Source organism: Mesorhizobium sp. M0601 (assembly GCF_040320845.1).
GTDB lineage: Bacteria > Pseudomonadota > Alphaproteobacteria > Rhizobiales > Rhizobiaceae > Mesorhizobium.
Map to the genome: position 1 here is coordinate 228,006 of NZ_JAMYQK010000002.1, position 115,343 is coordinate 343,348.

The 115,343-nt window shown below is 63.1% G+C and carries 95 protein-coding genes and 1 tRNA gene (2 of these 96 cut by a window edge); 37 read left to right on the plus strand and 59 right to left on the minus strand.

The window, feature by feature from the left end; translation table 11 throughout:
• The 5 genes from NKI41_RS03540 to NKI41_RS03560 all read right to left on the minus strand — a co-directional run.
• On the minus strand, window positions 1-214 hold the start of the coding sequence (locus NKI41_RS03540) for a UDP-glucose dehydrogenase family protein (protein ID WP_352469923.1). 1,118 nt of this gene lie to the left of the window's left edge; only the first 214 of its 1,332 coding nucleotides appear in the window; it begins with the start codon at window positions 212-214; the stop codon falls past the left edge of the window.
• 85 nt (window positions 215-299) lie between these two features.
• Window positions 300-1,166, minus strand: coding sequence for an endo-1,3-1,4-beta-glycanase ExoK (exoK, locus tag NKI41_RS03545; RefSeq protein ID WP_352681439.1), 867 nt, complete (start codon window positions 1,164-1,166; stop codon window positions 300-302).
• A gap of 128 nt (window positions 1,167-1,294) precedes the next feature.
• Window positions 1,295-1,696 (minus strand): hypothetical protein, encoded by a 402-nt coding sequence (locus NKI41_RS03550; protein ID WP_352614427.1) that lies wholly within the window; start codon window positions 1,694-1,696, stop codon window positions 1,295-1,297.
• A gap of 269 nt (window positions 1,697-1,965) precedes the next feature.
• Entirely contained in the window at window positions 1,966-2,988 is a 1,023-nt protein-coding gene (locus NKI41_RS03555; protein ID WP_352681441.1) for a glycosyltransferase family 2 protein, read from the minus strand.
• A gap of 455 nt (window positions 2,989-3,443) precedes the next feature.
• Window positions 3,444-3,764 carry an exopolysaccharide production repressor protein gene (locus NKI41_RS03560; RefSeq protein ID WP_352681443.1) on the minus strand — a complete coding sequence of 107 codons (321 nt, stop codon included), beginning with the start codon at window positions 3,762-3,764 and terminating at the stop codon, window positions 3,444-3,446.
• 558 nt (window positions 3,765-4,322) lie between these two features.
• On the opposite strand from NKI41_RS03560, the gene NKI41_RS03565 reads away from it, so the two are divergent.
• Together NKI41_RS03565 and NKI41_RS03570 are read left to right on the plus strand one after the other, a co-directional pair.
• Window positions 4,323-5,000 (plus strand): sugar transferase, encoded by a 678-nt coding sequence (locus tag NKI41_RS03565; RefSeq protein WP_023676307.1) that lies wholly within the window; start codon window positions 4,323-4,325, stop codon window positions 4,998-5,000.
• A gap of 207 nt (window positions 5,001-5,207) precedes the next feature.
• Window positions 5,208-6,419, plus strand: coding sequence for a polysaccharide biosynthesis/export family protein (locus tag NKI41_RS03570; protein WP_352681445.1), 1,212 nt, complete (start codon window positions 5,208-5,210; stop codon window positions 6,417-6,419).
• 125 nt (window positions 6,420-6,544) lie between these two features.
• Here the strand turns inward: NKI41_RS03570 and NKI41_RS03575 are convergent, their stop codons facing one another.
• Window positions 6,545-7,816: an O-antigen ligase family protein gene (locus tag NKI41_RS03575; protein WP_352681447.1), complete on the minus strand. Its 1,272-nt coding sequence runs from the start codon at window positions 7,814-7,816 to the stop codon at window positions 6,545-6,547.
• Between the two features lie 341 nt (window positions 7,817-8,157).
• On the opposite strand from NKI41_RS03575, the gene NKI41_RS03580 reads away from it, so the two are divergent.
• Entirely contained in the window at window positions 8,158-8,910 is a 753-nt protein-coding gene (locus NKI41_RS03580) for an SDR family NAD(P)-dependent oxidoreductase (RefSeq protein WP_352448445.1), read from the plus strand.
• Between the two features lie 40 nt (window positions 8,911-8,950).
• Here NKI41_RS03580 and NKI41_RS03585 read toward each other — a convergent pair whose 3' ends face one another.
• Window positions 8,951-9,532 (minus strand): DUF1349 domain-containing protein, encoded by a 582-nt coding sequence (locus NKI41_RS03585; protein WP_352540401.1) that lies wholly within the window; start codon window positions 9,530-9,532, stop codon window positions 8,951-8,953.
• Window positions 9,533-9,569: 37 nt separating this feature from the next.
• Window positions 9,570-11,006: an aldehyde dehydrogenase family protein gene (locus tag NKI41_RS03590; protein ID WP_352681565.1), complete on the minus strand. Its 1,437-nt coding sequence runs from the start codon at window positions 11,004-11,006 to the stop codon at window positions 9,570-9,572.
• 175 nt (window positions 11,007-11,181) lie between these two features.
• Here NKI41_RS03590 and NKI41_RS03595 point away from each other — a divergent pair, with 175 nt between their 5' ends.
• A complete protein-coding gene (locus NKI41_RS03595; RefSeq protein ID WP_352681449.1) occupies window positions 11,182-12,213 on the plus strand; it encodes a hydroxyacid dehydrogenase in 1,032 nt (343 codons plus the stop codon).
• Window positions 12,214-12,240: 27 nt separating this feature from the next.
• Here NKI41_RS03595 and NKI41_RS03600 read toward each other — a convergent pair whose 3' ends face one another.
• The 16 genes from NKI41_RS03600 to NKI41_RS03675 all read right to left on the minus strand — a co-directional run bounded on the left by NKI41_RS03600 (window position 12,241) and on the right by NKI41_RS03675 (window position 40,504).
• A complete protein-coding gene (locus NKI41_RS03600; RefSeq protein WP_352681451.1) occupies window positions 12,241-12,726 on the minus strand; it encodes a hypothetical protein in 486 nt (161 codons plus the stop codon).
• 104 nt (window positions 12,727-12,830) lie between these two features.
• Window positions 12,831-15,662 (minus strand): nitrate reductase, encoded by a 2,832-nt coding sequence (locus tag NKI41_RS03605; protein WP_352681454.1) that lies wholly within the window; start codon window positions 15,660-15,662, stop codon window positions 12,831-12,833.
• A gap of 3 nt (window positions 15,663-15,665) precedes the next feature.
• Complete coding sequence (gene nirD / locus NKI41_RS03610) at window positions 15,666-15,995, minus strand: nitrite reductase small subunit NirD (protein ID WP_023676297.1); 330 nt, start codon at window positions 15,993-15,995, stop codon at window positions 15,666-15,668.
• Between the two features lie 66 nt (window positions 15,996-16,061).
• On the minus strand, window positions 16,062-18,512 hold the full coding sequence (gene nirB / locus NKI41_RS03615) for a nitrite reductase large subunit NirB (protein WP_023676296.1): 2,451 nt from the start codon (window positions 18,510-18,512) through the stop codon (window positions 16,062-16,064).
• 19 nt (window positions 18,513-18,531) lie between these two features.
• Window positions 18,532-19,833 (minus strand): MFS transporter, encoded by a 1,302-nt coding sequence (locus tag NKI41_RS03620; RefSeq protein ID WP_352448438.1) that lies wholly within the window; start codon window positions 19,831-19,833, stop codon window positions 18,532-18,534.
• 58 nt (window positions 19,834-19,891) lie between these two features.
• A complete protein-coding gene (locus tag NKI41_RS03625; RefSeq protein ID WP_352469909.1) occupies window positions 19,892-20,089 on the minus strand; it encodes a twin-arginine translocation signal domain-containing protein in 198 nt (65 codons plus the stop codon).
• Between the two features lie 391 nt (window positions 20,090-20,480).
• Window positions 20,481-21,278 carry an ABC transporter ATP-binding protein gene (locus tag NKI41_RS03630; protein ID WP_352681456.1) on the minus strand — a complete coding sequence of 266 codons (798 nt, stop codon included), beginning with the start codon at window positions 21,276-21,278 and terminating at the stop codon, window positions 20,481-20,483.
• A gap of 11 nt (window positions 21,279-21,289) precedes the next feature.
• Window positions 21,290-22,186 carry a nitrate ABC transporter permease gene (gene ntrB / locus NKI41_RS03635; RefSeq protein WP_352681457.1) on the minus strand — a complete coding sequence of 299 codons (897 nt, stop codon included), beginning with the start codon at window positions 22,184-22,186 and terminating at the stop codon, window positions 21,290-21,292.
• A gap of 74 nt (window positions 22,187-22,260) precedes the next feature.
• On the minus strand, window positions 22,261-23,577 hold the full coding sequence (locus NKI41_RS03640) for a CmpA/NrtA family ABC transporter substrate-binding protein (protein ID WP_352681459.1): 1,317 nt from the start codon (window positions 23,575-23,577) through the stop codon (window positions 22,261-22,263).
• Between the two features lie 359 nt (window positions 23,578-23,936).
• Entirely contained in the window at window positions 23,937-25,175 is a 1,239-nt protein-coding gene (locus tag NKI41_RS03645) for a CmpA/NrtA family ABC transporter substrate-binding protein (protein ID WP_352681461.1), read from the minus strand.
• A 2-nt stretch (window positions 25,176-25,177) separates the two neighbouring features.
• On the minus strand, window positions 25,178-25,777 hold the full coding sequence (locus tag NKI41_RS03650) for an ANTAR domain-containing response regulator (RefSeq protein ID WP_023676288.1): 600 nt from the start codon (window positions 25,775-25,777) through the stop codon (window positions 25,178-25,180).
• Between the two features lie 443 nt (window positions 25,778-26,220).
• The gene (locus NKI41_RS03655) at window positions 26,221-29,424 is read right to left on the minus strand and encodes an efflux RND transporter permease subunit (protein WP_352469902.1); all 3,204 of its coding nucleotides are present in this window, start codon (window positions 29,422-29,424) and stop codon (window positions 26,221-26,223) included.
• The gene (locus tag NKI41_RS03660) at window positions 29,421-30,527 is read right to left on the minus strand and encodes an efflux RND transporter periplasmic adaptor subunit (RefSeq protein ID WP_352681567.1); all 1,107 of its coding nucleotides are present in this window, start codon (window positions 30,525-30,527) and stop codon (window positions 29,421-29,423) included. Before NKI41_RS03660 ends, NKI41_RS03655 begins: the two co-directional genes overlap by 4 nt.
• Before the next feature lie 496 nt (window positions 30,528-31,023).
• On the minus strand, window positions 31,024-32,523 hold the full coding sequence (locus tag NKI41_RS03665) for a helicase HerA domain-containing protein (protein ID WP_352681463.1): 1,500 nt from the start codon (window positions 32,521-32,523) through the stop codon (window positions 31,024-31,026).
• 150 nt (window positions 32,524-32,673) lie between these two features.
• Window positions 32,674-34,740 carry a PAS domain-containing hybrid sensor histidine kinase/response regulator gene (locus NKI41_RS03670; protein WP_352681465.1) on the minus strand — a complete coding sequence of 689 codons (2,067 nt, stop codon included), beginning with the start codon at window positions 34,738-34,740 and terminating at the stop codon, window positions 32,674-32,676.
• Window positions 34,741-34,792: 52 nt separating this feature from the next.
• On the minus strand, window positions 34,793-40,504 hold the full coding sequence (locus NKI41_RS03675) for a HAMP domain-containing protein (protein WP_352501159.1): 5,712 nt from the start codon (window positions 40,502-40,504) through the stop codon (window positions 34,793-34,795).
• A 44-nt stretch (window positions 40,505-40,548) separates the two neighbouring features.
• Between NKI41_RS03675 and NKI41_RS03680 the strand changes: the two genes are divergently transcribed.
• A complete protein-coding gene (locus NKI41_RS03680; protein ID WP_352469899.1) occupies window positions 40,549-41,097 on the plus strand; it encodes a hypothetical protein in 549 nt (182 codons plus the stop codon).
• A gap of 229 nt (window positions 41,098-41,326) precedes the next feature.
• Here the strand turns inward: NKI41_RS03680 and NKI41_RS03685 are convergent.
• Window positions 41,327-41,402, minus strand: a tRNA-Ala gene (locus NKI41_RS03685).
• 163 nt (window positions 41,403-41,565) lie between these two features.
• The gene (locus tag NKI41_RS03690; protein ID WP_023676282.1) at window positions 41,566-41,955 is read right to left on the minus strand and encodes a TIGR02300 family protein; all 390 of its coding nucleotides are present in this window, start codon (window positions 41,953-41,955) and stop codon (window positions 41,566-41,568) included.
• 194 nt (window positions 41,956-42,149) lie between these two features.
• Between NKI41_RS03690 and aroA the strand changes: the two genes are divergently transcribed.
• From aroA to rpsA, 3 genes are all read left to right on the plus strand, one after another.
• Complete coding sequence (gene aroA / locus NKI41_RS03695) at window positions 42,150-43,508, plus strand: 3-phosphoshikimate 1-carboxyvinyltransferase (RefSeq protein ID WP_352681467.1); 1,359 nt, start codon at window positions 42,150-42,152, stop codon at window positions 43,506-43,508.
• Window positions 43,509-43,781: 273 nt separating this feature from the next.
• Window positions 43,782-44,432 (plus strand): (d)CMP kinase, encoded by a 651-nt coding sequence (cmk, locus tag NKI41_RS03700; protein ID WP_352681469.1) that lies wholly within the window; start codon window positions 43,782-43,784, stop codon window positions 44,430-44,432.
• A gap of 204 nt (window positions 44,433-44,636) precedes the next feature.
• Entirely contained in the window at window positions 44,637-46,334 is a 1,698-nt protein-coding gene (gene rpsA / locus NKI41_RS03705; RefSeq protein WP_023676278.1) for a 30S ribosomal protein S1, read from the plus strand.
• Window positions 46,335-46,438: 104 nt separating this feature from the next.
• On the opposite strand, the gene NKI41_RS03710 is transcribed toward rpsA, so the two are convergent.
• Genes NKI41_RS03710 through NKI41_RS03720 form a run of 3 tightly spaced genes read right to left on the minus strand, consistent with a single transcriptional unit; the run spans window position 46,439 to window position 49,629 of the window.
• On the minus strand, window positions 46,439-47,146 hold the full coding sequence (locus NKI41_RS03710) for an SDR family NAD(P)-dependent oxidoreductase (RefSeq protein ID WP_352625129.1): 708 nt from the start codon (window positions 47,144-47,146) through the stop codon (window positions 46,439-46,441).
• Window positions 47,147-47,203: 57 nt separating this feature from the next.
• Window positions 47,204-48,784 carry a 5-guanidino-2-oxopentanoate decarboxylase gene (locus NKI41_RS03715; RefSeq protein WP_352681471.1) on the minus strand — a complete coding sequence of 527 codons (1,581 nt, stop codon included), beginning with the start codon at window positions 48,782-48,784 and terminating at the stop codon, window positions 47,204-47,206.
• Entirely contained in the window at window positions 48,781-49,629 is an 849-nt protein-coding gene (locus NKI41_RS03720; RefSeq protein WP_352681569.1) for a dimethylarginine dimethylaminohydrolase family protein, read from the minus strand. The genes NKI41_RS03715 and NKI41_RS03720 overlap by 4 nt, the downstream gene beginning before the upstream one ends.
• A gap of 218 nt (window positions 49,630-49,847) precedes the next feature.
• On the opposite strand from NKI41_RS03720, the gene NKI41_RS03725 reads away from it, so the two are divergent.
• From NKI41_RS03725 to NKI41_RS03745, 5 genes are all read left to right on the plus strand, one after another.
• On the plus strand, window positions 49,848-50,657 hold the full coding sequence (locus NKI41_RS03725) for an ABC transporter ATP-binding protein (protein WP_023676274.1): 810 nt from the start codon (window positions 49,848-49,850) through the stop codon (window positions 50,655-50,657).
• Between the two features lie 51 nt (window positions 50,658-50,708).
• Window positions 50,709-51,503: a transporter substrate-binding domain-containing protein gene (locus NKI41_RS03730; RefSeq protein WP_352469896.1), complete on the plus strand. Its 795-nt coding sequence runs from the start codon at window positions 50,709-50,711 to the stop codon at window positions 51,501-51,503.
• 212 nt (window positions 51,504-51,715) lie between these two features.
• Window positions 51,716-52,381, plus strand: a complete 666-nt coding sequence (locus tag NKI41_RS03735; protein ID WP_352470177.1) for an ABC transporter permease — start codon at window positions 51,716-51,718, stop codon at window positions 52,379-52,381.
• Window positions 52,382-52,395: 14 nt separating this feature from the next.
• Window positions 52,396-53,202, plus strand: a complete 807-nt coding sequence (locus tag NKI41_RS03740) for an ABC transporter permease (protein WP_352470176.1) — start codon at window positions 52,396-52,398, stop codon at window positions 53,200-53,202.
• Between the two features lie 92 nt (window positions 53,203-53,294).
• Window positions 53,295-54,296 carry an Ldh family oxidoreductase gene (locus NKI41_RS03745; RefSeq protein WP_352681473.1) on the plus strand — a complete coding sequence of 334 codons (1,002 nt, stop codon included), beginning with the start codon at window positions 53,295-53,297 and terminating at the stop codon, window positions 54,294-54,296.
• Between the two features lie 57 nt (window positions 54,297-54,353).
• Here NKI41_RS03745 and NKI41_RS03750 read toward each other — a convergent pair whose 3' ends face one another.
• Window positions 54,354-54,626 (minus strand): hypothetical protein, encoded by a 273-nt coding sequence (locus tag NKI41_RS03750; protein ID WP_352454720.1) that lies wholly within the window; start codon window positions 54,624-54,626, stop codon window positions 54,354-54,356.
• A 245-nt stretch (window positions 54,627-54,871) separates the two neighbouring features.
• On the opposite strand from NKI41_RS03750, the gene NKI41_RS03755 reads away from it, so the two are divergent.
• Window positions 54,872-55,846 (plus strand): complex I NDUFA9 subunit family protein, encoded by a 975-nt coding sequence (locus NKI41_RS03755; protein ID WP_352681475.1) that lies wholly within the window; start codon window positions 54,872-54,874, stop codon window positions 55,844-55,846.
• Window positions 55,847-55,866: 20 nt separating this feature from the next.
• Here the strand turns inward: NKI41_RS03755 and NKI41_RS03760 are convergent, their stop codons facing one another.
• Window positions 55,867-57,240 (minus strand): cytochrome P450, encoded by a 1,374-nt coding sequence (locus tag NKI41_RS03760; protein WP_352681477.1) that lies wholly within the window; start codon window positions 57,238-57,240, stop codon window positions 55,867-55,869.
• Between the two features lie 183 nt (window positions 57,241-57,423).
• Here NKI41_RS03760 and NKI41_RS03765 point away from each other — a divergent pair, with 183 nt between their 5' ends.
• From NKI41_RS03765 to NKI41_RS03780, 4 genes are all read left to right on the plus strand, one after another.
• Window positions 57,424-57,993, plus strand: coding sequence for an NADPH-dependent FMN reductase (locus NKI41_RS03765; RefSeq protein ID WP_352681479.1), 570 nt, complete (start codon window positions 57,424-57,426; stop codon window positions 57,991-57,993).
• A gap of 58 nt (window positions 57,994-58,051) precedes the next feature.
• Window positions 58,052-60,718: a caspase family protein gene (locus NKI41_RS03770; protein ID WP_352681481.1), complete on the plus strand. Its 2,667-nt coding sequence runs from the start codon at window positions 58,052-58,054 to the stop codon at window positions 60,716-60,718.
• A gap of 146 nt (window positions 60,719-60,864) precedes the next feature.
• Entirely contained in the window at window positions 60,865-63,336 is a 2,472-nt protein-coding gene (gene gyrB, locus NKI41_RS03775) for a DNA topoisomerase (ATP-hydrolyzing) subunit B (RefSeq protein ID WP_352453677.1), read from the plus strand.
• Between the two features lie 245 nt (window positions 63,337-63,581).
• Window positions 63,582-64,499 carry a hypothetical protein gene (locus NKI41_RS03780; protein WP_352681483.1) on the plus strand — a complete coding sequence of 306 codons (918 nt, stop codon included), beginning with the start codon at window positions 63,582-63,584 and terminating at the stop codon, window positions 64,497-64,499.
• Window positions 64,500-64,587: 88 nt separating this feature from the next.
• On the opposite strand, the gene NKI41_RS03785 is transcribed toward NKI41_RS03780, so the two are convergent.
• The 11 genes from NKI41_RS03785 to NKI41_RS03835 form a co-directional block, all read right to left on the minus strand.
• The gene (locus NKI41_RS03785) at window positions 64,588-66,108 is read right to left on the minus strand and encodes a hypothetical protein (protein WP_352681484.1); all 1,521 of its coding nucleotides are present in this window, start codon (window positions 66,106-66,108) and stop codon (window positions 64,588-64,590) included.
• Between the two features lie 92 nt (window positions 66,109-66,200).
• A complete protein-coding gene (locus NKI41_RS03790; RefSeq protein WP_352681486.1) occupies window positions 66,201-67,598 on the minus strand; it encodes an NAD(P)(+) transhydrogenase (Re/Si-specific) subunit beta in 1,398 nt (465 codons plus the stop codon).
• A 6-nt stretch (window positions 67,599-67,604) separates the two neighbouring features.
• Entirely contained in the window at window positions 67,605-68,027 is a 423-nt protein-coding gene (locus NKI41_RS03795) for an NAD(P) transhydrogenase subunit alpha part 2 (protein ID WP_502893749.1), read from the minus strand.
• A complete protein-coding gene (locus NKI41_RS03800; protein ID WP_352681490.1) occupies window positions 68,027-69,301 on the minus strand; it encodes a Re/Si-specific NAD(P)(+) transhydrogenase subunit alpha in 1,275 nt (424 codons plus the stop codon). The genes NKI41_RS03795 and NKI41_RS03800 overlap by 1 nt, the downstream gene beginning before the upstream one ends.
• 81 nt (window positions 69,302-69,382) lie before the next feature.
• On the minus strand, window positions 69,383-69,607 hold the full coding sequence (locus NKI41_RS03805) for an aa3-type cytochrome c oxidase subunit IV (RefSeq protein ID WP_254816044.1): 225 nt from the start codon (window positions 69,605-69,607) through the stop codon (window positions 69,383-69,385).
• A 173-nt stretch (window positions 69,608-69,780) separates the two neighbouring features.
• Entirely contained in the window at window positions 69,781-69,930 is a 150-nt protein-coding gene (locus NKI41_RS03810; RefSeq protein ID WP_352469885.1) for a DUF3096 domain-containing protein, read from the minus strand.
• A gap of 119 nt (window positions 69,931-70,049) precedes the next feature.
• Window positions 70,050-70,832, minus strand: coding sequence for an N-acyl amino acid synthase FeeM domain-containing protein (locus tag NKI41_RS03815; protein WP_352469883.1), 783 nt, complete (start codon window positions 70,830-70,832; stop codon window positions 70,050-70,052).
• 150 nt (window positions 70,833-70,982) lie between these two features.
• The gene (locus NKI41_RS03820) at window positions 70,983-73,304 is read right to left on the minus strand and encodes a putative bifunctional diguanylate cyclase/phosphodiesterase (protein WP_352681492.1); all 2,322 of its coding nucleotides are present in this window, start codon (window positions 73,302-73,304) and stop codon (window positions 70,983-70,985) included.
• A gap of 152 nt (window positions 73,305-73,456) precedes the next feature.
• Window positions 73,457-76,936 carry an indolepyruvate ferredoxin oxidoreductase family protein gene (locus tag NKI41_RS03825; protein ID WP_352681494.1) on the minus strand — a complete coding sequence of 1,160 codons (3,480 nt, stop codon included), beginning with the start codon at window positions 76,934-76,936 and terminating at the stop codon, window positions 73,457-73,459.
• A gap of 225 nt (window positions 76,937-77,161) precedes the next feature.
• Entirely contained in the window at window positions 77,162-77,692 is a 531-nt protein-coding gene (locus NKI41_RS03830; RefSeq protein ID WP_352452209.1) for a hypothetical protein, read from the minus strand.
• Window positions 77,685-78,293 (minus strand): CGNR zinc finger domain-containing protein, encoded by a 609-nt coding sequence (locus tag NKI41_RS03835; RefSeq protein ID WP_352681496.1) that lies wholly within the window; start codon window positions 78,291-78,293, stop codon window positions 77,685-77,687. Before NKI41_RS03835 ends, NKI41_RS03830 begins: the two co-directional genes overlap by 8 nt.
• A 141-nt stretch (window positions 78,294-78,434) precedes the next feature.
• On the opposite strand from NKI41_RS03835, the gene NKI41_RS03840 reads away from it, so the two are divergent.
• From NKI41_RS03840 to NKI41_RS03855, 4 genes are all read left to right on the plus strand, one after another.
• Window positions 78,435-79,340, plus strand: a complete 906-nt coding sequence (locus NKI41_RS03840; RefSeq protein ID WP_352681497.1) for a branched-chain amino acid ABC transporter permease — start codon at window positions 78,435-78,437, stop codon at window positions 79,338-79,340.
• Window positions 79,341-79,544: 204 nt separating this feature from the next.
• Entirely contained in the window at window positions 79,545-80,129 is a 585-nt protein-coding gene (locus tag NKI41_RS03845) for a TRAP transporter small permease subunit (RefSeq protein ID WP_352452211.1), read from the plus strand.
• Window positions 80,129-81,907 carry a TRAP transporter large permease gene (locus NKI41_RS03850; protein WP_352470175.1) on the plus strand — a complete coding sequence of 593 codons (1,779 nt, stop codon included), beginning with the start codon at window positions 80,129-80,131 and terminating at the stop codon, window positions 81,905-81,907. Before NKI41_RS03845 ends, NKI41_RS03850 begins: the two co-directional genes overlap by 1 nt.
• Window positions 81,908-81,923: 16 nt before the next feature.
• Complete coding sequence (locus NKI41_RS03855) at window positions 81,924-82,946, plus strand: zinc-dependent alcohol dehydrogenase family protein (RefSeq protein WP_352681499.1); 1,023 nt, start codon at window positions 81,924-81,926, stop codon at window positions 82,944-82,946.
• 65 nt (window positions 82,947-83,011) lie between these two features.
• Here NKI41_RS03855 and NKI41_RS03860 read toward each other — a convergent pair whose 3' ends face one another.
• Window positions 83,012-84,121: a TRAP transporter substrate-binding protein gene (locus NKI41_RS03860; RefSeq protein ID WP_352540376.1), complete on the minus strand. Its 1,110-nt coding sequence runs from the start codon at window positions 84,119-84,121 to the stop codon at window positions 83,012-83,014.
• 283 nt (window positions 84,122-84,404) lie between these two features.
• Between NKI41_RS03860 and NKI41_RS03865 the strand changes: the two genes are divergently transcribed.
• Window positions 84,405-85,178: a gamma-glutamyl-gamma-aminobutyrate hydrolase family protein gene (locus NKI41_RS03865; RefSeq protein WP_352681500.1), complete on the plus strand. Its 774-nt coding sequence runs from the start codon at window positions 84,405-84,407 to the stop codon at window positions 85,176-85,178.
• 14 nt (window positions 85,179-85,192) lie between these two features.
• Here NKI41_RS03865 and NKI41_RS03870 read toward each other — a convergent pair whose 3' ends face one another.
• The 5 genes from NKI41_RS03870 to NKI41_RS03890 all read right to left on the minus strand — a co-directional run bounded on the left by NKI41_RS03870 (window position 85,193) and on the right by NKI41_RS03890 (window position 89,300).
• Window positions 85,193-85,588 carry a hypothetical protein gene (locus NKI41_RS03870; RefSeq protein ID WP_352681502.1) on the minus strand — a complete coding sequence of 132 codons (396 nt, stop codon included), beginning with the start codon at window positions 85,586-85,588 and terminating at the stop codon, window positions 85,193-85,195.
• A gap of 154 nt (window positions 85,589-85,742) precedes the next feature.
• Window positions 85,743-86,723, minus strand: coding sequence for a 2-hydroxyacid dehydrogenase (locus tag NKI41_RS03875; protein ID WP_352681504.1), 981 nt, complete (start codon window positions 86,721-86,723; stop codon window positions 85,743-85,745).
• Complete coding sequence (locus tag NKI41_RS03880) at window positions 86,720-87,742, minus strand: LacI family DNA-binding transcriptional regulator (RefSeq protein ID WP_023676245.1); 1,023 nt, start codon at window positions 87,740-87,742, stop codon at window positions 86,720-86,722. The genes NKI41_RS03875 and NKI41_RS03880 overlap by 4 nt, the downstream gene beginning before the upstream one ends.
• Window positions 87,743-87,810: 68 nt before the next feature.
• Window positions 87,811-88,695, minus strand: a complete 885-nt coding sequence (locus NKI41_RS03885; RefSeq protein WP_352681506.1) for a DMT family transporter — start codon at window positions 88,693-88,695, stop codon at window positions 87,811-87,813.
• Between the two features lie 197 nt (window positions 88,696-88,892).
• On the minus strand, window positions 88,893-89,300 hold the full coding sequence (locus NKI41_RS03890; protein WP_254816031.1) for a DUF2000 family protein: 408 nt from the start codon (window positions 89,298-89,300) through the stop codon (window positions 88,893-88,895).
• Between the two features lie 51 nt (window positions 89,301-89,351).
• Between NKI41_RS03890 and NKI41_RS03895 the strand changes: the two genes are divergently transcribed.
• Window positions 89,352-90,224, plus strand: a complete 873-nt coding sequence (locus tag NKI41_RS03895) for an AraC family transcriptional regulator (protein WP_352681571.1) — start codon at window positions 89,352-89,354, stop codon at window positions 90,222-90,224.
• A 2-nt stretch (window positions 90,225-90,226) separates the two neighbouring features.
• Here the strand turns inward: NKI41_RS03895 and NKI41_RS03900 are convergent, their stop codons facing one another.
• Window positions 90,227-90,709 (minus strand): MarR family winged helix-turn-helix transcriptional regulator, encoded by a 483-nt coding sequence (locus NKI41_RS03900; protein ID WP_352454736.1) that lies wholly within the window; start codon window positions 90,707-90,709, stop codon window positions 90,227-90,229.
• Window positions 90,710-90,912: 203 nt separating this feature from the next.
• On the minus strand, window positions 90,913-91,635 hold the full coding sequence (locus NKI41_RS03905; protein ID WP_352452219.1) for an intradiol ring-cleavage dioxygenase: 723 nt from the start codon (window positions 91,633-91,635) through the stop codon (window positions 90,913-90,915).
• 197 nt (window positions 91,636-91,832) lie between these two features.
• Between NKI41_RS03905 and NKI41_RS03910 the strand changes: the two genes are divergently transcribed.
• Window positions 91,833-92,900, plus strand: a complete 1,068-nt coding sequence (locus tag NKI41_RS03910; RefSeq protein ID WP_352452220.1) for a CobW family GTP-binding protein — start codon at window positions 91,833-91,835, stop codon at window positions 92,898-92,900.
• A 250-nt stretch (window positions 92,901-93,150) separates the two neighbouring features.
• A complete protein-coding gene (locus tag NKI41_RS03915; RefSeq protein WP_352681509.1) occupies window positions 93,151-94,125 on the plus strand; it encodes a WD40 repeat domain-containing protein in 975 nt (324 codons plus the stop codon).
• A gap of 8 nt (window positions 94,126-94,133) precedes the next feature.
• Here the strand turns inward: NKI41_RS03915 and NKI41_RS03920 are convergent, their stop codons facing one another.
• Window positions 94,134-94,589 carry a hypothetical protein gene (locus NKI41_RS03920; RefSeq protein ID WP_352681511.1) on the minus strand — a complete coding sequence of 152 codons (456 nt, stop codon included), beginning with the start codon at window positions 94,587-94,589 and terminating at the stop codon, window positions 94,134-94,136.
• A 157-nt stretch (window positions 94,590-94,746) separates the two neighbouring features.
• Here NKI41_RS03920 and NKI41_RS03925 point away from each other — a divergent pair, with 157 nt between their 5' ends.
• From NKI41_RS03925 to NKI41_RS03935, 3 genes are all read left to right on the plus strand, one after another.
• On the plus strand, window positions 94,747-96,129 hold the full coding sequence (locus NKI41_RS03925; RefSeq protein WP_352681513.1) for an aspartate aminotransferase family protein: 1,383 nt from the start codon (window positions 94,747-94,749) through the stop codon (window positions 96,127-96,129).
• A gap of 14 nt (window positions 96,130-96,143) precedes the next feature.
• Window positions 96,144-97,565, plus strand: coding sequence for a glutamine synthetase family protein (locus NKI41_RS03930; RefSeq protein WP_352681515.1), 1,422 nt, complete (start codon window positions 96,144-96,146; stop codon window positions 97,563-97,565).
• A gap of 86 nt (window positions 97,566-97,651) precedes the next feature.
• Window positions 97,652-98,374: a UdgX family uracil-DNA binding protein gene (locus NKI41_RS03935; protein ID WP_352470171.1), complete on the plus strand. Its 723-nt coding sequence runs from the start codon at window positions 97,652-97,654 to the stop codon at window positions 98,372-98,374.
• A 1-nt stretch (window position 98,375) separates the two neighbouring features.
• Here the strand turns inward: NKI41_RS03935 and NKI41_RS03940 are convergent, their stop codons facing one another.
• The 4 genes from NKI41_RS03940 to NKI41_RS03955 all read right to left on the minus strand — a co-directional run bounded on the left by NKI41_RS03940 (window position 98,376) and on the right by NKI41_RS03955 (window position 102,930).
• Complete coding sequence (locus tag NKI41_RS03940; RefSeq protein WP_352681517.1) at window positions 98,376-99,641, minus strand: glycerate kinase type-2 family protein; 1,266 nt, start codon at window positions 99,639-99,641, stop codon at window positions 98,376-98,378.
• 175 nt (window positions 99,642-99,816) lie between these two features.
• The gene (locus NKI41_RS03945) at window positions 99,817-100,323 is read right to left on the minus strand and encodes a heme-degrading domain-containing protein (RefSeq protein ID WP_352681518.1); all 507 of its coding nucleotides are present in this window, start codon (window positions 100,321-100,323) and stop codon (window positions 99,817-99,819) included.
• 74 nt (window positions 100,324-100,397) lie between these two features.
• On the minus strand, window positions 100,398-101,711 hold the full coding sequence (gene guaD, locus NKI41_RS03950) for a guanine deaminase (protein ID WP_352469863.1): 1,314 nt from the start codon (window positions 101,709-101,711) through the stop codon (window positions 100,398-100,400).
• Window position 101,712: 1 nt separating this feature from the next.
• A complete protein-coding gene (locus tag NKI41_RS03955; RefSeq protein WP_352469862.1) occupies window positions 101,713-102,930 on the minus strand; it encodes a urate hydroxylase PuuD in 1,218 nt (405 codons plus the stop codon).
• Window positions 102,931-103,070: 140 nt separating this feature from the next.
• Between NKI41_RS03955 and NKI41_RS03960 the strand changes: the two genes are divergently transcribed.
• The 4 genes from NKI41_RS03960 (at window position 103,071) to dps (ending at window position 106,961) form a co-directional block, all read left to right on the plus strand.
• Window positions 103,071-103,991 (plus strand): LysR family transcriptional regulator, encoded by a 921-nt coding sequence (locus tag NKI41_RS03960; RefSeq protein WP_352452229.1) that lies wholly within the window; start codon window positions 103,071-103,073, stop codon window positions 103,989-103,991.
• Window positions 103,992-104,066: 75 nt separating this feature from the next.
• Complete coding sequence (locus NKI41_RS03965; RefSeq protein WP_352469861.1) at window positions 104,067-105,074, plus strand: LLM class flavin-dependent oxidoreductase; 1,008 nt, start codon at window positions 104,067-104,069, stop codon at window positions 105,072-105,074.
• Complete coding sequence (locus NKI41_RS03970) at window positions 105,071-106,324, plus strand: LLM class flavin-dependent oxidoreductase (RefSeq protein WP_352469860.1); 1,254 nt, start codon at window positions 105,071-105,073, stop codon at window positions 106,322-106,324. Before NKI41_RS03965 ends, NKI41_RS03970 begins: the two co-directional genes overlap by 4 nt.
• A gap of 148 nt (window positions 106,325-106,472) precedes the next feature.
• Window positions 106,473-106,961 carry a DNA starvation/stationary phase protection protein Dps gene (dps, locus tag NKI41_RS03975; protein ID WP_352681520.1) on the plus strand — a complete coding sequence of 163 codons (489 nt, stop codon included), beginning with the start codon at window positions 106,473-106,475 and terminating at the stop codon, window positions 106,959-106,961.
• A gap of 8 nt (window positions 106,962-106,969) precedes the next feature.
• Here the strand turns inward: dps and xdhC are convergent, their stop codons facing one another.
• The 4 genes from xdhC to uraH all read right to left on the minus strand — a co-directional run bounded on the left by xdhC (window position 106,970) and on the right by uraH (window position 112,230).
• Window positions 106,970-107,959 (minus strand): xanthine dehydrogenase accessory protein XdhC, encoded by a 990-nt coding sequence (gene xdhC, locus NKI41_RS03980; protein ID WP_352470170.1) that lies wholly within the window; start codon window positions 107,957-107,959, stop codon window positions 106,970-106,972.
• Between the two features lie 62 nt (window positions 107,960-108,021).
• Window positions 108,022-110,373, minus strand: a complete 2,352-nt coding sequence (gene xdhB, locus NKI41_RS03985) for a xanthine dehydrogenase molybdopterin binding subunit (RefSeq protein ID WP_352681573.1) — start codon at window positions 110,371-110,373, stop codon at window positions 108,022-108,024.
• Window positions 110,373-111,854, minus strand: coding sequence for a xanthine dehydrogenase small subunit (xdhA, locus tag NKI41_RS03990; protein ID WP_352681522.1), 1,482 nt, complete (start codon window positions 111,852-111,854; stop codon window positions 110,373-110,375). The genes xdhB and xdhA overlap by 1 nt, the downstream gene beginning before the upstream one ends.
• 1 nt (window position 111,855) lies before the next feature.
• The gene (gene uraH / locus NKI41_RS03995; protein WP_352681524.1) at window positions 111,856-112,230 is read right to left on the minus strand and encodes a hydroxyisourate hydrolase; all 375 of its coding nucleotides are present in this window, start codon (window positions 112,228-112,230) and stop codon (window positions 111,856-111,858) included.
• 173 nt (window positions 112,231-112,403) lie between these two features.
• Between uraH and puuE the strand changes: the two genes are divergently transcribed.
• The 4 genes from puuE to NKI41_RS04015 all read left to right on the plus strand — a co-directional run.
• A complete protein-coding gene (puuE, locus tag NKI41_RS04000; RefSeq protein WP_352681526.1) occupies window positions 112,404-113,837 on the plus strand; it encodes an allantoinase PuuE in 1,434 nt (477 codons plus the stop codon).
• 63 nt (window positions 113,838-113,900) lie between these two features.
• Entirely contained in the window at window positions 113,901-114,749 is an 849-nt protein-coding gene (locus tag NKI41_RS04005; protein ID WP_502896444.1) for a bifunctional allantoicase/(S)-ureidoglycine aminohydrolase, read from the plus strand.
• Window positions 114,746-115,249: an ureidoglycolate lyase gene (locus NKI41_RS04010; RefSeq protein WP_352681530.1), complete on the plus strand. Its 504-nt coding sequence runs from the start codon at window positions 114,746-114,748 to the stop codon at window positions 115,247-115,249. Before NKI41_RS04005 ends, NKI41_RS04010 begins: the two co-directional genes overlap by 4 nt.
• On the plus strand, window positions 115,249-115,343 hold the 5' end (the start) of the coding sequence (locus tag NKI41_RS04015) for a nucleoside deaminase (protein ID WP_352540356.1). 499 nt of this gene lie beyond the right edge of the window; 95 of the gene's 594 nt are visible here — the first part of the coding sequence; the start codon lies at window positions 115,249-115,251; its stop codon lies off the right edge, out of view. The genes NKI41_RS04010 and NKI41_RS04015 overlap by 1 nt, the downstream gene beginning before the upstream one ends.

A 115,343-nucleotide genomic window follows, 5' to 3' on the forward strand; every position in this document is an offset into this window, starting at 1 on the left:
CGGCGGCGTCGGTGGTGAACTTGATGCGGCCGGCGGCATGGTTCTCCTTGACGATGTTTTCGAGCCCAGGCTCGAAGATCGGGACATGACCCTGGTTGAGCCGCTCGACCTTTTTTGCATCGATGTCGACGCAGACCACCTGATGGCCGACTTCGGCAAGCACCGCCGCCTGTACAAGACCGACATAGCCGATTCCAAAGACAGTCAAATTCATTCGGTTTCATCCCTGTTCAAGGCTTCGGGCCTGTTCGAGCTTCGGTTTTCCGACCACCTTCGGCCCGGCCGGTTCAGATGCGCTTCTAGTTTGTGTTGCATGCCAGCGATTCGGGGAATTGGCAGGGCTGGCCAAGTGCGGTGAATGCAACACGATCCACCTGCATGGTGAGCTTGCGGCCCGGATCCGAGAACGGCCCCATCCAGCCCTTCATCGTATCGCTGCCCCACAGGCTGAAATAGATCCTTTGCGAATGGGTGGGCAGCTTCGCCGGATCGGTGATCTCGTGGACAAGCTTGCCGTTGACGTACCAGCGCAGCCGGTCCTTTTCCCAGACGAAGGCGTAGTCGTTGAAGGCCTTGTCGGTGCCGCCAGCGACGTCGACCAGTTTCTCGTTCTTGCCTTTGCCGGCTATGTAGGCGTTGACCTGAACCTTGGACGTGTCCTTGGTCAGCACCTCGAAGTCGATTTCATCATGCGGCTGCTTGTCGGCATCGCCGACGAAGCTGAAGAATGCCGCGTTGACGCCGGAGCCCGTGTCGGTCTTCATCCGCGCCTCATAAGTGCCGTAGCCGAAGCGCTGCTTGGTCTGGATCTCGGCGCAGGCGAATTCGCGATCCTTCAGCTTGCGCTTCTCGAAACCAAGCGTCAGCATGCCGTCGGAAAGCCCGATCAGGTTTTTGGACCAGGTGCAGTTCTGATGCTTGCCGTTCGTCCAGCCGTCGGAAATGTACCAGCGCGCGCGACTGAGGCTGGTGAAATCATCGACAAAGGACGGCGCGGTTGGGAGATCCTGCGCGCCGGCGGGCACCAGGCCCGCAACCAGACTGCCGAGAACGACCAGCAGAAACGCGCCGTCTGAACGGAGCCGCCGCAGCTTGCCTGGGATCGGGCGCGTGAACGGGGTGCCTCCGGTTGCCGGGGCGGGCGTGCTTTTAAGATCTGCGTTCATATCAAACTCACCTTGTGCTGTGCGCCCCCAAAGCGATCGTTCGAACCGTGACGAAACAACCTGATCTTGACCTCTGTCGCTCCCAAGCTCCGTGTTGTGCCTAAAACCATTGCGCCGACCCGGGTCGCTCAGCCTGTGCCGGAATCGGCGGGCTTCACAAAATCGGTCCTTATGTCGGGACCGTTCTGCCGCTTCTCCTCGAAGATTTCATCCAGCGAATGACGGAGATCCTTCATCACCTGCATCTGGCGCGACAGCGCTGCGATGCGCCGCTCGCAATTCAGGATCGACCTGGTCAGTTCGCCGACTTCGGAAGACCTGCGAGAGGAGACCGCTCCGTTCTCCATGGCCTCGACCAGAAAGGCGGCATTGGTAGCCGTCGTCCTGTAGCGGTTCTCAAGGCCGCTCTTCTCCGCCTCGACTTCGGCCGAGATCTGGTCCAGCAGCTTTGCCAACCGATCGAGGCGCGAGGTGTCGGTCTGCGTGTCGCGCGCCGGATCTCTCGATCGGAAGCCAAAGATCGAGGCCATGCAGTCAGCGCCCCATCATCGTCGAGCTGGTGAACGGCCTTAGTGCCCGTCCACATTCAAAAGACATTTCTTGCATCGTCCAGCTCCTCCGACAGGGTATGTCTCGGGCCAGTTCGGTTGGCCGTCCAAAATTGCTGCACCGCAACATAGATTGCCATTCCCTGCGCGCATAGGCAACCACCTAGATCGTAAACTCATGAATCTCGTTGAAATGGTGCGAGCCGACCGAAGGGTAAGGGAGTGGCTACCGCCATCGCACGTTGACGGGCCTAGCTTTCGTTGGCCGTGCTGGTTCCGGCCATGAGGAAGCGCAGCGGCGGCACATGCTGACGCTTCGCGGCGAGGCCAGCGCGGCGAAACAGCGCATCCAGCTTGTCGGAGGCAACGCCGCGGACGACGGCTGTGAGGTTGGACGAGCCGGCCAAGGCGTAGGCCGCGGCCGGTGCCAACCCGCGCTCAGCCTTCACGTCTAAAAACTTCCGCAACCGATATTTGTCGCGGATGTGCCGCTCGTGCCTTCTCAGCGCAGCCTTCGATGCCTCCGGCAAACTGTCGATCGCAAGCAGTGCCAGGTCGGCATCGGCCAGATGCTTCAGGTCCTGGGTCTTGTGCCGTCCGCTCAGCGAATCGGCGCGCACGATCGCGCCGTAGCCACAGGATTTGATGACCTTGAAGCGCGCGCCAAGGGCAACCGCACGCGCATAGAGTTCATAGTCTTCACCCAGGCGCAGCTTCTCGTCGTAGCGCAGCCCATGCCGATCGAGGAAGGCGCGGCTGATCACGGGTTTGAGGAACCCCAGTTCCCCTCGTTGCACACGGCGCCTGGAGATGTTGGCGTCGATGAAACCCTCGAAATCGAGGAATTCCGGCTCGGGCGAGAACGGTGGAGCCACGATTTTCGAAACGTCGGTTGCCGCATCATCCCTGACAAGCATGATGTTGTCTGCGGCGAAATCCCAATCGGTGCTGGCGAACAGTCTGTGAAACCTGCCTTCGAAAAAGAAATCATCAGCGTCCAGAATGCTGATGAACGGCGACCTGGAACCGGCAATCGCGGCGTTGCGTGCAAAGGATGGGCCGCGATTGGCGTCGAAGCGGATGACGGAAAGACGGCCCGTGCCGTCGCCGGCCGCGTTGGCGACTTTCGCGGTGTCGTCGGTGGACGCGTCGTCGACGACGACAACTTCCGCAACCTCAGGCTCGCGTAATGCCGATGCAATGGCAGCCGGGATTGTCCGCGCCGCATTGCGGGCGGCGATGATCACGCAGACCTGGAATGATGTCATGGACATGCCTCTCGGTTGCAGAAGCCGTTGCGGATTTCCTCGCCCCGTCCGCTCAATGCCCCACCGCCCATTCTGAAATGCATCGGCCCAAACGCCTATGCTGCAATTGCGAAGCAAGCATCGCCAAAATCATCGGCGCCGTCCAGTTTTTCATTTTGCTGGGTGTCATGGCCCGGTTGGGCAGGCGGCGAGCCTCAATCGGGACGGCTCCAGAAATGCGCCGCTTGGCAGAGCCGTTCCTACACGCTCCATCAGAGCGCTCAACTGGCAGAAACCAGTTGCTGATCCTCGCCGACCGGACGGCGGCGGGGCGGAGCGAGCGCGTCGAGGCCCGCAGTGTCAAGGAATTGAAAGAACAGGAATGCCGACTGCCGGTGTCGTTGAGGCGAGCAATTCGTCAGGGGACCGGCGAGCTTAACCACAGGTCACATGGACATCGCAGACCGCGGCCAGGCCCGAAATCAGTGAAGGCCTCTCCTGGCGCTGAGTTTCTCGGCTTCGGCCGCTTCGTTCGAACTCAGCTTTCGTTCAGCGTCGCGGATTTTGTCGGCCGGGGTCGGGGCATTTCTGGCAACCATGGCAAAGACCAGCAGAAAATAACCCAGTTGGATGACTATAGCGCAGCCGATGACACGAAACAGCGTCGCACCGAGCGACGCGCCGCCTAAATAGGACCAGACGATCACGATCGCCAGCGCAAAACACATTCCGATAATGAACTTTGGCAGTGACATACCCGATAGCCCATCAACCGGCTCGGGAAAAAATGTCGACAAGCCCACCCCGAGCACCTCCCTTAAACTCTGCGAGCTTATTTAGGTTGCCCGCTTCTGGCCGGTTGCTTCCGGCCTAGCCCAATCTGTCCATAGTCCGACAGAAACAATTTGCAACTCTATTGAGCCGCGCAATAGGCGGCAAGGGCAGCTGCGCAATAAATTTTAAACGAATCCTCGGGATCGACTCTGCCATGGTGCAACGCACACGTCGGCATCACCACTGATTGCCGGATATCGACTCGCTCCAGTAAGATTTATAATATTGAATAGTATTTTAGCATAACATCAGTCATTATCTTGAAATTCTAAATGACGGCAAAGCTCCACAGGAGGGTATAAAGAGCGATTCGCCTAAAATCAGCCCCAAAATTGGACTAGTTTTTCCAAAATTGCCCATAATCTGTCTCTTTTGCGACATAAAGGCGAAATTTTGTGCAGGACGAGTTTATTATTTAGTCAGTTCATGACGCGACTATTACAGCCGTCTGGGAAATTGTGTGTTGCGCTGCAACATTTTTTTGGTATCGTGCGGTAAACCATCCGTTCAACGTATGGAGTTTACGCATGAGGGACGTAGCCAAGCCGGCCGATGCGGATTTTTCGCAGGCCGGCGTCGATTTTCCGCCACCGATTGGCGGCCTGCTCAAACGCAGCTTCGATATTGTCGGTTCGCTGATCGGCCTGGTCGCTCTCAGCCCGCTGTTCGTGATGATAGCGCTGCTTGTCAGGTTTTCCGATGGCGGGCCGATTTTCTATGGTCACAGCCGGATCGGCCGCGGAGGACGGATTTTTCCGTGCCTCAAGTTCCGCACCATGGTTCCAGACGGCGAGCGGGTGCTTGCTGCCTATCTCGCCGCGAATCCGGAGGCCAACGCCGAATGGATAGCGACCCGCAAGTTGAAGAACGACCCGCGGATCACGCGCGTCGGAGCGGTGCTGAGGAAGCTCAGCCTCGATGAGTTGCCGCAGATCATCAACATCCTGCAGGGGGATATGAGCCTGGTCGGGCCTCGTCCCGTGGTGCGCGATGAGCTGGAGATTTATGGCAATTCGGCCGTCTATTATCTTAAATCGCGCCCCGGCCTGACAGGGCTGTGGCAGGTCAGCGGACGCAACGATGTTTCGTATGACAGCCGCGTCGCATTCGACAGGCACTATGTCGAGAACTGGTCGATGTTCGAAGACATCCGCATCATCATCAAGACCGTACCCGCGGTCTGGATGTCGCGAGGCTGCTACTGACGGCCGCTTGCTGGCCGTGCATCGAGGAGCGACTGTCCAGAATTCGGGCCTGGAACTCAGGCCCCTAACTCAGGCATCGGCAGCTCATCGGGCGGGGCAAACCAGATCGGAAACGCTCAGTTGAAAGCAGATATAATCGATATTTTTTGCACCGGTATTCTCTCCAGACGCATGCGGCGAGTACGGCTTTTGACGACTTGCCTTACAATGGCGACCGGCCTGACGCTGTCGCTCGCCTTGCCACAGTTTGCCTTCGCCGACGACTATCGCCTAGGAGCACAGGACAAGCTGACCATTCGCGTGGCGGAATGGCAGACCGTCGAAGGCACGTTCCGTGACTGGTCGGCCATCAATGGAGAATACACGGTCGGGCCCGCTGGAACCTTGTCGGTTCCCTTCGTCGGCGAGATGCCCGCATCCGGCAAGACGACTTCGGAGATCGCCGCATCGCTCGGCGAGGCGCTGCAGCGCAAGCTCGCTCTGGCCGACAAGCCGGAGGCTTCCGTCGAAATGGCACAGTACCGGCCATTCTACATCTCCGGCGAGGTGCAATCGCCCGGCCAGTATCCTTGTGTGCCTGGGTTGTCCGTGCTGAAAGCGATGAGCATTGCCGGCGGAGCCCGGCGGAACCCGGAGAGCGGGCAGCGCTACGACCGCGACCTGATCAATGCGAAGGGCAATTTCGACGTATTACAAGACCAATTGGTCAGGCTGACCGTCAAGCGCGCCCGCATCGAAGCGGAACTGGCGGACAAGCCGGCATTCGCGGTGCCGAAAGAGGTGGCCGACGATCCGAAGCTGCCCAGCATCGTTGCCGATGAGACGGCGATCCTGGCGGCCGACCAGAAGAAACTCAAGCTGCGCTTGCAGGCGCTCGACGATTTGAAGGCGCTGCTGCAGAGCGAGATCGATTCGCTGCAGAAGAAGATCGTCAACCAGCAGAAGCAGGTTGATCTGGCGAAGGAGCAGCTCAACGGCATCGGCTCGCTGGCGCAAAAGGGCCTGGTCGTCAACACGCGGGTTTTGAACTCGCAGCAAACCATCGCCGACCTCGAGGGCCAGATCCTGGATTACGAAACGGCGATTCTCACGGCCAAGCAGTCGATCAGCAAGGCCACCCAGGACGCCATCGATCTCGAGAACACCCAAAACTCCAGCCTCGCGACCGACCGGCAACAGACGGAAGCCGATCTCAACGAGGCGACGCTGAAGCTGAATATGGAAAAGGCCTTGATGTCCGAAGCCTTGTCGGGCAGCCCCATGCCGCAATTCTACGGCAACAACGAACCAGCGGCCTTATCATTTTCCCTGGTGCGGGTGGTCGACGGCAAGACCAGCGAAATCACCGCCGATGAAGACACGCCGGTGCTGCCAGGGGACGTGATCAAGGTCAAACCGGCGCCCCTGGCCATCCAGTAGCTTCTTTCCACCGGAGCAAAGCACCAACCCCGCAGGCAGCGGTCTGCGGGGTTTTTGCGTTTGGGATCTTATGGGTCAGAAAACAAGGCGGCCTTCGGGCAACGAACCGCCTGGATCCGCCCGCTCTAGCCTCGCACGGCGTCCGGTTCCTCAAGATGGTTCACGGCGCTCCACCGGGAAGGAGCGACGGCCGGCACCCTCACCAGCTTGAAGTAGCTGTAGTACAGCAGGAACGATCCCATGATGTAGGGATTGAGGGTCTCGACCTCGACGAAGGATCGGATGAACAGAAGCACCATGACGCCGGCAAGAATCACGGAGTCGGCTTGCCATGTCCTGAATATCAGCTTCGAGACGTGACCCCAGAGCGTGCGCAGGATGATCAGCGAAAGCAGTGTCGCGCCGACGAAGCCGAGTTCCACCAAGGTCTCGATGTAGGTGTTGTGGAAGTGGAAGCCGCTTCGCGCGGCGATATAGAATTCGTTCCACAGCCGCTCGGCCTCGGAGAAGCCCTGCACCCAATAAGCCGCGTAGCCGACGCCGAGGATGGGCGATTGCTGCGCGGCATTCCAGCCCTGTTGCCAGAGGTAGGTTCGTCCGGTGAGCGTCGAATCCTTGCCGAAAAGGCCCAGGACAAAGTCCATCAGCCCGAGATTCAGCGCAATCACGGTGCAGGCGACCAGCCCGCCCGCACCGATCATGAAAATCACCCGGCGATGGCGGAGCGAAAGCAGCTTGCCGATGGAAAGCAGGGCGACCAGAGCGAGAACCGCGGGGGTCGATGCCATCGAAGTGGCGGAATGCGACACCACCAGCAGATAGCCCGATAGAAGGACAATCGGTACGATCAACAAACAGCTTATCCGGCCGCGCCTGAGAAAGGCGAGATAGACAACGCAGAAATAGATGCCAAGCGATGCGACAAAGCCGATCTGGTTCTTGGAGCTGAACGCGCCGACGAAATTATACGTCCCATCGAGAACGTCGTAGGAATAGCTCGCGACCTTGAGCGAGTAGAGCAGGACGACGAAAATCCCGATCAGGGCACCTATGGTCAAGGTCCGGACGCTGACGGTGCGCGCGGCAATGTAGGCGCAGGCGATATGGGAGCAATATTGGACGGCCGTCCTTGCCGTGGTGCCGGGAGCTGCCGACCAGAACACCGAGAAGCAGACATAGGTTGCGAAGGCCAGCGGAAGCCAGGCGCTGGAAGCGTGCCTTAATATCTTGCGGTAGTCGACCAGGATGAGCGGTAGCCAGACCGCATAGTAGGCCAGGATCATGGCCTGGCCGAAAATGGTCGAGTAGGAAAAGGCCCAGATCGAGACGGCAACGGCAAAGCTGCCGTAGACCGTGTTCTTGTCCGGATCGATCAACAGAGATTTTGGAATCTTCATCTCGATAGCGGTTTTCCGTCCTTGCAGCTCAATGCCGATTTCATGGGCCGCTCGTGCGCCGATTCGTCGGATCGATGGGAGCCTCGCCTGCAGGCGCTCGCATTGTGCAGTGCAATATAACCCATCCGGCGCCGCCTGTCACCCGGATGCCAACCGGGTGCGTCGTTCCAGCCGTTCTCTCCGTATCGGGCTCTCCATACGGGCGAGACGATTTGGCCAGAAGGCAGTGCCGTACAATTGACCGGTGCTGGCCCATCATAAGCTGTTCTGAGGTTGCAAGTCCGCGCTTGAACTTGTCCGCCGTTGACTTCACATTCGCCGCCAATTGGGAGGAAGACCACATGCCGATGAGTTTCGCGGGACGATTTGCCGGACGATCTGCTGTTATCACCGGCGGCGCCTCAGGCATCGGCCTGGCCGTCGCGCAAAGGATCACTGGCGAAGGCGGGCGTGTTTCGGTCTGGGATCGCGATGCCGCCCAGATCGAGCAGGCCAAGGCCATTGTTCCAGGCCTGCACAGCGTCACCTTAGACGTCGCCGACCCCATAGCGGTCGAAGCCGCCGCCGGAGAGACGATCGAAGCGCTTGGCGCGGTCGATGTCCTTGTCACCAGTGCTGCCATCACCGGGCCGAACATGACGACCTGGGAGTATTCGGTGGAGGATTGGCGCCGGGTCACCGACATCAACATCAACGGCGTCTTCTTCTGCAACAAGGCGCTGGTCCCGCATATGCTCGAACGCAATTACGGCAGGATCATCAACATCGCCTCGATTGCCGGCAAGGAAGGTAACCCGAACGCCTCGGCCTACAGCACCTCCAAGGCGGCGGTGATCGGCATGACCAAATCGCTCGGCAAGGAACTGGCCAAGACCAAAGTAACGGTGAACTGCGTCACGCCGGCGGCCGTGCGCACCGCGATCTTCCAGCAGATGAGCCAGCAGCACATCGACTTTATGCTGTCCAAAATACCAATGGCGCGGTTCGGCGAGGTCGAGGAGGTGGCGGCGCTGATTTGCTGGATCGCGTCCGAGGAATGCTCGTTCACAACGGCGGCCGTCTTCGACGTCTCCGGCGGCCGGGCGACCTACTGAGGCAGGCCGGACGCAAACCGCGCGACCGGATCGCGGCGCCTTAGTCGTGAAGTTCTCGCGAGATCGGCGGGCCGATCGAAAAATCGCTGAATGTCACCTCGAAGCCCTCGCGCTGCGGCGAACAGCACATCATGCCGACATCGACCGTTTTCGACGGGGGGAAATAGGCAAGCCGCACCGGTTTCCAGTGCTTGTCGAATGCGTCGCGATACTGGACGCGGACCGTCTCGGCATGGCGGGTCAGGCGGATCCTGACCCCGTCCGGATCGGCCGGTATGCTGGCCAGCGACCAGTCGGAGGCATCGTTGGTGACGACGACGGAAAAATACATCAGCCCGTCAGTGTATTCGATGCCGGCCTTGATCCAGTGCGTCTCGCTCAGGCGGACCATAAGCCCGGCCTGATCGTAAAGCACCTCATAGTGCCCCTTGACCGTGACTTCGGCGCTGAAATCGCCCTCGACCTCACGATAGAGGAAATGGCCATTGTCGCGCCAGAAGCCGTAGAACGTCTCGCGCCAGAAGTCGGTCTCCTCGCCGGTCCGTACATGCACCGTATTGTTGCCGAAGGCGTGGTGCGGCGGCGGATTGAGCCAGGTCAGGTCCGTATTCTCAGATGCCATCGACTTGCTCGCTGCCTGGCTGGTCTGCCGCCTTTTCCTAGCCGGCAAACGTGTAAGCGGTCTTCACCGTGGTGTAGAACTCTGCGGCATAGCGGCCCTGCTCGCGCGGGCCGTAGCTCGATCCCTTGCGCCCGCCGAAAGGCACGTGGAAGTCGACGCCCGCCGTCGGCAGATTGACCATGACCATGCCGGCTTCCGAATTGCGCTTGAAGTGCGTGGCATGCTTGAGGCTCGAGGTGCAGATGCCGGAGGTCAGGCCGAACGGCGTGTCGTTGGCCACCGCCAGCGCCTCGTCATAATCCTTGACGCGGATGACGTTGGCGACCGGTCCGAAAATCTCCTCGCGCGAGATGCGCATGGCGTTGGTGGTTTCGGTGAACAGCGCCGGCTGCAAATAGAAGCCGCGGGTTTCACGATCGAGCCGCTCGCCGCCGAAGGCGAGATCGGCACCTTCCTGACGTCCGATGGCGATGTAGTCCTCGTCCTGTTTCAACTGGCTCTGGTCGACAACCGGCCCGATCTGGGTCTTGGCATCGAGAGCGTCGCCGACGACCAACTTGGCCATGCGGTCCTTGAGCGCCTCGACGAAGCGGTCGTGAATGCCGTCCGTCACCACCAGCCGGGACGACGCCGTGCAGCGCTGGCCGGTCGAGAAGTAGGCACCGTTGATGGCGCAGTCGACAGCGACGGCAAGGTCGGCATCGTCGAGCACGACAAGCGGGTTCTTGCCGCCCATTTCGAGCTGAAACTTGCGCATGTGCTCGACGCTGGCGGCGGCGACGCGCTTGCCGGTGCCGACCGATCCGGTGAAGGTGATCGCGTTGAGGTCAGGACTGTCGAGCATGGCCTGGCCGACCACCGAACCTTTGCCCATCACCAGGTTAAGCACACCCTTGGGCAGCCCGGCGCGGTGCAGGATGTCGACAATAGTCCAGGCGCTCTCCGGAACGAGTTCCGCCGGCTTGAAGACGATGGTGTTGCCGTAGGCCAGCGCCGGAGCGATTTTCCAAGCCGGAATGGCGATCGGAAAATTCCACGGCGTGATGATGCCGACGACGCCGACCGCTTCACGGGTGATCTCGACGCCGACGCCGGGCCGCACGCTCGGCACCAGCTCGCCCGACAGGCGCAGCGTCTCGCCGGCGAAGAAGTCGAATATCTGGGCGGCGCGAACAGTCTCGCCGATGCCCTCGACCAGCGTCTTGCCTTCCTCGCGCGCCAACGCCCGGCCGATTTCATCTTTCCGCGCGGTGATCTCGTCCGACGCCTTCCTCAGCACCGCATGGCGGGCCAGCACGCCCGATCGGGACCACGCCGGAAATGCCGCCTTCGCCGCCGCGATGGCCTGCCGGGCGTGCTCGGCGCCTCCCGATGCATATTCGCCGACCACGTCGTCGAGATTGGACGGGTTGATGTTACGGGAGGCGGCATCGCCTACCCACTCTCCATCGATGAGGTTCTTTCGAAACGGGATCATGTCGCTGTCTTCCTTGTCGTCCTTCGATCGCCGTCTATCTGGACCACCGACCGCCGCACCGCAAGGCCGAAGCCAGGCAAACTTCTCCTGCTCGACAGGCATGTGATAGGTGTCGGGGCGGGGAAGACGATTCTAGTGTGGTGCGACGCGGATCGCACGGGAGGAAATCATCATGTCCGACAGCGCTTTGCCGCTGGTGATCAGCGCACCCGAACCGCGCACGCTCGACCTGATCTTCACGCCGGCTGCGCTGGCGAAATTTCGATCGAAATACCGCATCATCGAAATATCGCCCGAAGCGGTGGCGGCGCTGCCGGCCGATATCCTTGCCGAGGCGCGCTACATCGTCGGCCAGCCACCTATCGCGCCGGAGACGCTGGAAAGAATGAAGGCGCTGCGCTGCATCTTCAATGTCGAGAGCAACCTCATCAACAACATGCCCTACGAGACGCTGTTTTCGCGCGGCATCCATGTCGTCACCACCGGGCTGGTGTTTGCCGAACCGGTGGCCGAGCTCGGCCTTGCCATGGCGCTCAACCTCGCCCGCGGCATCGTCGACGCCGATCTCGCATTTCGTCAGGGCAAGGAGCTGTGGGGCGGCGACGGCAACCGGACGGCACGGCTTCTTTCCGGCGCGGATGTCGGCATTATCGGCTTCGGCGATCTTGGCCGTGCGCTCAACCGGCTGCTGTCAGGCTTTCGCACGCGGACAAAAGTCTTCGACCCGTGGCTGCCGCCGTCGATCCTGATCGAAAACGGCGTCGAGCCCGCCTCTCTCGACGACGTTCTGTCGAACAGCGATTTCGTCTTCGTCGTCGCTTCCGTGACTAGCGAAAACCAGGGCTTCCTCGGCGCCGAGGCGTTTGCCAGGATGCGCAAGGGAGCCGCTTTCATCCTGCTCAGCCGAGCCGGCGTGGTCGATTTCCCGGCACTGATGGACGTCGTCCGCAGCGGCCATATCGTCGCCGCCAGCGATGTTTTTCCTGAGGAGCCGCTTGCCCAGGATCACCCGGTCCGCACATTGCCGGGGTTCCTGCGCTCCGCCCACCGGGCCGGTGCGCTCGACGTCGCTTTCAAGCGGATGGGCGACATGGTGCTGGAAGACATGGACCTGGTCGACCGCGGCCTGCCGCCGATGCGTTCGAAGCGGGCCGAGCGTGAGACCGTTTCGCGAATGCGTTCGAAGCCGGTCGACAAGAATTAGGCCGTCTGCCCGACGGGTCGCACATGCTCAGACGGTGAAGGACCAAAACAGGCAGGCCAGTGTCGCTGCGGCGAAGACGACGAAGAACAGGCTTCGCAATAGGATGTTCCGGCGCAGCTCGTTGATGAAGAGATGGCCTCCGACGACGGCTGCGACAAACAGGAACCGCCAGTTCAGCAGTGCCGGGAGCACATCGCGCTGACCGAAAGCAAATCTCGCGGCGAGACATCCAACGATGACCGCAAACAACAAGATGACCGTCCAGAAGATCGCATCGGCGGCATGTGTCAGGACGATGCCAGCAAGCCTGATCGGCAGAACCATCATCAGCAGTGCGCTGAAAAAATAGATCGCCGCGAGCGGAATGAACGTCCCCGCATCGGCGATGTCGCTCAAGCGCTTGGCACCGATCGCGCCATAGGGATAGCCATGCCTGGCCACCATCAGGCAGAGCGCCATCAGCAAGGCCGCCAGCGCGGCGGCAAGCGCGAATGAGGTCAGGGCTTTGCTCATGAGGCTCCCGTTCCGAGCGAATCGAAGTCAGAACGTTGGTAGCCCATGGTTTGTAAATTGCTAGTAAGCATCATGCGGCGGCACGGCAGAGTTTCTCGGCGCATTCACTCCGCAGCTTGCAGACGCCGCCCGTCGATAATGGTCTTGATCTCGGCGCGGCAAGAGCCGCAATTGGTGCCGGCGTGAAGGACGGCGCCGATTGCCGCGACGCTGGTACAGCCGCCGCGTACCGCTTCCGCGATTTGGTTGGCACCAACCCCGAAACAGGCGCAGACGATGGCACCGCGGTCGACGCTGTTGCCGCCCGGCCGCCCGGCGACAATCGCCAGCCGCGCCTGCCGATTGGCATGGTCAGCGCCAAGTTGTTCGACCGCCCAGCCGCGCGACACCGCCACCGGGGTAGGCGCAAGATAGAGCGCGCCGACCAGCCTATTGCCTGCGAAACGGGCGAAGCGATGGTGCCCGCCAGCGATGTCGTGATAGGCGAGCGTCTCGCCTTCCATGCCTAATAGCGCGGCGGCAAACCCGGTCCAGTCGCGGCTGTCCTGCAGCGCAATTTCAAGCCGCCAGCCGGCGGGGCCGCGGGCGAGGCTCCAGTAATCGGCGTCGATCGATGCGGGCCGTTCGGCAAGCACGGCGAAGCCGAAGGCTGTGGCGGCGAACCGCTCGATGCGGACGGCAACATTCTTCGAGGCCGGTTGGCCTGAAATCGCATCGGTCGTCGGCGCGACCAGTGCATCGACGCGCGCGCGGCCGGAGAACTGATCGGTCCAGTGCATCGGAACGAATACAGAGCCTTGGCGTTGGCGCACCGTCACCAGGGCGCGGACCAGCACCTCGCCATGGGCAGTCGAGACGCGGACGATCTCGGCATCGCCGATGCCGAAGTGCTGCGCATCCGACGGGTGGATTTCGACGAACGGTTCGGCCATGTGCTGCGACAAGCGCGGGCTCTTGCCGGTCCGCGTCATGGTGTGCCAATGGTCGCGCACGCGCCCGGTGTTGAGCACCAGCGGGAAGTCCGGGCTGGTGCGGGTTTGTGCGGCTGGGCGGATGGCAATGAAGCGTGCCTTGCCGTCGGGTGTGTAGAAATTGCCGTTGGCGAAGAAGCGGGTGCTTTTGTCCTCCGGCTGGCGCCGCGCGCGCCCCTCTGGCCTGCCGGCCATCTCCCCTTCAAGGGGGGAGATTGGCAGTTTTGCCGGCACCACCTTTTCAGCAATGGCAACGATTGGCGAAACCGGTGGCGACATCCAATCTCCCCCCTTGAGAGGGAGATGGCCGGCAGGCCAGAGGGGGGTGCCCTGGCTCGGCGCTGGCCATTGGAATGGCGCCAACTCCTCATACGTCCCTGCATCGATCCCGGCGTAGGCGCCGATGTCGAAATCGCGTGCCCCGTCATTCTCGAATGTCGACAGCGCGGCATGCTCGGCGAAGATGTTGGCCGGCGACACATGCGAAAAAGCCTCGCCGAAGCCCATCCGCTTGGCGACTTCAGCGATGATCCACCAGTCGGCTCTTGCCTCACCGGGCGTGGCCAAAAAGGCTCGCTGGCGCGAGATGCGGCGCTCCGAATTGGTGACGGTGCCATCCTTTTCGCCCCATGCGGTGGCCGGCAGCCGGACATGGGCGTGGCGGACCGTGTCGGTCTTGGCCAGCACGTCCGACACCACGACAAACGGGCAGGCCTTGATCGCCGCCTCGACGGCATCGGCGTCCGGCATCGAATCGACGGGGTTGGTGGCCATGATCCACAGCGCCTTGATGCGTCCGTCGGCCACCGCTTGGAACATCTCGACCGCTTTCAGGCCGGGTTTTTCGGCGACGGTTGGGGCATTCCAGAAGCGCTGCACGCGTTCGCGGTGCTCGGGGTTTTCGATCTCCATGTGGGCGGCCAGCATGTTGGCCATGCCGCCGACCTCACGGCCGCCCATGGCGTTGGGCTGGCCGGTCACCGAGAACGGCCCGGCGCCGGGCTGGCCTATGCGGCCGGTGGCCAGATGGCAGTTGATGATGGCGTTGACCTTGTCGGTGCCCGAAGACGACTGGTTCACGCCTTGGCTGTAGACGGTCACCGTCTTCGCCGTCGCGGCGAACAGGCTGTAGAAGCGGGCCAGTTCGTCCTCACTGAGACCCGTGGCAGCCGCGATGCCGGCAAGATCGAGCGCCGAGGCGGCGAAAAGCGCTTGCCCGAAGCCGGTCGTGTGCGACGTGATATAGGTGCGGTCCAGCGCGTTGTGCTGGCCGAGATAGGCGAGCAGCCCGGTGAACAAAGCGACGTCGCCATCGGGCGCGATCGCCAGATGCATGTCGGCGATATCTGAGGTCATGGTGCGGCGAGGGTCGATCAGCACCACCTTCATCTCGGGCCGCTTTTCCCGGGCGGCGGCTATGCGCTGGTAGAGTACCGGATGGCACCAGGCGAGATTGGAGCCGACCAGCACGATCAGGTCGGCAAGTTCCAGATCCTCGTAATTTCCCGGAACGGTGTCCGAGCCAAAGGCGCGGCGGTGGCCGGCGACCGACGAGGCCATGCACAGGCGCGAATTGGTGTCGATATTGGCCGAGCCGATAAAGCCTTTCATCAGCTTGTTGGCGACGTAATAGTCTTCGGTCAGCAACTGGCCGGAAACATAAAAGGCGACCGAACCAGGGCCGTGTTCGGCAATGGTTTGCGAGAAGGTCGAAGCGACAAGGTCGAGCGCTTCGTCCCAGTCGGTGCGGCGACCGTGGATCTCCGGGTATAGCAACCTGCCGTCGAGGTCGATGGTCTCAGCCAGCGCCGAGCCTTTGGAGCAGAGCCGGCCGAAATTCGCCGGGTGGTCCGGGTCGCCGCGAACGGTTTTTTCACCGTCCGCGGCGACCTTCGCCAGCACGCCGCAACCCACCCCGCAATAGGGGCAGGTGGTCCTCACCTCGCGCGCTTCATCAATCTGCATGGTTCACGCCGCGCGGCTGGCCAGCGCTTCCAGCGCAATGAACAGCCGCTCGCCGTCGATCCGCACCGCAATGGTGCGCACCGCGCCCTCGTCCGCGCCGAGCGCCTTGCCTGTCTCCAGCGAGATCACCCAATTGTGCAAGGGACAGGTCACCGCCGTGCCATGGACGATGCCCTGGCTGAGCGGCCCACCTTTGTGCGGGCAATGGTCGTCGATGGCAAAGACCTGATCGTCGGCCGTGCGAAAGACGGCGATCTTTCCTTCCGGCGTGGCGACGCAGCGCGCGCCGCGACGCGGAATGTCCGAGAGCGTGCCGATCGATACCCAATTCATGTGGCCATTCCTCTTTTGCGCGTGTTCTTGTCCGAAAACCGCATTCCACTTTTCGGGAACACGCGCCTACTCCGCCGCCTGGGCAAAGCCGACCGAAGCCATCGGCCGGAATTCATGCTTGTCCTTGCCGGAAGCACGTTCCGACCATGGGTCGACCTGGGCGAATTTCTGCGAAAAGACGAAGCGGTCGAAATAGGCTTTGCGCTTCTCGCCATCGTCCATGATCTGACGCTTGATCTCAGCTATGCCGACGCGCTTGGCCCATTTGTAGATACGCTCGAGATAGCGGCCCTGCTCGCGATACATCTGCGTTAACGCCACGATATGCTCCAGCGCCTCGTCCTCGGTCTTGACCAGGCCGAGCACTTCGGTGCCCTTGATGTCGAGACCGGCGGCGCCGGCGAAATGGATCTCGTAGCCGCTATCGACGCAGATCACGCCGACATCCTTGCAGGTCGCCTCGGCACAGTTTCGCGGACAGCCCGACACCGCCATCTTGACCTTGGCCGGGGTCCACGAGCCCCACATGAATTTTTCGATACGGATGCCCAAGCCGGTCGAATCCTGCGTGCCGAAGCGGCACCAGTCCGAACCGACACAGGTCTTCACCGTGCGCAGTCCTTTGGCATAGGCGTGGCCGGAGACGAAGCCAGCCTGGCCGAGATCGGCCCATACCGCCGGCAGGTCTTCCTTGCGGATGCCGAGCATGTCGATGCGCTGGCCGCCGGTGACCTTGACCATCGGGATCTCGAACTTGTCGACGACGTCGGCGATGGCGCGCAATTCGGCCGCGTTGGTGACGCCGCCCCACATGCGCGGCACTACCGAATAGGTGCCGTCCTTTTGGATGTTGGCGTGGACGCGCTCGTTGATGAAGCGCGACTGGTAATCGTCGGCGTATTCGTCGGGCCAGTCGCAGACGAGATAATAGTTGAGCGCCGGCCGGCATTTGGCGCAGCCGCAGGAGGTCTTCCACTCCAGTTCCTGCATGACGGCGGGAATGGTCTTCAGGCCCTTGGCCTTGATCAGCCGGCGGACCTCGTCATGGCCAAGCGCGGTGCAGCTGCACATCGGCTGGACCGCCGCTGGGTTGTATTTGTCGCCGATGGTCAGCACCATCAGCTTTTCGACCAGCCCGGTGCAGGAGCCGCAGGAGGCCGACGCCTTGGTGTGGGCGCGCACATCGTCGAGCGAGGTCAAGCCCCTGGCCGTGATCGCGCCGGTGATCTTTCCCTTGCATACGCCGTTGCAACCGCAGATTTCCGCATCATCCGGCAAGGCTGCAACGGCCGCCATAGGGTCCAGGGGGGCGCCTCCCTGGTAGGACTGGCCGAAGATGAGCGTATCGCGCATCTCGGATATGTCGGTCTGCTTCTTCTTGAGGTCGTTGAACCAGGCGCCGTCCGCCGTCTCGCCATAGAGCACGGTGCCGATGATGCGGTCGTCCTTGAGTACCAGGCGCTTGTAGACGCCGGCCGCGGCATCGCGCAGCACGATCTCCTGGCGGTCATCGCCCTCGGCGAAGTCGCCGAGAGAGAACAGCTCGATGCCGGTGACCTTGAGCTTAGTCGGCGTGTCCATGTGGACGAAAGCCGCCGCCTCATTGCCGGCCAGATGGCTGGCGGCGACGCGCGCCATCTCGTAGAGCGGCGCGACCAGCCCGTAGACCTGGCCGTTGACCTCGGCGCATTCGCCGATTGCGTAGATATCGGGATCGTTGCTGCGCATGCCGGCGTCGACGACGATGCCGCGATTGACCGCAATGCCGGCTTCCTTCGCCAGCGCCGCATTCGGCCTGATGCCCACCGCCATGACGACGAGCGTTGCGGGAATGACTGTGCCGTCGGCAAGCTCCACCCGCTCGACCTTGCCGTTGCCGGTGATCGCCTGGGTGTTGGCCTTGGTGATGACCTTGATGCCGCGCTGCTCGACGGCGCGCTGCAGGAGATATCCGGCGGCCGGATCGAGCTGACGCTCCATCAGCGTCGGCATGACGTGCAGCACGGTGACGTCCATGCCCTGCGCGTTCAGACCCGCAGCCGCTTCCAGGCCGAGCAGGCCGCCGCCGATGACGACAGCCTTGGCCCGCGACTGGGCGGCAAGCATCATCGCCCGGACGTCGTCGAGATCGCGATAGGTGAGCACGCCCGGCAGGTCATGGCCTGGCACCGGAATGATAAACGGCACCGAGCCGGTGGCGATGACGAGCTTGTCGTAGGGCTCGGTCACGCCATGATCGGAGGTGACGGTCTTTGCCTGCCGGTCGATGGCGACGATCTTGTGGCCCTTGTAGAGGGTGATGCCGTGCTTGATGTACCAACCGTCGCCATGGATGATGATCTCCTCATAGGCCTTTTCTCCCGACAGAACCGGCGACAGCATGATGCGGTCGTAGTTCACGCGCGGCTCGGCGTTGAAGATGGTGACCTGGTAGCGCCCAGGCGCCTTTTCCAGGAGATGCTCCAGCATGCGCCCGGGGGCCATGCCGTTGCCGATGATGACGAGTTTCTCGGTCATGTCCTGATCCACTCCGCTCTCACTCAGCCGCGTAGGAAAGGCCTGAAGCTTCGTCAGACGCCGTGCGCTCCATCCGCCGGATGGAAAAATGCATCCAGGCAAAACAGGTGGCGACAATGACGAAGAGCAGCATGAAGCAGCTCGACCAGACGCCGGTGAGGTCGTTGAGCACGCCGAAGGCGATTGGCAGGATAAAGCCGCCGAGCCCGCCAATCATGCCGACAACGCCGCCGACCGCGCCGACACTCTGCGGATAGTAAGCCGGGATGTGCTTGTAGACGGCGGCCTTGCCAAGGCTCATGAAGAAGCCGAGCACACAGGCAACGGCTATGAAGGCAAGCGGGCCGATCTCGAAATGGAAGGCGATCGGCCCGCTGATACCGCGCACGACGTAGTCTGCCGAGGGGAGAGACAGAACGAGAGTCGCGACGGCACTGACAGCGAAGGTGCAGTAGAGCACGGTGCGGGCGCCGATCCGGTCGGAAAGCACGCCGCCATAGGCGCGGAAAATACTTGCCGGAATTGAATAGGCCGCGCCAATCATGCCGGCGGTCGCAAGCCCGAAGCCGTAGACGCCGATCAGGTAGCGGGGCAGCCACAGCGAGAGCGCCACGAATGCACCGAAGGCGAAGAAATAATAGAAGGCGAAGCGCCAGACCTGCAGGTTCTTGAGCGGCGCGAATTCCTGCAAGAAGCTTCTCTTGGGCGCTGCCTTGCCGGCGCGGCGCTCGCGGATGACCGGATCGTCGCCAGTCGTGAACCAGAAGACGGCGGCCATGACGACTAGTGCTGCCGCCCAGATCAGCGCGACCGACTGCCAGCCCCAGGAAAGAAGCACGAACGGTGCCAGGAACTTGGTGACCGCGGCGCCGACATTGCCGACACCGAAAATGCCAAGCGCCGTACCCTGCTTGCCGGCCGGGAAGAAGCGCGAGACATAGGCGACACCGACGGCGAAGGAACCGCCGGCGAGCCCAACGCCTAATGCGGCGACCAGCATCTGCCCGTAGGTGTGCGCAAAAGCGAGCAGAAAGGTCGCGACCGCCGCCGCAAGCATGGTCGCGGTGTATACCAGCCGTCCGCCAAAACGGTCGGTCCAGACACCGAGCACCATACGCACGAGCGAGCCGGTGAGGATCGGCGTGCCGACGAGCAGGCCGAACTCCGTCTCGTTCAGCCCCAACTCCTGCTTTATGCGCACGCCGATGATTGAAAAGATCGTCCACACCGCGAAGCAGACGGTGAAGGCGATGGTGGACATGGCAAGCGCCTGCCGGGGAGCGCTGTCCTGGCTGGGCGCGGCTGGGAGATTTGCGGTCATTTTCTGGCTCCGGTTTGCGGCGTGGGAGGCACCGCCCTTGTCTGTTCGTTCGCGACTGTCAGCGGCGCAGCATCGGCGAACTGGTTGAAACCGACCTTTGCGCGGTCACTTCAAGACCCTTGCCGTCAGTCTTGGCGCCGGCGGGAAAGAGGAGGAGCGCGGCGGTGAACAGCGCCGCCGTCAGCGCGCTGGCGGCCAGAAAATCGCGGCGCGTGAAGTCCGCGAGGGACGCGCCAGTTCCGATCCGTTTCGTCATCGTCGTCTCCGGTTGGCGCCGCTTGGGACCAGCGTGTCGATTGCGTCAAAACAAAAAAGCCGCCGGCCAGGTCTTCGCGTCCGGGATTTCGGGAGCGCGTGTGGACCTGAGCGGCAGCTTTGCCTGTGGCGCCCGCCATTGGACGCCGTGTCACTTGGCCCTTGCGGACCCTACATTTTGGAAAGCAGGAAGCGTGCCAATTCGACAGCGCTCTTAATTATAGAATGAAATCAATATGAACCGCAGCCGCGCGACTTTTGACCAAGCTCGGCAGCGGATCAAAGATTAGTCAAAATGCCTTGCACAGCAGCATAATATTTGTGCAATGCGGTAGATTGCCCATTGCCGATGCAGATTTGCCAATGATGATGACGAGTTTCCAATTATGGCCTTACTCCGCCGCTTCGACGAAGCGGTGGCGTTCGTAGAGGAATTTCAGCACCGCCTCGCGGCAGCGCAGGAAGGTGCGGTCGGAGGAAAGCTCAATGCGCCGACGCGGCCGGGCCAGCGGCACGGGAAGAACCTCGCCGATGGTGGCCGCCGGCCCGTTGGTCATCATCACGATGCGGTCGGACAGCAGCACCGCCTCGTCGACATCGTGAGTTATCATGATCGTCGTCGAGCCGAGCCTCGAATGGATATCCATCACCGCGTCCTGAAGATGCGCGCGGGTCAGCGCGTCGAGCGCGCCGAAGGGCTCGTCGAGCAGCAGGATCTTCGGCTCCATGGCCAGCGCCCGGGCGATGCCGACGCGCTGCTTCATGCCGCCCGAAATCTCGGCCGGACGTTTGTCCTTGGCATGCGCCATCTGCACGAGATCGAGATTGCGCATGATCCATTCATGCCGTTCGGCCCGGCTCTTTTTGCCGCCGAAGACCTTGGATACCGCAAGGTTGATGTTTTCGTAGACGGTGAGCCATGGCAGCAGGCTGTGGTTCTGGAACACCACGGCGCGTTCCGGGCCGGGGCTGTCGACCTCCTTGTCTTCGAGCAGGACGGCGCCGGCCGAGACCTTGGTCAGGCCGGCGATCAGGTTGAGCAAGGTCGACTTGCCGCAGCCGGAATGGCCGATGATCGAGACGAATTCGCCCTTGTCGATAGTCAGCCGGATGTCCTTCAGCACGTCGCTGACCTGGCTGCCGCGGGCGAAGGATTTGTTGATGTGGTCGAGTTTCAGATAGGCCGTCATCGTCCCTCTCCTCACTTTGCCGTTGTGCCGCGGGTGACGAAGACGCCGACCGCCGCGACCAGGCGGTCGAGGCAAAAGCCGGTGATGCCGATATAGGCGAGCGCGACAATGATGTCGGGCAGGCGCGACGAGTTCCACGCGTCCCAGATGAAGAAGCCGATGCCGACGCCGCCGGTCAGCATTTCGGCGGCGACGATGGCGAGCCAGGACAGGCCGATGCCGATCCGCAAGCCGGTGAAGATGTAGGGCGCGGCCGCCGGCACCATGATCTTCACAAAGAACTCGAACTGGTTGAGCCGGAGGATACGGGCGACGTTGCGGTAGTCCTCGGGGATGTTGCGGACACCGACCGCGGTGTTGATGATGATGGGCCAGATCGAGGTGATGAAGATGACGAAGATCGCCGACGGGCTGGAATCGCGGAACGCCGCCAGCGACAGCGGCAGCCACGCGAGCGGCGGCACCGTGCGCAGGATCTGGAAGACCGGATCGAGACCGCGCATCGCCCAGATCGACTGGCCGACCAGCGCGCCGAGCGCGACGCCGACGATTGCTGCCAGGCCGAAGCCCATGGCGACGCGCTGCAGCGACATCAGCACCCGCCAGGCGAGTCCGATGTCCTGCGGGCCATTGTCGAAGAACGGGTGGGCGATCAGGTCATAGGCCTCGTTCCACACTTGGCTCGGCGGTGGCAGGCTGGCCGTGGGCGACGAACAGGCGACCTGCCAGACGACGAGCATAATGGTGATGACGATGACCGGCGGCACCAGCGTGCTGGCCAGCTTGGCGGCGACCGCGGCCGGGTCGAAGCGGCGCCGCGCCCTGGCGGTCAAGGCGATGACCTCGGCGGGCTTGGCCGGTGCGGGGAACGGCTTCACCTTGCGGTCCTCGATGGCTTGGATAGACATTCTCGAAAAACTCCTTGGCGGCAGGTGCAAGGCAGGCGGCGCTGCCACCGCCTGCCGCGCATCCCCTGTCAGGCTCAGGCCGACACCTTGATTTTCAGGCTGTCGAGATAGGCCGACGGGTTCTCCGGATCGAATATCTTGCCGTCGAAGAAGGTTTCAGTGCCTCGCGACGTAGACGCCGGAATATCGGCCGCGGCGACACCAAGATCCTTGGCCGCCTCGCGCCACAGATCCTCACGGTTTACTTGGCCGACCAGTGCTTTGATGTCGGTGGTCGGCGCGAACTTGCCCCAGCGGATATTTTCGGCGAGGAACCAGCTGTCGTGGCTCTTGAAGGGATAGGACACGCCGCCCTTCCAGAACTTCATATAGAGGTCGGTGCCGTTGGCGACGCGGCCATTGCCGTAGTTGATGTCGCCCTTGAGGCGGCCGATGATGTCGGCAGTCGGCACGTTCATCCACTGCCGCTTGCCGATGATGGCGGCCATCTCGTCCTTGTTTTCTTTTGCCTCGCACCATTGCTGGGCTTCCATGACGGCCATCAGGATCGCCTTGGTGGCGTTCGGGTACTTGTCGATAAAGGCGGCGCGCAGGCCGAGCGCCTTTTCCGGATGGCCCTTCCACAGTTCGCCGGTGGTGGCGGCGGTGAAGCCGACGCTCTGGTGGACGAGTTGCTCGTTCCACGGCTCGCCGACACAGAACACGTCCATGTTGCCGACCTTCATGTTGGCGACCATCTGCGGCGGCGGCACGACGATGGTCGAGACGTCCTTGTCGGGATCGATGCCGCCGGCAGCCAGCCAGTAGCGCAGCCAAAGATCGTGCGTGCCGCCCGGGAAGGTCATGGCGGCCTTCACCTCCTTGCCTGCGGCCTTTTTCGCAGCGAAGGCGTCCTTCAGCTTGGAGGCGTCGAGGCCGACGCCGGTGCCGGCATATTCCTGGGCGACGGAAATGCCCTGGCAGTCGTAGTTGAGCCGCGCCACGATCGCCATCGGCAGTGGCTGCTTGTTTTGCGTCACCTTGCCGGTGTGCATCAGATAAGGCATCGGCGTCAGGATATGGGCGCCGTCAATGCCGTTGGCTTCGCCGCCGAGCACCAGATTATCGCGCGTCGCCCCCCAGGAGGCCTGCTTGAGCACCTCGACATCGGGCATGCCGAATTTCTCGAACAGGCCTTTCTCCTTGGCGATCATCAACGGTGCTGCATCAGTCAATGCGATGAAGCCGAGCTTGGCGCCGGTGACTTCCGGCGCGGCGGGCGCCGCATAGGCGCCGGAGGGCAGCAGCGCACGCGCCGCGGCCAGCGTTGCCGCGGTGGCCGCGCTGATCCTCAGGAAATCCCGGCGGCTGATCGCCGTTTGGGCGGAATGGCTATTGGTGCTTTTCGTCATCGTCATCTCCGGTTGGGCGCGGCTTGGGATCGGCGCCGTCGATTGCGTGTTCGACCAAAACAAAAAAAGCCGCCGGCCAGGCCGCGCGCGTCCGTCCATCCGGGATCGCGTGTTGACCTGAGCGGCAGCTTTGCCTGTAGCGCCCGCCATTGGACGCCTATTCCGTGACCCGAGAAGAGTCTGCCTATTACAAAGCAGGAACCGTGCCAGTTTCGGAATGGGTGACAAACATCAATGAGATCAACGGCATGCCACAATCTTCGGCGCGCCGGGCCGCTGGGCGAGCAAGCCAAGGATTGTTCATTAGCGCAGTTGCACGCACATTTTTTGTGCAGCGCACAAGAATGCCGGAGAAATGATCAGGCCTCAGCGCGCGCCAATTTCTGGCCGGCAATGTAGGCGTCGATCTCGTCGGGATCGAATATCTGGCCATCGAAGAAGCCATCGGGACCGAGCACCAGGCTTGCCCCCGCCGAACCGACCGGAGTCGCGGCCTTCAGCGCGCCCTCGACCTTGGCATTGGCACCGGGAAGCGCCACGCCAAGCGGCTTCAACGCCGAGCGGTAGAGATCGGGGCGGTAGCAGTCGCGGGCAATAGCGAGGTTTTCCGGCGTGTGCGGGACATGCCCCCAGCGCACCATCTGCGTGTAGAACCACAGCGCATGGCTCTTCCACGGGAAGTTCGCCGCCTTGTTGAAGGGCAGAAAGAAGTCACCGACGGTGAGTTCGGCGCCGCCGCCGAGCGCCAGATGCCCGCTGAGAATCGGCATCTGCAGCGCCGGCGCAAGCCCGAGGAAGGCCGGCTGCGCCATCAGGGCCGCGAGTTCGTCACGGTTTGCCGGATCCTGGCACCAGCGCGCCGCGTGATGAAGCGCACGCAGCAGGGCTGAAAGCGCGTCCGGCTCTCTTTCCGCCCATGCCTTGCGCACGCCAACGACTTTCTCCGGGCTGGTCTTCCAGATGGCCGCCTTGACCGTGGCGATGCGGCCGGTGCCGGCGACGACCGCGGCACTGTTCCAAGGTTCGCCGACGCAGTAGCCGTCGATCCTGCCGGCGGCGAGCGCGTCGGCCATGAAGGGGGGCGGCACGATGACGATCTCGATTTCACGCGACGGGTCGATGCCGCAGGCGGCGAGCCAGTAGCGCAATTCGTAATTGTGCCCGGAATGCGGATGGACGACGGCGAAGCGCAGCGGATCGCCGCCGCCATTCGCCCGTTCGCGAATCAGCGCTCGCAATGCCTTGCCGGCCCGCGCCGGATCGAGATCGGGTTGGGCGCCGTGCGCGGCCATGCCGGCCCAGACCGCGTTTGAAACCGTCACGCAATTGCCGCCGAGGCCGAGCGAGAACGGCACGACCGTGTCGGAGGCGAGCGGCGTCAGCCCCAGATTGCAGGCGATCGGCATCGGCCCCAGCATGTGCGCCAGATCGAAGTGGCCGATGGCGATGCGGTCGCGGATGTTGGCCCAGGACGTTTCCCGGTTGAGGGTGAGGTCGATGCCTTCGCGCAAAGCAAAGCCGATTTCCTTCGCCGCGACAAGGATGGCGCTGTCGAAGAGCGGCATGAAGCCAGCATTGATCCGGTGCTCGGCCGCCATTCTCAACTCTCCTCGGGATCCAGAAGCCCTGCCGCCGTCACCAGGCTCTGCGCGATTTCGGCGATCTTGCGGTTCTGGTTCATGGCTGTCTTGCGCAGCAGCGTGTAGGCCGCGTCCTCCGACAGGCCGCGCGATTTCATCAGGATGCCCTTGGCGCGATCGATCACCTTGCGGCTCTCCAACTCGCTGCGGGCTTCTTCCAGTTCGCGCGCCATGCGCGAGAAGGCGTTGAAGCGGCTGATCGCCATGTCGAGGATCGGCTTGACCCGCTCCTGGCGCAGGCCGTCGACGACATAGGCCGATACCCCCGCTTCCACCGCAGCTTCGATCGAAGCCTGATCCGAGCGGTCGACGAACATGGCGATCGGCCGCTTCACCACGCGCGAAAGCTGGAACATGTTTTCGAGCATGTCGCGGTTGGGATTTTCGAGATCGATGACGATCACGTCGGGTTCGATCTCGGCGATCCGCCGCGCGATGCCGGCGACGTCGTGGATGACCGTGACCTGCTGATGCCCGGCCTCCCGCAATCCCGCTTCGATTATCGAAGCGCGGATGTGGTTTTCATCGATCACCAGAACAGTGAGGGATTTGCGGATCATGCCGCATTTTGCGCAGGCGAGACGATTGTGCAATGCGGCATGGCGAGATTCACGGAAACAAAGCCGGCGTCCAGGCGCCGCCTGAGGAATTGGACGACGGCCGGCGCCACGAAGTTGACGCCGCGGGCGCCGCACCCGCCTGATCGGCTGCCTGCAGGTCTGTCGGCGCACGGTGATCGCGTCGGGCGGAAGCAGACATCGCAAGCGAGGACTCCGGAGGTCGCGGTTGCGCCCTCAAGCCCCGCCTGGTCGACCAGATAGAAGATCGCATTGGCCTCTCCGCCCGGCATCGTCTCGCTGAACTGGATGCGGCTGTCAGGCTGGATCAGACCGAGCAGGGTCTCCGCGGCACCTCGACGCCGAGGTTGCGCAGATCGTAGCCGTTGCCGCGCCGCGCCGATTTTCTGGAGTGATAACCGCGCTCGCGCGGCGAATTCGTAACCCTACTCGGCGGCCGTCTCCGATGGCGCCTCTGCCGGCCCCGAAGGTTCGGCCTCGGCACGGGGCTTGCGCCGTGAAAACAGCGACCTGAGCGTGACGTAGAACACCGGCGTCAGGAACAGGCCGACGAAGGTGACGCCGAGCATGCCGGAGAATACCGCGGTGCCGAGCGACTGGCGCATTTCTGCGCCCGGTCCCGTTGCGATCATCAGCGGCACGACGCCGAGGATGAACGAGAAGGCGGTCATCAGGATCGGCCGCAGCCTGAGCCGGCAGGCTTCGACGGCAGCCTCGGCGGCCGACAGCCCGCGTTCCTGCGCCTGCCGCGCGAATTCGACGATCAGGATCGCGTTCTTCGCGGCAAGCCCGATCAGCACGATGAGGCCGATCTGCACGAGGATGTTGTTGTCCAGCCCTCGGAAAGACACGCCGAGCAACGCCGCGAGCACGCCGAGCGGCACCACCAGCACAATGGCGAACGGCAGCACCCAGCTTTCATATTGCGCCGCCAGCGCCAGGAACACGAACAGCACCGACAGTCCGAAAATATAGACAGCGGCATTGCCGGTGTTGCGCTCCTGATAGGCGAGCTCGGTCCATTCATAGGAGGTACCGGCGGGCAGCGTCTTTGCCGTGATCCCTTCCATCAATGCCAGCGCGTCGCCCGTGGAAACGCCGGGCGCGGCGTTGCCCTGCAGCGGCACTGAGACGTACATGTTGTAGCGCTGGACCAGCGCCGGGCCGGTGACGTCGCGGATCTCGATCAACGTGCCGAGCGGAACCAGCGCGCCGGTCGCCGAGCGCACCTTCAGTTTCAAGATGTCGGCGCGATCGAGGCGGAACGCCTGGTCGGCCTGCGCCCGCACCTGGTAGACGCGCCCGAACGCGTTGAAGTCGTTGACGTAGGCGGTGCCCAAATTGATCGACAGCGTCTCGAAGATGTTGGGGATCGGCACGTTCAGGATGCGCGCCTTGTCGCGATCGATCTCCAGGAAGAATTGCGGGCTCGACGCGGAGAAGGTGGTGAACACGCCCGTCAGCCCCGGCGTCTTGTTGGCCTTGCCGGCGATTTCGTAGGCAAGCGCCAGGATCTGCCGCATGTCGGCGCTGTTGCGCTCCTGGATCTGCAGCTTGAAGCCGCCGGCATTGCCGACGCCGCGGATCGGCGGCGGTGGCAGTGCGATAATGAAGGCTTCCTTGATGCTTTGCAGGCTGCCGAACAGATTGCCGATGACCTGGGTCGCCGACTGGCCGGCTTTCAGTCGCTCGTCAAACGGCTTGAACCTGGCGAAGATCACGCCCGCGTTGCTGGCGTTGGTGAAGGTCGCGCCGGAGAAGCCGGCGAAGGCGACAGCGTAATCGACGCCTGGCGTTTTCTGGATGATCTGCGACGCCTGCTGGATGACCGAATCGGTCCTCGACAGCGAAGCGCCGTCCGGCAACTGGACGACGACGATCGCATAGCCCTGGTCAAGCGACGGAATGAAACCGCGCGGCACCGCCTGCACCATGTAGACCGTGGCGTAGATGAGGGCCGCGAAAACGGCCAGCATGGCGGCCATCGTTATCCACGAGCCGACCAGCACGCGGATAATGCTCGAATACCAATGGGCGACCCTGTCGAAGCCGCGATTGAAGCCGTCGGCGAGCGCCCGTCCGAACCGCGCCAGGAAAAAGCGCGGCGGCGCCGCCGCGGCGTGATGCGGCTTGAACAGCAGTGCGGCCAGCGCCGGCGAAAGCGTCAGCGAATTGAATGCCGAGATCGCCGTCGACACCGCGATGGTGATAGCAAACTGCAGATAGAACTGCCCAGAAATGCCGGGGATGAAGGCTGTCGGCACGAACACGGCTATCAACACCAGCGAGATCGCGATGACGGCCGTTCCGACTTCGTCCATGGTCAGGTGCGACGCCGGACTGGGCGCCAGCCCTCTGGCGATATTGCGCTCGACGTTTTCGACCACGACGATCGCATCGTCGACGACGATGCCGATCGCCAGAACGAGGCCGAACAGCGTCAGCATGTTGAGCGAGAAGCCGGCGGCGTAAAGTACCGCCAGCGTGCCGATCAGCGACACGGGAATCGCCACGATCGGCACGATCGCCATGCGCCACGATTGCAGGAAGACGATGATAACGATGATGACCAGCAGCATCGCCTCGAGGATCGTCTTGTAGACCTCCTGGATCGACTCGGCGACGAACTCGGTCGGATTGTAGACGATGTCGTAGCTCAACCCCTTCGGGAAGTCGCGGGAAAGCTCCTTCATCTTGTCCTGGATCTCCGCGGCTGCGGCGAGCGCATTGGTGCCCGGCCGCTGGAAGATGGCGAGCGCCACCGCCGGTTTGCCGTTGAGATAGGAGTTGGTGACGTAATCCTTGGCGCCGAGCTCGATGCGCGCCACGTCCTGGAGCGAGATCAGGCGGCCGTCGTCGGTCGATTTGACGATCACGTATCGGAAGTCGCGTGCGTCGTTGAAGCGGCCTTGCGTTGTGACCGTGTACTGGAACGCCGTGCCGGTGCTGGTCGGCGGCGCGCCGATCGAGCCGCCCGACACCTGGACATTCTGGTCGCGCAGCGCCTGCACCACATCGCCCGAGGTCATCCCCAGGGCGGACAGTTTTTCCGGATCGAGCCAGATGCGCAGCGAATATTCGCGTTCGCCGAAGATGATGAGGTCGCCGACGCCGTCTAGTCTGAGCAGTATGTCGCGCACCCGCGAGCGGGCGTAGTTCGAGACGTAGAGTTGGTCGTAGGTATTGTCGGGCGACAGCATGTGCACGACCATCATCAGGTCGGGCGAGGTCTTGGTGGTGGTGATGCCGAGGCGGCGGACTTCTTCGGGCAGGCGCGGCTCGGCGACCGACACGCGGTTCTGCACCAGCACCTGCGCCTGGTCGAGATCGGTGCCCAGCTTGAAGGTGATGGTCAGCGCCATCGCCCCGTCGCCCGACGAATAGGACGACATGTAGAGCATGCCCTCGACGCCGTTGATCTCCTGCTCGATCGGCGTTGCCACCGTCGCTGCGACCGTCTCGGCGTCTGCGCCCGGATACTGGGCGCGAACGACGATGGTCGGCGGCGCGATCTCGGGATATTGCGCGACCGGCAGCTGGGTATAAGCAATCCCGCCGAGGATCAGCAGGACGATCGAAACGACCGATGCGAAGATCGGACGGTCGACGAAGAAATGTGCGAACCTCATTGCTGCAACTCGGCGGTCTCGGCCCTGGGCGGCAACGTCACCATCTCGACCTTGACCTTGGTGCCGGGCCTGGCGTGCATCAGCCCGTTGACGATGATCGTCTCATCGCCGGTCAGGCCCTGGCGGATCACCCGGTAGCCGTCGAGAAGCGGGCCGGTGCGCACGGGCTTCGCCGACACCATCCCGGCCTCATCCACCAGGAACACGATGCGGCGATCCTGATCGGCGCCGATCGCCTCGTCGGGCACCAGCACGCCGCTATGCGGCAGCGACCCCGGCACGTTGATGCGTCCGAACATGCCTGGCTGGAGAATGCCGTCGGCGTTGGGAAACCTTGCACGCACCCGCATGGTGCCGGTCGCGTTGTCGATCCGGTTCTCGGCAAAATCGAGCTTGCCTTTGAATACCGCCTCCGCGCGGTCGGCGACGCGAACCGCCACCTCAAGCCCGCCGGCGCCTTCCTGCATGCTGCCGCCGCGCTCCTTCGCGTCGCGGGCGTAGCTGAAATACAGGCGCTCATCGACGTCGAAATAGAAGTCGATCGGATCGCGCGTAACGATGGTCGTCAGCAAGGTGGAATCCGGCTGCACGAGGTTGCCGACCGACACCAGCCGGCGGTCGATGCGGCCGGACAAGGGCGCCTTGATCTCGGTGAATTCCATGTTCAGTCTGGCCGTCGTCAGCGCAGCCGTCGCGCCCTGCATCTGCGCCTGCGCCGAAAGGTATTCCCGCCGGCGGTCGTCGACCGTCGCGGTTGAGATATTGCCGGTCTTGGCGAGTTCGTCGGCGCGATCCAGCTGCATCTTGGAGAATTCGAGCAGACTCTTGGCGACGTCCACTTGCGACTTGGCGGCATCATAAGCCGCCTGGTACGGACGCTGATCGATGGTGAAGAGCAGGTCGCCCTTGTTGACCAGTGCGCCGTCCTGGAAGCTGACCTTGTCCAGATAGCCGCTGACGCGCGAACGGATGGCGACCTGGTCGAGGGCTTCGAAGCGCCCGACGAACTCGTCGTCTTCGACGATTTCACGGACCACCGGCTTGGCCGCCGTCACCACGGGTAACTGTTGGTCCTGCGCAAACGCAGTGCTGCTGAAAGCCATGCCGAGCAGGAATGCCGCCAACACGGCGGCGCGGGTAAGCCAGCCGGCCGATCGACAGGGTCGCCCGCCCGCGTCGCGATGCAATTGCCCATTCTCTTGGGTGTCCATTTGCGTCCTCGCTCGCTGGACCCGGAGGTCGGTTGATCCGCTTCTACGCTCAGGCTTTTCGTCGAAATCAGAGCACTACAGTGTGTGCATGGCAACATGATCATTTTCGATGTGGGCTGAAATGTCCACCCTGTGGCTGCCCCGCCACCCGCCACTTGCGATGCAAATCCACCGGGCGGTCCGGGGATGCCATTGAGAGGGGGGCGGCTAGACCTGGGAACAGACCTTGGTCCCGTCGGGCTGAACGTCCGCAATCCTTCTTCAAACGTTAAAGCCGCCATTTCGCTATCGGCCCCAAACGCGACGTCTGAGTACTGGTTCGGCGATGAACACTCTGGCGCTTGCTGATGTTGAGCGACGTCAGCTTTCGCCCAAACCGCGTCAGCCCTTACACCACCAACCTCCCCTGCTCCGCGTCCTCTGCATTGGGATCGCCCGGCGCGGTCGCCCAGGCGAGCTCCACCAGCGTCACCGTCCGCCTTCCAACCCCGTCGAGCTGGCAGACGATCAGCCCCTGCTCCTCGATATATATCAGCAGGCGCCGGGCGCGGCGTAGCGAGTGCGAGCCGTAGGCGCGGGCGATCGCCGCGTCGCTCGGGCAGGGCCAGCCCTCCTTGGCGGCGCGGGCGATCATCATGAACACGCCTTGCATGTCCTCGGGGAGCAGCGAGGCGCGCGCCGAGACGTCCTGCCAAGCGTCATCGCCTGCCATGTCGGAGCCGAGGCCGGCGCGGGCGCGGGTCAGCATGCGGCGGAACTCCGGCAGGTCCGGCACGACCGAGGCGAGGCCCTCGATGCGGCAGCGGACCACGAACTCCTGATAAAGCACGCCGATGACCCGGAAGCCGGCATCGGGTTGCGCCAGCACGGCGCGCAGCACCCGGTCGACGCGCTCGCGGCGCTCCGCCAAATCCTCGGCGCTGATCGGCGGCTCCACCGCTTCGGGGCGGATTTCCAGCGCCGCCGATTTCGCCGCCATCAGCTGGTCGAGCAGGTCCGGCGACGACCGGCGCTGCGGCCGGACGGTTTCGGGCGGCGAGGCCGCCAGGATGATCGCGCGCGCGTCCTCCAACGCCGATTCCGGCAGCGGCATCAGGCGCGGGGTCGCGTTGCGCGGACTTGTATCGGTCGGGCCGATCCGCAAGCCCAGCGGACGGCGCGACAGCGCCGGGCCGAGCGCCATGAATTGCCCGCGCTCGAGGTCGCGAAAAGCCTCCGCCTGGCGCCGCTCCATGCCGAGCAGGTCGGCGGCGCGCGCCATGTCGATATCGAGAAAGGTCCGGCCCATGAGGAAATTGGAAGCCTCGGCCGCGACGTTCTTGGCAAGCTTGGCCAGCCGCTGGGTGGCGATGATGCCGGCCAGCCCGCGTTTGCGGCCGCGGCACATCAAATTGGTCATGGCGCCGAGCGAGAGCTTGCGCGCCTCGTCGGAAACCTCGCCGGCGACAGCCGGCGCGAACAGCTGCGCTTCGTCAACCACCACCAGCATCGGGTACCAGTGGTCGCGGGCGACCTCGAAAAGCCCGCCGAGAAAGGCGGCGGCGCGCCGCATCTGGTTCTCGGCGTCGAGCCCCTCGAGATTGAGCACCGTGGAGACGCGGTGGATGCGCGCCCGCTCGCCGGCGCTCTGCAGGCCGCGCTCGGTATGCTCCTCGGCGTCGATCACCAGGTGGCCGAAACGGTCGCCCAGCGTCACGAAGTCGCCTTCGGGGTCGATGATGGTCTGCTGCACCCAGGGCGCGCTCTGCTCCAAGAGCCGGCGCAGCAGGTGGGACTTGCCGGAGCCCGAATTGCCCTGCACCAAAAGGCGGGTCGCCAGCAGCTCCTCGAGATCCAGCGCCGCCGGGGCGCCTGCGCTCGTCTGGCCCATCTCGATCGCAACGGTCATGTCTCGACTCTCCTTGCGGAGAGGGCTTATCAATCGCATCACAGCCCGTCGAGCGCGGCATGGCCGGCGCTCCGTGTTGCGCACAGGCTGGATGTCGCGGACGATCGAGGATACGGAACGTACCGTTTCGATTCGATGAGGCTTGTCTCCTCAGGTCGAAAACCGGTACCCGCCTTTCACCGGCTGGGCCTGCCTGGCTTTCTGCGAGCCGGCGCGCGCGGCCGCTGCAAGAATGCTCTCCACAAGATCCTTGTCGCGCAGCGGTTTGCCGAGCAGCGGCACGTCGGGGGGCCGGCCGGCGATCGCGTCGGCATCGGCATATCCGGTTATCATCACCGCCGGCCAATCGGCCCGCAGATTGCGGGCGAACCGAATGACCTCCAGGCCCGAGACGAGCGGCATGGCAAAATCGGTGACGATGACATCGAAATCGTACGGCGCGCGCTCGATCATCGCCAGCGCTTCGGCACCGCCCGCGGCACAGGTAACCGCAAAGCCGTGTTGGCGAAGCGATTGCGCCGTCAGTTCCCGCAGTACGTTGCTGTCGTCGATCAGCAGGACCGATGGATAGTCCTCGCCGGCATTCACGACGCTGTCGTCGGCATCGGATTTCTCGGGGATTTCGACCGGACGCTCGATTGAACGCGGCAGCCAGAGCTGGACGGATGTTCCACTGCCGACGGTGCTTTCCATGCGAAGCGTGCCGCCCGATTGCTTGACGAAACCATGCACCGTGCTCAGACCGAGGCCAGTGCCCTTGCCGACCGGTTTTGTGGTGAAGAACGGTTCGACGACCTTGGCGAGAATGTCAGCCGGTATGCCCGACCCGGTGTCCTTGACGGTGACCACGACATAGTCGCCCGCCGAAATATCCTCGGCTGCACGGCCTAGCGTTCGATTTTGCGCCTCCACGATTATCGTGCCGCCGGACGGCATGGCATCGCGCGCGTTGAAGACCAGGTTCATCAGCGCGAGCTCCAGCTGGCTGGCATCGACATGCGCCGGCCACACAGTGTCGTCGACAAGCCAATCGAAACGGATCAGGCCGCCCAGGACCGGGGCCACCAACCCGTTCATTGTATCGCCGAGCGCGGCGAGGCGCACGGCCTGCGGCCTCAGCGTCTGGCGGCGCGAGAACGCAAGCATGCGGTTGACGAGCTCGGCGCCTTGTTTTGCCGACCGGCGTGTCAGTTCCAGAACCTGCCTGGTCTGTCCATCGAACTCGGCGTGGCGCTCGAGCAATCCCAATCCGCTGAGAATTGCGGCAAGCAGATTGTTGAAATCATGCGCCAGCCCGCCGGTAAGCTTGCCGATCGCGTCGAGGCGCTGCGATTGCAGCAGCTGGTTCTCAAGCTCGCGCCGCTCGGTAACGTCCAGCAACGTGCCGAGGATCTCAGGCTCTTTGCCGTCGGAGCCATTCGACAGGACGCCCTGGTCGAGAAAAATCCGGTAATTGCCGTCGGCGCATTGCCAGCGGAATTCGCAGGTGTAGGAGCCGGCGGCCTTGGCTGCGAGCAGGACCTCCCTCACTCTCGGCAGATCGTCGGGATGAACCCGGCTCAGGCCGAAGCCTGGATCGGATGTCAGGCGTTCGGGAGGAAAGCCGGTCAGGCGTTCGACCCCTTCGGTGACAAAGCTGGCGCCGAACGGCGGCTCCGCCGCCCTTGCGTGGAAGCAGACCGGAAGAGAGCTCAAAATGGCATGCTGCCGCTCCTGGGCGCTGCGCAGGGCTCGCTCGGCCTCGAGCTTTTCCTTCTGCGCCTGCAGTGCCTGGGCCAGCAGCCGTTGCTCGGCAGCCGCCTTTTGCTGGATTTCCAGCGTCTTCTCATGAAGTTCGACGAACACGGCGACCTTGGAACGCAGCATGGCCGGGTCGAAAGGCTTGAACACGTAATCGACCGCGCCGGCGTCGTAGCCGCGCAGCATGTGCGCGTCTTCCTTGTTGATGGCGGTGAGAAAAATTATCGGCGTTCGCCTGGATTGCTCGCGCTGGCGGATCAATCCCGCGGTCTCGTAGCCATCCAGCCGGGGCATCAGCACATCCAGCAGGATGACTGCGAAATCCTCCTTCAGCAGTGCGCGCAACGCCTCTTCGCCCGACTGCACGCAGACGACTTCACCGATAGGGGCCAGAACCTCGCCGATCGCCAGCAGATTGCGCTCGTCGTCATCCACGGCCAGGATGCGCGCCTTTGCCGGCCCTGCTGCCGGCGCCATAACCTCCAGCTTCCTTGCTCCGTTTCTCGACAGTTTCTGCATCGAGCGGCCGTCAGTTCACTGCCATGAGCGTCTTTTCCGGACCATGAACACGGGATCGCGAACGGCCGATCCAGACACGCAGCAATGCCAGCAGCAGATCAAGGTCGACAGGCTTGGCGATGTAGTCGGAGGCGCCGGCGTCGAGGCACTTCTGCCGGTCGCCCTTCATTGCCTTGGCTGTGACCGAGATCAACGGGATATGGGCGATCGCCGGCATGCTGCGGATCTGCCGCATCGTCTCGTAGCCATCCATTTCCGGCATCATGATATCGATCAGTGCCGCATCGATGTCCGGGCTCTGCTCCAGAAGCGCGATACCTTCCCGGCCACGCTCCGCATGCAGCACCTGGATGTCATAGGTCTCGAGAACGCTGGTGAGTGAATAGATGTTGCGGATGTCGTCGTCGACGATGAGGACCTTTGCGCCGGCGAGGTCGAACTTGTCCGGCTGTTCGGCTGCCGCACTATTGTTGTCGTGGCCTCGCCCCGGGAGCGTCGCGGATATCAGGAGAGCCAGCTGCGCGAAATTCTCCGCCCGCGGAACGTCCGCCAATGCCGGATGCAAGGCGAGCGACTGTTGCAGCGCTTCCGGATGAGGCGCAAAGAACAGCAGCCGCGACACCGACTGTCCGAACAGGACGGCAATCTCATCCAGCATCTGGGCGTTGTCCTTGGCCGAGCGGCCAAAGCCGAGCACAACGGCATCATAGTTGGCGATGCCGATATCGTCCGCATTCGCGGCGACGCGGCCGATCGCGGTGACCGAGGTGACGCCGTCGCGGATCGCCTCGATCAGCGAAAGGCGGCGCTCGGGATCGGGATCGGCAATCAGGACGCGGCTCTGGACGCGGAGCTTTCTGGAATGAATATCCTGGAAGACCTTCATCAGTTCGTCCGACGATACGGGCTTGGTTGAAATGCTGGATGCACCCTTGCGGGCAAGCACCTCGATGTCTTCGGCGCCCGAGATGACATGAACGGGAATGTCCTTGGTTTTCGGGTCATGGCGAAGCAGATCGAACAGCACCCAGCCGTCGATATCCGACAGTCCGAGATCGAGCGTAATCGCGTCGGGAACCAGCTTGCGTGCCAAAGCCAGCGTGCCGGAGCCCGCGGTCGACAGGACGCCTTTCAGCCCGGCCGAACGTGCAAGGCCGAGCAGCAAACCGCCGAAGGTCGGGTCGTCCTCCACGATCAGCACGACCCGATCTTCCGACGAGATCGTGTCGCGGTCATCGAGCAATTCGGAGGACGGCGGGCTCGGCTGCGCCGTCGTCGCGGCCACCTCCATCGCCGGCAGCAACGCCGCTTGCGGGGCCAAGGCCATCCGGGGTCCGTCGAATGGAATGACCAGAGTGAACGTCGAACCCTTGCCCGGCGTGCTCTCGACCCTCAATTCGCCGCCAAGCAGCCGGGCAATCTCCCGGCTGATCGAAAGCCCAAGCCCAGTGCCGCCATATTTGCGGCTTGTGGTGCCGTCGGCCTGCTGGAAGGCTTCGAAGATCAGCTTCTGCTTGTCCTGCGGAATACCGATGCCGGTATCGCTGACGACGATCGCGAGCGCCTCCATGGGTTGCGCCGAACCGTTGTGACGGCCCGCCTTTTCGGCCCGGAAATTCAAGCGGACCTCGCCTTGCGAGGTGAACTTGAACGCGTTCGACAAAAGGTTGAGCACGATTTGCTGCAATCGCTTCTCGTCGGTGCGGACGGTCTCCGGAAGCTCGGGATCGACGTTGATGGTGAAGCCAAGTCCCTTGTCGGTCGCCAGTTGCCGGAAGGTTCGCTCCATGTGCTGGCGAAGATGCACCACCGGCATGTCGTTGATGTCGATCGAGACGGTGCCCGATTCGATCTTCGACAGGTCGAGGATGTCGTTGATCAGGCTCAAAAGGTCGGTGCCGGCCGAATTGATGGTGCGCGCGAACTCGACCTGCTTGTCGTTGAGATTGCCCTGCTGGTTGGTTGCGAGCAGGTTTGAAAGGATGAGCAGCGAGTTCAGCGGCGTGCGCAGTTCGTGGCTCATATTGGCGAGGAATTCCGACTTGTATTTCGAGGTAAGCGCCAGCTGCTCGGCCTTCTCCTCCAGCGCCCGCCGCGCCATCTCGATTTCCAGGTTCTTGTTCTCCACCTGCTTCTTTTCGTTCTCGAGCAGCTGCGCCTTTTCCTGCAGCTCCTCGTTGGTGGCGTGCAGCTCCTCCTGCTTCTTGGTCAGTTCGGTCTGACGCGCCTGCAATTCCGAGGTCAGCAGCTGCGACTGCTTGAGCAGGCCTTCGGTACGCATGGTGGCGGCGATGGTGTTGAGAACGATGCCGACGGATTCCATCAGCTGGTTGAGGAAGGACTGGTGCGTGTCGCGGAATTCGCTGAACGAGGCGAGTTCGATGACGGCCTTCACCTCGTCCTCGAACAGAGCCGGAAGAATGATCACGTTCGCCGGCGCGGCATTGCCAAGGCCGGAGGTAACGCGCAGGAAATTCGGCGGCACATTGTCCAGCATGATGGCGCGCTTGTCGGCGGCACTCTGCCCGACAAGCCCTTCACGCAGATCGAGGCGTTGCTTGATTTCCGCCTTGCTTTCGGCGCCATAGGAGGCGGCGAGCTCCAGATAGAATTCATCCTCGTCGCGGTTGGTCACATAGAACACGCCATATTGCGCATTCACCAGCGGGGCGAGTTCGGACATGATGAGGCGCGAGACCGTGGCCAGGTCACGCTCGCCCTGCAGCATGCGCGAGAAGCGGGCGAGATTGGTCTTCAGCCAGTCCTGCTCGGCATTCTTCAGCGTCTGGTCCTTCAGATTGCGGATCATCTCGTTGATGTTGTCTTTCAGCGCCGCCACCTCGCCGGAGGCCTGGACGCTGATCGAGCGGGTCAGATCGCCCTTGGTCACCGCCGTCGACACCTCGGCGATGGCGCGCACCTGGGTGGTCAGGTTGGCCGCGAGCTGATTGACGTTGTCGGTCAGGTCGCGCCAAAGGCCGGCAGCGCCGGGCACCCGGGCCTGGCCGCCGAGCTTGCCTTCGATGCCCACTTCGCGGGCGACGTTGGTCACCTGGTCGGCGAAGGTCGCCAGCGTCTCGATCATGCCGTTGATGGTGTCGGCGAGCGAGGCGATCTCGCCCTTGGCATCGACCGTCAGCTTGCGCTTGAGATTGCCTTGCGCGACCGCGGTCACGACATCGGCGATGCCGCGCACCTGGTTGGTCAGGTTCGTCGCCATCAGATTGACGTTGTCGGTCAGGTCCTTCCAGGTGCCGGCGACGCCCTCGACCCGCGCCTGGCCGCCGAGCTTGCCCTCGGTGCCGACCTCGCGGGCGACACGCGTCACTTCGCCGGCAAAGGAGTTCAGCTGGTCGACCATGGTGTTGATCGTCGATTTCAGCTCCAGGATCTCGCCCTTGACGTCGACGGTGATCTTCTTCGACAGGTCGCCGCGCGCCACAGCGGTGGTCACCTCGGCGATGTTGCGGACCTGGCCGGTCAGGTTCTCGGCCATCGAATTCACATTGTCGGTCAGATCCTTCCAGGTGCCGGCAACGCCGCGCACCTGCGCCTGGCCGCCGAGCTTGCCTTCGGTGCCGACCTCGCGCGCCACGCGCGTCACCTCCGAGGCAAAGGAATTCAGCTGGTCGACCATCGTATTGATGGTGTCCTTCAGCTCGAGGATCTCGCCGCGCACATCGACGGTGATCTTCTTCGACAGGTCGCCCAGCGCCACTGCCGTCGTCACCTCGGCGATGTTGCGCACCTGGCCGGTCAGATTGGCGGCCATCGCATTGACGTTGTCGGTCAGGTCTTTCCAGGTGCCGGCGACGCCGCGCACCTGCGCCTGGCCGCCGAGCTTGCCGTCCGAACCGACTTCGCGCGCCACGCGCGTCACCTCGGAGGCGAAGGAATTCAGCTGGTCGACCATCGTATTGATGACGTCCTTGATCTGCAGGATCTCGCCCAATGCATCGACGGTGATCTTCTGGGTCAGGTCGCCGGTCGCAATCGCGGTTGCTACCTTGGAGACGTCGCGTAATTGCACGGTCAGATTGCCGGCCATGGCATTGACGTTGTCGGTCAAATCTTTCCAGGTGCCGCCGACGCCCTCGACATGCGCCTGACCGCCGAGCTTGCCCTCCGACCCCACTTCGCGCGCCACACGCGTCACTTCCGAGGCGAAGGAATTGAGCTGATCGACCATCGTGTTGACGGTGTCCTTGAGCTCGAGGATTTCGCCCTTGACGTCGACGGTGATCTTCTTCGACAGGTCGCCGCGGGCAACGGCGGTCGTCACCTCGGCGATGTTGCGGACCTGGCCGGTCAGGTTGGCGGCCATCAGGTTGACGTTATCGGTCAGGTCCTTCCAGGTGCCGCCGACGCCCTTCACCTCGGCCTGGCCGCCGAGCTTGCCTTCGGTTCCGACCTCGCGCGCCACACGCGTCACTTCCGAGGCGAAGGAATTGAGCTGGTCGACCATCGTGTTGATGGTGTCCTTGAGCTCGAGGATTTCGCCCTGCACGGCGACGGTGATCTTCTTCGACAAGTCGCCCGAAGCGACCGCAGTCGTCACCTCGGCGATGTTGCGGACCTGGCCGGTCAGGTTCTCGGCCATCGAATTGACGTTGTCGGTCAAGTCCTTCCAGGTGCCGGCGACGCCGCGCACCTGAGCCTGGCCGCCGAGCTTGCCCTCGGTGCCGACCTCGCGGGCGACACGCGTCACTTCGCCGGCAAATGAGTTCAGCTGGTCGACCATGGTGTTGATGGTCGATTTCAGTTCGAGGATCTCGCCCTTGACGTCGACCGTGATTTTCTTCGACAGGTCGCCAAGCGCCACGGCCGTGGTCACCTCGGCGATATTGCGCACCTGGCCTGTCAGATTTTCGGCCATCAGGTTCACGTTGTCGGTCAGGTCCTTCCAGGTGCCGCCGACACCTTCGACGCGCGCCTGACCGCCGAGCTTGCCTTCTGTACCGACTTCGCGCGCGACGCGCGTCACTTCCGAGGCGAAGGAATTGAGCTGGTCGACCATCGTGTTGATGGTGTTCTTGAGTTCGAGGATTTCGCCTTTCACGTCGACGGTAATCTTCTTCGACAGGTCGCCGGAAGCGACGGCGGTCGTCACCTCGGCGATGTTGCGCACCTGCCCGGTCAGGTTCGTCGCCATGGCGTTGACGTTGTCGGTCAGGTCCTTCCAGGTTCCGGCCACACCTTTCACGCGAGCCTGGCCGCCCAGCTTGCCTTCGGTGCCGACCTCGCGCGCCACGCGCGTCACTTCCGAGGCGAAGGAGGCCAGTTGCCCGACCATGGTGTTGACGATCTTGCCGATGCGCAGAAACTCGCCGCGCAGCTGCCGGCCGTCGATTTCGACCATCATCGTCTGCGACAGGTCACCCTTGGCCACCGCGCCGATGACGCGCGCCACTTCGGCCGTCGGCTGAACCATGTCCTCGATCAGATCGTTGACGGAACGGACGCTCGATTCCCAACTGCCGGTGGCGTTGCGGACACGGCCGCGTTCGCCGATCCGGCCATCCTTGCCGACGACCTTGCTGAGGCGTTCGAACTCGCGCGTGACCTGATCGTTGAGTTCTACGATTTCGTTGAAGGTGTCGGCGATCTCGGAATCAAGGCCGGCGTAGACATTGTCGATACGAACGGAGAAATCACCGCTCCGAAAAGCCTTCAGCGCGTTCAGTATTTGACGACGGTCCAATTGCCTTGTGGATGCAAGCACGCTCACAGCGCCCCTCCCAGCTCACGGATTTCTTGAATGTCCCGGTGAAACTGTCCCCTGCGGCCGACACAACTCCCCGCAAGCGCAAGAACGCGGCATGCTCGATTTGGTTCCAGACGAAATTGCCGCTATGCGGCAGGAATTTCGCAGCCGCATTCACGAAACGACGAGCAACAAAGATCCATAATGATTGTATCGATCAATATTTCTGCCCAACGGAACATCTCGAAAAAACTCTCGTTGGTATAGATCGCGATCCAGCGATGCAACTCGATGGAGACACTAAGATGATGAAAATTCTCTCTGCATCCCTACTTGCTATCGGCCTGGCCACATCTGCCATGGCACAATCCATGGGCTCCGGGACCGGTAGCGCCGATGGCAATACCGGCGTCAACACAGGCACTTCCGGCGGCAACACCGGGACCGGCAGCGCAACTACCCCGAACACAATCGATCCGAACGCAACGAACGCTACCACGCCGCAGACAAACGGTATGGAGGATCGCTGCAAGGATACGGCGGGCAGCGATACCGACAACAACACACCCAGCGGCGCTATGACGTCGGATATGCAGAACTGCAACAAGTAACGGAGTTTTGCGCAGCGGTCATTTCAGCCCGCGGCCTGGTCCAGACCGGTGCTCGCGGTTCAAACCACAGCCAGAAATATGCACAGACCGGGCACGGGCTCATTACTTCTGAATGGATCGGCGAGCCCAAGCCGGGCGGCCGATTAACTAGTCTCAGCTAGGTTCTGCGATAGGCGGCGGCCAGCCCGGCGGGCGGGGCGGCCGTTCTGCTGATTTTCGCGGAGAGAACTGGTGGAGCCAATCGGAATCGAACCGACGACCTCTTGAATGCCATTCAAGCGCTCTCCCAACTGAGCTATGGCCCCACTCCGGCAGTTCACCGGCGCCGTTTCCGGCGAAGAGATCCGGCGCGGGTTCTAGACCGCGCCGTTAGTGAAGGCGGCTTCTAACCCCGCCTTCAGTCAATATCAAGCCTTCAAGAACCGCTTTTTCTAAGCAGCGCCGCGAAAGCCGGCGAATGCGGTTCGCTCAGACTTCGTCGTCGTCTTCGCCGACGCCGATCATGTCGGCAACGTCGTCGTCTTCTTCCTCCTCGTCGGCGAGGAACGTGTCATCCTCGTCATCGCCAAGGTCAACGTCGTCTTCGTCATCGCCGAGATCGGGAAGCTCGTCGGCCTTCGCGTCCTCGTCCGCCTCTTCGAGCGAGACGACCTCGACGCCCTCTTCCTCCTCGGCGTCCACTTCCTTCTCGGCAACTTCCTCTTCCTCCTCGAGGGCGGCGATCTTGCCTTCTTCGAAATAGGAGCGCGGATAGCTCTTGCCCGTGTAAGGCGAGACGATCGGGTCCTTGTTCAAGTCATAGAATTTTCGACCTGTCTCCGGGTCGATGCGTTTGGTGCCAAGTTCGGGTTTTGCCACAGCAAGCCTCGTCGATGAAAGTTTGGTCCCCTTAACCAGAGTTTACGGCGCTGTCAAAGCGAAAAGCCGGCGTCCCAAAAAGCTTGAATTCGAAGGCCTTCATACCAAGGGGATGACCATTTCGGCACGCCATGATAGGAGACCCCGCAAACCAGCAGAAAATGGCCGGCCGCCGGCGTTTCCAGGAAAGAACCATGTCGCACACTGCCGCCCCGAAGCAGGCCACCGCCCGCAAATCATCTGGCCTTTCAGGCGCGGCACGGGTGCCGGGCGACAAGTCGATCTCGCACCGCTCGTTCATGTTCGGTGGCCTGGCCTCCGGCGAAACCCGCATCACCGGGCTGCTGGAAGGCGAGGATGTGATGCGTACGGGCGTTGCCATGAAGGCCATGGGCGCCCATATCGAGAAGCATGGCGCTGAGTGGGTGATCCGCGGTACCGGCAACGGCGCGCTGCTGCAGCCGGAAGGCCCGCTCGATTTCGGCAATGCCGGCACCGGCTCACGCCTCACCATGGGCCTGGTCGGCACCTATGACATGGAAACCACCTTCATCGGCGACGCCTCGCTGTCCGGCCGGCCGATGGGCCGGGTGCTCGAGCCGCTCCGCCAGATGGGCGTGCAGGTGCTGAAGGCGACGCCCGGCGACCGCATGCCGATCACGCTGCACGGGCCCAAGCACGCCGCTCCGATCACCTACCGCGTGCCGATGGCATCGGCACAGGTCAAGTCGGCGGTGCTGCTGGCTGGGCTGAACACGCCGGGCATCACCACCGTCATCGAGCCGGTTATGACGCGCGACCACACCGAAAAGATGCTCAAGGGGTTCGGCGCCAATCTGTCGGTCGAGACCGACGAGCGCGGCGTGCGCCACATTTTCATCGAAGGCCAGGCCAAGCTCACGGGGCAGACGATCGCAGTGCCTGGCGACCCCTCCTCGGCCGGCTTCCCGCTGGTGGCGGCGCTGATCGTGCCCGGCTCGGACATTACAATCGAAAACGTGCTGATGAACCCGACCCGCACCGGACTTCTGTTGACGCTGCAGGAAATGGGCGCGCGCATCGACATAATCGATCCGCGCAACGAAGGCGGCGAGGATGTCGCCGATCTGCGCGTGCGCTATTCCGAGCTGAAGGGCGTCACCGTGCCGCCCGAACGGGCGCCGACCATGATCGACGAGTATCCGGTGCTTGCCGTGGCGGCGAGCTTCGCCGAGGGCGAAACGCTGATGCTCGGGCTGGAAGAGCTGCGCGTGAAGGAATCCGACCGGCTGTCGGCGGTCGCCAACGGGCTGAAGCTCAACGGCGTCGACTGCACCGAGGGCGAGGCCTCGCTTGTCGTGCGCGGAAAACCCGGCGGCAAGGGCCTCGGCCAGCATCCCAACGGACAGGGCACCATCGTCCAGACCCATCTCGACCACCGCATCGCCATGAGCTTTCTGGTGATGGGGCTGGCGACGGAAAAACCGGTGACCATCGACGATCAGGCGATGATCGCAACGAGTTTTCCGGAGTTTATGGGGCTGATGAAGGGGCTTGGGGCGGAGATCGAGTAGCTTGATGGCAATCAATAGCCTTGGGGGTTGGGGCCAAACTGGAACATCGGCGGGACAGCGCCCCCCTCTGTCCTGCCGGACATCTCCCCCACAAGGAGGGAGATTGGCAGCTTCGGCGCTCCGCTCAATCCTGCGACGTAGACAATTGGCGAAAGCCGCGATGGCCGCCGATCTCCCCCCGAGTGGGGGAGATGTCCGGCAGGACAGAGGGGGGCGCGAAGGATCGCCACGCCTATCTGGATCATTGCGCTTTTCGATTCCGGTGGGCGGCCAATGACCCCAACCTTCACCATCGCCATCGACGGCCCTGCCGGCGCCGGCAAAGGCACCCTCGCCCGACGGCTCGCCGACCATTACCGGCTGAACCTGCTCGATACCGGCCTTACCTATCGCGCGGTGGCGCATGCGCTGCTCCGGCTCGGCCTGCCGCTCGACAATGTTTCGGCCGCTGAAACCGCGGCCCGGCAGGTCGATCTGGCAAAGCTCGACCGCGCAGTGCTTTCGGCACACGCCGTTGGCGAGGCGGCTTCGAAAGTGGCAGTGATCCCGTCGGTGCGGCGCATCCTGGTCGAGAAACAGCGCGACTTCGCAAGAACACCGCCTGGCGCGGTGCTCGACGGCCGCGACATCGGCACCGTCGTCTGTCCCGATGCCGACGTAAAACTCTATGTCACGGCAAGTGCCGAGGTGCGGGCAAAGCGGCGGCTGGATGAAATCGAGAGCATCGGCGGCACTGCCAATTTCGACGAAATCCTTGCCGATATCGTGCGCCGCGACGAGCGCGATATGGGCCGCATGGACTCACCCTTGAAGCCGGCCGCCGATGCGCACTTGCTCGACACGTCGGAAATGGCTATAGAAGCCGCGTTTCTGGCAGCTCGGGCGATCATCGACGATGTCCTGGCCAAGAGAAACGAAGCCTGAGCCGGGTTTTCCTGCCGCCGCCGATTGCCGGCGACAAAAAGAATTCCCATATCGGGCATGAACCAGCCTGTCAGCATTCTTCATGCGCCGGAATTGCCGCTCAAGGGCGGCCAAGGGCTTTTGCCCGGAACGCCGGCAGGCCAACGCAACGCTAACCCACGGCGCCCGCCCCGCGACAGATTGCGGGGCATTCCAGGAGAAACTATGTCAGTTGCAAATCCCACTCGCGATGATTTCGCGAGCCTGCTCGAAGAATCATTTTCCGCCGGCCATTCCGGCGAAGGCCAGGTCGTCAAGGGCATCATCACCGCCATTGAGAAGGACATGGCCATCATCGACGTCGGCCTCAAGGTCGAAGGCCGCGTGCCGCTGAAGGAATTCGGCGTCAAGGGCAAGGACACGACGCTCAAGGTCGGCGACACGGTCGAGGTCTATGTCGAGCGTATCGAGAACGCGCTTGGCGAAGCCATGCTGTCGCGCGAAAAGGCCCGCCGCGAAGAGAGCTGGGTCCGTCTCGAAGAGAAGTTCACCAAGGGCGAACGCGTCGAAGGCGTCATCTTCAACCAGGTCAAGGGCGGCTTCACCGTCGACCTCGACGGTGCCGTGGCCTTCCTGCCGCGCAGCCAGGTCGATATCCGCCCGATCCGCGACGTCTCGCCGCTGATGCACAACCCGCAGCCCTTCGAGATCCTCAAGATGGATCGCCGCCGCGGCAACATCGTGGTGTCGCGCCGCACCGTGCTTGAGGAAAGCCGCGCCGAACAGCGTTCGGAAATCGTGCAGAATCTCGAAGAAGGCCAGGTGGTCGAAGGCGTCGTCAAGAACATCACCGACTATGGTGCGTTCGTCGACCTCGGCGGCATCGACGGCCTGCTGCACGTCACCGACATGGCATGGCGCCGCGTCAACCATCCGACCGAAATCCTCAATATCGGCCAGACGGTCAAGGTGCAGATCATCCGCATTAACCAGGAAACCCACCGCATCTCGCTCGGCATGAAGCAGCTCGAGAGCGATCCGTGGTCCGAGATCGGCACCAAGTTCCCGATCGGCAAGAAGATCAAGGGTACCGTCACCAACATCACCGACTACGGCGCATTCGTCGAGCTGGAGCCGGGCATCGAAGGCCTCATCCACGTTTCGGAAATGTCGTGGACCAAGAAGAACGTGCATCCCGGCAAGATCCTGTCGACGACGCAGGAAGTCGACGTGGTGGTGCTCGAAGTCGATCCGGCCAAGCGCCGCATCTCGCTCGGCCTCAAGCAGACGCTGGAGAACCCGTGGGAGGCCTTCGCGCGCAGCCATCCGGTCGGCAGCCAGGTGGAGGGCGAGGTCAAGAACAAGACCGAGTTCGGCCTGTTCATCGGCCTCGAAGGCGACGTCGACGGCATGGTCCACCTTTCCGACCTCGACTGGACCCGTCCGGGCGAGCAGGTGATCGAAGAGTACAATCGCGGTGACATGGTCAAGGCGCAGGTGCTCGACGTCGACATCGACAAGGAGCGCATCTCGCTCGGCATCAAGCAGCTGGCCAAGGACACGGTCGGCGAAGCAGCGACGTCAGGCGAACTGCGCAAGAACGCAGTCGTCACCTGCGAGGTTATCGGCGTGAAGGATGGCGGTCTGGAAGTGCGGCTGGTCGACAGCGGCATCGAGACCTTCATCAAGCGCTCCGACCTCAGCCGTGACCGCGACGAGCAGCGCCCCGAGCGCTTCACCGTCGGCCAGAAAGTCGACGCCCGCGTCATCGCCTTCGACAAGAAGACCCGCAAGCTGCAGGTTTCGATCAAGGCGCTGGAAATCGCCGAAGAGAAGGAAGCGGTCGCTCAGTACGGCTCAACCGATTCCGGCGCTTCGCTGGGCGATATTTTGGGTGCCGCGCTGAAGAAGCAGGGCAGCTAAGCCAATACCGCGCCTCGCGCGGGTTATAAACGAAACAAATAGCCCCGCCGGAACGATCCGGCGGGGCTTTTGCTTGTGACCTTTGCTTGCGACGGACCGCAGGCTCAGGCCCGGCCGTAGAGTGGCACCAGCGTGCCGCTGATCGCCATGTTGGCCGGCGAGGCAAGGTAGGCAATGGCCTCGGCGGCCGCTTCAAGGCTGACCCATCTGCTGAAATCTGCGTTCGGCATGTCAGCCCGGTTGGCCGGCGTGTCGAGCGTCGAGGGCGCCACGGCATTGACCAGAATGCCGTTGCCCTTCAGCTCTTCGGCCATCGCCACGGTCATCGCGGCGACTGCCGCCTTGGCGGCGGCGTAGGCCACCTTGCCGGAGCCGCGCCGCGGATCGAGCCCGGCTCGCGCGGTGACATTGACGATGCGGCCCGGCACGGAAGATCCCAGCATCGAGCGTATCGCGGCGCGGCAGCACAGAAAGGTGGTGCGGGCATTGGTGTCCATCATCTCGGCGAAGGAGGCGGGTTCGATCTTCTCGACCGGCGCCGCGGTGAAGCCGCCGGCAAGATGCACCGATGCCCATAAATCTGGAACGCTGGCATAGAAGGCGTCGACCTTGGCAGGGTCGGCAAGGTCGACATTGTGCGCCAGCCTGACGCGGTCATGCGCCGGAAAGGGAAAATGCGCAGGCGCGGCAGCGTGGGCATTGGGCACATGGCAGATCGCGCCCTGCTCCAGCAGTTTCCCTACGACCGCACCGCCAAGAGCACCGGTGCCGCCGGTCACCACGATATGTCTGCCGTCCAGTGTTTCCGTCATATTCGACCGCTCCGTCATTGCGCGCCGCCGATGCGGAAGGTCGCGCCTTTCGCGCGATCACTCAACCGAAATCTCGATGACGTAAGGTCGTGCAGTCGCCCGCGCGCGCCCAAGCGCGTCCGCCAAGCCGCCGGTGCCGGAAATCCGCTCGGCGGCAATGCCGTAGGCTTCGGCCAATTTGCAGAAATCCGGCGGTGCCGGGGAGACGCCGACCGGCTCGACGCCGACGTCGAGCATCGAGGTTTCGATCTCGCGGTAGCCACGATTGTTCCAGACTGTGAAGATCACCGGCGCCGCCGCGTCGAGCGCGGCGCCCAGTTCCGGCAGGGTGAACTGGAAGCCGCCGTCGCCGGTGAGGCAAACGACCGGCGCCTCAGGCCTGGCAAGGACGGCACCGATCGCCGCCGGCGGGCCATAGCCAAGCGCGCCGAAGCCGGTGGCGGCGTTGAACCAGCCGCCCGGCCGGTCGTGATCGTAATAGAGGTTAGCGGCGTAGACCGGCTGGGTCGAATCGCCGACGATGATCGCGCCAGGCAGCGCATCGCGGATCGTCTCGACGGCGCGCAATTGCGCCTGCATAGCCGGGCCGATCTCGGCAAAGGCCGCTTGCCGCGTCGCGGCGGCGCGAGCGGCGCCGTCGACCGATTGCGCCTGGCCCGTGCCGAGTTCGGCACGCAGCGCCTCGAGCGCTGCACCGCAATCGGCCTGGATCGAAATCCGAGCCGGCCGGCGGGCAAGCTGGTCGGCGCCGATGTCGATGCGGATCAGATTGGCAGGCAGGACAAAACCGCCGTTGCCATAGCCATCATAGTCGGTCGGACCGAATTCGGTGCCAGCGGCAATGACCAGGTCGGCGCCGGCCATCAGCGCACGCACCGCCTTCAGGCTGGGGCTGGCCGGCACGCCAAGCGGATGGCGATAGAGCAGGCCGCGCGCATTGGCAGTCTGGACGACCGGCGCTCCCAACCTCTCGGCCAGGCGCTGCAACGGCGCTTCGGCAGCTTTGGCGCCGCCGCCGGCAAGGATAAGCGGCCGGCGGGCAGACGCGCATAGCCTTGCCGCCTCGGCAATCGCCGCTACATCCGGCTCGGGCGGCGCTGAATTCCGCAGCAGCGGCACGATGCCGTTGGCCGGCATGGTCATGACATCGGTCGGGATCTCAATATGCACGGGACCCGGACGCGAGGATGAGAACAGCGCAAAGGCGCGGGCGAGCACGCCGGGCAGTTCGCCGGCCTCGGTGACACGGTGCGAAAACAGCGCCACCTTCTCCATCATGCCGCGCTGGTCCGGCAGTTCATGCAGATGGCCAAGGCCTTTGCCCAGCGTCGGCGTGGCGTTGACGCCCGAGATCACCAGCATCGGCACCGAATCGGCGCGCGCCTGACCCATGGCGGTGATGGTGTTGGTCAGCCCCGGCCCGGTGATGACGAAGGCGATACCCGGCCTGCCGCTGGCGCGCGCATAGCCGTCAGCCATGAAGCCGGCGCCCTGCTCGTGGCGCGGCGTGACGTGACGGATCTTCGATCGCGCAAGCCCGCGATAGAGCTCGACCGTGTGTACGCCGGGAATGCCGAAGACGGTGTCGACGCCGTGCGCTTCGAGCAAGGTGATGAGCGCTTCGCCGATGGTCGTCATTGTCTTAACACCGGGCGCGTGAGGCAGGTAGGGCCGCCCTCGCAGGCAATGCACAGCGCATCGGCCTCGAATGTCGAGACCGTACAGCCGGCGGCTTGCATGGCAGCCGCCGTCTTCGGAAAACCGGCAACGGCGATAACCTGGCGCGGCGCGGTCGGCAGCACGTTGAGGCTGAGCCCATTCGAGGCGAAGAATTCGTCGGCGTCGCCCTCGACCAGCCGAATGGCGCGTTCGCGCAGCATCTGGTGGAAGGCGACCGGCAGGAGGGGCGCATAGACCAGCGCCAGATCGTCTGCGAGCGGGCTGATCACCGACATCAGGTGCAGGCAGGCCTCCTCGCCCTGCCAGAGCGGCAGGTCGAAGCCATAGACCTGGATGCCCTTGGGTGAAAGCAGGTTGGAGAGCTGCTGGATGCCGTGCTGATTGGTGCGCACGCCGCGGCCGATGGCCAGCGTGTTTGCATCCACCCACACACAGTCGCCGCCCTCGACCTGGCCGGGAGCCTCGATTCGGCCGAGGACGGGGATGCCCATGCGCCCATAGGCTGCCTCGTGGAGGCTGGGCTCGGGCCGGCGCAGCGCCTTGCCCATGGCAAGGATGACCGCGCCATGATCGGTCATCAGCGAGGGATCGTGGGTAAAAACCGAATCGGCAAGCCCGTCGTCGGCGTCACTCAGCCATTCGATTTCGGCGCCTGAGGCCGAAATCAGCCTGGCCAGCGCATCATGCTGGACCGCCGCTTTTTGCGGATTGAAGCCGGGGCCATAGTGCCACTCCAGCGCTTCGGCCCGACGCATGGCGCCGGCAGCGGAGCGCATCAGCACGCGCTGCAGCGTCCCGGCCATCGACTGCGACCCGTATGCTTTGCCCACTAAATTCTCCTGAAACGCGCCCCTCCTGCCAATAGCCACTCGGCAGGCGGTGATCAATGGTCCAAAAAACTGCGGTTGACGGAGACAAGCGGAACGGTCCATCTTGAGAATCGGAACGCTGTCCAGTGACGGGTAATGGGTAAAAAATTCCAGCAAGGACTGCCTCGGCTGCTCCGCGGGGCACCGCGACGATGACAGCGCCGGCCACCGCCCTGAAGCATACGGCGCAGAACGGCGCCGCCGAAGCCATCCACGTCGAGAACCTGCACAAGAATTTCGGCAAGCTGCATGTATTGAAGGGCGTTTCGCTGTCGGCGCGCGATGGCGAGGTGATCGCCATCATTGGCGGCAGCGGCTCGGGCAAATCGACGCTGCTGCGCTGCATCAACTGCCTGGAGAACCCGACCAGCGGCATTATCCGGGTCAATGGCGAAGAGATAAAGCTGAAGGCCGACAGCTACGGCCACACCGTGCCCGCAGACCGCAAGCAGATCGAACGCATCCGCTCCAAGCTTGGCATGGTCTTCCAGAACTTCAATCTGTGGAGCCACATGACGTTGATCGAGAACGTCATCGAGGTTCCCGTGCATGTGCTCGGCGTCAAGCGCGATGTGGCGATCGGCGAGGCGGAAAAATTGCTCGCCCGCGTTGGCTTGGCCGAAAAACGCGACGTCTATCCTGCCTATCTGTCGGGCGGCCAACAGCAGCGCGCCGCGATCGCCAGGGCGCTGGCCATCAATCCGCGCGTCATGCTGTTCGATGAGCCGACTTCGGCGCTCGACCCGGAACTCGTCGGCGAGGTGCTGAAGGTGATCGGCGACCTGGCGCGCGAAGGCCGCACCATGGTGCTGGTCACCCATGAGATGAAGTTTGCCCGCGAGGTCGCGACGCACGTCGTTTACCTCCATAACGGGCTGGTCGAGGAAGAAGGGCCGCCGGAACAGATCTTCGGCGCACCAAAATCCGAAAGGCTGAAGCAGTTCATCCGCAACATCAGTTAAACTGTGGGCGGACGAAAACCGGGAACAACAACAAAACTGGGAGTCATGACGATGAAGATTATTCTCAAGACCTTTGCCGCAGCGCTGCTGGTTGGCGTTGCCGCCATGGGCGTGGCCAAGGCCGATCCGGTCAAGATCGGTGTCGCTGCCGAGCCCTATCCGCCGTTCACCTCGCCGGATGCTTCCGGCAAATGGGTCGGTTGGGAAATCGAATTCATTGACGCTGTCTGCGCCGAAGAGAAGCTCGACTGCGTCATCACGCCGGTCGCCTGGGACGGCATCATCCCGGCGTTGACGACCAAGAAGATCGACGTCATCGCCAGCTCGATGTCGATCACCGACGAACGCAAGAAGACGATCGACTTCTCCGACAAATATTACAACACCCCGACTGCGATCATCGGGCCGAAGGACCAGAAGTTCGGCTCGACACCGGAGGACCTCAAGGGCAAGATCATCGGCGTCCAGGTCTCGACCGTACACGCCGACTACGCCAAGAAGCACTTCGCCGACGCGGCGGAAATCAAGGAATACCAGACCCAGGACGAGGCCAACCAGGATCTTGCCGCCGGCCGGGTCGACGCGGTGCAGGCCGATTCCATCGCCCTCGACGCCTTCCTGAAATCGGACCAGGGCAAGCAATGCTGCGATCTGAAAGGCATGGTCGCGCCGGATCTGGCCATTCTCGGGCCCGGCGTCGGCGCCGGCGTCCGCAAGGAAGACACCGAGTTGAAGGAAAAGATCAACGCCGGTATCAAGGCCATCCGCGCCAACGGCAAATATGACGAGATTTCGAAGAAGTACTTCGACTTTGATATTTACGGCTCCGACACGCAGTCGAACTGACGGCCTCATCCATGAGCGATTAACCACGCGGCCCCGATAGAGCCGCGTGGTTGGTCGAAATCCATCGACGCGAGCTTCCGCGGGCGGAAATCGCCGGCGGTTTTAGCGCCAGCAATTCGAGGGCGACGCTGATCGACGCATTTGTTCCGGCTTGGGCCGCCTCTGCCATCGCGCTTCTCTCGCCCGTGCCGCCGGGCTGGGGTGGAACGCTCATCGTCGGGCTGCTCCATACGATCGAGATTGCGGTCGGCGCCACCTGTCTCGGCCTTTTGATCGGCATCGGCGGCGCCTCCGGCAAGCTGTATGGTGGTCCGGTGGTGCGCGATCTCCTGGCAGTCTATACGACCGTCGTGCGCGCCGTGCCGGAGCTGGTGCTGATCCTTCTGCTCTATTACGCCGGCACCGACCTGATCAATCAGATGCTGACGGCAACGGGCTATCAGCGTATGGACATTAGCGGGCTGGCGGCCGGCATTGCCGTGCTCGGCTTCGTCCAGGGCGCCTATTCGACCGAGGTGATCCGCGGCGCGATCCTCGCCATTCCGCAGGGCCAGATCGAAGCCGCGCGCGCCTATGGCATGTCTCCCGGCCTGCTGCTGCGGCGCATCACGCTGCCGGCGATGCTGCCGTTCGCCATACCCGGCCTTGCCAATCTCTGGCTGATCGCCACCAAGGACACAGCGCTGCTGGCGGTCGTCGGCTTTTTCGAGCTGACATTGGCGACACGGCAGGCGGCCGGCGTGACCAAAGCCTATCTGACATTCTTTATCGCCGCCGGCGCGATCTACCTTCTGTTGACGCTGGTTTCGAACCTGATCATCGGCCGCATCGAGACATGGGCCCGCCGCGGCATGCCGTCGCTCAAGGAGGCCCGGTGATGGCTGGCCCGGCGATGACTGGCGAAGCGGCCGTCGAGATAGCCGCACGCGCTTCGCTGTGGCTGAAGCCGCATCGTATCGCGCTGATCCTGATCGCGCTGGGGCTGGTTTTGGCGGCGGCCGTCTTCATGCGCTGGGACTGGCTGCCGAAATATTACGGGATGGGATTGCTCGGCATCTGGCGCGCGCTGTGGATTCTTGCCGTCACCTGCACGCTGGGCTTCCTGCTCGCCATGCCGCTCGGACTGGCACAAGCCGCAGGCTCTTTCTGGTTCGCGGCGCCCGCCAAGGCCTTCTGCACGGTCATCAGGGGAACGCCGCTGCTGCTGCAGCTCTGGTTGCTCTATTACGGGCTGGGCTCGCTGTTTCCACAATATCCATGGATTCGCGAGTCCTGGATGTGGCCCTATCTGAGGCAGGCATGGCCCTATGGCGTGCTCGGGCTGACGCTGTCCTTCGCCGGCTATGAGGGCGAGGTGATGCGAGGCGCTTTTGCCGGCGTACCGAAAGGCCAATTGGAAGCCGCCCGCGCCTTCGGCATGAGCCGCTGGAGGATTTTCCGGCGAATCTGGCTGCCGCAGGCCTTCTACCGCGCGCTGCCGACACTGACGGGCGAAATCGTGCTGCAGCTGAAATCGACGCCGCTGGTGGCGACCATCAGCGTGATCGACATATTCGCCGTCTCTTCAAAGGTGCGTCAGGATACCTACCTCACCTATGAACCCTTGCTGCTCCTGGCGTTGATCTATATGGCGATCACCGGCATTCTCGTCTTCACCCTGGGCAAGATCGAGGCGCGGATTCCGAACAAGATCGGTTAGCGAATAGGGAGTAGTGAATAGCGAATAGTTTTGCTGATTTCCCTACTCGCTACTCCCTATTCGCTACTCGCTGAAATTTCAGGGCAGCTACGATGCAACTCAGTCTCGACCAGGCGACAGGGCTGTGCCGGATGGCCGCACTTGGCGCTGGCGCCAACGAAGAGGCGGCGCAGTCGCTGGCTGCCTCGATCGTCGCGGCCGAGGCGGAAGGACTGTCGACCGTTGGGCTGTCGCACTTCATCGATTATCTCGAAGCGCTGGAAGCCGGCCGCATCGACGGCAACGCCGATCCGGTGATCACCAGGCCGGCGCTCGCGGTCTATCTCTCCGATGCGCGCGGCGGACTGGCGCATACCGGTTTCGACCGCACGATCGATGAACTCGCCAAGGCGGCGCGGCTGTTCGGCGTCGCGATTTTTTCGCAGAAGAATGCCTATACGTGCGGCGCGCTCGGCTATTTCACCGGAAGGCTGGCCGCGCAGGGATTGGTGTCGTTCGCCGCCACCAACGGCCCGGCCATGCTTGCCGGCTCGGGCTCGGTCAAGCCGGTCTACTGCACCAACCCGATGTCCTTTGCGGCACCCGCCGCGGACGGGGCGGCGCTGGTCATCGACCAATCGTCGAGCGCCACCGCCTTCGTCAACATCCGCAAGGCGGCCGAGGACGGCAAGAAGATACCCGAAGGCTGGGCACTGGATGCGAGCGGCAATCCGACCACGGACCCGGCAGCTGCAATGAAGGGCGCCATGCTTGCCTTCGGCGGCCAGCGCGGCGCCAACATCGCGCTGATGGTCGAGGTGCTGGCTGCGGGCCTGTCGGGCGCCAACTGGTCGCTCGATGCGCCATGGTTCAGAGGCGGGCCGGACAGTCCGGGGACCGGCCTGTTCGTGCTTGCCGTCGAGCCCAAGCTGCTCGATCCGGACTTCGAAAAGCGGATGAAGGATCAACTCGACCGGCTGCGGCGGCGCTATGGCGTGCATGTGCCGGGGCGTGCCCGGGCCGAGGCCGCGGAGAAGGCGGCGGCGCGCGGCATAAGCGCGCCGAAAGCCGTGGTGCAGCGCATTTCCGAATTCGCCGCCCGCTATTCGTCCTGAAGAAATTCGTTTGTCCGATGAGCGGCTGAGAACGCCTGCCGATCCGGCAGCGCGAGCCTACTTCCCGCAATAATGATCGTTGATGACGTTCGCCGCATTCGCGTCCGGCCCTACCCTGTTGTAGGAGCAGGGTTCGGCGGCCGTCGTGAACAGGTGGTTGTCATAGTAGCGCGGGCCACCGAACAGAATGTCGATGATGTTGCCGTTGGCCGGAACGTAGCGTTCGGGTTGAGCTTGGTGGTGATGCCGGTTTGCCGCGAATGCCGAGGCACCAATGCTGCAGCCTGTTGCGAAAGCCAGAGCGAAGATCGCAACGCGTTTTGTCGTCATCGGCAATATCCTCCATTCGGAATCAAACCATACATCCTAAAATCGCCGGCCGGAACAAAGGTTCCTGTCCCGAATGGAGTTACCCTAAAGCCCGGCGTCGGCGGGTTTTCTGCCGTTTCCAACGGATACTGGAAATCATGCTTCAACAATGCCGGGCGACCGATGGTCACCCTTTGCCTTTGGCGCGAAACCGACTATGAAACGGCTTCAAACCAAACCATCTGGATAGCCCGCCGGAGCCAGCCATGACCGAAATCCTGCAGACCCCAAAGCTCGTCGTCGTGTTCGGCGGCTCCGGCTTTGTCGGTCGTCATGTCGTGCGGGCGCTGGCCAAGCGCGGCTACCGCATCCGGGTTGCCTGCCGTCGGCCCGATCTCGCCGGCCACCTGCAGCCGCTCGGCAATGTCGGGCAGATCCAGCCGGTGCAGGCCAATGTCCGGGTGCGCTGGTCGGTCGACCGCGCCGTGCAAGGCGCGGACCATGTCGTCAATCTGGTGGCGATCGCGCATGAGGCCGGCCGGCAGAAATTCACTGCCGTCCACGAATTCGGCGCGCGCGCTGTCGCTGAAGCGGCGCGCGCCGTCGGCGCCGGCCTCACCCACATCTCGGCTCTGGGAGCGGATCTCCACGCGCAATCGGACTACGCGCGTACCAAGGCGCTCGGCGAAAAGGCCGTTCTGGAGACGGTCCAAGACGCCGTGATCTTGCGGCCATCGATCAATTTCGGGCCAGAGGACGGTTTCTTCAACCGCTTTGCCAACATGGCCCGCTTTTCCCCGGTGCTGCCGCTGATCGGCGGCGGGCAGACGAGATTCCAGCCGGTCTATGTCGGCGACGTCGCCGAAGCGGTGGCGCATTCGGTCGACGGCAAGGTCCAGGGCGGCCGGATATATGAACTCGGCGGGCCGCAAGTGCTTACCTTCAAGGAATGCATGCAACAGCTGCTTATCATCATCGAACGCAAGCGGTTTTTGCTGCCCGTGCCATGGTGGCTGGCGAACCTCCAGGCATCAATTCTCGGGCTGTTGCCCAATCCGTTGTTGACCAAGGACCAGGTCCTGCTGTTGCGCCAGCACAATGTCGTGTCGGAAGCCGCCGTCAAGGACAACCGGACGCTCGCCGGCCTCGGGATCCAGCCACGGTCGATCGGAACCATCCTGCCCAGCTATCTCTGGCGCTACCGCGCCGCCGGCCAGTTCCAACGCAAGTCCGCCGCATAATACAAACGGACGTCGGTTGCCTACGAGGCGCGCCGGGTGACCTGCATCGGCAGGCCGCCTTGCGGCTGCGTCGTCAGCTTCTGCACCGGCCAGGGGCGGGTTTCCGCGGTCGCGTCGAAACGGTAGCGCGACAGCATGATCGCCAACGCGATGATTGCCTCCTGCATGGCAAAGCTGGCGCCGATGCAGACGCGAGGCCCGGCGCCGAACGGCAAATACTGGAAACGGTCGATCTTCTCGCGGTTTCCCGGATGGAAGCGTTCCGGCATGAAGGCGTCGGGCCGGTCCCACAGCTTGCGATGGCGGTGGACGACCCACGGCATCACCAGCACCGCGGCACGTCGCGGTATGTAGAGGCCGTTCCAGGTTTCGGGCTCGATCGGTTCGCGGTTGATCGATGGCGCCGGCGGATAGAGCCTGAGCGCCTCTTCGAAGGCGGCACGGGTGAGCGGCATGGCGTCGAGCCATTTCGTCGGGTCGGGCTCACGCGCCAGCACGGCATCGATCTCGTGCTCGATCTTTTCGCGCTCCCACGGCGCTTCGGCAAGGCAGTAGAGCGTCCAGCCGAGCGCCCTGGCCGTAGTCTCGTGGCCGGCGCCGATAAAGGTGATGATGTTGTCCTCGACCTCGGCCCGGGTCAGCCCGCCCGGTCCCTCCGCTTTCAACAGCAGCGTGAGAAAATCCTGCGGCACCGTGTCCGGATCACGCTTCAACCGCGCCTCGCGCATCTGCACCGTGTCGGTGACGATCTTGCGGAAGTAGGCCATTGTCTTGCGGCCGCGGATGCGGGTCAGACGCGGCAGCCAATCGGGTGCCCGCAACAGGTCGAGCGGATCGACCCGACCCATGGTCTCGAACAGGCGGTCGATCTCCTTGGCAAAGCTGCCCGGCTCGCCTGAAATCTCACCGGAAAACAGCGTCTCGGCCAGGATGTCAAAGGTAAGCAGCGTCATGTCGTGAGCGATGTCGAACGTGCCACCTTGCTCGTAACGGGTGACGAATTCGAGCGTGCGTTTCAGCATCGGCTCGGCGAAGCCGAAGATGTGGCGCGGCGTGAACACCGGCGCCATGGCCTTGCGTGAACGCCGCCACACCTCGCCCTCGGCGGTCAGCAAGCCGTCGCGCAGGATCGGCCGCAGGATCAGCTGGCGAACGGTCGCCATCTTGTAGTTCTTGGCGTTATCGACCAGCACGTGGCGAATGAGACCGGGGTCGTTGGCGATGACCAGCGGCCCGCCGATGCCGGTCACCGAAATCCAGGGCTCGTTGTAGGTCGGCTCGCCCCACAGTTCGAGCGGATTGCGGTAGACGATGCGGATCATCTCCAGCGTCGAGGGCGGCGCGGTGCGCGGCTTCGGCGCCGGCGGGACGAAGGGGACGGGCTGACTGTCCATGACTTGCTCCGCTGACACCTCAATGTAGTGGCGGGCAAGGCAGGCGTCCATGTGAGCGGACGACAAGGTGATGCATCCGCTCTCTGGAATGTGACCGGGGCACCGGAAAGTGCCTGCTTGCTGTGTCCGGCTGCGTGTCTTAGGTGGCAGCACCACAGATGTCAGAACCGGCGGGAGCCTGCCTTGAAGCACCAGTTGAACGTCATCATCGGCAGCACGCGGCCGGGCCGCGCCGGACCCGCTTTCGCAAAGTGGCTGGAGAGCTTTGCGCGCGAGCATGGCAAATTCGAGCCGGTGCTCACTGACATCGCCGCCTTCAACCTGCCGGTGCTGGACGAGCCGCATCATCCGAGACTCGGCAAATATGAAAACAGCCACACGAAAGCGTGGTCGAAGGCAATCGACGCCGCCGACGCATTCGTCTTCGTGGCGCCGGAGTACAATTATTTCACCGCTCCCGCGATCGTCAACGCGGTCGACTACCTGCTCAGGGAATGGCGATACAAGCCGGCCGCCATCCTCAGCTACGGCGGTGTCTCCGGCGGTTTGCGAGCGGCGCAGGCGGTCAAACCGTTGCTGACCGCCGTCGGTGTCATGCCGATTCCGGAAGGCGTGGCGCTGCCGATGTACCAGAAGCTGCTCGACGAGACCGGCGCCTTCCTGCCCAGCGAGCAGGTGCTCGGCGGGGCCAGGACCATGCTGGACGAGCTGTTCCGCTGGAGCGAAGCGCTGAGGCCGATGCGCGCCAGCTAACAACGCGAACGGCCGAACTGGCCGATGCCATAACTTGCTCATGCCATAAAGAGATGGAATGCTCCGGCAAATGACCGGGCCGGGGCGGTTCGATTTGCGTTTTCTGTTTGCCTTGCTGCTGATCCTCTCGACGGCCTCCGCTGCAATGGCGGAGCGGCGCGCTGCGCTGGTCATCGCCGAGAACGACTACCGGCTGATCCGGCCGCTCGCCAATCCCGTCAATGACGGCGAGATCATGGAAACGGTGCTGAGGAAGCTCGGTTTCGAGGTCTTCCTCGAAACCAACCGCGACCTGCGGCGCATGCGCCGGGCGCTTGACGATTTCCGCGAGGATGCCAAAGGCGCCGACGTGGCACTGGTGTTCTTCTCCGGCCACGGCGTCGAGATAGCCGGCGAGAATCGGCTCCTGCCGGTCGATGCAGACGCGTCGTCGCTCGCTACGCTGGAAAGGACCAGCCTGCCGCTGGAGGAGATCCGCGCGACCGTCGCCGCCACCAGCAAGGTCGGACTGATCGTGCTCGATGCCTGCCGCAGCGATCCGTTTGCGGCTACGGGCGGCGAAGGCCGCGGCGCAACGGCGCTGGTAAAAGAGGTCAGCGACAAGGTCCGGCCGGGTCTTGGCCGCATCGGGCGGGCAGAAAACATTCTGTTTGCTTTCTCGGCGGCGCCCGGCGAGACCGCCGTGGATGGGACGGGCCAGAATTCGCCGTTCACCGCGGCGTTGACGAAATATCTCGGCACCGAAGGTCTCGAGATCCGCTCCGTGCTGACGCTCGTGCAGCAGGAGGTCTACGACCTCTCGCGCGGTAAGCAATTGCCCTATGTCGAGAGCGGCCTGCCGCAGCTGTTCTTTGCCGCCTCGGCCAAGGAGAAATTGCCGGAACGCGAACGCCTGTTGCTGGCCATGGCCGAGGTGACGCCTCAGATGCGCGGCGAAGTGGAGAAGATCGCCAGCGACGCCGACATGCCGCTGGCACCGCTCTATGGCGCGTTGATCAGTTCCGATGCCGGCCACCTCTCCGCGGACAGTCTGAACGCCAGGCTGCGTGAGGCAGCCGACGCCTTCGTCAAGGTGCGGAGCGAAATGCAGACGCTTGGATCCGACGATCTCAGAGTGTCGGCGTTGCGCCGGCAGGCCGAAGAGCAGCTTTCGCTGGGAGCGTTCGATGCGGCGCGGAAAAAGCTCGCCGAGGCAGCCGAGATCGACAGTGTCTCTCGCAACGCTTTGAAGGCCAATTTCGTCAGCCGCACGCTCTCCGAGGCCGCAACGCGCTATTTGTCCGGCGGGGCGGCGCGCGCCGACCTCGACTACGCCACAGCCATCAAGGACTATGAGTCCGTGCTCGCGCTTTATGGCGAAGCCGGACAGGTGGTGCTGTCGCTCGACGATGCCGACCGCTTGATCCGCACGCTGGACGAGCTCGGCAAGCTCTATACCACGATCGGCAATATCGATGCGGCCGGCCGCGCGTTCGAGGCGCTGCAAGCCGATCTTGAGCGGCGGTCGCATCATGAAACCGATCCCAACGTGAAGCGCGACTTCGCCGTCAGCCACGTCAAGCTCGGCAACGTGCGAATGGCGCAAGGCAATCTGCCGACAGCGCTGCAGAATTATGAGACGGCCAAGACCATTCTGCAGGGCCTGACCGAGGCAGAACCGGCTAATCTGGAGTGGTTCGGCGACCTCGCCATGGCCGACGACAAGATCGGCAACGTATTGGCGACGCAAGGCGATCTGGCCGGCGCCGCAGAGGTCTACCAGGAAAGCCTGTCGATCAAGAAGCAGCTCGCCGCCGGAGAGCCGGACCGTGCCGAACTGCAGCGCGACCTGACCATCACCTACGATGAGATCGGTCACCTTGCCCATATCGCAGGCCAACTGGACAACGCACAGGCGGCCTATGAAGAGAGCCTGAAGGTGCGGCTGGCGCTGGCGGCGGACAAACCGGGAGACGCCGACCGGCAGCGTGACGTCTCGGTCAGCCACGATACGATAGGCGACCTGCTGCGCGAACGCGGCGACGCCGCCGGGGCGCTGGCGGCCTACAAGGAAGGTCTGGCGATCGTCAAGCAACTGGCGAAACGCGATCCGGACGACACCGAGTTGAAGCGCGACCTGTCGGTCGGCAACGCCAAGATCGGCAATGCGCTGAGCGACCAGCAGAATTGGCCGGCGGCACTTTCGGCTTATCGTGAGGCACTTTCGCAGGCCAGCGCGCTCGCCGCCGGCGACCCGAACAACACCGAATGGCAGCGCGACCTGTCCGTGTGCATCGAGAAAGTCGCCGGCGTCCTGGCGATACAGGGCGACCACAAAGGCGCGCTGAAAGCCTATCTGGACAGCTACGCGATTGCGCAGAGGCTGGCCAAGCTCGATCCCGCCAATTCCGACTGGCAGCGGGACTTGTCGATAACGCTGTCCGAAGTCGCCACGCTGCGCCTCAGGCAGCGCGACGTCAGGGGCGCCCGGCAAGCCCTTCAGGACAGTCTGGCCATTCGCGAGAAACTTGCCCGGTCCGATCCGGACAACGCCACCTGGCAGCGCGACCTGGTGGTCGCCTATATCGACTACGCCCAAGTCGCAAAGGACCCGAAGGCTGTGCTTTCCAAGGCGCTCGACATGACGCTCGAGCTCGACCGGAGCGGGCGGTTGGCACCGCGCCACAAGTTCATGATCAAGTTTTTACGTGAGCGGCTGGCCAGGATCGAAGCCAGGCGCCGATAGCCTGCTCACGCGATGGTCATTCCGTTCCGAAATGCCTGCAAACCTTGGAAAAACCGCCTTTTGCGCCTATATCTACGACATTAGAAATGCGCGATTCGAAGCCGATTTTTCGCGCTCTGCACACGGCATCAATCAGACAGGTTTTCATGAGCGACCAGACCGACATCGCCAACGGCGTTGAAGCCGAATACGGCGCCGATTCCATCAAGGTTTTGAAGGGCTTGGATGCCGTTCGCAAGCGGCCGGGCATGTATATCGGCGATACCGACGACGGCTCGGGCCTGCACCACATGGTCTATGAGGTGGTCGACAACGCCATCGACGAAGCACTGGCCGGCCATGCCGACCTGGTGACGGTGACGCTCAATCCGGACGGATCGGTGACGGTCATCGACAATGGCCGCGGCATTCCGACCGATATCCACACCGGCGAAGGCATTTCAGCGGCCGAAGTGATCATGACGCAGCTGCATGCCGGCGGCAAGTTCGACCAGAACTCCTACAAGGTCTCAGGCGGCCTGCACGGCGTCGGCGTGTCGGTCGTCAACGCCCTGTCGGCCTGGCTGAAACTGAAGATCCGCCGCAACGGCCAGATCTACGAGATGAGTTTCACGCATGGCAATGCCGACGCGCCGCTGCGGATCACCGGCAGTTATGAACAAGACAAGGTCCCCGGCACCTATGAAGGGCGCAGCGGCAGCGAAATCACGTTTTTGCCGTCGTCCGAGACTTTCACCATGGTCGAATTCGACTACGGTACGCTGGAGCATCGGCTGCGCGAGCTCGCCTTCCTGAACTCCGGCGTGCGCATCGTTTTGACCGATGCCCGCCATGCCGACATCGTGCGCCATGAACTGCACTACGATGGCGGGCTGGAAGAGTTCGTCCGATATCTCGACCGGACGAAGAAGCCGTTGCTCGACAAGCCGATCTCGATCCGCGCCGAGCGCGACGGCATCACGGTCGAAGTCGCCATGTGGTGGAACGACAGCTACCACGAGAACGTGCTGGCCTTCACCAACAACATCCCGCAACGCGACGGCGGCACGCATCTGGCAGGCTTCCGCGGTGCGCTGACGCGCCAGATAACCGGTTATGGCGACTCCTCGGGCCTGACCAAGAAGGAAAAAGTGGCGCTGATCGGCGATGATTGCCGCGAAGGGCTGACCGCGGTGCTGTCGGTCAAGGTTCCCGACCCGAAATTCTCCTCGCAGACCAAGGACAAGCTGGTGTCGTCCGAGGTCCGCCCGGTGGTCGAAGGGCTTGTCAACGAAGCGCTCGGCACCTGGCTCGAGGAGCACCCGACCGAGGGCAAGGCGGTCATCGAGAAGGTCATCCAGGCCGCTGCCGCGCGCGAAGCCGCGCGCAAGGCACGCGACATCACCCGCAAGAGTTCGCTCGGCGTCACCTCGCTGCCCGGCAAGCTGGCTGATTGCCAGGAGCGCGATCCGGCGAAATCCGAGATCTTTATCGTCGAGGGCGACAGCGCCGGCGGCTCGGCCAAGGGCGGCCGTTCGCGCCAGAACCAGGCCATTCTTCCGCTGCGCGGCAAGATCCTCAATGTCGAGCGCGCCCGCTTCGACCGCATGCTCGGCTCCGACATGATCGGCACGCTGATCACCGCGCTCGGCACCTCGATCGGCAAGGACGAGTTCAACGCCGACAAGCTGCGCTACCACAAGATCATCCTGATGACCGACGCCGATGTCGACGGCGCCCACATCCGCACCTTGCTGCTGACCTTCTTCTTCCGGCAGATGCCGGAACTGATCGAACGCGGGCATCTCTACATCGCGCAGCCGCCGCTCTACAAGGTGACGCGCGGGAAGAGCTCGCAATACATCAAGGACGAAGCCGCCTTCGAGGAATTCCTGATCGGCTCCGGGCTGGAAGAAGCGTCGCTGGCGCTCAGCACAGGCGAGGTGCGGGCTGGACAGGACCTGCGCAGCGCCATCGACGACGCCTTGGCTGTCCGCCAGCTCATCAACGGATTGCACACGCGCTATAACAGAGGCGTGGTCGAGCAGGCAGCGATTGCCGGCGCGCTCAACCCGGAGATCTTCACCGACCTCCGCCGCGCCAACGAAACGGCCGAGCGTGTTGCCCGTCGTCTCGACATTATCGCCGAGGACACCGAGCGCGGCTGGATCGGCCGCATGTCGACCTCGAACGAGGGCATTGGCGGCTATGTCTTCGAGCGAACGGTGCGCAGCGTCAAGGAGTTCGCGCATCTCGACCTGGCATTGATCAATTCCGCCGACGCACGCCAGCTCGACCGCTATGCGCCGCGCCTGGCGGAAATCTACGGCGAGCCGCCGGTGCTGCGCCGCAAGGATGTCTCGGAAACCATTTCGGGGCCGCTGGCACTGCTCAATGCCGTGTTTGCCACCGGCCGCAAGGGCCTGACCATGCAGCGCTACAAGGGCCTTGGCGAAATGAACGCCGAGCAGCTCTGGGAAACGACGCTCGACCCGAATGTGCGCTCGCTGTTACAGGTCAAGGTCAATGACGCGACTGATGCGGACAGCTTGTTTTCACGGCTGATGGGCGACGAGGTCGAGCCAAGGCGCGAATTCATCCAGGAAAACGCGCTGTCGGTTGCCAATCTGGACATTTGAGTCGCCATCCAGATACCCAGCCAGCAGGCATGAAGTGTATTGGTGCGCCTTGGCGCACCAATACGACTGCTGCAACGCAACAAAGATCACCAGGACCGCCGGAACGGAAAGGCTTTCAAGGCATTGTAGTTGATCACAATCGCCGCAGGAGGCATCCATGGGACGTGGCATTTTGCTCTGGCTTCTCGGAGTCCCAATACCGATCATTATTCTGATCATGCTGTTCGCACGGTAGGGAGGCTTCGATGCCGTCCACCGTAACAGCTGTCGACGTTTCCGCCCCGACGGAATCCGCTTCCACTGCTGTCAGCTGGGGGCCAATCGTCGCCGGCGCCTTTGCTGCGTCAACGCTTACCTTCATCTTGATGCTGCTCGGCTCCGGGCTTGGGCTGAGCATGGTGTCGCCATGGTCCGGCTCGGGTGCGTCAGTCACCACTTTCGCCGTTTCCACCGCCGTCTGGCTGATCGTCGTGCAGTGGCTGTCCTCGGCCCTGGGTGGCTACCTCGCCGGACGCCTGCGCACCAAATGGGTCGGCATCCACACCGATGAAGTCTTCTTCCGCGATACCGCTCACGGCTTCCTGGCCTGGGCGCTGGCGACGCTGCTCGTCGCCGGCGTGCTCGGCACGGCGCTTTCGGCCGCGATAGGTACCGGTGTCCAGGCTGCTTCGACTGTGGCATCGGGCGCGGCAATGGGCGCTTCGGCAGGTGCTGCTGCAAACGCGGGTAGCGCCTCGACTGACAACGCCACATCGTATTTCGTCGATACGCTGTTCCGCCCGGCCGATCCGGCAAGGCTCGCTGCCGCCAATCCGGAGAGCGACGCTGCGGCAACGGCGCAGGCATCGCGCATTCTAATCGCGAGTGCCGCAGCAGGCGAAATATCGGCCGACGACAAGACCTATCTATCGCGGCTGGTGGCCGCCCGCACAGGCCTGTCCGAAGCGGATGCCACCGCTCGCGTCGATACGGTAATCGCCAGAGCGCAGGACGCCAAGGTCAAGGCCCAGCAGGCGGCCGACACCGCCAGAAAGGCAGGCGCGACCTTCTCGTTGATTGGCGCGCTGTCGCTGGTCGTCGGGGCCTTCATTGCCAGCGCGGCTGCAGCACTTGGCGGCAGGCAGCGCGACGACGAGGAAGCGATTTTCCTGACCAATCGTTGATCGGTGACTAAGCGAACTCGGTCCGCTTCGGGAAGATTACGCCCGAAGGGGACCTTGCTTTGAACTGCCGCCGCGCATTGCTTGCCGCCTACAGCTCAGCTTCCAGTTTGCGGCCGAGATCGACCGCATCGCGCAGCACGGCAAGGTGCGAGCGCGGCTGTACGCCGGCCAGCGCGTCGACCTCGACGCCGCTCGCCGTCAGCGACCAGTAGAGCCTGTGCGTGAAGACGCGGCCGCCCGAGCCGCGCAGCTCGACCTGGATGTTTTCCACGCCGGGACCAAAATTTTCCGTCATCCGCCCTGAAATCGGGTCGCCGGTCAGCCAGCCATTGCCCCTGTCGAAAATATTGGTCCAGCGTGTCGCGGCAAACACCGCGCCATGATGCACTGCCCGCTGCGGCTTGCCGGAATGGCTGCGCCCTTCCTGGTAGAGCATGGTCCCGCCCGCCGCTCTGTCGGCGATCGGCGGGCATGCTGAAAACAGGCGCTCGGCGATGCCGCGCCTGAATTCGGCGAGGTTGTAGGTCACCAGAAACTCGCTGTGGGTCAGCGGACTGCCGAGCGTGACGAAATCGCTGATCTTCCACGGCAGCGGATGATCGGCGTCGCCGACGCGAAGCTGCCGGTAGAGCTCCCATTGGCTGCGCCGGAATGCGGGGAGGTCATCGAGGCTGTCGGGCCAAGCGGAGGCATCGGCGACCAGCGTCGCCTTGTCGACGGCGTGGATCGCCTTCAGCCTCGCTTTGTCGCGAATGGCTTCCAACTTTCTAGGCCTGAAATCGGCCCACAATATCTGCAACAGATCATAGGCGATGATCGACCCGAGGCTGTGCGAGACCAGCACGATGCGGTCATAGGCATCGTCCATCATGAGACGCTTCAGCAGCTTGAGGCCACGCTCGCGGACCAGCGCCCGCTTCTCGACCGTTGCCGCTTCGGCCCGCACATAGGCGGCGACGTCGCCGAAATAGGGCAAGCCAAACTGGTCCACCGACCAGATGACGAACGACGCCAGAACCGTGACAAGCACACCCGTCGTCCAGGAGATGTAGCCTTGCCAGGTCGACGTTGCGAGCGCCAGCGCCGCGCCCAGGACCACGAGGGTGGCCAAAAGCGTGACGACATAGAGTTTGAGCACATCGCGCGGAATATCGGCCGGCTTGCGCCAGAGCAGGGTCGTCACCCAGGCAGCAAGGCGGCTTCGGGTCGTGCCCTGGGTGATGTCGGCCCAGTAAAGCTCGTAGAAATCGGTGCGGCGGCCATCGACATCATAGGGCGTGGTGATCCGGCGGAGTTCGTGCGAATTGGTCCGGCTGTCGGGCGTGATCCAGCTCTGGTTGATCTTCGCACCCATCGGGTCGGCCGGATCGGGGACATGGGCATAGAACGGTGCACGGGCCGGATCGTGGCTCCATACGGCCTGGACAAACTCCCTCAACGTGTCCATGGGCCGCTGCTCGCCCATGCCGTGCACGACCACTACCGCCTGGCTGCGCTTGCGTGGCGCCTTCTCTGCTGCGGTCAGATCGGCGGCCGGCGATGCAGCAGAACCAGGGTCGGGCACCAGCACCTCCACGATGACGCCGTTAGCAAGACGACGGGTCGGCATCGTAGCTTCAGAACCGGTAACAGCCAAGAAAAAGCCCGGCGCGGAGCCGGGCTGTATTCGACGATCGGCAGTGAGTTGGCAGCGACGCCGTTTCAGTGATCCATCGCTTTGACGATCTCCTCGGTCATCTTCTTGGCGTCGCCGAGCAGCATCATGGTGCCGTCCTTGTAGAACAGCGTGTTGTCGATGCCGGCATAGCCGGAGCCGAGCGAGCGCTTGACGAACAGGCAGGTGCGGGCCTTGTCGACATCGAGGATCGGCATGCCGTAGATCGGTGACGACTTGTCGTCACGGGCCGAGGGATTGGTGACGTCGTTGGCGCCGATGACATAGGCGACGTCGGCCTGCGCGAACTCAGAGTTGACGTCCTCCAGCTCGAACACTTCGTCATAAGGCACGTTGGCTTCGGCCAAGAGCACGTTCATGTGGCCGGGCATGCGGCCGGCAACCGGGTGGATGGCGTATTTGACGTCGACGCCGTTGGCCTTGAGCTTGTCGGCCATCTCGCGCAGCGCGTGCTGCGCCTGGGCGACGGCCATGCCGTAGCCCGGCACGATGATGACCTTTTGCGCATTCATCATCAGATAGGCGGCATCCTCGGCCGAGCCCTGCTTGACCGTGCGCTCGATGCCGTCGTTGGCAATGGCTGATGTCTCGCCGCCGAAGCCGCCGAGGATGACCGAGATGAAGCTCCGGTTCATGCCTTTGCACATGATGTAAGACAGGATGGCGCCCGACGAGCCGACCAGCGCGCCGGTGATGATCAGCGCCAGATTGCCGAGCGTGAAGCCCAGGGCGGCCGCGGCCCAGCCCGAATAGGAATTCAGCATCGACACGACCACCGGCATATCGGCGCCACCGATCGGGATGATGAGAAGCACACCCAGCACCAGCGAGGCGGCAACGATCAGCCAGAACACCACCTTGGACTCGGTGGTGACGAGCAGCACGATCAGCACGATCAGCGCAATGCCCAGGGCCGCGTTGATGAAGTGGCGGCCACCGATCATGATCGGCTTGCCCGACATGCGGCCGTCAAGCTTCAAGAAGGCGATGACCGAGCCGGTGAAGGTGATGGCACCTATGGCAACGCCGAGGCTCATCTCGATCAGTGCCTGGGCATGAATATCGGCGACGGTGCCGATGCCGAAGCTTTCCGGTGCATAGATGGCGGCGGCCGCCACCATGACCGCGGCAAGACCGACCAGCGAGTGGAAGGCGGCGACCAGCTGCGGCATCGAGGTCATGGCAATGCGCCGTGCCGTGACCGCACCGGCCGAGCCGCCTATCAGCAGCCCGAGCACTATGAGGCCGAAGCGCCCGGCCGAAGGGGTCGCCAGCGCCAGCGTCGTGGCGATGGCGATGCCCATGCCGATCATGCCGTACATATTGCCCTGGCGGCTGGTGGTCGGATGCGACAGGCCGCGCAATGCGAGGATGAACAGGATGCCGGAGACCAGATAGAGAAAGGAGGCGAAGTTGGCGTTCATGGCGGCCTACTTTTCCTTCTTCTTGTACATGGCCAGCATGCGCTGGGTGACGAGGAAGCCGCCGAAGATGTTGACCGATACCAGCATCAGCGCAACGAAGCCGAAGCCGGTGGCAAGCCCTGAGGCCGAGATGCCGACGGCCAGCAGCGCGCCGACGACGATGACGGAGGAAATGGCGTTGGTGACCGCCATCAGCGGCGTGTGCAGTGCCGGCGTGACGGACCACACGACGTAGTAGCCGACGAAGATCGCCAGGACAAAGATGGCGAAGCGAAAGACGAAAGGATCGATGGCACCGCCGGACAGCGCGTGAGCGGCGTCACCCACCGCCTCGGTGCCGGGCGCGGCCGCCAGGTTCTGCACGGCGAGCCGCACGGCAGCTGTCGCCTGGTCGAGCTGGTCGAGGGCTTTCTGCAGCGTCTGATCCATCACGCGATCCCTCCGGTGGTCTTGGGCTTCCTCGAAGCGGCCGTTTTCTTCGCAGCCGGCTTCGCCGAAGCCTCGGCAACCATCGTCCTGGCCGGAATGGCCGGTGGTTCGACATATTGGCCCTTTGGCGGCTCCTGCTCAGCCTTTGCGAAAGCCGGATGCACGATCTTGCCAGCATCGGTCAGCATGGTTGCCTTGACCAGCTCGTCGTCGCGGTTGATGGCAAGCGTCTTCGTCGCTTTGTCGACCAGCGTCTCAAGGAAGGCATAGAGGTTCCTGGCATAGAGAAGCGAGGCCGAGGCGGCGACGCGACCGGGAACGTTGAGATGGCCGACGATCTTTACCCCGTTGGCCGTGGTCACCACCTTGCCGGCTTCGGCGCCCTCGACATTGCCGCCGCGCTCGACCGCGAGGTCGACGATCACAGAGCCGGGTTTCATCGAGGCGACCATTGCCGCCGAGACCAGCTTCGGCGCCGGACGGCCGGGGATCAGCGCGGTGGTGATGACGATGTCCTGCTTGGCGATGTGCTCGGCAGTCAGCGCCGCCTGCTTGGCCTGGTATTCCTTCGACATTTCCTTGGCGTAGCCGCCGGCCGTCTCGGCCGCCTTGAACTCCTCGTCCTCGACGGCCAGGAATTTTGCGCCGAGCGAGGCGACCTGCTCCTTGGCGGCCGGGCGCACGTCGGTGGCGGTGACCACGGCGCCGAGGCGGCGCGCGGTGGCGATGGCCTGCAGACCGGCGACGCCGACGCCCATGACGAACGCCTTCGCTGCCGGTACGGTGCCGGCCGCCGTCATCATCATCGGTAACGCCCGGTCATATTCGGCAGCCGCGTCGATCACCGCCTGATAGCCGGCGAGGTTGGCCTGGCTGGATAGAACGTCCATCGACTGGGCGCGGGTGATGCGCGGCATGAACTCCATGGAGAAGGCAGTAACACCGGCCTTGGCAAGGGCAGCGACGGCAGCGTCGTTGCCGTAGGGATCCATGATCGCGATGACAGCGGCGCCGGACTTGTAGCCCTTCAGCTCGGCGTCCGTGGGGCGGCGCACCTTCAGCACCACATCGGCCCTGGCTGCATCGCCGGCCTTGCCGATCGCGGCGCCCGCCTTGGCAAACTCCTCGTCGGGAACGCGCGACGCCGTGCCGGCGCCGGTTTCCACGATTACGTCGAAACCCAGTGCTGCCAGCCGCTTCACCGTATCGGGCGAGGCCGCGACGCGAGGCTCGTTTGCGTCGAGCTCACGAGGGATGAAAACCGTCTGTCCCACCGCACGATCCTTTCGGCCGGAACCCTGTTACCGCAAGACACCGACCGACCCCGGCGGCGCCTTCGACAAAGGTTGGAGGAGTTATCGGAGGATAAAGGCGCCGATGGCCAGGATCAGCACGAAGAGGATAGTCGCCGAGAAGAAGCCGCCCACAAAGAAGCCGAACGCCATGGCAAGAAGCACGGCGGCGCAAAATAGCGACCCATATTTGGCCAGCATCACAAAGCCGGCATAGGTGCGGTCGTGCTCGGCATAGTCCATCTTCGCGCCCAGTTCGACAGGACCGGTCGGCGTGTGTTCAGCCATTGGAATACCCCTTCGAAGACATCTTTCAGGCACATAGCGAAAAGCCGCGTTAAGGGCAATGGCGCTATTGCCGCATCGCCGCAGCCAACAATCTCAAGTAAAACTTGAAATCGCTGCGCGGAGCGCGGCGATACCAATCACAATGGATGGCAGGTCCGCTATTGCCGATGCCGTTAGCCGGCGAGATGCGGGAACAGCCCGAGCAGGCCGACAACGATCAGATAAAGGGCGACGATATAATTGAGCAGCCGCGGCATCACCAGGATCAGCACGCCTGCGATCAGGGCGATGAGCGGGGTGAGGGCGAGCGTGGAAATGGTCATGTCGGTTCCTTTGATCGGATGGCTATCGAAGCGATGCTTGGTGGATGCCGGCCATGCCGACCTACCACCAGCACCCTTGCCCAGAACGCCGAAGCGACCGGAAGGCTCCATGGGCTCGTTCAGGCGGCTTCGCGAAAATACTTGGCGGTGGGCAGGATGGTCAGCGGGGCGAGTTCGCCGGCACCGGGCGTATCGAACAACATGCGCTGCTCCATTGGCGTCGAACGGAAGAACGGAAAGCGAGCGTAGGTTTCATTCTTGATCGCCAGGACATCGGCTTGATAAAGCAGCGCGAAACAGTTGATCACGCCGGCATAGGGCCGCGCATCGCCAATCGGTCGCGCCCGATAGATGCGCTTGTAGAAAGCCGCATGGTCCTCGCGGATCATGGATATGCAATAAGGCGCGCCGAAATGGAAGCAAGCCATGCCCGCAAGGCGCAGCGTCACATACGGGATCTGCGGGTAAAGCCGTGACCATTCGGCGTCCACGGCAAAACGGCTCGGATCGATAAAGACTTCGCCGGCCGCCAGACGCGGCATCAACAAGTCCTTGTAGACGCTGAGTGCTGGTGATGTGGCGTTATCAGCAGACACGTTATGCAGGCGCATTGTGCTGACCAGCCGCCCCTCGATATAGATTCCGAACGTATGGCAATTGGGCAGTTCGTCAAACTCGTCATGGACCTGACGGGACGCATTCTCGGGCACCAGATCGTTCATCCGATAGGAATTGTAGCGCAGCCTGTAAATGTTTTCGAAGTCCTCGCCGCTTTCACAGCGTCGGTACTCCGTCCGGTCAAGCAGCGCATAAACATGTTGCGCGAAGCTGGACATGGTCTCGGACGCATCTTTCCCACCAGCGCCCGCCGCATGGCCGAGCGAACTCAACTGGGCACACATGAACTCTATTCCCCGCGATTACCGCCACCAGCCGACACTACGGACGGGTCATGAGATGTAAAGATGAAAATAAGTAGGAGCTCGTTTACCGCCCGTTAAGGTTAACAATTAATAAAATTATACTAAAATACGCAGGTTTTCAGCGCGAAGTCAGCGCCGCGGCGCCTTCCTTGCCGTCTGGATGTCCTTGGCAAAGGGCCAGACGGTGCTCGACATCGTCTCGATGCCGGACGCGCTGAGTGCCGACCCGAACAGAAAGCCCTGGACCAGGTCCGGCTTGACCTGCAATGCCAGGATCTTGAGCTGTTCGAAGGTCTCGACACCTTCGACGGTAACCGAAAGTCCCAGCGGCCGTGACAGGTTGACGATGCCCTTGAGCAATTCGAGCGACCGGCTGTTCTGAGTGACATCCATCAGGAACGAGCGGTCGATCTTGATTTTGTCGAGCGGCAGTTTGTGGAGATAGCTGAGGCTCGAATACCCGGTACCGAAATCGTCGAGCGCAATGCGCACGCCGAGCCGCTTCAACTCCTCGATATATTGGCGTGTCAGCGACTTGTCGTCGAGCAGCGCCGTCTCGGTGACCTCAATCTCCAGACGTCCGGCGGAGAGACCGGATTCAGCCAGCGCGTCGCGAACCTTCTGGATGACATCACGGTTGCGGAAATCCTTGGCCGAGAGATTGACCGACACGCTGGTCTGGGCCGGCCATTTGGCGCATTCCGTGCAGGCCGCATGCAGGACGAAGGTGCTGATGTCGGAAATAATCCCCATTTCCTCCGCCAGCGGAATAAAGATACCGGGGGAAATCGGCCCGAGATCGGGATGATCCCAGCGGCACAGCGCTTCGCAACTGGCGATACGCATCGTGCTCATCGCGACGATCGGCTGATAGACCACCCGCAATTCGTTGTTTTCCACGGCGCTGCGCAGGTCCGCCTTCATCAGCTGACGGCTGCGGAAGGCAGCATCCATGGAGGCCTCGAACAGCCGCCAACCGTTCTTGCCAAGCTCCTTGGCCTTGTAGAGTGCAAGGTCGGCTTTGACGATCATGTCGTCAACGTCGGTATCCTTGACCCGCGACAGCACCGCGCCGCCGGAGGCCTGGATGCGTAATCCGTGGCCGGCGACATCGACCTCGCCCTGTAGATTGACAAAGATCTCGTCAACCTGGCCGGTCAGGTGGCTTTCATCCTCGATGCGCTCGAAGAAGATCATGAACTCGTCGCCGCCGAAGCGGCTGACGGTGATGCCTGGCCCAGCGACTGCCGCCAGCCGCTCGGCAACGGCGTAGATCAATCCGTCGCCGACCGGATGGCCGAGCGTGTCGTTGACGCTCTTGAAATCATCGAGATCGAGCACCACCAGCCCGCAGAGACGCTCGGGATCCCCTGAGGCCATGGCTTCCACCACCAACTCGTGGAAGTAGGCGCGGTTGGGCAGGCCGGTGAGACTGTCGTAGCGCGCCATGAAGCGGATCTTGTCTTCCGCCTCGACCCGGGCGGTCACATCCTCGAAAGTGACGACGCCCAGTTCCTGGCTGCCTTCGCGCGCCGAAAATTCATAGTGCTGGCCGTTGGTGAGCGAGACCAGGACCTTGCGGTCGCGGCCCTCGCGCAACGCACGCGTCAGCTGGGCTTCGATGTAACGGCAATCTTTCGGCGCCAGCATGCCGCCTGCAGCGCCGCGCATCAGCAGACCGTGGATCGAGCGGCCTAGCAGCGCATCGGCCGATTTGAGCGACATCAGGTGCGCGGCTTCGGCATTGGCCACCGCCACCCGGCCGTCGGGACCAAGCATGACAAGGCCATGCGACATGGTGTTGAGCGCGCGGTTGAAACGCTGCGCGATGCGGTTCGCCTTCTTTTCCTCCGACAGGGCGGTAAACAGGACTTCGCGGACGATGTCGGCGAACCGTTTGATCGCAAACAGAAAAGGGGCCGACATCAGACCGAGGATGATGTGGTAGATATCGCCGCGCAGGATAAAGCCAAGCGATATGGGCCATGTGGTGGTTATGATAAAAATCATGACCATCCGCGGCGACCCATAATTGCGGCCGGCAATCGACGTGACCGATGCCAGAGTGACGCAGACAGAGGCTATTTCGGCATAGTTGTCGTGGCTGTCATTTGCCAGATAGATACTGACGAAACAGAACGCGCCAAGCATGAAACCATGCATCGAACCGAAAATTATGTAATCGTTTTCGCGATCATGGGCTTCTTCCCACGTCGTCGGGGAAGGAAGTCGCCCGTATTTTCGGATGTTGCGAAGGCGCAGAGTACCGACAATGATGAGCCCAGCGGCAACTAGAAGATACGCCAAGTCCATGGTCTTCCAATAGACCAGAATGACGAGGAGTGTCTGCGCAACAAGGCCGATCGACAGCGTGAACCCGTCGCGAAACAGCGTTTCCACGAACGGAATGTAAACGTCGACCGGAATCTCGTTTTTTCGTCTCAGATTCACGTCTGGATCCCAACCCTGGGGAACCCAGCAGTGTCACATTGGCCTTAAGAAAGGTTTAGAGCGGCGTTTCGAACCCTGCCAACATCCATTGGTGACGCGGCGGAAGCAGGGAAACTACCGTTCAGGTAAACAAGGCGTATCACAGCGCTGAATTATTCGGCGGCTTGAAGTTGCGGCCGCAGCGGCGCCGTCGAGAGGCGGTCGAGCAGACGCTGGCGTTCGCCGGCGGCTTTTTCGGCACTGGCCTGCTTGACGTGGCCAAAGCCGCGGATGAGCGCCGGTACCGAAACAAGCGCGGCAGCAACCTCGATCTTGCCCGGCGCCAGCGCGCCGGCGACAAGTTCCAGGTCGGCTTCATAGAGGGCGAGAAGCTGCCGCTCCATACGCCTCTCGGCGCTGTAGCCGAACAGGTCGAAAACGGTGCCGCGCAGGCCCTTCATTGCCGCCAGCAGGCGGAACGCGTTCATCATCCACGGGCCAAAGCTCGATTTCTTCGGCTTCCCGTCACTGCCGCGCCTGCCCATGATCGGCGGTGCGAGATGGAATTCAAGCTTGCCGTAGCTCTGGAACTGCTTTGCGAGCTCTGCGGCAAAGGAGCCGTCCGTATAAAGCCGCGCCACCTCGTATTCGTCCTTGATCGCCATCAGCTTGAACAGGTTCTTTGCGGCAGCCTCGGTCACCACGGTCGACCCGGGCACAGCATTGGTTTCGGCCTTGCGCAGCGCCGCCAGTCTGTCGGCATAGCGCTTGCCATAGGCGGCGTTCTGGTAGGCGGTCAGGAAGCCGACGCGGCGAGCAATGATATCGTCCAGCGTCTCGGCAATGGCGGCATGCTGCGTGGCCTTGCCCGGCTGGGCGAGAAGGCTGCGGACGAAATCCGGCTGGTGGGCGGCGCGGCGGCCCCAGCGAAATGCCGCGACATTCATCGCTACCGCCTCGCCGTTGAGCTCGATCGCCTTCTCGACCGCCTCCGTCGACAGCGGCAAGCCGCCATGCTGGAAGGCGAATCCGAGCATGAACATGTTGGCACCAAGCGAGCTGCCGAACAGGGCAGTGGCGGTGCGGGTAGCGTCGAAGAAATGCGTCCTGTCGTCGCCCGCGGCCGTTCTTATCGCCTTCTTCAGCCGCTCGACGGGCAGCGAGAAATCGGCCGAACGGGCGAACTCGCCCGGCATGATCTCGGCAGTGTTGGCGAGGAAGATGGTATGGCCTTCGCGCACCGCGGCCAACACCTTCTTGGCACCTGAAACGACGAGATCGCAGCCGAGCACGAGATCGGCCTTGCCGGCCGATACCCGAATGGCGTGGATGTCGTCCGGCGTGCGGGCGATGCGGACATGGGTGAACACCGAGCCGCCCTTCTGGGCGAGGCCGGCCATGTCGATCATGCCGCAGCCCTTGCCTTCCAGGTGCGCGGCCATGCCCAGCACCGCGCCTATGGTGACGACGCCGGTGCCGCCGACACCGTCGATGATCGCCGCCCAGCCTTGTTCACCGAGCGCAAATTGCGCCGGCGCCGGCACCCCCGCGAGCGGGTCGGCCGCGCCGGCTATGCCTTCGGCTTTCCTGATTTTGGCGCCGTGAACGGTGACGAAGGAGGGGCAGAAACCGTTGACGCAAGAGAAGTCCTTGTTGCAGCTCGACTGGTCGATCTTGCGCTTGCGGCCGAATTCGGTCTCGACCGGCTGGATCGAGACGCAATTCGACTGCACGCCGCAATCGCCGCAGCCTTCGCAGACCAGCTCGTTGATGAAGATACGCTTGTCCGGATCGGGGAAGGTGCCGCGCTTGCGGCGGCGACGCTTCTCGGCGGCGCAGGTCTGGTCGTAGAGCAGCACCGAGACGCCTTTGACCGAACGCAACTCGCGCTGGACGAGATCGAGGTCGTCGCGGTGATGGATGGTGGCGCCGGCGGGAAATTCCACCTTGCCGGTATACTTGTCCGGCTCGTCGGTGACGATGGCGATGCGCTCCACGCCCTCGGCGCGCACCTGCCTTGCGATCATGTCTACCGTCAGGCCGCCCTCGTGCGGCTGCCCACCGGTCATCGCGACGGCGTCATTGTAGAGGATCTTGTAGGTGATGTTGGCGTCGGTCGACAGCGCGAAGCGTATCGCCAGCACACCCGAGTGGTTGTAAGTGCCATCGCCCAGATTCTGGAAGATGTGCTCGCGCTTCGAGAACGGCGCCTGGCCGACCCACTGCGCGCCCTCGCCGCCCATGGCGGTGAAGCCGACGGTGTTGCGGTCCATCCACAGCGCCATGAAATGACAGCCGATTCCGGCGGCGGCGAGCGAGCCGTCCGGCACCTTGGTCGAGGAATTGTGTGGGCAGCCGGAGCAGAAGAAGGGCGTGCGCGAGGCGATGTCTGACGTGTCGGCCAGCATCGCCTGGAACTGGCGCAATTTCGCAACCCGCGCGGCGATTTCTTCCGACGGGCCGATCGTTCGCAAAATCCTCTCGCCGAGCGCGATGGCAATATCGTTGGGGTCGAGCGCGCCCTTGGCCGGGAACAGCCAGTCGCCGGTCTCGTCCTTCTTGCCGACGATGACCGGCTGCGTCGCGGTGCCGTAAAGGTTCTCGCGCAGTTGCACCTCGATCAGCGAGCGTTTCTCCTCGACGACGACGATGGTATCGAGGCCGCGAGCAAAGTCGGCGATGTGTTGCAGGTCGAGCGGCCACGGGCAGCCGACCTTGAACAGCCTGATACCGATACGACTGGCGGCCGCTTCGTCGACGCCGATATCCTCCAGCGCCTGGCGAACATCGAGATAACTCTTGCCGATGGTGACGATGCCAAGCTTGGCGCTGGTGCCGCCCGAATAGACGATCCGATTCAGCCCATTGGCGTGGATGAACGCAGAAGCGGCGGCGCGCTTGTATTCATGCAACCGCTCCTCCTGGCCGAGCATGTCGATCTCGTTACGGATGTTGAGGCCGCCGGGCGGCATGTCGAAGTCCGGAATGACGATATCTAGCCGGTCAAGCGCGGCATCGACCGAGGCTGTCGATTCGATGTTGTCCTTGACGCATTTGATCGCCGCCCAGGTGCCGGCAAAACGCGACATGGCAAAGCCGTAAAGGCCGTAGTCGATGATCTCCTGGACGCCGGCCGGATTAAGGATCGGCACCATGTTGTCGACGAACAGGAACTCGGTGGCATGCGCGTTGGTCGAGGATTCGGCCATGTGGTCGTCGCCCATCAGAGCCAGCACGCCGCCATGTTTCGACGACCCGGCGAGATTGGCGTGGCGGAACACGTCGCCGGAGCGGTCGACGCCCGGACCCTTGCCGTACCAGACCGAAAAAACGCCGTCATGGGTACCCTCGCCCAGCAATTCGGCCTGCTGCGAGCCCCAGCAGGCGGTGGCGGCGAGCTCCTCGTTGAGACCGGGCTGGAAGACGATGTCCGACTGCGCGAGCTGGTTCCTGGCCTTCCACAGCTGCATGTCGAGGCCGCCGAGCGGCGAGCCGCGATAGCCGGAGACGAAACCGGCGGTGTTCAGGCCAGCCCGGCGGTCGCGCTCGCGCTGCATCAGAAGCATGCGGATGACTGCCTGGGCACCCGACAGGAAGATGCGCTCCTTTGCCAGGTCGAACTTGTCGTCGAGCGCGACATTGTGCAGCGTCATCAGGCATTTCCTGTGCGGAGGCCGCGCCTGGAGGTGCGCGGCCAACGTCGGAGTCGAGTGCCCACAGTCTTTCTTCCCTTGCCGGGGAGGTCAAACAAAATCGAAGGTGCCAGGCGGTCCGCAACAAACGATCCGTGCGCGGCCGTGTGGCGCCACGAAACGCCTGTCGGGGAGGATGGCCGAGCATGAAAAATTCCGGCGGCGGTCAGTGCCGCTGGTGATGCATCATGCAGCCTTTGGGCAACTGGGCTTCGGTTCACCGGGCAGCTTGCCGTCGACATGGCCGGCCAGGTCCTTGTTGAGCTCGTAGACTGGCCCGACCACCAGAGGCCGGTCGGGCAGGACCGACTGGTCGAGTGAGGACGTCAGAGTGGTCGCGAAACTCTGCAGCAACTTGCCGCTGGAATCCTCGATGCGGATCGACACCGCATAGGGCTTGTCCTTGACAACGCAGGTAAGCGGCGGGCTGGTGAGCGTCACATGCGGCAGCTTCGGCCATATTTTCTGGGTGACGATGATCGGATCACCGCCGGCCGGGTTCTGGAAGGAGACCACAGCGACCTGCCCCTCACCCACCGGCCGCAGCGGATTGAGAGTGATGACATAGGTGGCGATACCCAGCCGGTAGTTGAACTCGAACAGCTTCCCGGAAATGGCGAACAACTGGTCCTTGCCGGAATCACGGCAGGCGCCGAGCGCGGCCGCCGCGAACAACGCCGCGACGACAATCATCGCGCGTGAGAATCTTCTAGACATTGGTGACCTCCCTGGCCGCGGTCCGGCGGCGATAGTGTCGGTTTGCCTTCTGGCGGTTGCCGCACACCGCCATGTCGCACCAGAGGCGGCTGGAATTCCGGCTTTTGTCGACAAACAGCCAGCTGCAGTTCGGACATATCCTCAGCCTGGCGATGGTGTCGCTACACAGCAGCGACAGCGCCGAGACCGCAAGCGCGGCCTCGAAGGCAATCGGCGTCGCCGGATCACCGAACGGTTTTCCAGGCGTGCCGATTTCGGTGCGGCTATGAGCGAGGCCATCGGCGCAGGCTTCCAAGAATTTCGGCATATCGCCGGTCGCGATCGCACCTTTCGATACCGCGCCGCGAAACAGCCGATCGGTCGTCTCCCGGATCGACAGCACCACCGGTGCGATCTTTTCAGGCGCCGGCGCTACGAGCCGCCTGCCACCGAGCTCGGCGGCGCGAAAGGCACTCGCGGCTTCGGCAAAGCGGGCGATCTCGGCCGGATCGTCGAAACGGTCGAAAGTTTTCTCCGGATCGTTCCGCAAAACGACGGTGTTCGCCGTATCGAGCGCCAGCATGCCACCGGTAAAGCGGTGCGGAGTCCAGGATACTGTCATATGGCGAAATCTAACTGATAACTCGCGTTTGACAAGTTAGATTCCGGGTGCAACGCTCGTCACTGAGGCGATCGCCGTACTGAGAATATCGTTCGTCCCAAACCTCTGCCCCGATTGCGGGGCATGCATAGAGGGTCTTGCATGCTCTATTTCTTCCAGCAGGTTCTGAACGGGCTGCATTCGGGCGCGCTCTACGCATTGCTTGCATTCGGCTACGTGCTGACCAACGGCATCCTGCACCGTACCAATCTTGCCTATGGCGCGCTGTTCGCCTTTTGCGGGCATACGATGATCCTCACTGCGGCGTTCGGCTATCAGGCGCTGTGGTTGACGCTGTTTGCATCGGTCGCGCTCGGCGTAGCTGCGGCATTCCTTTATGCGGCGCTGCTCAGCCATGTCCTGTCGCGAAGTATCTTCGAACCGCTGGCCGACCGCTCGCCCAACGCCATCGTGGTGACGACGCTCGGCATATTGCTGGTCTTGTCGGAAGCCAGCCGCATCGCCGCCGATACCCATGACCTATGGTTGCCGCCAATGCTGGCCCAGACCATCGTCTTCGCGCAGAATGCCAGCTTCAAGGCGACGTTGACGCTGATCCAATTGCTCGATTGCGCCGCCGTACTGGCGGCCATGGCGCTGGCTGCCTGGGGCTTCGCATATTCGAGCTTCGGCCGGAGCTGGCGCGCCGTATCCGACGATCCCAAGGCGGCTGCGATGTGCGGCGTCGATGTTCGTGCGGTGTTTCGGCATGCGGTGCTTTTCGGCGGCCTTTGCGCGGCACTGGCCGGCGTGCTCGCCGCCTTCTACTACGGTAACATCAGCTTCGGCACAGGGTTGGTCTACGGGTTGAAGATCCTGTTCGTGACCGCAGTGGGCGGCTATCTCTCGCCTTTGCGGGCGGCACTGGGTGCCGCCGCTTTCGGCATGGCCGAATCGCTATGGGCCGGCTATTTCCCGCTCGAATGGCGGGACGGCTGGATGTACCTGTTCCTCGTCGCCATGCTTGTGCTGATCGGCGCCGGCCGCGACCAACAGAAGATCGCCTGAGCCGCACCCGACTTTGCTTGGACGAAAGCGCCGCATGTCCTTGGACATGCAAAGGACGCGGCAGCATTTTGCCGCCCGTCATCTCACAACTGTGTTTATGCGGGGTGTCCCGTGTTGACCCGCCGGACCACGCACTGCATACCGTTGGTCCACAGCGACACGACGGACAGGGAACCGCCGCGCTCTGACACAAGGGAGGAATGCATGGCAGGGCTTCTCGCTCTTTCCAGAACCATTGACCGTTTGAACGAATTCATCGGCAAATGGGTTTCGTGGCTGATCCTGCTGGCGATCCTGGTAAGCGCCGCCAACGCCGTCATCCGCAAGGTGTTCGACATGTCCTCGAACGCCTGGCTGGAATTGCAATGGTATCTGTTCGGCGCCGCCTTCATGCTGGCCGCCGCCTACACGCTGAAGCAGAACGACCATATCCGCATCGATATCGTCTACGGCATGTTCTCGCGCCGCGTGCAGCACTGGATCGACCTTTTCGGTCACGTCTTCTTCCTGATGCCGTTCGTGACGTTGATGGTGGTCTATTTCGTTCCCTATGTGTCGCTGTCGTATCGCAGCGGGGAGATGTCGAACAATTCCGGCGGGCTGATCATCTGGCCGGCGAAGGCGATTTTGCTGGTCGGCTTTTTTCTGCTCGCGCTGCAGGGCATTTCCGAAATCATCAAGAAAATCGCCATCATGCGCGGTCAGATGGACGATCCCACTCCGTTCATATCGGCGCATGAGCAGGCCGAACTCGAAGCCAAGGCGCTCGCCGAAGAGGTGCGCTCGTGATCGAGTTCATCGCCCAGAACATGGCGCCGATCATGTTCGCCTCGCTGGTCGTCTTCCTGCTGATCGGCTACCCCGTCGCCTTCTCGCTCGCCGCCAACGGCCTGATGTTCTTCTTCATCGGCGTGCTTCTGTCGCCCTATTCGGGCGGCTCGATCAATCTCGCCTGGCCGTTGCTGCACGCGTTGCCGGATAATTTCTATGGCAGCCGGGTGATGTCGAACGATACGCTGCTGGCGATCCCGTTCTTCACCTTCATGGGCATCGTGCTCGAACGATCCGGCATGGCCGAAGACCTGCTCGACACGATCGGCCAGCTGTTCGGACCGGTCCGTGGTGGCCTTGCCTATGCCGTGATTTTCGTCGGCGCGCTGCTTGCCGCGACGACCGGCGTGGTGGCGGCTTCCGTCATTGCCATGGGTCTGATTTCGCTGCCGATCATGCTGCGCTACGGCTACGACCGGCGGCTGGCATCCGGCGTCATTGCCGCGTCCGGGACGCTCGCCCAGATCATCCCGCCGTCACTGGTGCTGATCGTCCTGGCCGACCAGCTCGGCCGCTCGGTCGGCGATATGTACAAGGGGGCGCTGATCCCCGGGCTCATTTTGACCGGCATCTACATGCTCTACATCCTGCTCATGTCGATCTTTCGGCCGAAGTCGATGCCGGCACTGCCGCTTGAGGCCCGCACGCTCGGCCACGGTGTGCTGTCGCTGCTGGCGGCGCTGCTGGCGGCGGTGGTGGTTTCCTATGCGGCGTATCGCTACCTCGCGCCGAACCATGGCGGCAACGCCGATATTCTCGGCGCCACCATCGGCGTCATCTTCATCTATGTCGTGGCGATCGTCGACCAGCGCCTGAAGATCAACCTGATGTCCAGACTGGCACAGCAGGTGATCATCGTGCTGATCCCGCCGCTGGCGCTGATCTTCCTGGTGCTGGGCACCATCTTCCTTGGCATCGCCACGCCGACGGAAGGCGGCGCCATGGGCGCCGTCGGCGCGCTTGCAATGGCGGCGGTGAAGGGGCGGCTGTCGCTCGACGTGGTCAAGCAGGCGCTGGCCTCGACGACCAGGCTGTCGTCCTTCGTTCTGTTCATCCTGATCGGCGCGCGGGTGTTCTCGCTGACCTTCTACGGCGTCAATGGCCACATCTGGGTCGAGCACCTGTTGACGTCGCTGCCGGGCGGTGAAGTCGGTTTCCTGATTGGCGTCAACATCCTCGTCTTCGTGCTCGCCTTCTTCCTCGACTTTTTCGAGCTTGCCTTCATCATCGTGCCGCTTTTGGCGCCAGCGGCTGACAAACTCGGCATCGACCTGATCTGGTTTGGCGTGCTTTTGGGCGTCAACATGCAGACCTCCTTCATGCATCCGCCCTTCGGCTTCGCGCTGTTTTATCTGCGCTCGGTCGCCGCGCGCGTGCCCTATCTCGACCGACTCACCGGCAAGCAGATCGCGCCCGTCACCACAGGGCAGATCTATTGGGGCGCAGTGCCCTTCGTCTGCATCCAGGTGATCATGATCGGCCTGACCATCGCCTTCCCGCAGATGGTGATGCACTACAAAGGCACTGTCGTCGATCCTGGCACCATCAACTACCAGGTGCCGGAAACGCCTGGCATCGGCTTGTCGCCGCTTGGCACGCCGCCGGCCAACGGCGGCACTGCCCCGGCCTCACCTTCCCCACCGGATTTGTCGCAGCCGCCGAGCTTCGACGAAAAGCCGCCCGCGAAACCGGCGGCGCCGGCAATCGATCTGTCGCAACCACCGAGTTTCAACTGAGGAAGGCCCGGCAGCCATGAAGGCGGTTCGGTTGGAGCGAGTGGGCAGCCTCGCCGTGTGCGAGGTCGAGAAACCGACCGCCGGGCCGAACGATCTGCTGGTGCGCATCGAGGCGTGCGGCGTCTGCGGCACCGACAGGCATCTTTTCCATGGTGAATTCCCGTGCACGCCGCCGGTGACGCTCGGGCATGAATTCTCCGGCATCGTCGAGGCGGTCGGACCTGCCGTATCCGGCTTTTCCGTCGGCGACCGCGTCACCGGCGATCCCAACATTGCCTGTGGCCGATGCGAGCATTGTCAGGCCGGCCGGGTCAATCTCTGCGGCAATCTACGCGCCATCGGCATCCATCGCGATGGCGGCTTTGCCGAATATCTTGTCCTGCCCCAGAAACAGGCCTTCGTCTTGCCAGGCGATCTGAAGCCTACGCATGGTGCTTTCTGCGAGCCGCTCGGCTGCTGCCTGCATGGCGTGGACCTTGCCGCGATCAAACCAGGCTCGTCGGTCGCGGTGCTCGGCGGCGGCGTGATCGGCCTGCTCACCGTTCAACTGGCAAAGCTCGCCGGTGCGACGACCATTATCTTGTCGACCCGTCAGGCCTCGCGGCGGGCTCTTGCCGAGCAATTTGGCGCAACGGCGACGCTCGATCCCAGCGCCTTCGATGTCATCGATGCGATCGTCGGCCGGTCGGGTTTGATGCCGGGCGGCGTCGACGTGGTGTTCGAATGCGCCGGCGTGAAAGACACTGTTGAGCAGGCGATGCGGCTGGCCAAAGCGGGCGGCACCGTCGTCGTCGTCGGCGTGATGCCGCAAGGCATGAAAGTGGCGTTCGAACCGTTCGATCTGCTGTTCCGTGAGTTGAAGGTCCTGGCTTCCTTCCTCAACCCCTTTACCCATCGCCGGGCCGCCAATCTTATCGCCTCGGGGACGATCGAAGTAGATCGGCTGATATCACGACAGGTCAGCCTCGACGAGGCGGTGGCGATCATTGCCAACCCGCCGGCGCCAGGCGAGGTCAAGGTCGTGGTGGTGCCCGACTGATCGCAAATGAATGCGCTACGGCGCCAGTGTTCCGAAAGGAACACTGGCGCCGCGAAGCAACAGGATCAGAGCTTGGCATTGCGCTGCTGGACCATCATGAAGGTGTCATAGTTGTACTCGGCCACCTGCGCCCAGAGATAATGCTCCTTGCGGAACGCCTTGATCGAATCCCAGATCTTCTTGAACGGCGCATTCGAGGCTTCCATCTCGGCATAGACTTCGTTGGCCTTTTCGAAACAGGCGGCCATGATCTCCTGGCTGAACGGGCTCAACTTGGCACCGCCGGCAACCAGCCGCTTAACCGCCGCCGGATTGAGATAGTCGTATTTCTGCAGCATGTTGGCGTCGGCCGCTTGAGCGGCAGTATGCACCAGCGACTTGTAAGCCGGCGAAAGTTCGTCGTATTTCGCCTTGTTGAACATCAGATGGACGGTCGGTCCACCTTCCCACCAGCCGGGATAATAGTAATAGGGCGCAACCTTGTAGAAGCCGAGCTTCTCGTCGTCGTAAGGGCCGACCCATTCGGCGGCGTCGATCGTGCCTTTTTCCAACGCCGGATAAATGTCGCCACCGGCGATCTGCTGCGGAACCACCCCGAGCCTTTGCACCACTTTGCCGGCAAAACCACCGATACGCATCTTGAGGCCGGAAAGGTCGGCGACCGTTTTGATCTCCTTGCGGAACCAGCCACCCATCTGCACGCCGGTATTGCCGCCCGGCAGCCCGAACAGACCTTGCGTCGCCAGGAACTCGTTGAACAGATCGATGCCGCCGCCATGATAGTGCCAGGCGTTGATGCCGCGCGCGTTGAGCGAAAACGGAACCGCCGCTCCCAGCGCCCACGTCGGGTCCTTGCCCCAGTAATAGTATGCCACGGTATGGCAGGCCTCGACCGTGCCGGCTGTGGTGGCATCGGCGGCCTGCAGGCCGGGAACGAGTTCGCCGGAGGCGAAGACCTGGACCTGGAAGTTGCCGTCGGTCGCCTCCGACAGCATCTTGGAAAACACTTCGGCGCCGCCATAGATCGTATCGAGCGACTTCGGGAAGGACGACGCCAGTCGCCAGGTCACTTTCGGATTGGACTGGGCGATGGCCGGCGCAGCAAGTGTCGCGGCAGCGGCCGCAGCGCCGAAACCGGTGGTGCCGGCCTTGCGGATGAACGAACGACGATCCATGAAGTTCCTCCCTTTGGATCCACTGACCGACATTCGGGACACTTCGGCGCCCGGATCGGCTTCGAGCCGACAATACACAGGCAAGGAGTCGAGTCCAGCACGGCAGCCCGGTTTGAGTGGCGCATTTCGGGGAAATTCACGGCGTTGGGGCAGATCTTGCAACTATAGTCTAAGGTCGATTAACTGGCCTACGCGACACGCCGAAACTTGCCATGGAAATGCGCCTTCGGATCGCCTATTTTGCAGGCAGATAATTCGTTGCACCCGATGGGATCCGGACCAAATGCACCAGCCGCTCGTCGCCGTATCGACCGATGTCCGCCAGTTCGACAATTACACCTGGCATGCCGCGCCACAGCAATATCTCGAAGCGGCGCTTTCGGGTGCAGGCGTGTTCCCGCTGCTGGTACCGTCCTTCGGCGACCGGCTCGACTTCGACGAACTGCTTTCCGCCGTCGACGGCGTCATGGTCACCGGCTCCAAATCGAACGTTCATCCCTCGCTCTATGGCGGTGACGCCAGCGAAGCCAATGGTCCTTACGACTCCGCCCGCGACGCGACGACGTTGCCGCTGATCCGCCGGGCGGTGGAGCGCGGGGTGCCATTGCTCGCCATCTGCCGCGGCATTCAGGAGATGAATGTGGCGCTGGGTGGCACGCTGGCCACCGAAATCCAGGAACGCGCCGGTTCGCTCGATCATCGTGCGCCGGCAAGCGACAATCAGGACGAACGCTTCGCCATCCGCCAGAGCGTGGCGATAAAACCCGGCAGCTGCCTGGCCGGTGTCTTCGGCGCCGGCGACATCATGGTCAATTCGGTGCATCGCCAGGCCATCGACCGGCTTGGCCCAAAGCTGCAGGTCGAAGCGGTCGCCGCCGACGGCACTGTCGAGGCGGTTTCGGTGCGCGATACACGGGCTTTCGCCGTCGGCGTCCAGTGGCACCCCGAGTACTGGGTCAAATCGGACAGCATCTCGGTAAAGATATTTCGCGCATTCGGCGATGCGGTGCGCCTGCATCAGGCGGCGAAATCGGGTGCGCGCGCAGCCGCGGAATAGTCCTGCCGCGCTCGCTAGTTCCCGACCGACGCCAGCGTCAGCAGCGGCAGCGCCGGCGCGTAGGATTCGTAACCATCGCCGTCGGCGACTGAGAACATGACGATCGGATCGGTGCCGTTGGCGCTGAAGGTGACCGTGCCGTCATCCTGCTCTCGCCAGAACTTCGCCTGCTCGATGCCGGGCAACACCCGGCGGCAATTTGCTGCGACCGTCAACAGCGACAGGCCTTGCGAAATCTCGGCGCCGCGGCTGACCGCACAAGACCCCTCGTCGCCATGGACTACCAGCCTGTAGTTGCCGGATGAAGGTGGTGACTCACTGGCTGCACGGCTTTCACCGCTACCGGCGTAAAACAGCTGGGCGCTGCCGAACAGCACAGCGACTGCCATCAATGCAGGAAGCGTCTTCATCCTGGTTCTCCGCGCATTTCTAGCGCGCCGGTTCGAAGAGATCAGGGAGGCGCGCTTCATCTTGCTGTCATGTCCTGTCAGGCGGACATACACTGCGAAGGGACCAGAATGATTCCGAAGGGTTAAGCTGAAGTTAATAGATATGGCAGCCCGCTTACGGCCTTGCCTTGACATTTGCCGTCTCCGGTACCGGCGTCAGCGCCTTGCGCTGCGAAAACCACGAGACCAGATTTTCGACGCACAGGTCCGCCATGGCGCGGCGGGTGTGCTGCGAGGCCGAGCCGACATGTGGCAAAAGCGAGGTGTTGGGCGCGGCAAGCAACGCCGCTGGCACATTCGGCTCGTCGGCAAAGACGTCTAGCCCGGCAGCGGCGATGCCGCCGCTGGCAAGTGCGGCGGCAAGGGCTGGTTCGTCGACCGTGCTGCCCCGGCCGATGTTGACAAAGACGCCGTTCGGCCCAAGAGCCGAGAGAATTTCGGCATTGACGGCCTTTTCCGTCGAAGCCCCGCCGGGCGCCACCGAGATCAGTGTGTCGACCGCCTCGGCGAGACCTTTCAGCGTCGGGTGATAGTCATAGGACAGGCCTTCGACGCGGCGCCGGTTGTGATAGGCAATGGGCAGCCCAAAAGCGTCGAGCCGGCGGGCAATGGCGAGGCCGATGCGGCCCATGCCAAAGATACCGACATGGCGCCCGCGCAAGGTCAGCCGGCTCAGCGGATAGTTGCCGTTGCGCAGCCAGCTTCCGTCGCGTAGCCAGGCCTCGGCGCGCGGCAGTTCGCGGATGGTATTGATCAACAGGCCGAGCGCCGTATCGGCGACCTCTTCGGTCAGCACATCCGGTGTGTTGGTGACCATGATGCCGCGCTGTGCGGCGTGGCGGACATCGACCGAATCATAGCCGACGCCGAAATTGGCGATGATCTCGAGCTTTGGCAGCGCGTCCATCAACGCGGAGCTTATGCCGCCAAAGGCGGCGATGCCGCGCACCGTATGACGCATCTCGTCGGTGACCAGCGACGGATCGGCGCGTTCGATCCGGACGCGGCTGAACACCCCGTCGATGCGGCCGACCGCATGATCGTTGAACTGGCCCGGCACCAGAATGGCGACAGCTTGCTGTTTGGTTTTTGTCATGCACGTTCCACCGGTTTGCCGGTCGACTGGCGCACATGCAGTTCCGGCTTGATCAGTTCCTGCGACGGCCGCACCGTCTGTCCGTTGAGTTTGTCGAGCAGCGCGCTGGCGGCGCGGCGGCCAACCTCGCGCTGGCCGTTCCAGACGGTGGTTAGCGCCGGCGTCGCGATCGCCGCCTCCTCGAGGTCGTCATAGCCGGTAACAGAGATGTCGATGCCCGGCACCAGCCCGGCGCGCGCAATGCCGTTCATCAGGCCGATGGCGACGAGGTCGTTCCAGCAGCAGGCCGCGGTCGGCCTGTCCTTCAGCGCCAGGAACTGCCCGGCAGCCTCGAAGCCGGCCTGCTTGGTGCGCGGGCCGGCGATGCGCCAGGACGGCCTGACCTCAAGCCCTGCCGCCTCCATGGCGTTGACATATCCCTGATAGCGGTCGCGGCCGGTCGAGGTCTGGTCGGTACCGCCGATCATTGCGATGCGCTTGTGGCCAAGCGAGATCAGATGATTGGTAGCAAGCCCGGTGCCATAGGCATCGTCGCCGCGAAACACCGGCACGTCGGCACCTTCGACGGTGCGTGCAATCAGCACTGCCGGGAGACCGTTCTCCTCGGCCATGATTATGTCTTCGGGCGGCGTGCCGATGGCCGGCGACATGATGACGCCGTCGGCGCCGAGTTGCAGAAGCGTGTCGATGAAGGTGCGTTGTTTCTCGAGTTGGTCGTAGTGGTTCGACAGGATGAAGGTTTGCCGGCTGCGGTCGAGTTCGCTCTCGATCGAACGCAATATCTCGGCAAAGAACGGGTTCATGATGTCATGGACGACGACGCCGACAATGCCCGAACGCGAGGTGCGCAGGCTGGCGGCGCGGCGGTTGTAGATATAGCCGATGGCGCGGGCATGTTCCTTGATGCGATCGCGGGTGCCGCCGGCGACCAGCGGGCTGTCGCGCAAGGCCAGCGAGACCGTGGCCGTGGACACGCCGAGCGCATCCGCGATGGTGGAAAGCTTGATCTTCTGTGCCAGCGCCCTGCGCTCCCGAAGCAATTTAAACTGTTTAAAGGCCGGCTCTTATGCCATCGATCCCGCGCAAATCAAAGTTTTTTTGCCAGCGCTTCCGCCTCCGCGTCCAGCGTCGCGCGGTTGCGCAAGCGAAGCCGGTGCTCGCGGTGAACGATGTAGAGGCCGCTGGCGACGATGACTGTGGCACCGACCAGCGTCCAGCGATCGGGAAACTGGTTGAAGACGATCAGGCCGGAGATGATCATCCAGATCATCTGCGAATAGGGATAGGGAGCCAGGGCCGTGGTGGTGGCAAGGCGATAGGCCTGCACAAGAAGCCAATGGCCGATGGCGCCGAAGACGCCCAGCATCAGCAATATGAACCAGTGCCAGCCATCCTGCGGCAACGAAAGCGAAAACGGCAGTGTCGGCAGCAGCAGCACGGCCGGCGCCAGCGCCGAAAACAGAATGAGGCTTTCCGAGGTTTCCGTCGCCGACATGCGGCGCGTCATGATGACGTAGAAACTGTTCGATAGCATCGAGCCGAGCGCAAAGAGATGGCCGACGCCAAAAACTCCGATGCCCGGCCGGGTGATGATGAGGACGCCGACAAAGCCGCTCATGATCGCCAGCCAGCGCCGCCAGCCTGCCCATTCGCCGAGCAACGGACCGGCAAGCGCAGTGATCACCATTGGGCCGAAGAAGTAGATCGAGGTGGTTTCCGCCAGCTGCAGCGTCCGCAGCGCGAGAATGTTGCATATCGTCGATCCGAACAGGAGCAGACCGCGCGTGAGATGCGCCGGCAGGTTGGCGGGACGAAAGCGCAGCGGCTCGCGCCATCCACGCAGAAAGACGCCGACGATCAGCACATGGACCGCGAAGCGGGCCCAGGCGACGATCAGCGCCGAGACGCCGGCCAGCACAAGGTACTTGCTGCTGGTGTCGAGGAAGGTGAAAAACACATAGACGGAAAGCATGCACAGGATCGCCGCCGGCGATGTCGCGCTTTCGTCATGTCTTGGGGGAGCATTCAATTTCAGGCCGGACGGGAAGCAAGGCGGTCCCTCACCAATGCGGCAATTGTCGCCTGCGGGCAAGCCAAAACAGGCTGGCACAACGACAGCCGCCGACAGGCTCAGTTTGTTTCCCAGTGGCCGACCTAGTGGCCGACGACTCAGGCGTGCATGCGGGCGCCCTTGGTGATCTTGTCGACGAGCTTCTTTTCGGCGCGAAGCGCGATGCCGACCACCTTGGCATCCTCCGGCGCAAATTCGGCAAAGACGGCGCGGTTGGCCAGATCATACCCGGTCGAAAACATTTCCTCGACATAGAGCGAAACCGTCACACCACGCTCCAGCGCCCGCCGCTGGATCGCGCCGAGCGTCTGGCCGTCCGCCGAAAGCACGATGACCGGCTGGATCGACAGCGGGTTGTAGATATTGCCGGCGCGATCACGGTAGGGGTCGCCGATAATGTCGGGAAATTGCGCGACGATGCCGCTGGTCAGAAAGGCGGTGACATTGAGCTTTTGCCAGACGGGAAGATCATCCTTGAGCACGATTGCAAATTTCGTATCGAACATGCGACAGTTTCCAATCCGAAAGGGGGCCAATCCGAGGCTGCGAGAGAAGCGATGCCGCACGGTCTAGACGGGGAAGCCTTTCAGGGTCTTGGACGTTTGTGCGTGGATGCAGCCGAAAACTGCATCGTACCGGCACCCCGTGCTGCCGGCATGGAACGCATCGAGGCCCGGTTCCACGGCAACGCCTTCGATCTCCATCGCCACGACACCTATGCGATCGGGGTGACGCTTTATGGCGTGCAGCGCTTCCGCTATCGCGGCCAAACGCATCAGAGCCTGCCTGGCCAGATCATTATCCTTCATCCCGACGAACTGCACGATGGCGGTGCCGGCACCGAAGACGGCTTGCGATACAGAATGCTCTATTTGGAGCCGTCCCTGATGCTCGATTGTCTCGGCGGCGGATCACTGCCATTCGTCGGGAATGCCGTGGTGACAGACCGCGATCTCCGGGCGACGCTGCTTTCCGCGCTCGGGCCGTTGAATCAGGAACTGGACGAGCTGTTTGTCGTCGATTTCATGACGCAGCTTATGCAAAGCCTGGCCCGGCACGCCGGTCAGCCGACGAAACCGGTAGCGAAAACGGCGTGGCGCGCCGCCAGCCTGGCGCGCGACTATCTGGAGGAAAATGTCGCGCGGATTGTACGTTCAGACGAATTGGAGGCGATAACCGGATTGGACCGTTATGCCCTGTCGCGGCATTTCCGCGCCACCTTCTCCACCAGCCCGCACCGGTTCCTGGTGATGCGCCGGCTTCAGCGGGCCCGTCGGATGATCGAAGCCGACGAGCCGCTGGCGCAAATCGCCATCGCAGCCGGCTTCAGTGATCAAAGCCATTTCAATCGGCATTTCAAGAAGGCGTTCGGCGTCACACCGGGACGTTGGTCGGCACTGACGCGACGGCCGCCAGCGGCGAACGCGTGACCTTATTCAAGGATCTTGTCCTCGATATCCAGTTCGTCATCGGGGAGCACCATTTCGCCGTTCGAAAGGTTCGCCTCGACACGGGCAAGCAGCTTGAACAGCGCTTTCTGATCCTTCTTGTCGAGACCCTTCAATGCCTGCTTTTCGGTCTTCTTCACCGATTTCTCGATGGCGTGGATGATTTCGCGGCCGGTGTCGGTGAGGAAAATATGCGCCTGGCGGGCATCGGCGGACGAGGCCCGCTTCTCCAGAAAGCCCTGCGCCTGCAGCCGGTTGATGGTCTTGGTGATGGTCGGCGGACGCACGCCGAGGCGGCCGGCAAGGTTGCCGGGCGTCTGCCCGTCCTCGCGGTCGAGCGCCAGCATGATCTGGTCCTGGCCGGCATAGAAACCATGCGCCAGAAGCCGGGCGGCGAGCGCCGTGCGCGCCAGCCGCGCCGCCGAATGCAGCCGGCTCATTGTTGCAGTCTTGTCCGCCTTGGCCATGCTCATCCCTCCTCGGCCGAACCGGAGCGGACAGCATAGAAGCAGGCCGCCGATTGGCAATGACGATCGAAAACATTCCGGCTCGGAAAATAGCTTTGCCGGCAAGCTTCGCGGTGTTCGCCGTGGCTAATGCCAGATGTTTATTTCAGTTAGATGACAAACGACTTTCCGCAATGGCTGGATGGGGACGTGACGAGGCGTTCTCAACCGGCTTTCACCGCGACCACCATCAACGCCTGATAGGCGTCCGCCATTTCCCGCAGCGCTGCCTGCGACAGCGACCCGGCCTGCCGAGCAATGCCGTCCCGCGCGTTCGATGTATCGCGTTTGCCGGGGCGATCTTTATAGGGCGCGACGGTGGCGAATATCTGCTCGCTGAGGCTGTCGGGGAAGAACATTTGGCCGGTCATCATCGAGCGGTCGTCAGGGAAGATCTTGAAATGGATGTGGGTGGTGCGGCCGCGATACCAGCCGGGATAGATGGTGGCGAAAGAAGCGATGCCGCTTTCATCGGTTCTCTGCCAGCCGCGGAGAAAGCTCTGGCCGGACGTGTCGATATCCTGCCCGTCGCCCTGTCCGGGATAGCCGGAATAGGTGCCCTGGGCATCGCAATGCCAGATATCGACGCGTGCGCCGGGAAGCGGCCGGCAGGCGGCGTCGACGATTTGCAGCCGCACATTGAGGCCGATGCCCTTCTTGCCCTCGGTGATATCGGCGCGTTCGAGCTTCGGGTCGAAATAGAACGGCCCTTCGGTGACCTCGGGCGTGATGGCGCAGACGCCGGCACCGGCTTCGAACAAAGCAAGCCCGGCATAGGGCGAAACCTGCCCGGCCCTTGCACCGGCGGGCAGGAATATGCCGCCAGCGGTAACCGCAACGAGACCGAGCGCCTGCCGACGGCTTAGTGGCAAGGACTTGTCGGACATCTGGCGCCTCTTCAACGCGAACAGCTCCGTAAATGACCCCGCCTATCTAGGGCCCGCTGTCAGGCGGCGCCAATGAAAGTTCGGTAATGTGAGGAAAGTTCGGCAATACCAGCCCCTCTTTGGCCCACCGGTTTGCCTCGTGCAAAAGCCGAGCACACATCCTATATGGAGCCGACAATCCCTATTCGAGGCACAATATGAGCGACGCACAGACGCAGATCCCCGTAACCGTCCTCACCGGCTATCTCGGCGCCGGCAAGACGACACTGCTCAACCGCATCCTTTCGGAAAACCATGGCAAGCGCTACGCCGTCATCGTCAATGAATTCGGCGAGATCGGCATCGACAACGAGCTGATCGTGGAATCCGATGAGGAGATCTACGAGATGAACAATGGCTGCGTCTGCTGCACGGTACGCGGCGACCTGATCCGCGTCGTCGAGGGCCTGATGCGCAGGCCTGGCCGCTTCGACGCCATCCTCGTCGAGACCACAGGCCTCGCCGATCCCGTGCCGGTGGCGCAGACCTTCTTCATGGACGACGACGTGCGTTCCAAGACCAGGCTCGATGCGGTGGTGGCGCTGGTCGACGCCAAGCACCTGCCGCTGCGTCTGAAGGATTCCCGAGAGGCCGAGGACCAGATCGCCTTTGCCGATGTCGTCGTACTCAACAAGACCGATCTGGTCACCCCCGAAGAGCTGAGCAAGGTGGAGGCGACGATCCGCGCCATCAACCCGGCGGCACGAATCCATCGCACCACACGCGCCAGCGTGGCGCTGTCCGAGGTGCTCGATCGCGGTGCGTTCGACCTGTCCCGGGCGCTGGAGAACGATCCGCATTTCCTCGAGGCGCATGACGATCACGACCATCATGATCATGATCATGACCACCATCACCATGATCACGACGGCCATGATCACCACGATCATGACGGGCATCATCATGCGCACCCTTCCGACATCCATGACGTGACTGTGCAGTCGGTGTCGCTGCGCGGCGGCGAGATGGACCCGAAAAAGTTCTTCCCGTGGATCGAGAAGGTGACCCAGATGGAAGGCCCGAACATCCTGCGGCTGAAAGGGATCCTTGCGCTGAAAGGCGATGACGAGCGCTATGTCATCCAGGGTGTGCACATGATCATCGAGGGCGACCACCAGCGCGCCTGGAAGGACGACGAGAAGCACGAGAGCCGGCTGGTGTTCATCGGCCGCGAACTCGACGCCGAGCGACTGAAGACAAGCTTCGAGGCCTGCCAGGCCGCTTGATTTCCGGACTTTATAGCGCTAGCGCTGCCCCTTCTCTCCTTCTCCCCTTGTGGGAGAAGGTGGCCGAGCGAAAGCTCGGTCGGATGAGGGGTGTTCCAGCTTGGCAAGGACGGCACTCCGTCCAGCACCCCTCATCCGTCTTGGCGCTGCGCGCCAATCCACCTTCTCCCACAAGGGGAGAAGGCGGAGCCTCGCCGACAGCCCGGCGGGGTTAGATGACAAGCAGAAATCTCGAACGGAATGATCTCTCATGCCGACAGTCGCCCCGCTCGATCTCGAAGGCCACTGCCTCGCCGCCGTGTTTCTCGGCGACGTGCCGCATTTTGCGCTGGCCGACGGCACAATCCATCGGCTCGACCACGGCCACAAGACGGTGCAGGCCAATGACGGAATGCTCGCCGCCTTCCATGATGCGGCAACCGACCGACTGATCACCGGCGGTGAGGACGGCAGGATCTTTGCCGTGACCCCAGGCGGCAATACAACGGAATTGGCGACCGCAGGCAAAAAATGGATAACCAGCGTCGCCGCCGGGCCGCAAGGCGCTGTTGCCTATGCTTCGGGCAAGATTGCCTATGTGCGCTTTGCCGACGGCAAAACCAGGGAATTCTCGCATCCGCGCTCAGTCGAGGGGCTTGCCTTCTCGCCCAAGGGCATGCGCTTCGGCGTTGCCCGCTACAATGGCGCGACGCTGCACTTCCCGGCTGCCGACGGCAAGCCGGTCGAGCTCGAATGGGCCGGCGCCCACACCGGCATCACCTTCTCGCCGGACGGCGGCTTCGTCGTCACCACCATGCAGGAAAACGCGCTGCATGGCTGGAAGCTCGCCGACGGCAAGCACATGCGCATGTCCGGCTACCCCGGCAAGGTGAAAAGCCTGTCGTGGAGCGCCAAGGGCAAATGGCTGGCGAGTTCCGGCGCGCCGGCGGCGATCGTCTGGCCGTTTTCCGGCAAAGACGGGCCGATGGGCAAGGCGCCGCTGGAACTCGGCACGCGCGGCAGCTCCATGGTGACCACGGTCGCCTGCCACCCGAGCCAGGACGTCGTTGCTATCGGCTATGATGACGGGATGGTGATGGCGGTGCGCTTCGCCGACGCCAAGGAAGTGCTGTTGCGCCGGCCGGGCAAGGGCGCCGTCACTTCGATGATGTGGGACAAGGAAGAGCGCCGCGTCGCCTTTGGCAGCGCTGCGGGCGACTGCGGCGTCATCGATATTTCGGCGTAGCCTGTTATTTACTCGGCTCCGCAAGATACTTTGCCGGTCAATTCAGCCTGCTTGCCGTCCTTTTCGGCATCGGCCGTTACATCATAGATTGAGAGCAAATAGCGACCGTCATAGACGCCTTCCTCGCTGGCCTTGGTCAGGATCGCCAGTTCGACATAGCCGTAGGCGTTTTCGACCTGCCGTTCGTGGTAGACGAGCAGCCGCAATTCCTTGTTGTCGAGCCAATATTGCGTGAGGTTCTGATCCTCGAACACCGTCTTGCGCAGACTGTCGCCAGCCGGCCTGCCCAGAATCTCGAGCTCGCCGCTAAAATTGAAGGTCGGCCCGCCCATGCCTCTGGTGACCCCGGCACCGACCTGAAATTTGACGGCTGCATCCTCGGCGGAACACCAGATGCCGCCGGACGCCAGAGCCGCACCAACCGACGACAGCAGCGTTGCTGCGCAGACGATCGCCCGCAACATCTTATCCCCTCCAGCCGAAATACCATTGGCGCCCGAAGGCGGCTCGCGGTCAAGCGCCTGTTTTCATTCAAACGACCGCTGACCCAACACAGGGCAGCCGCCCGGCCAATTGCGGTGGCGGATGCCGATTGTCTAAAGTGCGACTGAGAGGGCCGCCATGAACGTCATGAACCATTCAAAGACTTCCATCGGCGGCATCGGCCCGGCCCGGATCGCCGAGTTGCGCGCGACCGAAGCAGAAGTCTTCCGCCGGGCGCGGCCAAAATCGATGGCGAAAATCGGCAATGGCCTGCCCGGCTTCTTCGGCGGCGTGCCGATGCATTGGATGAACGACTGGCCGACGCCGTTCCCGATCCTCGTCGATAGGGCCAGGGGCGCCATCATCAGAGATATCGACGGCAACCGGCTCGACGATTTCTGCCTTGGCGACACCGGTTCGATGTTCGGCCATTCGCCGCCGCCGGTCGCACGCGCCATCCGCAGGCAGGCCGGACGCGGCCTGACCTACATGCTGCCTGCCGAGAACGCGCTCGCCATCGGGCCGTTGCTGCAGCAGCGCTTCGGTTTGCTGTCGTGGCAGATCGCGACGACGGCGACCGATGCCAACCGCTTCGCGCTGCGGGTTGCCCGCGCCGTTACCGGCCGGGAGAAGATACTGGTCTTCAACGGCTGCTATCATGGCTCGGTCGACGAGACGATGGTGCGGCTGGTCGCCGGGAAAGCGGTGAATCGACCGGGACTGGCCGGCGAGTTCCGCGACCTGACGCGGGCGACTGATGTCGTCGAGTTCAACGATCTGCCGGCGCTCGACGCGGCACTCCGGGGCAACGATGTCGCCTGCGTCATCGCCGAGCCTGTGCTGACCAATTCCTGCATGGTGCTGCCCGAAGCCGGCTTTCATGATGGTTTGCGGCGTCTCACCCGTGCGACCGGCACGCTGCTTCTAATCGACGAGACGCATACAATCTCGACCGGTCCCGGCGGCTATTCAAGCAAATACGGGCTGGAGCCGGACCTGTTCGTGCTGGGCAAGCCGATTGCCGGCGGCGTACCGGCGAGCGTCTGGGGCATGAGCGAAGAGGTTGCGGCCCGCTATGCCGCTTATATCAGCCGGAAAGAGCCCGGCTACTCCGGCATGGGGACAACGCTGTCGGCCAATCCGCTGCAATTCGCAGCGATGCGCGCCACGCTCGAATACGTCATGACCGACGAGAACTACAGCCATATGGACCATCTGGCGCGGCGGCTCGACGCCGGGCTGACCGCCGTCATCGATCGCTATCGTCTGCCCTGGCATGTTGCTCGCGTCGGTGCCCGTGTCGAGTTCATCTGCGCGCCGGGCCCGCTGAGGAACGGCGGCGAAGCGGAAGCTGCGCACGTGCCGGAGCTCGAGGCGGCAATCCATGTCGCGCTGGTCAATCGCGGCGTGCTGATCGCACCCTTCCACAACATGATGCTGATCTCTCCTGCGACCAGCGCCGCCCAGGTGAACCGGCTGATCACTGCCTTCGGCGCGGTTGCGGCAAAGCTTACGGCGTGAGACAAGCTTGCGGCATGAAACAAGCGCCCAAGCAAAGCTTGAACCTGGTCACGGCATCCCCTTCGGGCTCGACGCCCGCCGAGGCGCAGGCCTTTCTCGACGCTCATCCCCAGATCGAAGCGTTCGACATCGTGCTGACCGACGCCAATGGCGTCGGGCGCGGCAAGATCGTGCGCCGGCATGAGTTGATGAGCATCTTCGAGGGGGGCCGGCACATGCCGATCTCGATCCTCGGCCTCGACATCACCGGCGAGGATGTTCACGAGACCGGGCTGATCTGGACGACGGGCGACGGCGACCTGCGGGCGTGGCCGATCCCCGGCACACTGGTGCCGCTGTTCGGCACCCAGCCGCCGCGCGGTCAGGTGCTGATGGCGATGTACCATCTCGATGGCCAGCCGATGTCGTCCGACCCGCGGCTGGCACTCGCCCGCCAGGTAGACATCCTCGCGGCCCAGGGCCTGCATCCGGCCGGCGCCTTCGAGCTCGAATTCTTCCTGCTCGCCAACGAGCGCGACGCCGAAGGCAAGGTGCAGCCGGCGCACGCGGTGCTTGACGGACGCCGCTCGGCCAAGACTGAGGTCTATTCCGTCGACCATCTGCACGGCATGGAGCCGCTGTTTTCCGACATCTACGCCGCAGCCAAGGTGCAAGGCATCCCGGCCGAGACGGTCATCTCGGAATATGCGCCCGGCCAGTACGAGTTGACGCTCAACTACCGCAAGGATGTGATGCGGGCGGCCGACGATCTCGTGATGCTCAAGCGACTCGTGCGGGCGCAGGCGCGCCGTCATGGTGTCACCGCTTGCTTCATGGCCAAGCCGATCGAGAAATATGCCGGCTCGGGCATGCATTTTCATGTCTCGCTGCTGGACGATGCCGGCAAGAATGTCTTTGCCGAAACCGGCGGCGAAAGCTGGTCGCTGCCGCTGCTGCGCGGCCTCGGCGGACTGATCCAGACGATGGCGGAATCGATGCTGGTCTTCGCGCCGCATGCCAATTCATGGCGGCGCTTCGTCTCGCAATCCTATGCGCCGGTGGCGCCGACCTGGGGCGTCAACAACCGTTCGGTGGCACTGCGTGTGCCGGCCGGCGATGCCAAGAACCGCCGCATCGAGCACCGGCCATCGGGCGTCGACGCGAATCCTTACCTAGTGGCAGCAACGGTGCTGGCCGGTGTCGTCAAGGGCCTCGACGAAGGCCTCGATCCCGGTCCCGAAACCACCGGCAATGGCTACGAATCGGCCGTCACGCGCACGACGATGCCGGTGGACTGGCGTGCCGCGATCGAGGCGGCAAGGGCGTCGACCTTCCTCAAGGGCGCATTAGGCGAAGACCTGCACCGGACGTTCGTGGCGATCAAGCAGTCGGAATATCTGCGGGTGGCGCGCACGGTCAGCGAACTGGATTATCACCTCTATCTGCACGAGGTGTAGGGCATCACATCGTCAGCCATCCGCCGGTGAAGGCCCATGCGGAATAATTTCAACGGAACCTTCGGCGGGCTTTGCTCATTGCGTGTCTGATTGCAGGAGCGAGCAAGGCCGCCTTAGTTATGATCGCCAGGATGCAGACAACCCCGACGCCGCACCATGCCAAAGTGCAGGCAAGACGCTTGCCTGCAAGCAAGTCTCCGGAAACGACAGAAATCGACGCCAGGACGATTCCTGAACTGCGCGAAACGGCCAAGATCTGCCGCCGCTGTCCGCTATGGCACGACGCCACGCAGACCGTGTTCGGTGAGGGCCCTGATAAAGCCAAGGTGATCTTCGTCGGCGAACAGCCGGGCGACCAGGAGGACCTGGCGGGCAAGCCCTTCGTCGGTCCGGCGGGCAAGGTGTTCGACGCGATCCTGGACGATGCCGGCGTCGATCGGCTGAAAGTCTACGTCACCAACGCGGTCAAGCATTTCAAGTTCGAGCCGCGCGGCAAGCGGCGCATCCACTCCAAGCCGAACGCCGGCGAGGTGCAGGCTTGTCGCTGGTGGCTCGACAAGGAAATCGATCTGATCAAGCCCAATCTGGCGGTGGCGCTCGGCGCAACGGCGGCGCAGGCGCTGCTCGGCAAGGTGGTGCCGATCATGAAGATGCGCGGGGCCGTCGTGGAGCGTGACGATGGCTTGCGTGTCTTCGTCACCATCCACCCGTCCTTCATCCTGCGCATTCGCGAGCCGGCGGACAGGCAGGCAGAACGCGACCGGTTCCTGCAGGATATGAGAGCGGTGAAAAAGCTGATGGCCGCCTGAGCTATTTGATCAATATCGCCCGGAGATCGTTGACGTTTGTGCCGGTCGGACCGGGTACGAAAAGGTCATCTACGGCATTGAATGCCGTCCAGGCGTTGTTGCCGGCAAGCATGGCCTTGGCATCGATGCCCGCCTTATGCATCCGCGACACTGTCGAGCCGTCGGCGAAGGCGCCGGCATTGTCTTCCGAACCGTCTATGCCGTCGGTGTCGGCGGCCAGTGCGTGGACGCCCGCCATGTCGCTGATCCCAATGGCGAAGGCGAGCAGGAATTCCGAGTTGCGGCCGCCTTTGCCTTGCGCACGCAAGGTCACGGTCGTCTCGCCGCCCGACAGGATCAGCACCGGTTTTGCGAATGGCCGGTTGCGCGTCGCCACTTCGCGCGCGATTGCAGCGTGGACGCCGCCGACCTCACGCGCCTCGCCCTCGATGGAATCGGAGAGAATGACCGCTTCGATACCTTGGTACCTGGCTTCGGCCGCAGCCGCTTCCAGCGATACGCCGGCCGAGGCGATCAGATGTACCTCGTTGCGCGAAAAACGCGGATCATCGACGCGCGGTGCATCGGCGGCCGGCGAATTGATGTGCGCCATCACTGAAGCCGGTAGTTTCATGTCATAGGCGGCGATCGACGCTAATGCATCTTCGCGGCTGCCGGAATCGGGAACGGTCGGGCCGGAAGCGACCAGCGCCGGGTTATCGCCCGGAATGTCGGAGACCACGAGCGACACCACCTTGGCTGGATAGGCAGCGGCCGCCAGCCTGCCGCCCTTGATCGTGGAAACATGTTTACGGATGGTGTTCATCGCGGCGATCGGCGCGCCGGAGGCGAGCAGCGCCTCGTTGACGGCGATCTCATTGGCCAGCGTCAGACCTTCGGCAGGTGACGGCAGCAGCGCCGAGCCGCCGCCCGAAATGAGCGCCACGACGAGGTCGTCCGCAGTCAGTCCCTGGACCTTTTCGAGCAGCCGCCGGGAAGCTTCTAGCCCCGCGGCATCCGGCACCGGATGCGCCGCCTCGATGATCTCGATGCGCCGGCAGGCCGCGCCATAGCCGTAGCGGGTGACGACCAGCCCTTCGATCGGCCCGTCCCACACTTTCTCGAAAGCCGCCGCCATCTGCGCCGAGCCTTTTCCTGCACCGATGACGATCGTCCGTCCCTTCGGCCTTGCCGGCAAATGATCCTTGATCGTCCTCTGGGGATCGGCGGCGGCAACGGCGGCGTTGAAGATCGAAATGAGAAAGGACTTGGGATCGAGCGCGGTCATACTGAGCTACCACGGACGCTGTGCGAGCTTCTGCGGCGTTTGCGCTGCCCCTCACCCTTACCCTCTCCCCGTATAGAGACGGGGAGAGGGGATCGCCAGCGTTGGAGCGTTGCCCTTCTCCCCGTCACTACGCGGGGAGAAGGTGCCGGCAGGCGGATGAGGGGCAGCGCCAACGTCACGATGTTGCTTCCGGCGGCAGGACCAACTCCTGGCTATCGACGCCCAAGTAGCTACACAGCGTATGGACGACAACTCCGTGGTCCTCGCGCTCCGGTAGACCGGAGACGGCGATCACGCCGATGACGCCAGCGCCCTTGACAGTGATGGGAAAGCCGCCACCGGCCAGCACATAGTCGGCAACGTCCAGCCCTTCGCCGGGCTTGAAGCTGCGGTCGGGGCGCTGCTGCTCCAGCACAATGCGGTAGGTGCTTTTCAGGAACCGCCGCACGACGTTGATCTTGCGCCGCGCCCAGTCCGGATTGGAGGCGTTCGAGCCGGGCATTGCCGCATAGAACAGCGGCCGGTCGAAAGTTCTGATATCGACGATGATTGGCAGGTTTTCCTTGAGAGCCCGGTCGCGCATCGCCGAGCCGATCTCGAAAGCGACGGCTTCGTCGAAGGCCGAAAAGACAAGCGTGGCTTCCTGTTTCTTGATCAGAGCGATGTCGTCCGCAACGGCCATGTCGTTCCCCTGTCGATCTCGCCTGTTGCTTTGGCGGATGGCTGCCGCCCGGTCAAGCCGGCCGCATACGACGGCTAAACCGCTATATCCGCCTTGGCCGCCCGGCCGGCGACATAGACCTCGCGCACGGCGCGGTCATCGCCGAGCGTCTGCAGCAGAAACAATTCCTCGGCGAGCGTGTCCGCCGTCTCCACCCGCAGCCGCATCGCCGGCGTGGCGCGGGCGTCGAGCACGATGATATCGGCGTCGCTGCCTTCCTCCAGGGTGCCGATCTTTTCCGCAAGCGACAGCGCCTCGGCATTACCGCGGGTCAGCTGCCAGAAGGACTGGAACGGATTGAGCTTCTCGCCGTTCAGCGCGATCACCTTGTAGCCCTCGTCCATGGTGCGCAGCATCGAATAGTTGGTGCCACCGCCGACATCGGTGGCTGCGGCGATGCGAAGCGGCTTCTCGCGGCGGCTATAGCGCTGATAATCGAACAGGCCCGAGCCGAGAAACAGGTTGGAGGTCGGGCAGAACACCGCCACCGAGCCGCTATCCGAAAGCGCATCCGCCTCGCGCTCCGACAGGTGGATGCAATGGCCGAACAGGCTTCTGCGCCCGAGCAGCCCATAGTGTTCGTAGATGTCGGTGTAGTCCCGCGTCTGCGGGTATAATTGCTGCGTGAAGGCGATCTCGGCGTGGTTTTCCGACAGATGCGTCTGCATGTGCAGATCAGGATATTCGCGGCAGAGCGCGCCCGCCATCTCCAATTGCTCGGGCGACGAGGTGATGGCGAAGCGCGGCGTGATGGCATAGTGCTGGCGCCCCTTGCCGTGCCACTCATCGATCAACGCCTTGCTGTCGTCATAGCCCGATTGCGGCGTGTCGAGCACGCCGTCCGGCGCGTTGCGGTCCATCATCACCTTGCCGGCGATGTTGAGCATGTTGCGGTCGTGCGACTCTGCAAAGAACGCTTCGGCAGATTCCTTGTGTACCGAGCAATAGGCCGCGACTGTCGTGGTGCCGTGGCGCAACACTTCATCCAGGAACAGCCTGGCGATACGGCGGCCATGCTGGGCGTTCTGGAATTTGGTCTCTTCCGGAAAAGTGTAGGTGTTCAGCCAGTCGAGCAGTTCGGCGCCGAAGGAAGCGATGACCTGCATCTGCGGAAAATGTGCATGCGCATCGATGAACCCGGGCAGCAGCAGATGTGGCCTGTGGTCGACCTTTTTTGTTCCCTCGCCCGCCTTTTTCTCGACCTCGGCATAGGCGCCAGCGGCAACGATCCTTCCGTCGCGCATCAGCAGGCCGCCATCTTGCTCGTAGCGCCAGGCGGAATGGTCGTCGATGGTTTCTGGCCAGCGCAAAAACGACAGCGTGCGGCCGCGCAGCAGCGTGCTGGTCATGCTATTTCCCCGCGCCTTCGAACCAGGCTACCAGCAGTGCCCGTTCCTTGTCGGTGATCTGCGTGACGTTGGCGGGCGGCATGGCGTGGCTGCGTCCGGCCTGCAGGTAGATCTCGCCGGCGTGCTCGGCGATGCCGGCATCGGTATCGAGCATCACGCCCTTAGGCGCGTGGTAAATGCCCGCGTAGGACGGCTCCGCCGCATGGCACATCGAACAGCGGCCAAGCACCGTATCACGCACGGCGGGAAAGTGCGCCGAGGCGACGTAGACCTGTGCCGCCGAGGACGTTTTGACCTCGCCGGTCAGCAGCTTCGGTGCCGTCGACAGCCAGATGATGACGACGAACAGGACGGCGGCGGCCAGCCAGGTCCAGGTCGGATTGCCTTTGCGCGCGTGCCTGGTATTGAAATAGTGCCGGATCAGCACGCCGATGATGAACACCAGCGAGGCAATGACCCAGTTGAACTCTGTGCCGAACGCCAGCGGATAATGGTTCGACAGCATCAGGAACAAAACCGGCAGCGTCAGGTAATTGTTGTGCAGCGAGCGCTGTTTGGCGATCTTGCCGTATTTCGGATTGGGCTTACGGCCAGCGATCAGGTCGGCGACGACGATCTTCTGGTTGGGGATGATGACCATGAAAACGTTGGCCGACATGATCGTCGCGGTGATGGCGCCGAGATGCAGGAAGGCGGCGCGGCCGGTGAACAGGTGGGTCAGTCCCCAGGCCATGAATACCAGCACCCCATACAGCACCAGCATCAGGCCGGTGTCGCTGTTGCCGAGCGGCGAACGGCACAGGAGATCGTAGACCACCCAGCCGACGCCGATCGTCGCCAGCGACAGCAAGATGCCTGTAGGCACCGACATGGCAAGGACATTCGGATCGATCAGGAACAGGTCCGCCCCGGCATAGTAGACGACGCACAGCATGGCGAAGCCCGACAGCCAGGTGGCGTAGGATTCCCACTTGAACCAGGTCAGATGCTCGGGCATCTCAGCCGGCGCCACCAGATATTTCTGCACATGGTAGAAGCCGCCGCCATGCACCTGCCATTCCTCGCCGAAGGCTCCGGCAGGCATGCCCGGACGCTGGCGCAGCCCGAGATCGAGCGCGACGAAATAAAAGGACGATCCAATCCAGGCGATACCGGTGACGACGTGCAGCCAGCGCACGGCGAAACTCAGCCAATCCCAAAATATCGCGAAATCCATCATGAAAAAATCGTCCCTGCCGATCCACTGACTTTACGGACTGGAGCGCAAACGGAAAGGGCCGAGCTGCACGATGACTTTCAAAAAAAATTGGAAAATACTAGGCTGATCATACGCAGCCACATGAGAGCCACGGAAGCCGCATGGCCTATCTCGACAACATCGCCGTTTTCGTCCGCGTCGTCGAGCTCGGCAATTTGTCGGCGGCTGGGCGCGACATGCGCATTTCGCCCGCGGTCGCCTCTAACCGGATCAAGGAGCTCGAGAAGCACCTGGGCGTCAGGCTGTTCAACCGCACGACGCGACAATTGATGCCGACCGAGCACGGCACGGTGTTCTACTCTGGCGCCAAGCAGGTGCTGGAGGCGGTCACCGAGGCGGAAGCGGCGGTCAGCGCGCTATCCGGCCAGCCGCGCGGCACCATAAAGGTGACAGCGCCGCTCGGCCTCGGGCGGCGGCTGGTAGCATCCGGAATCCCGGATTTCCACGACAGGTACCCAGATATCGAGGTGCGGCTCCGGCTTTCCGATCACAATGTCGATATCATGAAGGAAGGCATCGACGTTGCGTTCCGGCTGGGCATCATCGAGGATTCCAGCCTCAGGATGCGCGGCATCATGGACTGCGAACGCGTGCTGGTAGCGGCTCCGCAATATCTGGACGTGCGCGGCGAGCCGACCGAGCCGCAGGAGTTGATCGGCAAGAAACACGATTGCCTGATGCTGCGCTATTCCGGCGCGCGCGAATATGTCTGGACACTGCAGACGCCGAATGGGCCGCAAAAGTTCGAGGTGCACGGCCCCTACGATACCGATGATGGCGACGTGCTGACCGGCTGGGCGCTGTCCGGCCGCGGCATCATCAACAAGCCGCGCTTCGAGGTCGAGCCGTTTATCCGCGACCAGCGGCTGAAGGTGATCCTGAGCAACACGCCGCCGACGCCGGTGCAGTTCGCCGCCGTCTACCCGCACAAGAAGCTGCAGGATCCGAAGGTGCGGCTGCTGCTCGATTTCATGGCCGAGCGCTGCCAGCGGCTGATCAGGGATATTCTGGCCGGCAAATGATCGTCGGCTGGCTGGTTGCTTTCCGTCCAGCCGGCGAGATAATTCTCAAGGAATCTCGCTCAACAGGGAAAAGCGATGGCCAACGGCGCCACAATGTGTCTCGCCGTTTCACTGTCTCCGGAAGCCGCCCCTTCCCATCCGCCCGACGCCGCCCCGGACTTCAGTCTGCTGACGCGGTTCGTGCAAGAAGCCGAAGCGGCCGGTCTGGACATGGTGTTGCTGGGCGATTCCGCACCGGTTGCAGGCTGGCCGAACCGGCAAATGCGCTTCGAAGCAACCACCTTGGTGGCGGCGCTGGCGACGGTGACAAGCAGGATCGGCCTCGTCGCCGCCGCGTCGACGGTCGCCCACCAGCCCTATAATCTCGCGCGCCGTTTCGCCTCGCTCGATATCATCAGCCATGGCCGCGCCGGCTGGAACGCGAGCATGATGCCCGACCCGCGCGAGGCGGCCAATTTCAGCCGACAGGAAGGGTTTTCCGGCGATGATTTCCGCCTGCGCGCCGAGGAATTCATCGGCATCGTGCAAGGCTTGTGGAAAGGCTGGGACGCAGACGCGCTGCTGTTCGACAAAGTTGGCGGCCGCTTCTTCGATCCCGAGAAGATGCACCTTCTCGACCACAAGGGCGAATATTTTTCCGTGCGCGGGCCGCTCAACGTGGCGCGGTCGCCGCAGGACACGCCGGTGCTGGTCATGTCCGGCCTGTCCGAGCCCGACATGGATATTGCCGCCCGCACCGCCGATGTTGTCCTGCGGGACCAGCGATCGATCGACTGGGCTGACGATCTGAAGCGCCGTGCGCTTGCGTTCGGGCGCAGGCCGGAGGCGCTGAAAGTGCTGATGAACGTTGTCGCGGTTGCCGAAATAGCCGCCGCCCCGGACGTGTTTGCGGATCGGCTCGAAGAGTGCTTTCGCTCCACAGCTTGTGACGGTTTTAACATTCTCATGCCGCGGATGGTAGCGCTCGACAATTTCGTTGATTGCGTGCTGCCGGGCCTTCGCCGCCGCGGCCTCGTTAGGCCTGGTTACCGCGGGGCGACACTTCGCTCCCATCTCGGACTTGCCGGGGAGGATCGGCAATGAGTACCGGTCGACGGCAGATGAAGCTCGGCGCCTTCCTGTGGGCGACAGGCCACCACATCGCCGCCTGGCGTCATCCGCAGGCGCATGTCACGGCCGGCATCGACATCGATCATTACATCCAGCTGGCGCGGACGGCGGAAGCGGCAAAGTTCGACATGATCTTCTGCGAGGACGCCGCCGGCGTGCGTGAGGCCAATGTCGATATCGCCAGCCAGACCTCACGCTCGATCGGCTTCGAGCCGATCAGCCTGCTTGCGGCGCTCGCGGTGCAGACGGAGCGCATCGGCCTCGTCTCAACGGCGTCGACGAGCTATAACGAGCCTTACGGGCTGGCGCGAACCTTCCTGTCGCTCGACCATCTGAGCGGCGGGCGTGCCGGCTGGAACCTTGTCACTTCCGCCAGCCAGATCGAGGCCGCCAATTTCGGCTCGACCGGACTGCGCCCGCATGCGGACCGCTACGAACGCGCGCGCGAATTCGCTGCCGTGGTTGCTGGCCTTTGGCAAGGCCAGGGTGGACACGAAGGCAGAAGTTTTTCGGTGCGCGACCCGCTCGATCTGCCGCGCTCGCCACAAGGTGCACCGGTCATGGTTCAGGCGGGAGCGTCGGATGAGGGCCGCGATCTTGCCGCCCGGACCGCCGATGTGGTGTTCACTGCGGCGCAGACATTCGAGGAGGCAAAGGCCTTCTACGACGACCTCAAGGGACGGCTGGCGCCCCATGGGCGCGAGCCGGAGGACGTCAAGATCATGCCCGGCGTCGCGCCGGTCGTCGCGGCAAGCGAAGCGGAAGCCCGGGCAAGACATGATGAACTGCAGGAGCTGATACCGGACGATGTCGGTGTCGCGCTGCTTTCCAGCTATCTCAGCATATCCGATCTCGCGCGCTATCCCATCGACGGACCGCTGCCCGAGCTGCCGGCCAGCCAAGGCATGCAGAGCCGGCAGGCGCTCGTCATCGAGCAATCCCGCCGCGACAAGCTGTCCATTCGCCAGCTTGCCCGTCATTTCGCCGGCGCGCGCGGTCATTGGCGCGTCGTCGGAACTCCGGCCCAGATCGCCGACCAGCTCGAGGCACGCTTCGAGGGCGGCGCGGCAGACGGTTTCAACGTCATGCCATCCTATTTTCCCGGCGAACTCGAAGCCTTTGCCACGCTTGTCGTGCCGGAGCTGCAGCGGCGCGGGCTTTTCCGGAAGGATTATGAAGGCAGCACGCTGCGCGACCATCTGGGCTTGAAAACGCCGGCGTAAAACGACGAGCGGAACGAAAGTCGGAGATCGCCGTTTTGGGATGCTGTGCCGCGCGGCGATGAGGGCGTCTGCGCGCATATTCGATTGACCATCCCAAACTTCGCCCTCTTTTCAAACCACGCGGACGCAACCGCCACAGGAGCCGATCATGGATGCCATCGCCACCCGCAACGACCTGCAATCCAACGCCAAGAAAGAGTGTATCGATCTTCTCAACGCCCGCCTCGCCGACGCCATCGATCTGGCCTTGATCACCAAGCAGGCGCACTGGAACGTCAAGGGACCGCAATTCATCGCCATCCACGAGATGCTCGACACATTCCGCGAGGAGCTCGACGGCCATGTCGACACCATTGCCGAGCGCGCCGTACAGCTCGGCGGGACGGCGCTCGGCACATCGCAAGAGGTGTCGAAGGCGACTATGCTCGAGGCCTATCCGACCGACATCCACAAGACCCGACATCATCTGGCGGCGCTGATCGACCGCTATGCCGCAACCGCCAAGCGGGCACGCGCGGCGATCGACGAGGCGGCCGGCGCGGGCGATGCCGACACCGCCGACATCTTCACCGCCTATTCACGCTCGCTCGACAAATTGCTGTGGTTCCTTGAGGCGCACACGCAGGAGAAGGAATAGCCAAAACGTCAGCCAGCCATCGCCTTGCGGTGAGGGGCTTTGGACTGAGCGGACGGTGCCGCCGCATGGCCGGCCAACGCTGTCATAATCTCGGCTACGGCGAGTGCGGCGATCACCTGCGGGCGCTTGTCCTTAACGGCATCGCCGCCGATCGGCGAGACGAGGTGGGCAAATTCCGCCTCGCTTCCGTCCGCCGATTTCAGGAACCAGTTTCGGAACGTCGCCTTCTTGGTTCTGGAGCCGATCATGCCGACATAGGCGGCATCCCGGCGTTTCAGAGCCTCGGCGACGATCAGGAAGTCCAGCGCGTGGTCATGTGTAAGGACGACGAAGGCGGATCCAGCCGGGGCTTCGCGCACCATCGCCTCAGGCATCGGCGTCAGCTTGGTTTCGACCGCTTCCGGCATGCCTTTGAGCGCCTCGGCTCGCGTCTCGACAACGACGACATGCACCGGCAGCAAGGCCATCGCGGAGGCCAGCGCCTGGCCGACATGGCCGCCGCCGAGGATGTAGACATGCGGTCGCTGCGCTTCCTCGGTTTCCGCCGCCGCAACCAGCTTGGCTTCAAGCGCGGGGTCGACTAGCTGGATCAGCAGCTCGACCCTGCCGCCGCAGCACTGCCCGATGTCCGGGCCGAGCGCGATGTCGAGGGTGGCGCGGATATCCCTCCCCCTTGAGGGGAGGGTGGCGGCGAAGCCGCCGGGTGGGGTCGCGGCGGCAGTGCTCGACGCGCTGGCGGTACCTTCTGAGACGACCCCCTCTGGCCGCTCCGCGGCCATCTCCCCCTCAAGGGGGGAGAAAAGCATCTGTCGCGCTTTGTCGATCGCCATGTATTCGAGCTGGCCGCCGCCGATCGTACCGAAAGTGGCCGATCCTGAGACGAGCATGAAGGCACCCGTCTCGCGCGGCGTCGAACCTTTTGTCCGGGCCACCTCAACGAAGGCGACCCGGCCGGCGCCGGCAAGAAAGGCTTTCAGGCTCTGCACTTTCGCGTTCATCATTTGCGTTCCCTATCGGGAAATATAGAGTTTTTCGGCCTGAATTGCACGTTTTCCGGGATTCAAATGCCGGTTTTGGCTTCCCGCTTCAGCCGTTCGATCGCCATCAGCACACGCTCCGGCGTGGCCGGCGGGTCGAGGCGCGGGCAGATCTTGTGGCCGGCAACGCTCGCCACTGCGTCCGACAGCGCATGCAGCACCGAGATTGCGAGCGGAAAGGGCGGCTCGCCGACCGCCTTGGAGCGGTACACCGTCGGCTCGCCTGCTTGCGCCCAGTCGGCCAAAGTCACATTAAAAATCTTCGGCCGGTCCGACGCGAGCGGGATCTTGTAGGTCGATGGCGCATGGGTGCGCAGCCGCCCCTTGTCGTCCCACCACAGTTCCTCCGTCGTCAGCCAGCCCATGCCCTGGATGAAGCCGCCCTCGATCTGGCCGAGGTCGATGGCGCGGTTCAGCGAGCGGCCGGTTTCGTGCAGGATGTTGGTGCGCTCGACGACATATTCGCCGGTCAGCGTATCGACCGAGACTTCCGAGCACGCGGCGCCATAGGCGAAATAGTAGAAGGGATGCCCCTCGCCCTTGTCGCGGTCCCAATGGATTTTCGGCGTCTTGTAGAAACCCGCCGCCGAAAGCTGGATGCGCGCCATATAGGCCTGCCTGACGAGATCGGCGAAGGCGATCTCCTGGTTTCCGATGCGCACGCGATTGGGCAAGAACAGCACCTGGTCGCGCGGTACCTGGTATCTCTCGACGGCGAAATTGATCAACCGGTCCTTGATCTGGCGGGCGGCATTCTGCGCCGCCATGCCGTTGAGATCGGAGCCGGAAGACGCGGCGGTGGCCGAGGTGTTCGGCACCTTGCCGGTCGTCGTCGCGGTGATCTTGACCTGATCGAGGTCGATCTGGAACTCTTCCGCCACGACCTGCGCCACCTTGACATAGAGGCCCTGCCCCATCTCGGTGCCGCCGTGGTTCAGATGCACCGAACCGTCGGTATAGACATGCACCAGCGCGCCGGCCTGGTTGTAGTGGGTGGCGGTGAACGAGATGCCGAACTTGACCGGCGTCAGCGCCAGTCCGCGCTTGATGAAGCGGCTGTTGGCATTGAAAGCATCGATGGTGCGGCGGCGCCTCGCATAGTCGGAACTCGCCTCCAGCTCGGCGACGATGCGGTGGATGATGTTGTCCTCGACCATCTGGTGATAGGGCGTGATGTTGCGGTCGCTGGTGCCGTAGAAATTCTTCTTGCGGATTTCGAGCGGGTCCTTGCCGACGGCAAACGCGACTTCGTCGATGACGCGCTCGGCGCCGACCATGCCTTGCGGGCCGCCGAAGCCGCGAAAGGCAGTGTTCGATACCGTGTTGGTGTAGAGCGGCGCCGATTGCGCGTGCACCGCCGGCCAGAAATAGGTGTTGTCGCAATGGAACAGCGCGCGGTCAGTGACCGGGCCGGAGAGGTCGGCCGAGAAGCCGCAGCGCGCCGCGAACATGAAATCTACGCCCAGAATATTGCCCTGGTCGTCGAAGCCGACCTCGTAGTCGACGAGGAAATCGTGGCGTTTGCCGGTGGCGATCATGTCGTCGTCGCGGTCAGGCCGGATTTTCACGGCCCGATGATGTTTCTTCGCGGCGATAGCGGCCAATGCCGCAAACTGATTGCCTTGCGTTTCCTTACCGCCGAAAGCGCCGCCCATCCGGCGGATTTCCACCGTCACCGCATGGCTCGGCACACCCAGCGCATGGCTGACCATGTGCTGGATTTCGCTCGGGTGCTGGGTCGAGGAATAGATGGTGACGTCGTGGTCCTCGCCGGGGATGGCCAAGGCGATATGACCTTCGAGATAGAAATGCTCCTGGCCGCCTATGCGCATTTTTCCCTTCAGCCGGCGCGGCGCCGCATTGATCGCAGCCGCTGCATCACCGCGCTTCAGCGTCAGCGGGGGCGTGACCAGCTTATCTTTCCGGGGATCGAGCTCACCGACATCGGCGACGAACGGCAATTCCTTGTATTCGACCTTGGCCAGCCTCGTTGCACGGCGCGCCTGCTCGCGGGTTTCGGCAATGACGCAGAAGATCGGTTGGCCAAAGAATTGCACCTTGCCGTCGGCCAGCACCGGCTCGTCGTGACGGCCGGTCGGCGAAATGTCGTTCTCGCCTGGCACGTCGCTCGCCGTCAGCACGTCGATGACGCCGGGTGCCGCGCGCACCGCCGATAGGTCCATGCTGGTGATGGTGGCATGCGTCGCCGTCGAAAGCCCAAGGCAGCCGTGCAGCGTGCCGGCCGGTTCCGGCATGTCGTCGATATAGACGGCCGTGCCACTGACATGCTTGTGCGCGGAATCATGGCGCTGGTCGGTGGCGACGCCGCCGGCGATTTTTTGCGCCTTCAGGTTTGGGGTGGCGTGCTTGTTCATCATGCCGCCTCGTGCCGTGATACCTGGATCGGCGCCCGGGTGCCGGTGGTTTCGGCAAAGAAGCGCAGCAGCAGGTTGCGCGCCGCCAGCGCCCGGTATTCGGCGCTTGCCCGCATGTCGGTTAGCGGCGTGAAATCGCCGGCATACGCGGCCATCGCCGCCTCGACCGTCGCTTCCGTCCAGGGCTTGCCAAGCAATGCCTTTTCGACGCCAAAGGCTCGCTTCGGCGTTGCCGCCATGCCGCCATAGGCGATGCGCACATCCGCCACCGTGCCATGCTCGGCGAGCTTCAGGAAAAACGCGCCTAGCGCTGCTGTGATGTCTTCGTCGCGGCGCTTGGTGATCTTGTAGACGGCAAATTTCGTCTCGCTACCTGGCACCGGAACATGCACGGCCTCGACGAATTCGCCGGGCTGCCGGTCCTGCTTGCCATAGGCGATGAAAAACTCCTCTAGCGGGATCGTTCGACGCTTGTCGCCGCGGCGCAGCGTCAGGCGGGCACCGAGTGCGATCAGCGGCGGCGGCGTGTCGCCGATCGGCGAACCGTTGGCGATATTGCCGCCGATGGTGCCCATGTTGCGCACCTGATCGCCGCCGATGCGGTCGAACAGCGGGCCGAGCGCCGGGATGCGTTTCGCCAGTGTCGAGAAGGCTTCGCTATAGGTGACACCGGCGCCGATCGAGACGACGCCCTTGTCCTCGGAAATCCCGCACAGACCATCGAGATTGCCGATGAAAACCGCCGGCGCAATATCGCGCATGTGCTTGGTCACCCAAAGGCCGACATCGGTCGAACCCGCGACGATAGTGGCGCCCGGCTCCTTGACGAGTACGCTGGCCAGATCGTCGGCATTGGCCGGCACGATCAGCCGCTTGTTGCCGGAGCCGATCTCGATGCGCGAACCGTCCTTCATCGCTTCGAGCTTGGCCGTGACTGCCTTGCGCTCCGCCGCCAACGGATCCTTTGCCGCCGTGCCGTAGCTGGAGATGGCACGTGCGGCGCGCATGATCGCCTCGTAGCCGGTGCAGCGGCAGAGATTGCCTTGCAGCGCCTTTTCGATGGCGGCGTCCGACGGCTCCGGCGCCCGCATCCACAGAGCATAAAGCGACATGACGAAACCCGGTGTACAGAAGCCGCATTGCGAGCCGTGGAAATCGACCATGGCCTGCTGCACGGGATGCAGTTTTCCTGCGTCGCCGCGCAGATGCTCGACGGTCACGACATGCGTGCCGTCTAGCGAGCCAAGGAAGCGGATGCAGGCATTGACGCTTTCATAGACCAGTGTTCCACCGGAGAGCCTGCCGACCAGCACCGTGCAGGCGCCACAGTCGCCCTCGGCGCAACCTTCCTTGGTGCCGCGCAGCGAGCGGTCGAGCCGCAGCCAGTCGAGCAGGGTCTGGTCCGGTGCAACCGTGCCGAGCGCGACGTCCTCGCCATTGAGGATGAAGCGGATTTCGTTGCGTGTCTTGATCCCTGCCATCTCAGCTTCCCCGGTAGGTCGAATAGCCGTACGGCGACAGAAGCAGCGGCACATGATAGTGCATCGGCTCGGCCATACCGAAGCGGATCGGCACATGGTCGAGGAAGGCCGGTTCCGCCAGTTTTGTCCCTTGCCCGCGCAGATAATCGCCGGCCGCAAAGACCAGCTCGTATTCGCCGGTGCGGAATTCAGCGCCGGCAAGCAGCGGAGCATCGCAACGGCCGTCTTGATTGGTGACGACCGTTTTCAGATGCGTCCGGGCCTGACCGTCAAGATGATAGAGCTCGATCGACAGACCGGCCGCCGGTTTGCCGGCCGCAGTGTCGAGGACGTGGGTCGTCAGGCGCCCGCCTTCGGCTTTCGACGTTTCCGCCACTGGCTGCTCCATTCCCTGAACGGTCGAACACTATTCATGAATTGTGCGCCAATTAAAGGCGATGCATAAGTCCCGGTCGAGCGGAGCGCGACAAAAACACTTTCAAAAATTTCGGGGGAATGCGCAGGCACTCCTTTCGACTATCCTGATTACAATTTCCGGCAGGAGCGAGAATGCGTTACGAACGAGACATGCGCGGCTACGGAGCCAATCCGCCGGATCCGAAATGGCCCGGCGGGGCGCATGTCGCGGTGCAGTTCGTCGTCAATTACGAAGAGGGCGGCGAGAATTGCGTCCTGCACGGCGACAAGGCTTCGGAGGCTTTCCTGTCGGAGATCGTCGGCGCCGCGCCCTGGCCCGGCCAGCGCCACTGGAACATGGAATCGATCTACGAATACGGCGCCCGAGCCGGCTTCTGGCGATTACTGCGCCTGTTCAGCGAGGCACAGGTGCCGATCACCTGCTATGGCGTCGCCACGGCCCTGGCACGTTCGCCCGACCAGGTTGCGGCGATGCAGGAGGCCGGCTGGGAGATCGCTTCGCACGGGCTGAAATGGATCGACTACCGCGACCATACCCCGGAAGACGAGCGCCGCGACATGGAGGCGGCGATCCGGCTGCATTATGAGGTGACAGGGGCGCGGCCGACCGGCTGGTACACCGGCCGCACCTCGATCAACACGGTGCGGCTGGCGGCGGAAGAGGGCGGCTTCGACTATGTGTCGGATACCTATGACGACGAGCTGCCCTACTGGTTCGAGCACGTGGTGCCGGATGGCACGGCGAAACCGCAGCTGATCATACCCTACACGCTCGACGCCAACGACATGCGCTTTGCCACGCCGCAGGGCTTCAATTCGGGCGACCAGTTTTTTGCCTATCTCAGGGATAGTTTCGATACGCTCTATGTCGAGGGCAAGGCAGGGCGGCCGCGTATGATGAACATCGGCCTGCACTGCCGCCTGGTCGGCCGGCCGGGCCGGGTCGCGGCACTGAAGCGCTTCATCGACTACGTCAAATCGCATGACAAGGTCTGGCTGGCACGACGCATCGACATTGCAAAACACTGGCAGGAGACGCATCCGTTCCGGTTGCCGGCGCTGCGCCCGTCGAAAATGGAATTCGAGGCCTTCGTCCACACATTCGGCGGCGTCTTCGAGCATTCGCCGTGGGTTGCCGAGCGCGCTTATGAGCTGGAGCTCGGCCCGGCCCATGACAGTGCCGGCGGCCTGCACAATGCGCTCTGCCGCGTCTTTCGCGCGGCAAGCGAGGCCGAGCGGTTTGCTGTGCTCAATGCCCACCCCGATCTTGCCGGAAAACTGGCACAGGCCAAGCGGCTGACGGCGGAATCGTCGAGGGAACAGGCTTCGGCAGGGCTCGACGCGCTGACCGAGAAGGAGCGCGAGCTGTTCGCAAAACTCAATGCCGCCTACGTCACCAGTTTCGGTTTCCCCTTCATTATTGCGGTGAAAGGAAAGACCAAGGCGGAGATCCTGGCCGAGTTCGAGGCGCGTATCGGCAACAGCCACGACGTCGAATTCGAAACCGCCTGCAGACAGGTCGAGTGCATCGCGCTGCTTCGTCTCAAGGACATGCTTCCGCAATAGGCTTTGGCTGCCGCCATGGGCCCTGGCTTCCGCAACAGGCTTGAATTTATGGATATGATGAAAATGGCCGAGCGAACCTATTATGCGCCGCAGGGCGGACATCCCGGCCAGAGTGAATTGCTGACCGGCCGCGCTGTGTTCACACAGGCCTATGCGGTCATCCCCAAGGGTGTGATGCAGGACATCGTCACCAGCGCCTTGCCGTTCTGGGATAGGACACGCGTCTGGGTGCTGTCGCGGCCGCTATCGGGTTTTGCCGAGACGTTTTCGCAATACATCGTCGAGCTCGCGCCCGGCGGCGGCAGCGACCGCCCTGAGCTTGACGCCGCCGCCGAAGGTGCCCTGTTCGTAGTCGAAGGCGAGCTATGCGTTTCGCTTGCCGACAAGAAACATAGCTTAAGGCCGGGCGGCTTTGCCTACCTGCCGCCGGCGAGCGGGTGGACGGTGCGCAATGAAAGCGGTGCCGCCGTCCGCTTTCACTGGATCCGCAAGACTTATGACGCAGTCGACGGCATCGACCAGCCGCAAGCGTTCTTCGCCAACGAACAGGAAATCGCGCCGACGCCAATGCCGGGTACCGAAGGCCGATGGACGACGACGCGCTTCGTCGATCCGGCCGACATGCGCCACGACATGCATGTCACCATCGTCACGCTCGAGCCTGGCGCGGTCATTCCCTTCGCCGAGACGCACGTCATGGAACACGGGCTCTATGTGCTGGAGGGCAAGGCGGTCTACCGTCTCAACCAGGATTGGGTCGAAGTCGAAGCCGGCGACTATATGTGGCTGCGCGCCTTCTGCCCGCAGGCTTGTTATGCCGGCGGGCCGGGCAAATTCCGCTATCTCCTCTATAAGGACGTCAACCGCCACGCCAAGCTTGGCAGCGCCGGCGTCGTGAGACCCACACCATGACCCGCATCGTCGCGCAGCCGCTGACCCGCGAGAATTTCGCCGAATTCGGCGACGTCATCGATATGGGCGGCGACAACCATTATCCGATCAATGGCGGCAAGGCTGAGCGCTACCATGACCTCGCCACGGCGGAAGCACGAGGGCCGAATGCGCGCGTGCTGATCTCGATGGTGCGTGGCACGCCCTATGAGCTGCCGTTGAAGCTTACCATGGTGGAGCGCCATCCGTTTGGCAGCCAGGCCTTCATCCCGCTGTCACCACGGCCGTTCCTGGTCGTCGTCTGCCATGACGGCGAAGAGGGCCCGGGCGAGCCGCATGCCTTCATCACCGCGCCCGGGCAAGGCATCAACTATCCGCGCAATCTGTGGCACGGAGTGCTGACGCCGATCGGCGATGTCCAGGATTTTGTGGTCGTCGACCGCGGCGGCGACGGCTCCAATCTCGAAGAGTGCCATTTCTCGCACGCCTACGAGATCGATCTTCCCGACGGGATTAGATGATGACCGACATTTCGCTGATCGACCGACTGCTCGACGTCATCGAGCACGACATCGTGCCGAAGACCGTCGAAGGCGTCGCGCACGGCAATAAGCT

What these genes read in the sequence shown, in the direction of transcription:
- NKI41_RS03945 (WP_352681518.1), bottom strand. Translation starts at nt 100,323, where the DNA reads ATGGCCGTTGCGGACGACATCGCTCTGATCAAGAAACAGGAAGCCACG.
- NKI41_RS03920 (WP_352681511.1), bottom strand. Translation starts at nt 94,589, where the DNA reads ATGTTGCGGGCGATCGTCTGCGCAGCAACGCTGCTGTCGTCGGTTGGT.
- NKI41_RS03825 (WP_352681494.1), bottom strand. Translation starts at nt 76,936, where the DNA reads ATGACGCTGCACAATGTCGCGCTCGACGACAAGTTCGACCTGGCAAAG.
- xdhC (WP_352470170.1), bottom strand. Translation starts at nt 107,959, where the DNA reads ATGAACGCGAAAGTGCAGAGCCTGAAAGCCTTTCTTGCCGGCGCCGGC.
- NKI41_RS03930 (WP_352681515.1), top strand. Translation starts at nt 96,144, where the DNA reads ATGAAACAAGCGCCCAAGCAAAGCTTGAACCTGGTCACGGCATCCCCT.
- NKI41_RS03885 (WP_352681506.1), bottom strand. Translation starts at nt 88,695, where the DNA reads ATGCTTTCCGTCTATGTGTTTTTCACCTTCCTCGACACCAGCAGCAAG.
- NKI41_RS03605 (WP_352681454.1), bottom strand. Translation starts at nt 15,662, where the DNA reads ATGCAGATTGATGAAGCGCGCGAGGTGAGGACCACCTGCCCCTATTGC.
- NKI41_RS03770 (WP_352681481.1), top strand. Translation starts at nt 58,052, where the DNA reads ATGCTCCGGCAAATGACCGGGCCGGGGCGGTTCGATTTGCGTTTTCTG.
- NKI41_RS03755 (WP_352681475.1), top strand. Translation starts at nt 54,872, where the DNA reads ATGACCGAAATCCTGCAGACCCCAAAGCTCGTCGTCGTGTTCGGCGGC.
- NKI41_RS03925 (WP_352681513.1), top strand. Translation starts at nt 94,747, where the DNA reads ATGAACGTCATGAACCATTCAAAGACTTCCATCGGCGGCATCGGCCCG.
- NKI41_RS03665 (WP_352681463.1), bottom strand. Translation starts at nt 32,523, where the DNA reads ATGACCGTTGCGATCGAGATGGGCCAGACGAGCGCAGGCGCCCCGGCG.
- NKI41_RS03595 (WP_352681449.1), top strand. Translation starts at nt 11,182, where the DNA reads ATGTCCGACAGCGCTTTGCCGCTGGTGATCAGCGCACCCGAACCGCGC.
- NKI41_RS03835 (WP_352681496.1), bottom strand. Translation starts at nt 78,293, where the DNA reads ATGACAGTATCCTGGACTCCGCACCGCTTTACCGGTGGCATGCTGGCG.
- NKI41_RS03940 (WP_352681517.1), bottom strand. Translation starts at nt 99,641, where the DNA reads ATGACCGCGCTCGATCCCAAGTCCTTTCTCATTTCGATCTTCAACGCC.
- dps (WP_352681520.1), top strand. Translation starts at nt 106,473, where the DNA reads ATGGATGCCATCGCCACCCGCAACGACCTGCAATCCAACGCCAAGAAA.
- nirD (WP_023676297.1), bottom strand. Translation starts at nt 15,995, where the DNA reads ATGAATTGGGTATCGATCGGCACGCTCTCGGACATTCCGCGTCGCGGC.
- NKI41_RS03645 (WP_352681461.1), bottom strand. Translation starts at nt 25,175, where the DNA reads ATGGCGGCCGAGCACCGGATCAATGCTGGCTTCATGCCGCTCTTCGAC.
- NKI41_RS03865 (WP_352681500.1), top strand. Translation starts at nt 84,405, where the DNA reads ATGCACCAGCCGCTCGTCGCCGTATCGACCGATGTCCGCCAGTTCGAC.
- NKI41_RS03855 (WP_352681499.1), top strand. Translation starts at nt 81,924, where the DNA reads ATGAAGGCGGTTCGGTTGGAGCGAGTGGGCAGCCTCGCCGTGTGCGAG.
- NKI41_RS03740 (WP_352470176.1), top strand. Translation starts at nt 52,396, where the DNA reads ATGACTGGCGAAGCGGCCGTCGAGATAGCCGCACGCGCTTCGCTGTGG.
- NKI41_RS03730 (WP_352469896.1), top strand. Translation starts at nt 50,709, where the DNA reads ATGAAGATTATTCTCAAGACCTTTGCCGCAGCGCTGCTGGTTGGCGTT.
- NKI41_RS03715 (WP_352681471.1), bottom strand. Translation starts at nt 48,784, where the DNA reads ATGACGACCATCGGCGAAGCGCTCATCACCTTGCTCGAAGCGCACGGC.
- NKI41_RS03840 (WP_352681497.1), top strand. Translation starts at nt 78,435, where the DNA reads ATGCTCTATTTCTTCCAGCAGGTTCTGAACGGGCTGCATTCGGGCGCG.
- NKI41_RS03630 (WP_352681456.1), bottom strand. Translation starts at nt 21,278, where the DNA reads ATGACGGCCTATCTGAAACTCGACCACATCAACAAATCCTTCGCCCGC.
- NKI41_RS03720 (WP_352681569.1), bottom strand. Translation starts at nt 49,629, where the DNA reads ATGGCCGGGACGCTGCAGCGCGTGCTGATGCGCTCCGCTGCCGGCGCC.
- NKI41_RS03565 (WP_023676307.1), top strand. Translation starts at nt 4,323, where the DNA reads ATGAGGGACGTAGCCAAGCCGGCCGATGCGGATTTTTCGCAGGCCGGC.
- NKI41_RS03750 (WP_352454720.1), bottom strand. Translation starts at nt 54,626, where the DNA reads ATGACGACAAAACGCGTTGCGATCTTCGCTCTGGCTTTCGCAACAGGC.
- NKI41_RS03860 (WP_352540376.1), bottom strand. Translation starts at nt 84,121, where the DNA reads ATGGATCGTCGTTCGTTCATCCGCAAGGCCGGCACCACCGGTTTCGGC.
- NKI41_RS03550 (WP_352614427.1), bottom strand. Translation starts at nt 1,696, where the DNA reads ATGGCCTCGATCTTTGGCTTCCGATCGAGAGATCCGGCGCGCGACACG.
- NKI41_RS03785 (WP_352681484.1), bottom strand. Translation starts at nt 66,108, where the DNA reads ATGCCGACCCGTCGTCTTGCTAACGGCGTCATCGTGGAGGTGCTGGTG.
- rpsA (WP_023676278.1), top strand. Translation starts at nt 44,637, where the DNA reads ATGTCAGTTGCAAATCCCACTCGCGATGATTTCGCGAGCCTGCTCGAA.
- ntrB (WP_352681457.1), bottom strand. Translation starts at nt 22,186, where the DNA reads ATGTCTATCCAAGCCATCGAGGACCGCAAGGTGAAGCCGTTCCCCGCA.
- NKI41_RS03625 (WP_352469909.1), bottom strand. Translation starts at nt 20,089, where the DNA reads ATGACGAAACGGATCGGAACTGGCGCGTCCCTCGCGGACTTCACGCGC.
- NKI41_RS03650 (WP_023676288.1), bottom strand. Translation starts at nt 25,777, where the DNA reads ATGATCCGCAAATCCCTCACTGTTCTGGTGATCGATGAAAACCACATC.
- nirB (WP_023676296.1), bottom strand. Translation starts at nt 18,512, where the DNA reads ATGACCGAGAAACTCGTCATCATCGGCAACGGCATGGCCCCCGGGCGC.
- aroA (WP_352681467.1), top strand. Translation starts at nt 42,150, where the DNA reads ATGTCGCACACTGCCGCCCCGAAGCAGGCCACCGCCCGCAAATCATCT.
- NKI41_RS03575 (WP_352681447.1), bottom strand. Translation starts at nt 7,816, where the DNA reads ATGAAGATTCCAAAATCTCTGTTGATCGATCCGGACAAGAACACGGTC.
- NKI41_RS03745 (WP_352681473.1), top strand. Translation starts at nt 53,295, where the DNA reads ATGCAACTCAGTCTCGACCAGGCGACAGGGCTGTGCCGGATGGCCGCA.
- NKI41_RS03620 (WP_352448438.1), bottom strand. Translation starts at nt 19,833, where the DNA reads ATGACCGCAAATCTCCCAGCCGCGCCCAGCCAGGACAGCGCTCCCCGG.
- NKI41_RS03640 (WP_352681459.1), bottom strand. Translation starts at nt 23,577, where the DNA reads ATGACGAAAAGCACCAATAGCCATTCCGCCCAAACGGCGATCAGCCGC.
- NKI41_RS03955 (WP_352469862.1), bottom strand. Translation starts at nt 102,930, where the DNA reads ATGATGGATTTCGCGATATTTTGGGATTGGCTGAGTTTCGCCGTGCGC.
- NKI41_RS03710 (WP_352625129.1), bottom strand. Translation starts at nt 47,146, where the DNA reads ATGACGGAAACACTGGACGGCAGACATATCGTGGTGACCGGCGGCACC.
- gyrB (WP_352453677.1), top strand. Translation starts at nt 60,865, where the DNA reads ATGAGCGACCAGACCGACATCGCCAACGGCGTTGAAGCCGAATACGGC.
- NKI41_RS03810 (WP_352469885.1), bottom strand. Translation starts at nt 69,930, where the DNA reads ATGACCATTTCCACGCTCGCCCTCACCCCGCTCATCGCCCTGATCGCA.
- NKI41_RS03845 (WP_352452211.1), top strand. Translation starts at nt 79,545, where the DNA reads ATGGCAGGGCTTCTCGCTCTTTCCAGAACCATTGACCGTTTGAACGAA.
- cmk (WP_352681469.1), top strand. Translation starts at nt 43,782, where the DNA reads ATGACCCCAACCTTCACCATCGCCATCGACGGCCCTGCCGGCGCCGGC.
- guaD (WP_352469863.1), bottom strand. Translation starts at nt 101,711, where the DNA reads ATGACCAGCACGCTGCTGCGCGGCCGCACGCTGTCGTTTTTGCGCTGG.
- NKI41_RS03815 (WP_352469883.1), bottom strand. Translation starts at nt 70,832, where the DNA reads ATGTGTGCCCAGTTGAGTTCGCTCGGCCATGCGGCGGGCGCTGGTGGG.
- NKI41_RS03805 (WP_254816044.1), bottom strand. Translation starts at nt 69,607, where the DNA reads ATGGCTGAACACACGCCGACCGGTCCTGTCGAACTGGGCGCGAAGATG.
- NKI41_RS03965 (WP_352469861.1), top strand. Translation starts at nt 104,067, where the DNA reads ATGGCCAACGGCGCCACAATGTGTCTCGCCGTTTCACTGTCTCCGGAA.
- NKI41_RS04010 (WP_352681530.1), top strand. Translation starts at nt 114,746, where the DNA reads ATGACCCGCATCGTCGCGCAGCCGCTGACCCGCGAGAATTTCGCCGAA.
- NKI41_RS03900 (WP_352454736.1), bottom strand. Translation starts at nt 90,709, where the DNA reads ATGGCCAAGGCGGACAAGACTGCAACAATGAGCCGGCTGCATTCGGCG.
- exoK (WP_352681439.1), bottom strand. Translation starts at nt 1,166, where the DNA reads ATGAACGCAGATCTTAAAAGCACGCCCGCCCCGGCAACCGGAGGCACC.
- NKI41_RS03905 (WP_352452219.1), bottom strand. Translation starts at nt 91,635, where the DNA reads ATGTCCGACAAGTCCTTGCCACTAAGCCGTCGGCAGGCGCTCGGTCTC.
- NKI41_RS03580 (WP_352448445.1), top strand. Translation starts at nt 8,158, where the DNA reads ATGCCGATGAGTTTCGCGGGACGATTTGCCGGACGATCTGCTGTTATC.
- NKI41_RS03555 (WP_352681441.1), bottom strand. Translation starts at nt 2,988, where the DNA reads ATGTCCATGACATCATTCCAGGTCTGCGTGATCATCGCCGCCCGCAAT.
- NKI41_RS03790 (WP_352681486.1), bottom strand. Translation starts at nt 67,598, where the DNA reads ATGAACGCCAACTTCGCCTCCTTTCTCTATCTGGTCTCCGGCATCCTG.
- NKI41_RS03795 (WP_502893749.1), bottom strand. Translation starts at nt 68,027, where the DNA reads ATGGATCAGACGCTGCAGAAAGCCCTCGACCAGCTCGACCAGGCGACA.
- NKI41_RS03890 (WP_254816031.1), bottom strand. Translation starts at nt 89,300, where the DNA reads ATGTTCGATACGAAATTTGCAATCGTGCTCAAGGATGATCTTCCCGTC.
- NKI41_RS03895 (WP_352681571.1), top strand. Translation starts at nt 89,352, where the DNA reads ATGCCGCACGGTCTAGACGGGGAAGCCTTTCAGGGTCTTGGACGTTTG.
- NKI41_RS03570 (WP_352681445.1), top strand. Translation starts at nt 5,208, where the DNA reads ATGGCGACCGGCCTGACGCTGTCGCTCGCCTTGCCACAGTTTGCCTTC.
- NKI41_RS03660 (WP_352681567.1), bottom strand. Translation starts at nt 30,527, where the DNA reads ATGGCTTTCAGCAGCACTGCGTTTGCGCAGGACCAACAGTTACCCGTG.
- xdhB (WP_352681573.1), bottom strand. Translation starts at nt 110,373, where the DNA reads ATGAACAAGCACGCCACCCCAAACCTGAAGGCGCAAAAAATCGCCGGC.
- NKI41_RS03725 (WP_023676274.1), top strand. Translation starts at nt 49,848, where the DNA reads ATGACAGCGCCGGCCACCGCCCTGAAGCATACGGCGCAGAACGGCGCC.
- NKI41_RS03585 (WP_352540401.1), bottom strand. Translation starts at nt 9,532, where the DNA reads ATGGCATCTGAGAATACGGACCTGACCTGGCTCAATCCGCCGCCGCAC.
- NKI41_RS03760 (WP_352681477.1), bottom strand. Translation starts at nt 57,240, where the DNA reads ATGGACAGTCAGCCCGTCCCCTTCGTCCCGCCGGCGCCGAAGCCGCGC.
- NKI41_RS03670 (WP_352681465.1), bottom strand. Translation starts at nt 34,740, where the DNA reads ATGGCGCCGGCAGCAGGGCCGGCAAAGGCGCGCATCCTGGCCGTGGAT.
- NKI41_RS03960 (WP_352452229.1), top strand. Translation starts at nt 103,071, where the DNA reads ATGGCCTATCTCGACAACATCGCCGTTTTCGTCCGCGTCGTCGAGCTC.
- NKI41_RS03600 (WP_352681451.1), bottom strand. Translation starts at nt 12,726, where the DNA reads ATGAGCAAAGCCCTGACCTCATTCGCGCTTGCCGCCGCGCTGGCGGCC.
- NKI41_RS03875 (WP_352681504.1), bottom strand. Translation starts at nt 86,723, where the DNA reads ATGACAAAAACCAAACAGCAAGCTGTCGCCATTCTGGTGCCGGGCCAG.
- NKI41_RS03780 (WP_352681483.1), top strand. Translation starts at nt 63,582, where the DNA reads ATGCCGTCCACCGTAACAGCTGTCGACGTTTCCGCCCCGACGGAATCC.
- NKI41_RS03915 (WP_352681509.1), top strand. Translation starts at nt 93,151, where the DNA reads ATGCCGACAGTCGCCCCGCTCGATCTCGAAGGCCACTGCCTCGCCGCC.
- puuE (WP_352681526.1), top strand. Translation starts at nt 112,404, where the DNA reads ATGCGTTACGAACGAGACATGCGCGGCTACGGAGCCAATCCGCCGGAT.
- NKI41_RS03970 (WP_352469860.1), top strand. Translation starts at nt 105,071, where the DNA reads ATGAGTACCGGTCGACGGCAGATGAAGCTCGGCGCCTTCCTGTGGGCG.
- NKI41_RS04005 (WP_502896444.1), top strand. Translation starts at nt 113,901, where the DNA reads ATGGCCGAGCGAACCTATTATGCGCCGCAGGGCGGACATCCCGGCCAG.
- NKI41_RS03830 (WP_352452209.1), bottom strand. Translation starts at nt 77,692, where the DNA reads ATGTCTAGAAGATTCTCACGCGCGATGATTGTCGTCGCGGCGTTGTTC.
- xdhA (WP_352681522.1), bottom strand. Translation starts at nt 111,854, where the DNA reads ATGGCAGGGATCAAGACACGCAACGAAATCCGCTTCATCCTCAATGGC.
- NKI41_RS03655 (WP_352469902.1), bottom strand. Translation starts at nt 29,424, where the DNA reads ATGAGGTTCGCACATTTCTTCGTCGACCGTCCGATCTTCGCATCGGTC.
- NKI41_RS03910 (WP_352452220.1), top strand. Translation starts at nt 91,833, where the DNA reads ATGAGCGACGCACAGACGCAGATCCCCGTAACCGTCCTCACCGGCTAT.
- NKI41_RS03870 (WP_352681502.1), bottom strand. Translation starts at nt 85,588, where the DNA reads ATGAAGACGCTTCCTGCATTGATGGCAGTCGCTGTGCTGTTCGGCAGC.